Source organism: Enterobacter sp. P82 (genome assembly GCF_037053385.1).
Taxonomy (GTDB): Bacteria; Pseudomonadota; Gammaproteobacteria; order Enterobacterales; family Enterobacteriaceae; genus Enterobacter.
The window spans coordinates 57,672-171,148 of the sequence record NZ_JBALHX010000004.1; the positions used below are offsets into that span (position 1 = coordinate 57,672).

113 protein-coding genes, 2 tRNA genes and 1 other RNA gene (2 of these 116 cut by a window edge) are annotated in these 113,477 nt (G+C 53.7%); 59 read left to right on the forward strand and 57 right to left on the reverse strand.

Annotated features, from left to right (window positions below; genetic code table 11):
• On the reverse strand, positions 1-636 hold the start of the coding sequence (gene gltB, locus WB237_RS17440) for a glutamate synthase large subunit (protein ID WP_336214895.1). Its footprint begins 3,825 nt before the window's first position; 636 of the gene's 4,461 nt are visible here — the first part of the coding sequence; its start codon is at positions 634-636; its stop codon lies off the left edge, out of view.
• A 686-nt stretch (positions 637-1,322) separates the two neighbouring features.
• Here gltB and WB237_RS17445 point away from each other — a divergent pair.
• Entirely contained in the window at positions 1,323-2,264 is a 942-nt protein-coding gene (locus tag WB237_RS17445; protein WP_336215336.1) for a TIGR01212 family radical SAM protein, read from the forward strand.
• On the opposite strand, the gene WB237_RS17450 is transcribed toward WB237_RS17445, so the two are convergent.
• Positions 2,244-3,746, reverse strand: coding sequence for a helicase HerA-like C-terminal domain-containing protein (locus WB237_RS17450; protein WP_336214897.1), 1,503 nt, complete (start codon positions 3,744-3,746; stop codon positions 2,244-2,246). The two genes, WB237_RS17445 and WB237_RS17450, sit on opposite strands and share 21 nt — an antisense overlap.
• 137 nt (positions 3,747-3,883) lie before the next feature.
• Here WB237_RS17450 and WB237_RS17455 point away from each other — a divergent pair, with 137 nt between their 5' ends.
• Positions 3,884-5,521: a dihydroxyacetone kinase subunit DhaK gene (locus WB237_RS17455; protein WP_336214900.1), complete on the forward strand. Its 1,638-nt coding sequence runs from the start codon at positions 3,884-3,886 to the stop codon at positions 5,519-5,521.
• A gap of 63 nt (positions 5,522-5,584) precedes the next feature.
• On the opposite strand, the gene ahr is transcribed toward WB237_RS17455, so the two are convergent.
• The 5 genes from ahr to pepA form a co-directional block, all read right to left on the reverse strand.
• Positions 5,585-6,604, reverse strand: coding sequence for an NADPH-dependent aldehyde reductase Ahr (gene ahr, locus WB237_RS17460; RefSeq protein ID WP_336214903.1), 1,020 nt, complete (start codon positions 6,602-6,604; stop codon positions 5,585-5,587).
• A gap of 83 nt (positions 6,605-6,687) precedes the next feature.
• A complete protein-coding gene (locus WB237_RS17465; RefSeq protein ID WP_028017017.1) occupies positions 6,688-7,191 on the reverse strand; it encodes a GNAT family N-acetyltransferase in 504 nt (167 codons plus the stop codon).
• Between the two features lie 123 nt (positions 7,192-7,314).
• Positions 7,315-10,170 (reverse strand): valine--tRNA ligase, encoded by a 2,856-nt coding sequence (locus tag WB237_RS17470; protein WP_336214907.1) that lies wholly within the window; start codon positions 10,168-10,170, stop codon positions 7,315-7,317.
• Complete coding sequence (gene holC, locus WB237_RS17475) at positions 10,170-10,613, reverse strand: DNA polymerase III subunit chi (RefSeq protein WP_008502815.1); 444 nt, start codon at positions 10,611-10,613, stop codon at positions 10,170-10,172. The genes WB237_RS17470 and holC overlap by 1 nt, the downstream gene beginning before the upstream one ends.
• An 86-nt stretch (positions 10,614-10,699) precedes the next feature.
• Positions 10,700-12,211 carry a leucyl aminopeptidase gene (pepA, locus tag WB237_RS17480; RefSeq protein WP_028017019.1) on the reverse strand — a complete coding sequence of 504 codons (1,512 nt, stop codon included), beginning with the start codon at positions 12,209-12,211 and terminating at the stop codon, positions 10,700-10,702.
• 267 nt (positions 12,212-12,478) lie between these two features.
• Between pepA and lptF the strand changes: the two genes are divergently transcribed.
• The 5 genes from lptF (at position 12,479) to mtgA (ending at position 18,747) form a co-directional block, all read left to right on the forward strand.
• Positions 12,479-13,579 carry an LPS export ABC transporter permease LptF gene (gene lptF / locus WB237_RS17485; protein ID WP_129994884.1) on the forward strand — a complete coding sequence of 367 codons (1,101 nt, stop codon included), beginning with the start codon at positions 12,479-12,481 and terminating at the stop codon, positions 13,577-13,579.
• Positions 13,579-14,661: an LPS export ABC transporter permease LptG gene (gene lptG / locus WB237_RS17490; protein WP_129994885.1), complete on the forward strand. Its 1,083-nt coding sequence runs from the start codon at positions 13,579-13,581 to the stop codon at positions 14,659-14,661. Before lptF ends, lptG begins: the two co-directional genes overlap by 1 nt.
• 135 nt (positions 14,662-14,796) lie before the next feature.
• A complete protein-coding gene (gene arcB, locus WB237_RS17495; protein WP_336214912.1) occupies positions 14,797-17,130 on the forward strand; it encodes an aerobic respiration two-component sensor histidine kinase ArcB in 2,334 nt (777 codons plus the stop codon).
• 232 nt (positions 17,131-17,362) lie between these two features.
• Entirely contained in the window at positions 17,363-18,016 is a 654-nt protein-coding gene (gene elbB / locus WB237_RS17500; RefSeq protein WP_336215339.1) for an isoprenoid biosynthesis glyoxalase ElbB, read from the forward strand.
• The gene (mtgA, locus tag WB237_RS17505) at positions 18,013-18,747 is read left to right on the forward strand and encodes a monofunctional biosynthetic peptidoglycan transglycosylase (protein WP_336214914.1); all 735 of its coding nucleotides are present in this window, start codon (positions 18,013-18,015) and stop codon (positions 18,745-18,747) included. Before elbB ends, mtgA begins: the two co-directional genes overlap by 4 nt.
• A gap of 30 nt (positions 18,748-18,777) precedes the next feature.
• Here mtgA and npr read toward each other — a convergent pair whose 3' ends face one another.
• The 11 genes from npr to WB237_RS17560 all read right to left on the reverse strand — a co-directional run bounded on the left by npr (position 18,778) and on the right by WB237_RS17560 (position 26,697).
• The gene (gene npr / locus WB237_RS17510) at positions 18,778-19,050 is read right to left on the reverse strand and encodes a PTS phosphocarrier protein NPr (RefSeq protein ID WP_003861872.1); all 273 of its coding nucleotides are present in this window, start codon (positions 19,048-19,050) and stop codon (positions 18,778-18,780) included.
• Entirely contained in the window at positions 19,047-19,901 is an 855-nt protein-coding gene (gene rapZ, locus WB237_RS17515; protein WP_028017025.1) for an RNase adapter RapZ, read from the reverse strand. Before rapZ ends, npr begins: the two co-directional genes overlap by 4 nt.
• Positions 19,902-19,946: 45 nt before the next feature.
• Positions 19,947-20,438, reverse strand: a complete 492-nt coding sequence (gene ptsN / locus WB237_RS17520) for a PTS IIA-like nitrogen regulatory protein PtsN (protein WP_008501443.1) — start codon at positions 20,436-20,438, stop codon at positions 19,947-19,949.
• Between the two features lie 82 nt (positions 20,439-20,520).
• Complete coding sequence (hpf, locus tag WB237_RS17525) at positions 20,521-20,808, reverse strand: ribosome hibernation promoting factor (RefSeq protein ID WP_008501444.1); 288 nt, start codon at positions 20,806-20,808, stop codon at positions 20,521-20,523.
• A gap of 22 nt (positions 20,809-20,830) precedes the next feature.
• Positions 20,831-22,264 carry an RNA polymerase factor sigma-54 gene (gene rpoN / locus WB237_RS17530; RefSeq protein ID WP_336214918.1) on the reverse strand — a complete coding sequence of 478 codons (1,434 nt, stop codon included), beginning with the start codon at positions 22,262-22,264 and terminating at the stop codon, positions 20,831-20,833.
• Positions 22,265-22,311: 47 nt separating this feature from the next.
• A complete protein-coding gene (lptB, locus tag WB237_RS17535; RefSeq protein WP_114978852.1) occupies positions 22,312-23,037 on the reverse strand; it encodes an LPS export ABC transporter ATP-binding protein in 726 nt (241 codons plus the stop codon).
• 6 nt (positions 23,038-23,043) lie between these two features.
• A complete protein-coding gene (lptA, locus tag WB237_RS17540) occupies positions 23,044-23,598 on the reverse strand; it encodes a lipopolysaccharide ABC transporter substrate-binding protein LptA (protein ID WP_024906352.1) in 555 nt (184 codons plus the stop codon).
• Entirely contained in the window at positions 23,567-24,142 is a 576-nt protein-coding gene (gene lptC, locus WB237_RS17545) for an LPS export ABC transporter periplasmic protein LptC (protein ID WP_114978851.1), read from the reverse strand. The genes lptA and lptC overlap by 32 nt, the downstream gene beginning before the upstream one ends.
• Positions 24,139-24,705, reverse strand: a complete 567-nt coding sequence (kdsC, locus tag WB237_RS17550; protein ID WP_336215341.1) for a 3-deoxy-manno-octulosonate-8-phosphatase KdsC — start codon at positions 24,703-24,705, stop codon at positions 24,139-24,141. The genes lptC and kdsC overlap by 4 nt, the downstream gene beginning before the upstream one ends.
• 14 nt (positions 24,706-24,719) lie before the next feature.
• Positions 24,720-25,706 (reverse strand): arabinose-5-phosphate isomerase KdsD, encoded by a 987-nt coding sequence (gene kdsD / locus WB237_RS17555; protein WP_025756696.1) that lies wholly within the window; start codon positions 25,704-25,706, stop codon positions 24,720-24,722.
• A gap of 13 nt (positions 25,707-25,719) precedes the next feature.
• Entirely contained in the window at positions 25,720-26,697 is a 978-nt protein-coding gene (locus tag WB237_RS17560; RefSeq protein WP_028017029.1) for a calcium/sodium antiporter, read from the reverse strand.
• 227 nt (positions 26,698-26,924) lie between these two features.
• Between WB237_RS17560 and mlaF the strand changes: the two genes are divergently transcribed.
• The 7 genes from mlaF to murA all read left to right on the forward strand — a co-directional run bounded on the left by mlaF (position 26,925) and on the right by murA (position 31,718).
• Positions 26,925-27,737: a phospholipid ABC transporter ATP-binding protein MlaF gene (mlaF, locus tag WB237_RS17565; RefSeq protein WP_024906354.1), complete on the forward strand. Its 813-nt coding sequence runs from the start codon at positions 26,925-26,927 to the stop codon at positions 27,735-27,737.
• Between the two features lie 7 nt (positions 27,738-27,744).
• The gene (mlaE, locus tag WB237_RS17570) at positions 27,745-28,527 is read left to right on the forward strand and encodes a lipid asymmetry maintenance ABC transporter permease subunit MlaE (RefSeq protein WP_010436044.1); all 783 of its coding nucleotides are present in this window, start codon (positions 27,745-27,747) and stop codon (positions 28,525-28,527) included.
• A 4-nt stretch (positions 28,528-28,531) separates the two neighbouring features.
• On the forward strand, positions 28,532-29,080 hold the full coding sequence (gene mlaD, locus WB237_RS17575; protein WP_114978897.1) for an outer membrane lipid asymmetry maintenance protein MlaD: 549 nt from the start codon (positions 28,532-28,534) through the stop codon (positions 29,078-29,080).
• Between the two features lie 18 nt (positions 29,081-29,098).
• Positions 29,099-29,734: a phospholipid-binding protein MlaC gene (gene mlaC, locus WB237_RS17580; protein WP_114978848.1), complete on the forward strand. Its 636-nt coding sequence runs from the start codon at positions 29,099-29,101 to the stop codon at positions 29,732-29,734.
• Positions 29,734-30,027 (forward strand): lipid asymmetry maintenance protein MlaB, encoded by a 294-nt coding sequence (gene mlaB, locus WB237_RS17585; RefSeq protein ID WP_336214925.1) that lies wholly within the window; start codon positions 29,734-29,736, stop codon positions 30,025-30,027. The genes mlaC and mlaB overlap by 1 nt, the downstream gene beginning before the upstream one ends.
• Before the next feature lie 126 nt (positions 30,028-30,153).
• On the forward strand, positions 30,154-30,408 hold the full coding sequence (ibaG, locus tag WB237_RS17590; RefSeq protein WP_008501458.1) for a BolA family iron metabolism protein IbaG: 255 nt from the start codon (positions 30,154-30,156) through the stop codon (positions 30,406-30,408).
• A gap of 50 nt (positions 30,409-30,458) precedes the next feature.
• Entirely contained in the window at positions 30,459-31,718 is a 1,260-nt protein-coding gene (murA, locus tag WB237_RS17595) for a UDP-N-acetylglucosamine 1-carboxyvinyltransferase (protein WP_089597743.1), read from the forward strand.
• Between the two features lie 61 nt (positions 31,719-31,779).
• Here murA and sfsB read toward each other — a convergent pair whose 3' ends face one another.
• Both sfsB and ispB read right to left on the reverse strand, forming a co-directional pair.
• Positions 31,780-32,067, reverse strand: coding sequence for a DNA-binding transcriptional regulator SfsB (gene sfsB / locus WB237_RS17600; protein WP_028017034.1), 288 nt, complete (start codon positions 32,065-32,067; stop codon positions 31,780-31,782).
• Between the two features lie 230 nt (positions 32,068-32,297).
• Positions 32,298-33,269, reverse strand: coding sequence for an octaprenyl diphosphate synthase (ispB, locus tag WB237_RS17605; protein ID WP_028017035.1), 972 nt, complete (start codon positions 33,267-33,269; stop codon positions 32,298-32,300).
• Between the two features lie 257 nt (positions 33,270-33,526).
• Here ispB and rplU point away from each other — a divergent pair, with 257 nt between their 5' ends.
• The 4 genes from rplU to cgtA all read left to right on the forward strand — a co-directional run bounded on the left by rplU (position 33,527) and on the right by cgtA (position 36,365).
• A complete protein-coding gene (rplU, locus tag WB237_RS17610) occupies positions 33,527-33,838 on the forward strand; it encodes a 50S ribosomal protein L21 (protein ID WP_003025032.1) in 312 nt (103 codons plus the stop codon).
• Positions 33,839-33,857: 19 nt separating this feature from the next.
• The gene (gene rpmA, locus WB237_RS17615) at positions 33,858-34,115 is read left to right on the forward strand and encodes a 50S ribosomal protein L27 (RefSeq protein WP_004385076.1); all 258 of its coding nucleotides are present in this window, start codon (positions 33,858-33,860) and stop codon (positions 34,113-34,115) included.
• A gap of 96 nt (positions 34,116-34,211) precedes the next feature.
• Entirely contained in the window at positions 34,212-35,177 is a 966-nt protein-coding gene (locus WB237_RS17620) for a DMT family transporter (RefSeq protein ID WP_028017036.1), read from the forward strand.
• Between the two features lie 15 nt (positions 35,178-35,192).
• Positions 35,193-36,365, forward strand: a complete 1,173-nt coding sequence (cgtA, locus tag WB237_RS17625; protein WP_028017037.1) for an Obg family GTPase CgtA — start codon at positions 35,193-35,195, stop codon at positions 36,363-36,365.
• A 32-nt stretch (positions 36,366-36,397) separates the two neighbouring features.
• On the opposite strand, the gene pmrB is transcribed toward cgtA, so the two are convergent.
• The 3 genes from pmrB to dacB are packed head-to-tail and all read right to left on the reverse strand — an operon-like array spanning position 36,398 to position 39,536.
• Positions 36,398-37,441: a two-component system sensor histidine kinase PmrB gene (pmrB, locus tag WB237_RS17630; RefSeq protein ID WP_336214940.1), complete on the reverse strand. Its 1,044-nt coding sequence runs from the start codon at positions 37,439-37,441 to the stop codon at positions 36,398-36,400.
• Positions 37,438-38,100, reverse strand: a complete 663-nt coding sequence (pmrA, locus tag WB237_RS17635) for a two-component system response regulator PmrA (RefSeq protein WP_028017039.1) — start codon at positions 38,098-38,100, stop codon at positions 37,438-37,440. Before pmrA ends, pmrB begins: the two co-directional genes overlap by 4 nt.
• 2 nt (positions 38,101-38,102) lie before the next feature.
• The gene (gene dacB, locus WB237_RS17640; protein ID WP_336214945.1) at positions 38,103-39,536 is read right to left on the reverse strand and encodes a serine-type D-Ala-D-Ala carboxypeptidase; all 1,434 of its coding nucleotides are present in this window, start codon (positions 39,534-39,536) and stop codon (positions 38,103-38,105) included.
• Between the two features lie 226 nt (positions 39,537-39,762).
• On the opposite strand from dacB, the gene greA reads away from it, so the two are divergent.
• Positions 39,763-40,239, forward strand: a complete 477-nt coding sequence (greA, locus tag WB237_RS17645) for a transcription elongation factor GreA (protein WP_028017041.1) — start codon at positions 39,763-39,765, stop codon at positions 40,237-40,239.
• A gap of 151 nt (positions 40,240-40,390) precedes the next feature.
• On the opposite strand, the gene yhbY is transcribed toward greA, so the two are convergent.
• The gene (gene yhbY / locus WB237_RS17650) at positions 40,391-40,684 is read right to left on the reverse strand and encodes a ribosome assembly RNA-binding protein YhbY (RefSeq protein WP_003861814.1); all 294 of its coding nucleotides are present in this window, start codon (positions 40,682-40,684) and stop codon (positions 40,391-40,393) included.
• Between the two features lie 127 nt (positions 40,685-40,811).
• Here yhbY and rlmE point away from each other — a divergent pair, with 127 nt between their 5' ends.
• The 6 genes from rlmE (at position 40,812) to WB237_RS17680 (ending at position 46,404) form a co-directional block, all read left to right on the forward strand.
• Entirely contained in the window at positions 40,812-41,438 is a 627-nt protein-coding gene (rlmE, locus tag WB237_RS17655; protein WP_336214948.1) for a 23S rRNA (uridine(2552)-2'-O)-methyltransferase RlmE, read from the forward strand.
• A 102-nt stretch (positions 41,439-41,540) separates the two neighbouring features.
• Complete coding sequence (gene ftsH, locus WB237_RS17660; protein WP_028017042.1) at positions 41,541-43,475, forward strand: ATP-dependent zinc metalloprotease FtsH; 1,935 nt, start codon at positions 41,541-41,543, stop codon at positions 43,473-43,475.
• Between the two features lie 98 nt (positions 43,476-43,573).
• Positions 43,574-44,422 carry a dihydropteroate synthase gene (gene folP, locus WB237_RS17665; RefSeq protein ID WP_114978839.1) on the forward strand — a complete coding sequence of 283 codons (849 nt, stop codon included), beginning with the start codon at positions 43,574-43,576 and terminating at the stop codon, positions 44,420-44,422.
• The gene (glmM, locus tag WB237_RS17670) at positions 44,415-45,752 is read left to right on the forward strand and encodes a phosphoglucosamine mutase (RefSeq protein WP_028017044.1); all 1,338 of its coding nucleotides are present in this window, start codon (positions 44,415-44,417) and stop codon (positions 45,750-45,752) included. Before folP ends, glmM begins: the two co-directional genes overlap by 8 nt.
• Positions 45,753-45,975: 223 nt before the next feature.
• Complete coding sequence (gene secG, locus WB237_RS17675) at positions 45,976-46,308, forward strand: preprotein translocase subunit SecG (protein WP_023309338.1); 333 nt, start codon at positions 45,976-45,978, stop codon at positions 46,306-46,308.
• A 9-nt stretch (positions 46,309-46,317) separates the two neighbouring features.
• Positions 46,318-46,404 (forward strand) — tRNA-Leu (locus WB237_RS17680).
• A gap of 104 nt (positions 46,405-46,508) precedes the next feature.
• Here the strand turns inward: WB237_RS17680 and argG are convergent.
• The gene (gene argG / locus WB237_RS17685; RefSeq protein WP_028017045.1) at positions 46,509-47,855 is read right to left on the reverse strand and encodes an argininosuccinate synthase; all 1,347 of its coding nucleotides are present in this window, start codon (positions 47,853-47,855) and stop codon (positions 46,509-46,511) included.
• Positions 47,856-48,141: 286 nt separating this feature from the next.
• Here argG and WB237_RS17690 point away from each other — a divergent pair.
• The 12 genes from WB237_RS17690 (at position 48,142) to mtr (ending at position 61,823) form a co-directional block, all read left to right on the forward strand.
• Positions 48,142-48,218, forward strand: a tRNA-Met gene (locus tag WB237_RS17690).
• Positions 48,219-48,425: 207 nt separating this feature from the next.
• Complete coding sequence (gene rimP, locus WB237_RS17695; protein ID WP_014833432.1) at positions 48,426-48,878, forward strand: ribosome maturation factor RimP; 453 nt, start codon at positions 48,426-48,428, stop codon at positions 48,876-48,878.
• Positions 48,879-48,906: 28 nt separating this feature from the next.
• Complete coding sequence (nusA, locus tag WB237_RS17700) at positions 48,907-50,409, forward strand: transcription termination factor NusA (protein WP_028017046.1); 1,503 nt, start codon at positions 48,907-48,909, stop codon at positions 50,407-50,409.
• Positions 50,410-50,433: 24 nt separating this feature from the next.
• Positions 50,434-53,124 carry a translation initiation factor IF-2 gene (infB, locus tag WB237_RS17705; RefSeq protein ID WP_028017047.1) on the forward strand — a complete coding sequence of 897 codons (2,691 nt, stop codon included), beginning with the start codon at positions 50,434-50,436 and terminating at the stop codon, positions 53,122-53,124.
• Positions 53,125-53,213: 89 nt separating this feature from the next.
• A complete protein-coding gene (rbfA, locus tag WB237_RS17710; protein ID WP_003024988.1) occupies positions 53,214-53,618 on the forward strand; it encodes a 30S ribosome-binding factor RbfA in 405 nt (134 codons plus the stop codon).
• The gene (gene truB, locus WB237_RS17715; protein ID WP_336214958.1) at positions 53,618-54,568 is read left to right on the forward strand and encodes a tRNA pseudouridine(55) synthase TruB; all 951 of its coding nucleotides are present in this window, start codon (positions 53,618-53,620) and stop codon (positions 54,566-54,568) included. Before rbfA ends, truB begins: the two co-directional genes overlap by 1 nt.
• 154 nt (positions 54,569-54,722) lie before the next feature.
• Positions 54,723-54,992, forward strand: coding sequence for a 30S ribosomal protein S15 (rpsO, locus tag WB237_RS17720; protein ID WP_003861789.1), 270 nt, complete (start codon positions 54,723-54,725; stop codon positions 54,990-54,992).
• A 242-nt stretch (positions 54,993-55,234) separates the two neighbouring features.
• Positions 55,235-57,373 (forward strand): polyribonucleotide nucleotidyltransferase, encoded by a 2,139-nt coding sequence (gene pnp, locus WB237_RS17725; protein WP_442892516.1) that lies wholly within the window; start codon positions 55,235-55,237, stop codon positions 57,371-57,373.
• Positions 57,374-57,481: 108 nt separating this feature from the next.
• Positions 57,482-58,366 carry a lipoprotein NlpI gene (gene nlpI / locus WB237_RS17730; protein ID WP_008501476.1) on the forward strand — a complete coding sequence of 295 codons (885 nt, stop codon included), beginning with the start codon at positions 57,482-57,484 and terminating at the stop codon, positions 58,364-58,366.
• A 107-nt stretch (positions 58,367-58,473) separates the two neighbouring features.
• Positions 58,474-58,554 carry a protein YrbN gene (gene yrbN, locus WB237_RS17735; RefSeq protein ID WP_097533792.1) on the forward strand — a complete coding sequence of 27 codons (81 nt, stop codon included), beginning with the start codon at positions 58,474-58,476 and terminating at the stop codon, positions 58,552-58,554.
• Positions 58,547-60,436, forward strand: a complete 1,890-nt coding sequence (locus WB237_RS17740; protein WP_028017050.1) for a DEAD/DEAH family ATP-dependent RNA helicase — start codon at positions 58,547-58,549, stop codon at positions 60,434-60,436. The genes yrbN and WB237_RS17740 overlap by 8 nt, the downstream gene beginning before the upstream one ends.
• 142 nt (positions 60,437-60,578) lie before the next feature.
• Entirely contained in the window at positions 60,579-61,823 is a 1,245-nt protein-coding gene (gene mtr / locus WB237_RS17745; RefSeq protein WP_336214961.1) for a tryptophan permease, read from the forward strand.
• Between the two features lie 57 nt (positions 61,824-61,880).
• On the opposite strand, the gene WB237_RS17750 is transcribed toward mtr, so the two are convergent.
• The 3 genes from WB237_RS17750 to ubiU form a co-directional block, all read right to left on the reverse strand.
• On the reverse strand, positions 61,881-62,882 hold the full coding sequence (locus WB237_RS17750) for a luciferase-like monooxygenase (RefSeq protein WP_336214963.1): 1,002 nt from the start codon (positions 62,880-62,882) through the stop codon (positions 61,881-61,883).
• Positions 62,883-62,971: 89 nt separating this feature from the next.
• Complete coding sequence (locus tag WB237_RS17755; protein ID WP_336214965.1) at positions 62,972-63,850, reverse strand: U32 family peptidase; 879 nt, start codon at positions 63,848-63,850, stop codon at positions 62,972-62,974.
• 7 nt (positions 63,851-63,857) lie between these two features.
• On the reverse strand, positions 63,858-64,853 hold the full coding sequence (gene ubiU, locus WB237_RS17760) for a ubiquinone anaerobic biosynthesis protein UbiU (RefSeq protein WP_028017054.1): 996 nt from the start codon (positions 64,851-64,853) through the stop codon (positions 63,858-63,860).
• Between the two features lie 211 nt (positions 64,854-65,064).
• Between ubiU and ubiT the strand changes: the two genes are divergently transcribed.
• Together ubiT and WB237_RS17770 are read left to right on the forward strand one after the other, a co-directional pair.
• Positions 65,065-65,589: a ubiquinone anaerobic biosynthesis accessory factor UbiT gene (gene ubiT / locus WB237_RS17765; RefSeq protein ID WP_028017055.1), complete on the forward strand. Its 525-nt coding sequence runs from the start codon at positions 65,065-65,067 to the stop codon at positions 65,587-65,589.
• Positions 65,583-66,086, forward strand: a complete 504-nt coding sequence (locus tag WB237_RS17770; protein WP_336214968.1) for a GNAT family N-acetyltransferase — start codon at positions 65,583-65,585, stop codon at positions 66,084-66,086. Before ubiT ends, WB237_RS17770 begins: the two co-directional genes overlap by 7 nt.
• Here WB237_RS17770 and WB237_RS17775 read toward each other — a convergent pair.
• On the reverse strand, positions 66,073-66,402 hold the full coding sequence (locus tag WB237_RS17775; RefSeq protein ID WP_080282778.1) for a GIY-YIG nuclease family protein: 330 nt from the start codon (positions 66,400-66,402) through the stop codon (positions 66,073-66,075). The two genes, WB237_RS17770 and WB237_RS17775, sit on opposite strands and share 14 nt — an antisense overlap.
• Positions 66,403-66,416: 14 nt before the next feature.
• On the opposite strand from WB237_RS17775, the gene WB237_RS17780 reads away from it, so the two are divergent.
• The gene (locus tag WB237_RS17780) at positions 66,417-66,851 is read left to right on the forward strand and encodes a YhbP family protein (RefSeq protein WP_336215346.1); all 435 of its coding nucleotides are present in this window, start codon (positions 66,417-66,419) and stop codon (positions 66,849-66,851) included.
• Here WB237_RS17780 and WB237_RS17785 read toward each other — a convergent pair.
• Positions 66,831-67,349: a type 1 glutamine amidotransferase domain-containing protein gene (locus WB237_RS17785; protein ID WP_008501486.1), complete on the reverse strand. Its 519-nt coding sequence runs from the start codon at positions 67,347-67,349 to the stop codon at positions 66,831-66,833. The two genes, WB237_RS17780 and WB237_RS17785, sit on opposite strands and share 21 nt — an antisense overlap.
• Before the next feature lie 128 nt (positions 67,350-67,477).
• On the opposite strand from WB237_RS17785, the gene WB237_RS17790 reads away from it, so the two are divergent.
• Together WB237_RS17790 and WB237_RS17795 are read left to right on the forward strand one after the other, a co-directional pair.
• Positions 67,478-68,122: an NAD(P)H-binding protein gene (locus WB237_RS17790; RefSeq protein ID WP_336214971.1), complete on the forward strand. Its 645-nt coding sequence runs from the start codon at positions 67,478-67,480 to the stop codon at positions 68,120-68,122.
• Between the two features lie 40 nt (positions 68,123-68,162).
• Positions 68,163-69,200 carry a permease gene (locus tag WB237_RS17795; protein ID WP_336214973.1) on the forward strand — a complete coding sequence of 346 codons (1,038 nt, stop codon included), beginning with the start codon at positions 68,163-68,165 and terminating at the stop codon, positions 69,198-69,200.
• Between the two features lie 36 nt (positions 69,201-69,236).
• Here the strand turns inward: WB237_RS17795 and dolP are convergent, their stop codons facing one another.
• Genes dolP through WB237_RS17815 form a run of 4 tightly spaced genes read right to left on the reverse strand, consistent with a single transcriptional unit; the run spans position 69,237 to position 72,937 of the window.
• Positions 69,237-69,812 carry a division/outer membrane stress-associated lipid-binding lipoprotein gene (gene dolP, locus WB237_RS17800; protein ID WP_114978829.1) on the reverse strand — a complete coding sequence of 192 codons (576 nt, stop codon included), beginning with the start codon at positions 69,810-69,812 and terminating at the stop codon, positions 69,237-69,239.
• Between the two features lie 9 nt (positions 69,813-69,821).
• Positions 69,822-70,412 carry a DnaA initiator-associating protein DiaA gene (diaA, locus tag WB237_RS17805; RefSeq protein WP_003861754.1) on the reverse strand — a complete coding sequence of 197 codons (591 nt, stop codon included), beginning with the start codon at positions 70,410-70,412 and terminating at the stop codon, positions 69,822-69,824.
• Positions 70,413-70,433: 21 nt separating this feature from the next.
• Positions 70,434-70,829: a YraN family protein gene (locus WB237_RS17810; RefSeq protein ID WP_028017062.1), complete on the reverse strand. Its 396-nt coding sequence runs from the start codon at positions 70,827-70,829 to the stop codon at positions 70,434-70,436.
• Positions 70,787-72,937, reverse strand: coding sequence for a penicillin-binding protein activator (locus tag WB237_RS17815; RefSeq protein ID WP_336214976.1), 2,151 nt, complete (start codon positions 72,935-72,937; stop codon positions 70,787-70,789). Before WB237_RS17815 ends, WB237_RS17810 begins: the two co-directional genes overlap by 43 nt.
• A gap of 62 nt (positions 72,938-72,999) precedes the next feature.
• Here WB237_RS17815 and rsmI point away from each other — a divergent pair, with 62 nt between their 5' ends.
• Both rsmI and WB237_RS17825 read left to right on the forward strand, forming a co-directional pair.
• On the forward strand, positions 73,000-73,863 hold the full coding sequence (gene rsmI, locus WB237_RS17820; protein WP_108091074.1) for a 16S rRNA (cytidine(1402)-2'-O)-methyltransferase: 864 nt from the start codon (positions 73,000-73,002) through the stop codon (positions 73,861-73,863).
• Between the two features lie 4 nt (positions 73,864-73,867).
• A complete protein-coding gene (locus WB237_RS17825) occupies positions 73,868-74,848 on the forward strand; it encodes a Fic family protein (protein ID WP_336214979.1) in 981 nt (326 codons plus the stop codon).
• A gap of 19 nt (positions 74,849-74,867) precedes the next feature.
• Here the strand turns inward: WB237_RS17825 and WB237_RS17830 are convergent, their stop codons facing one another.
• From WB237_RS17830 to kbaZ, 9 genes are all read right to left on the reverse strand, one after another.
• Positions 74,868-76,757: an enterotoxin gene (locus tag WB237_RS17830; protein ID WP_336214981.1), complete on the reverse strand. Its 1,890-nt coding sequence runs from the start codon at positions 76,755-76,757 to the stop codon at positions 74,868-74,870.
• A 20-nt stretch (positions 76,758-76,777) separates the two neighbouring features.
• Entirely contained in the window at positions 76,778-77,650 is an 873-nt protein-coding gene (gene kbaY / locus WB237_RS17835) for a tagatose-bisphosphate aldolase subunit KbaY (RefSeq protein WP_336214983.1), read from the reverse strand.
• 12 nt (positions 77,651-77,662) lie between these two features.
• The gene (locus WB237_RS17840; protein WP_336214985.1) at positions 77,663-78,808 is read right to left on the reverse strand and encodes an SIS domain-containing protein; all 1,146 of its coding nucleotides are present in this window, start codon (positions 78,806-78,808) and stop codon (positions 77,663-77,665) included.
• 246 nt (positions 78,809-79,054) lie between these two features.
• Positions 79,055-80,188: an N-acetylglucosamine-6-phosphate deacetylase gene (gene nagA, locus WB237_RS17845; RefSeq protein ID WP_336214987.1), complete on the reverse strand. Its 1,134-nt coding sequence runs from the start codon at positions 80,186-80,188 to the stop codon at positions 79,055-79,057.
• A complete protein-coding gene (agaF, locus tag WB237_RS17850) occupies positions 80,185-80,619 on the reverse strand; it encodes a PTS galactosamine/N-acetylgalactosamine transporter subunit IIA (protein ID WP_028017070.1) in 435 nt (144 codons plus the stop codon). The genes nagA and agaF overlap by 4 nt, the downstream gene beginning before the upstream one ends.
• Before the next feature lie 16 nt (positions 80,620-80,635).
• A complete protein-coding gene (gene agaE, locus WB237_RS17855; protein ID WP_028017071.1) occupies positions 80,636-81,514 on the reverse strand; it encodes a PTS N-acetylgalactosamine transporter subunit IID in 879 nt (292 codons plus the stop codon).
• Entirely contained in the window at positions 81,504-82,283 is a 780-nt protein-coding gene (agaW, locus tag WB237_RS17860; RefSeq protein WP_028017072.1) for a PTS N-acetylgalactosamine transporter subunit IIC, read from the reverse strand. Before agaW ends, agaE begins: the two co-directional genes overlap by 11 nt.
• 10 nt (positions 82,284-82,293) lie before the next feature.
• Positions 82,294-82,767, reverse strand: a complete 474-nt coding sequence (gene agaV / locus WB237_RS17865) for a PTS N-acetylgalactosamine transporter subunit IIB (RefSeq protein WP_028017073.1) — start codon at positions 82,765-82,767, stop codon at positions 82,294-82,296.
• Positions 82,768-82,786: 19 nt separating this feature from the next.
• Complete coding sequence (gene kbaZ / locus WB237_RS17870) at positions 82,787-84,094, reverse strand: tagatose-bisphosphate aldolase subunit KbaZ (RefSeq protein ID WP_336215348.1); 1,308 nt, start codon at positions 84,092-84,094, stop codon at positions 82,787-82,789.
• A 239-nt stretch (positions 84,095-84,333) separates the two neighbouring features.
• On the opposite strand from kbaZ, the gene WB237_RS17875 reads away from it, so the two are divergent.
• Complete coding sequence (locus WB237_RS17875; protein WP_336214992.1) at positions 84,334-85,143, forward strand: DeoR family transcriptional regulator; 810 nt, start codon at positions 84,334-84,336, stop codon at positions 85,141-85,143.
• A gap of 39 nt (positions 85,144-85,182) precedes the next feature.
• Here WB237_RS17875 and garD read toward each other — a convergent pair whose 3' ends face one another.
• Positions 85,183-86,754, reverse strand: a complete 1,572-nt coding sequence (garD, locus tag WB237_RS17880) for a galactarate dehydratase (RefSeq protein WP_336214994.1) — start codon at positions 86,752-86,754, stop codon at positions 85,183-85,185.
• 337 nt (positions 86,755-87,091) lie between these two features.
• On the opposite strand from garD, the gene garL reads away from it, so the two are divergent.
• The 11 genes from garL to WB237_RS17935 all read left to right on the forward strand — a co-directional run bounded on the left by garL (position 87,092) and on the right by WB237_RS17935 (position 100,273).
• On the forward strand, positions 87,092-87,862 hold the full coding sequence (gene garL / locus WB237_RS17885) for a 2-dehydro-3-deoxyglucarate aldolase (protein WP_336214996.1): 771 nt from the start codon (positions 87,092-87,094) through the stop codon (positions 87,860-87,862).
• A 21-nt stretch (positions 87,863-87,883) separates the two neighbouring features.
• Entirely contained in the window at positions 87,884-88,774 is an 891-nt protein-coding gene (garR, locus tag WB237_RS17890; protein WP_028017078.1) for a 2-hydroxy-3-oxopropionate reductase, read from the forward strand.
• 59 nt (positions 88,775-88,833) lie between these two features.
• Positions 88,834-89,210, forward strand: an RNA gene (gene rnpB, locus WB237_RS17895) — RNase P RNA component class A.
• Positions 89,211-89,875: 665 nt separating this feature from the next.
• The gene (gene tdcA, locus WB237_RS17900; protein ID WP_028017080.1) at positions 89,876-90,796 is read left to right on the forward strand and encodes a transcriptional regulator TdcA; all 921 of its coding nucleotides are present in this window, start codon (positions 89,876-89,878) and stop codon (positions 90,794-90,796) included.
• A 116-nt stretch (positions 90,797-90,912) separates the two neighbouring features.
• Positions 90,913-91,902, forward strand: coding sequence for a bifunctional threonine ammonia-lyase/L-serine ammonia-lyase TdcB (tdcB, locus tag WB237_RS17905; protein WP_028017081.1), 990 nt, complete (start codon positions 90,913-90,915; stop codon positions 91,900-91,902).
• Between the two features lie 9 nt (positions 91,903-91,911).
• The gene (gene tdcC / locus WB237_RS17910; RefSeq protein WP_028017082.1) at positions 91,912-93,243 is read left to right on the forward strand and encodes a threonine/serine transporter TdcC; all 1,332 of its coding nucleotides are present in this window, start codon (positions 91,912-91,914) and stop codon (positions 93,241-93,243) included.
• 30 nt (positions 93,244-93,273) lie between these two features.
• On the forward strand, positions 93,274-94,482 hold the full coding sequence (gene tdcD, locus WB237_RS17915; protein ID WP_336215002.1) for a propionate kinase: 1,209 nt from the start codon (positions 93,274-93,276) through the stop codon (positions 94,480-94,482).
• A 15-nt stretch (positions 94,483-94,497) separates the two neighbouring features.
• Positions 94,498-96,792, forward strand: coding sequence for a formate C-acetyltransferase (gene pflB, locus WB237_RS17920; protein WP_336215005.1), 2,295 nt, complete (start codon positions 94,498-94,500; stop codon positions 96,790-96,792).
• 152 nt (positions 96,793-96,944) lie between these two features.
• Entirely contained in the window at positions 96,945-97,355 is a 411-nt protein-coding gene (locus tag WB237_RS17925) for a Spy/CpxP family protein refolding chaperone (protein WP_336215008.1), read from the forward strand.
• Positions 97,356-97,616: 261 nt separating this feature from the next.
• Positions 97,617-98,948: a hypothetical protein gene (locus tag WB237_RS17930; protein ID WP_336215010.1), complete on the forward strand. Its 1,332-nt coding sequence runs from the start codon at positions 97,617-97,619 to the stop codon at positions 98,946-98,948.
• Positions 98,949-98,968: 20 nt separating this feature from the next.
• On the forward strand, positions 98,969-100,273 hold the full coding sequence (locus WB237_RS17935; protein ID WP_336215013.1) for an L-cysteine desulfidase family protein: 1,305 nt from the start codon (positions 98,969-98,971) through the stop codon (positions 100,271-100,273).
• A 32-nt stretch (positions 100,274-100,305) separates the two neighbouring features.
• Here WB237_RS17935 and WB237_RS17940 read toward each other — a convergent pair whose 3' ends face one another.
• The gene (locus tag WB237_RS17940) at positions 100,306-101,007 is read right to left on the reverse strand and encodes a pirin family protein (RefSeq protein WP_114978809.1); all 702 of its coding nucleotides are present in this window, start codon (positions 101,005-101,007) and stop codon (positions 100,306-100,308) included.
• Between the two features lie 104 nt (positions 101,008-101,111).
• On the opposite strand from WB237_RS17940, the gene WB237_RS17945 reads away from it, so the two are divergent.
• Complete coding sequence (locus WB237_RS17945) at positions 101,112-102,014, forward strand: LysR family transcriptional regulator (RefSeq protein WP_028017092.1); 903 nt, start codon at positions 101,112-101,114, stop codon at positions 102,012-102,014.
• A gap of 41 nt (positions 102,015-102,055) precedes the next feature.
• Here WB237_RS17945 and WB237_RS17950 read toward each other — a convergent pair whose 3' ends face one another.
• The 11 genes from WB237_RS17950 to WB237_RS18000 form a co-directional block, all read right to left on the reverse strand.
• Positions 102,056-102,421 carry a DUF805 domain-containing protein gene (locus tag WB237_RS17950; protein ID WP_028017093.1) on the reverse strand — a complete coding sequence of 122 codons (366 nt, stop codon included), beginning with the start codon at positions 102,419-102,421 and terminating at the stop codon, positions 102,056-102,058.
• 107 nt (positions 102,422-102,528) lie between these two features.
• A complete protein-coding gene (locus WB237_RS17955) occupies positions 102,529-103,515 on the reverse strand; it encodes a glutathione S-transferase family protein (protein WP_336215017.1) in 987 nt (328 codons plus the stop codon).
• A gap of 74 nt (positions 103,516-103,589) precedes the next feature.
• Positions 103,590-103,982 carry a DoxX family protein gene (locus WB237_RS17960; protein WP_023309292.1) on the reverse strand — a complete coding sequence of 131 codons (393 nt, stop codon included), beginning with the start codon at positions 103,980-103,982 and terminating at the stop codon, positions 103,590-103,592.
• Between the two features lie 203 nt (positions 103,983-104,185).
• Positions 104,186-104,482, reverse strand: coding sequence for a YqjK-like family protein (locus WB237_RS17965; RefSeq protein ID WP_108090513.1), 297 nt, complete (start codon positions 104,480-104,482; stop codon positions 104,186-104,188).
• Positions 104,479-104,877, reverse strand: coding sequence for a phage holin family protein (locus WB237_RS17970; protein WP_336215021.1), 399 nt, complete (start codon positions 104,875-104,877; stop codon positions 104,479-104,481). Before WB237_RS17970 ends, WB237_RS17965 begins: the two co-directional genes overlap by 4 nt.
• A 2-nt stretch (positions 104,878-104,879) precedes the next feature.
• Positions 104,880-105,185: a DUF883 family protein gene (locus WB237_RS17975; RefSeq protein ID WP_028017098.1), complete on the reverse strand. Its 306-nt coding sequence runs from the start codon at positions 105,183-105,185 to the stop codon at positions 104,880-104,882.
• Between the two features lie 29 nt (positions 105,186-105,214).
• Positions 105,215-105,583, reverse strand: a complete 369-nt coding sequence (locus tag WB237_RS17980) for a DUF1090 domain-containing protein (RefSeq protein ID WP_336215023.1) — start codon at positions 105,581-105,583, stop codon at positions 105,215-105,217.
• 143 nt (positions 105,584-105,726) lie between these two features.
• Positions 105,727-106,101: an EnvZ/OmpR regulon moderator MzrA gene (mzrA, locus tag WB237_RS17985; RefSeq protein WP_129994913.1), complete on the reverse strand. Its 375-nt coding sequence runs from the start codon at positions 106,099-106,101 to the stop codon at positions 105,727-105,729.
• A gap of 2 nt (positions 106,102-106,103) precedes the next feature.
• The gene (gene yqjA, locus WB237_RS17990; RefSeq protein ID WP_114978802.1) at positions 106,104-106,766 is read right to left on the reverse strand and encodes a DedA family general envelope maintenance protein YqjA; all 663 of its coding nucleotides are present in this window, start codon (positions 106,764-106,766) and stop codon (positions 106,104-106,106) included.
• A gap of 343 nt (positions 106,767-107,109) precedes the next feature.
• Positions 107,110-107,886, reverse strand: coding sequence for a transcriptional regulator ExuR (gene exuR / locus WB237_RS17995; RefSeq protein WP_028017102.1), 777 nt, complete (start codon positions 107,884-107,886; stop codon positions 107,110-107,112).
• A gap of 117 nt (positions 107,887-108,003) precedes the next feature.
• Entirely contained in the window at positions 108,004-109,302 is a 1,299-nt protein-coding gene (locus WB237_RS18000; RefSeq protein WP_028017103.1) for an MFS transporter, read from the reverse strand.
• A gap of 477 nt (positions 109,303-109,779) precedes the next feature.
• Here WB237_RS18000 and uxaC point away from each other — a divergent pair, with 477 nt between their 5' ends.
• Positions 109,780-111,192, forward strand: a complete 1,413-nt coding sequence (uxaC, locus tag WB237_RS18005) for a glucuronate isomerase (RefSeq protein ID WP_336215027.1) — start codon at positions 109,780-109,782, stop codon at positions 111,190-111,192.
• Between the two features lie 17 nt (positions 111,193-111,209).
• On the forward strand, positions 111,210-112,697 hold the full coding sequence (locus tag WB237_RS18010; RefSeq protein ID WP_336215029.1) for a UxaA family hydrolase: 1,488 nt from the start codon (positions 111,210-111,212) through the stop codon (positions 112,695-112,697).
• A gap of 94 nt (positions 112,698-112,791) precedes the next feature.
• On the opposite strand, the gene sstT is transcribed toward WB237_RS18010, so the two are convergent.
• Positions 112,792-113,477 carry the 3' portion of a serine/threonine transporter SstT gene (gene sstT, locus WB237_RS18015; RefSeq protein ID WP_114978797.1) on the reverse strand. The gene runs 556 nt beyond the window's last position, so 686 of the gene's 1,242 nt are visible here — the last part of the coding sequence; its start codon lies off the right edge, out of view; the stop codon is at positions 112,792-112,794.

A 113,477-nucleotide genomic window follows, 5' to 3' on the forward strand; every position in this document is an offset into this window, starting at 1 on the left:
GCAAATGGCCGATTCCAGACGCAGATCCGCCAGGTCCAGGTAGAAGCGCGGCAGGTCAGCCGGCATACACAGACCTTTATAGATGTTCACCAGGTTCGAGAGGCTACAAACGTAGAACTCTTTATCGTCCTGGAGACGCTTTTCAATGCGGCGACGGGCAATGAACAGACGGCGTTCCATATCGCGTGGACGCCAGCCCGCAGGCGCGTTAACAAAAATCTGTTCAATACGAGGCAGCGAGGAGAGGGCGATTTCACCGAGCACCCCTTCGTTGGTCGGCACATTGCGCCAGCCCACAATAGACAGGGTTTCACGTTGAAGTTCTTCTTCGACGATGCGGCGTGAGGCGGCAGCTTTTTCAGGATCCTGGTTCAGGAACAGCATACCGACAGCGTAGTTTTTGGCTAAACGCCAGCCGCGCTCTTCCGCAACGATACGGAAGAAACGATCCGGTTTTTGCAGCAGCAGACCGCAACCGTCGCCGGTTTTACCATCAGCGAGGATGGCACCACGGTGCTGCATACGGGCCAGTGCGTGAATGGCAGTACGCACTACCTTGTGGCTAGGTTCGCCTTCTATGTGGGCGATCAGGCCGAAACCACAGTTATCCTTCTCAAGGGATTTATCGTACAACATATCAGTGAACCTCCCCAGGCTCGTCGGGCTTCCCACTGAACTTTACCGTGGCGCATAGGCACAGAAAGAGCATGGCGACGGGGTTTGCGTTTCATACGCGGACCTCGCATTCGCCCTCTTTTCATCCTTTCGCGCAGGTAAACAAGTTTGAGGACTTGCTTCAGAGGGAATCTCAATTACTGCATAAATATGATGAGCAGGCCGCTCATCCAGAAAGCTTCCAGCGGATTTCCAACTTATCGGGAATTGGTACACAGGTCAAATGGCAATCTTATTTATACAAAAATGTGCTAAATGGAGTTTATCTAATTGTAATTAAAGGGTATTTAACTATTTTTACATTGATTGTATGCCCTGGCAGGACGCAGCGGAGTGTGATCTGACTCACTATATGAAAGCGGTATTATCAATGTAGCGTGCTGAATAGCAGTTTTATAGCAGAATAATAATCTGGCATTGGCTGCAAACCCGCATAAACCCACTGTTTTTCAGTGGGGGCGCTATAAACGAAAAAAACAATCAGAACATAAGGAAAAGTAATCACAACTGGCGTGAATGAAATTGCAGTAATCCTGAGTATTTATTCATATAGATAAAGGCCGTCCAGGGCGATTGATCCAGGTCATCGCCGACAGAGGCTAAAAATGGCAGGCTTGTCCCCTTTCTCCGGGACGGTCTATCAGATTATGCAGTTACAGAAATTAGTCAATATGTTTGGTGGGGATCTTTTGCAACGCTATGGGCAAAAGGTTCATAAGCTGACGCTGCATGGCGGCTTTAGCTGCCCGAATCGCGATGGCACCATCGGGCGTGGTGGCTGCACGTTCTGTAACGTTGCGTCGTTTGCTGACGAAGCACAGCAGCATAAATCTATCGCTGAACAGCTTGCCCATCAGGCGAGCCTGGTGAACCGCGCAAAACAGTATCTGGCCTATTTCCAGGCCTACACCAGCACGTGGGCTGAGGTGCAGGTACTGCGCTCGATGTATCAGCAGGCCGTCAGTCAGGCTAACATCGTTGGGCTGTGCGTGGGCACGCGCCCGGACTGTGTACCAGACGCGGTGCTGGATCTCCTCGGTGACTACAAAGAACAGGGATACGAGGTCTGGCTGGAGCTGGGCTTGCAAACTGCACATGACAAAACGCTGCATCGCATTAACCGTGGGCATGATTTCGCCAGCTACCAGCGCACCACGCGCCTTGCTCGTGAGCGCGGGCTAAAGGTCTGTTCGCACCTGATTGTTGGGTTACCCGGCGAAGGTCAGCAGCATGGCCTTGAAACGCTGGAAAGGGTAGTGGAAACCGGCGTCGACGGTATCAAGCTGCATCCGCTGCATATCGTGAAGGGCAGCATTATGGCCAAAGCCTGGGAAGCGGGACGGTTAAGCGGGATTGAGCTGGACGAATATACGGTGACGGCGGGCGAAATGATTCGCCACACGCCACCGGAGATCGTCTACCACCGCATCTCGGCCAGCGCACGCCGCCCAACGCTTCTGGCACCGCTCTGGTGTGAGAACCGCTGGACGGGGATGGTAGCAATCGACCGTTATCTGCAGGAGAACGGGGTACAGGGCTCGGCGCTTGGCTGTCCGTGGGTTCCCCGGCTACCGGCGACGGCCGCCTAACAGGCTCCCAAGCATGCCGCGTACGATCTGATTGGTGACCTGCCGCGCGGCGATTTTCGCCATGGTTTGTACAACGCCATCACGCTTGCCGCCGCGCGGCCCGGTGCTGCCGAACAGGATGTCTTTGAGGCCGCCGAGAATACCGTCATCGACGGAAACAGACTGGCCTTTGTTGGCTGGCGCATCCTGTGATTCCGTTGTTGCCTGTACCCCTTTTTGCAGCATCTCGTATGCAGATTCTCTGTCCACCTCGTCTTCGTATTTCCCATACACCGGAGAGTGGTTAATCAGGCCGTTGCGCTCATCATCGGTCACCGGCCCCATGCGCGAGCAAGGCGCAATCACCATGGCGCGCTCCACAACTGACGGGCTACCCTTCGTATCCAGGAACGAGATCAGTGCTTCACCAGTGCCCAGAGCCTGAATAGCGGCTTCGGTATCAAAGGCCGGATTGGCACGCATGGTTTGCGCGGCAGCCTTAACGGCTTTCTGATCTTTCGGCGTAAAGGCGCGCAGGGCGTGCTGCACGCGGTTACCAAGTTGCCCGAGCACGTTGTCCGGAATGTCTGACGGATTTTGCGAAACAAACCAGACGCCAACACCTTTGGAACGGATCAGGCGGATAACCTGTTCAATCTTGTCCAGCAGTACCTGTGGGGCATCGTTAAACAGCAAGTGTGCTTCGTCAAAGAAGAACACCAGTTTGGGTTTTTCCAGGTCACCGGCTTCGGGTAGCTGTTCGTAGAGCTCAGAGAGCATCCACAGCAGGCTGGCGGCGTAAAGCTTCGGCATCTGATAGAGCTTCTCAGAACTCAGAATGTTGATGATGCCTTTGCCGTTGCTGTCGGTGCGCATCCAGTCTTTGATATCCAGCATCGGCTCGCCGAAGAAGTGCTCGGCCCCCTGTTGCTCCAGGGTCAGTAATCCGCGCTGAATGGCACCCACTGACGCGCTACTGATATTGCCGTACTGGTTCTGGAAGGATTTAGCATTATCGCCGATGTATTGGGTAATGGCGCGCAGATCTTTGAAATCAAGCAGCAGCAACCCCTGGTCATCGGCAATACGGAAGATAATATTCAATACGCCGGACTGCACGTCGTTAAGGTTAAGCAGACGGGCCAGCAGTAGAGGACCGAGATCGGAGACGGTCGCGCGCACCGGGTGGCCTTTCTCACCGAAGATATCCCACACCACCACCGGATTGCTGTGCGGCGTCCAGTCCGTAATACCGATATTTTTCAGGCGTTCGAGCAGTTTTTCGGAGGGGGTACCCTCCTGAGCCACACCGGTTAAATCGCCTTTCACGTCAGCCATAAAGACCGGCACGCCAATCTCTGAAAGCGACTCCGCCAGCTTTTGCAGGGTGACGGTTTTCCCCGTTCCGGTCGCTCCGGTGATCAGACCGTGGCGGTTCGCCATCGCGGGCAGTAAATACAGCTCTTTTTCCAGCGTCCGGGCAATTAACAATGGTGTACTCATAATGCGCTTCCTCTCTTAGTCCTGGGTGGAGTATAGGCAACCTGGTCGCAATTTGGTTGAGTAAATTCCTGACTTTGCGGCGCATTATCCAGCGCGGACTATGCTTTTGCATACGGTTCACAAAATAGTGGGAAACTATGTCCAGATTCTTCTTTAACGATCGCAAACAGCTGGTCAACGATGCCATTGAAGGCATACTGCTTTCTGCGCCACACGCAAACCTCGTCAAACTTGATATCGATCCGGCCATCAGGATCGTCGCGCGCGGCGACTGGGACAAAAGCCGCGTGGCGGTGATCTCCGGCGGTGGCTCTGGTCATGAGCCTGCACACGCCGGGTTTGTCGGCAAAGGCATGCTGACGGCGGCGGTGTGCGGCGATCTGTTTGCTTCGCCGAGCGTGGATGCGGTACTGAACGCCATTGTGGCGGTAACGGGCGATCGCGGTTGTCTGCTGATCGTCAAAAACTATACCGGCGACCGCCTGAACTTCGGTCTGGCAGCGGAAAAGGCCAAACGCTATGGCCTGAAGGTGGAGATGGTGATTGTTGCCGATGACATCGCGCTGCCGGATAACAAGCAGCCGCGCGGCATTGCCGGTACGGCGCTGGTGCATAAGATTGCAGGTTATGCGGCGGAGCACGGGAAATCACTGAGTGAAGTGCGGAATATTGCGCAACAGGCCTGCGATAACCTCTGGAGCCTGGGCGTTGCGATGCAAACCTGTAACCTGCCAGGCAGTGATGATGAAGAAGGGCGAATTAAACAAGGTCATGTGGAGCTGGGGCTCGGTATTCACGGGGAGCCGGGGGCCTCGGTGGTTGATACGCAAAACAGCAAAGCCATTATCGATACGCTGGTCACGCCGTTGAAGGCACAGGCGGGTGAGGGGCGCTTTGCAGTGCTGATTAACAATCTTGGCGGCGTGTCGGCTCTGGAGATGGCGCTGCTCACCAAAGAACTGGCGCACTCGGCTCTGAAAGAGCATATCGCGTACCTGATTGGCCCCGCGCCGCTGGTGAGTGCCCTGGATATGAAGGGCTTTTCCCTGACGTTATTGAAGCTTAACGACCTCTTTGAAAAAGCGCTCCATGAAGAGGTTGAGACGCTGGGCTGGCAAAAACCGGTGGCGTTTGCCCCCTTGTGTGTACAGGAACATAGCGCGCTGCATGACCGCGTGGAATATACCCCATCTGCTAACGCAAAGGTGGGCGAGTATGTCTCCCAGGTAACAACCACGCTGATTAAGCTGGAAAATCGGCTCAATGCACTGGATGCTAAAGTGGGGGATGGCGATACCGGCTCTACCTTTGCGCAAGGCGCACGGGACATTGCGCAGCGCTTTGAGGAGCACAAATTACCGCTCAATGACATCCCGACGCTGCTGTTGCTGGTGGGCGAGCGGCTGGCTACGGTGATGGGGGGATCGAGTGGCGTGCTGATGTCGATCTTTTTTACGGCGGCCGGACAAAAGCTGCATGACGGGAAGCCGTTGCCGGAGGCCCTGCTGAGTGGGCTGGCGCAGATGAAGCAGTATGGTGGGGCGGATCTCGGCGATCGTACGCTGATCGACGCGCTACAGCCGGCGCTGGAAGCGTTGCAGAAAGGTGATCTTCACGCGGCGGCGCAGGCTGCGCGGCAGGGTGCCGAAGCGACCGCGAAAATGCAGAAAGCCGGAGCGGGGCGTTCGTCGTATGTGAATAAAGAGAACCTGGAAGGGGTAATGGATCCGGGGGCGGTCGCGGTGGCAGAGGTGTTTGCTGCGCTGGCTCGGTAGTGTTGAAATGCCGGGTGGCGGCTACGCCTTACCCGGCCTGAAAACATGATGTGCGCGTGAAAATCAAAAATCCGCTTTCAACACCACGCGGTAACGGGCTTTACCGTCACGCACGTGCTGGATCGCTTCGTTGATTTTTGACATCGGATACAGCTCAGTGGTCGGAGCCACTTTAGTGCGTCCGGCAAACTTCATCAGTTTGCGCAACTCGAATGGCGTACCGGTCGCAGAGCCGGACACGCTGCGATCCCCGCCAATCAAGGTAAACGCCGGAACGGGCAGCGGCTTCATCACGGCACCTACGGTGTGGAAGTTACCGCCGTAGGCCAGCGCCTCAAAGTACGGTTGCCAGTCGAGATCGACGTTGACGGTGTTGATGATGAGATCAAACTGGCCTGCCAGCGCGTTCAGCGCTTGTGGATCGCGGCTGTTCACTACCTTGTCTGCCCCCATTGCCAGCACTTCTTTCTCTTTCGCCGGGTTGGAGCTGAACGCAGTGACTTCACAGCCCATCGCATGCAGCAGTTTGATGGCGATATGGCCCAGTCCGCCAATACCGATGACACCCACGCGGCTAGTGGCAGTGATATGGTGCATCAGCAGAGGTTTGAAGACAGTGATACCGCCACACAGTAGCGGACCGGCGGATTCGATATCAATGCTGTCCGGCAGCGGAATGACCCATTGCCAGTCGGCGCGCAGCTTATCGGCAAAACCGCCTTTGTTCAGTATGGTGGGAACGGCGCCTTCAAGGCAGTTGATCTGATTTCCGCTGATACAGGCATCGCAGTGACCACAGCTGCGTGCTGTCCAGCCAATGCCCACGCGTTGACCTACTTTCAGTCCTTTGTCCCGCGCGGCGCTACCGAGCGCCACGACGCGGCCAATCACTTCGTGTCCGGCAACCAGCGGGTAGCTGGAGAAGCCCCATTCGTTGTCGATCATCGAGAGATCCGAGTGGCAGATCCCGCAGTAATCAACCTGTACTTCGACGTCTTCTGCTTTTAGTTCGCCCGCATCGTACTCGTACAGCTCAAGTTCTGCACCCGCCTGCGGTGCGGCGTAGCTTTTTATCTTCGACATCGTATTTCCCCCGTTGTGGTGTGAACTGAGAGTGTAGAGCATTCAGTTCAGCACCGCTTAACAGAAGAGGGCGGCAATATTATTTACAGATTTTTCAGCATCCTGACTTCGCAATCGACGTGGCCGGTACAACCGAGCGGTGCATCAATATGCTCAAAGCCCAGATGTTCATACAGGCCAATAGCCTCTTTGAGGAAGGCGGTTGTTTCGAGGTAACAGCGCGTAAAACCCTGCTTACGTGCGTGTTCCAGGGCGATCAGTGCCAGCTTTTTCGCCAGTCCTTGCCCGCGTGCAGTTGGGAGGAAATACATTTTCTGTAGTTCACAGATATCCGGCTCGCTACAACTGAGTGGCGCCACGCCGCCGCCGCCCACAACCAGACCATTCTGCTCTATTACCCAATAGGCATGCCCTGGCTGGCTGTAGAGCTGAAAAAGCTCATCCAGATTTGGGTCTGCAACCGTGTAGCCTTTGTCAGCCGTCAGGCCATATTCGGCCGAAACGGTGCGGATAACGGCGGCAATAGCCGGGTTATCCTGCTCTGTGATCCGACGCATCGTCGTCGCGACGGGGGTAATCACGCTCATAGTATGACTCATTACAAAAATTGACACATAACTGCTGTTAATAGCACCGCAGAAAGGGGAGTGCAAGCGAGGAGTTTTCAGGAAGGTTACCCCTTACGCCCTGAAGCGTAAGGGGTAAAAGCATTACAGGGCGGCAATCACTGCCTGCTGCTCAATCAGTTTGGTCTTCGCATCGGCGAAAGCAACCAGACGCTCACGCTCTTTGGCGATGACCGCTTCCGGCGCGCGGGCCACAAAGCCTTCGTTCGCCAGTTTGCTTTCGATTTTGCCGATTTCCACGTCGACTTTCGCCACTTCTTTCGCCAGACGAGCCAGCTCAGCGTCTTTGTCGACAAGACCTGCCATCGGGATCAGCAACTCTGCGCCGTCGATGATTTTGGTCACGGATACCGGACCTTTATCATCCGCAGGTAGTACGGTGATGCTTTCCAGACGCGCCATGGTTTTCAGGAAGGTGTTGTTCTCGGTGACACGACGAACAGCAGCTTCACTGCAACCACGCAGCAGCAATTCCAGCGGTTTACCCGGAGCGATGTTCATTTCTGCACGAATGTTACGTACTGCAACGATCGCCTGTTTCAGCCATTCGGTATCTGCTGACGCAGCGTCATCAACCTTCACCGCATCGAATTCCGGGAATGGTTGCAGCATGATGGTGTCTGCGTTGATGCCAGCAATCACTTTCACACGCTGCCAGATGGTTTCGGTGATGAATGGAATGACTGGATGCGCAAGACGCAGCAGACCTTCCAGCACGGTAATCAGCGTGTTACGCGTACCGCGCAGTTCCGCTTCCGAACCGCCGTTCATCACTGGCTTCGCCAGCTCCAGGTACCAGTCACAGAACTGGTTCCAGGTGAATTCGTACAGGATGCCTGCCGCGATATCGAAGCGGTAGCTGTCCAGCGCTTCGCGGAATGCTTTCACCGTCTGGTTGAATTCCGCGAGGATCCAACGGTCTGCCAGAGACAGAGTCATCTCGCCGCCGTTAAAACCGCAATCCTGATCTTCAGTGTTCATCAGCACGAAGCGGCTGGCGTTCCACAGCTTGTTACAGAAGTTACGGTAACCTTCCAGACGCTTCATGTCCCAGTTGATGTCACGGCCAGTAGAAGCCAGTGCCGCCAGGGTGAAACGCAGGGCGTCAGTACCGTGAGGCTCGATCCCGTTCGGGAACTGTTTCTCGGTACGCTTGCGGATTTTCTCAGCCAGCTGCGGCTGCATCATATTGCCGGTGCGTTTTTCCAGCAGCTCTTCCAGCGAGATACCGTCGACCATATCCAGCGGGTCAATAACGTTGCCCTTGGATTTAGACATCTTCTGGCCTTCGTCGTCACGGATCAGCCCAGTCATGTAAACGGTATGGAACGGAACCTGAGGTTTACCGTCTTCATCTTTGATGAAGTGCATGGTCATCATGATCATGCGGGCAATCCAGAAGAAGATAATGTCGAAGCCGGATACCATCACGCTGGTTGGGTGGAACTGACGCAGCGCGTCGGTGTTTTCTGGCCAGCCGAGGGTGGAGAAGGTCCACAGGGCGGAAGAGAACCAGGTATCCAGCACGTCTTCGTCCTGGCGCAGCGCAACGTCAGCGCTCAGGTTATTTTCCTGACGCACTTCGTCTTCCGTGCGGCCAACGTAGACATTGCCTTCGTTGTCGTACCATGCCGGGATGCGGTGACCCCACCACAGCTGACGGGAGATACACCAGTCCTGAATATCACGCATCCAGGAGAAGTACATGTTTTCGTACTGCTTCGGCACGAACTGGATGCTGCCGTTTTCAACCGCTTCAACAGCCGGTTTCGCCAGCACATCAGCACGCACGTACCACTGGTCGGTCAGCATTGGCTCGATAACCACGCCACCACGGTCGCCGTACGGCACGGTCAGGTCGTGAGGCTTGATCTCTTCCAGCAGGCCGAGTGCGTCAACGGCAGCCACAATCGCTTTACGCGCGGCAAAACGTTCCATTTTCTGGAATTCTGCCGGGATAGCGTTTGAGTAAACGTCAGTTTCTTCGCCTTTGGTATCGTACACTTCTGCGCTTTCACGGATATCACCGTCGAAAGTCAGAATGTTGATCATTGGCAGGGCGTGACGACGACCGACTTCGTAGTCGTTAAAGTCGTGCGCCGGGGTGATTTTCACGCAGCCGGTACCTTTTTCCATGTCGGCGTGTTCGTCGCCCACGATCGGAATACGGCGGTTAACCAGCGGCAGCACCACAAATTTGCCGATCAGATCTTTGTAACGTGGATCTTCCGGGTTAACAGCCACGCCGGTATCGCCCAGCAGGGTTTCCGGACGGGTCGTCGCGACCACCAGGTAATCTTTACCATCGGCGGTTTTGGCACCATCAGCCAGCGGATAGCGGATATGCCACATGGAGCCTTTAGACTCGCGATTTTCCACTTCCAGGTCAGAGATAGCGGTGCGCAGTTTCGGGTCCCAGTTTACCAGGCGTTTGCCACGGTAAATCAGGTCTTCTTTATACAGACGGACGAAGACTTCTTTAACGGCGTTGGACAGGCCTTCATCCATGGTGAAGCGCTCACGCTCCCAGTCCACGGAGTTGCCAAGACGACGCATCTGACGGGTAATGGTGCCGCCAGATTCCGCTTTCCACTGCCAGATTTTGTCGATGAACGCGTCGCGACCGTAGTCGTGGCGAGTTTTACCTTCTTCCGCGGCAATTTTACGTTCAACCACCATCTGGGTCGCGATACCCGCGTGGTCAGTCCCCGCCTGCCACAGGGTGTTTTTACCCTGCATGCGCTGGTAGCGGATCATGGTGTCCATGATGGTCTGCTGGAAAGCATGACCCATATGCAAACTGCCGGTGACGTTCGGCGGCGGGATCATGATGCAGAAGGACTCTTTGCTTTCATCGCCGTTAGGCTTGAAATAGCCCTGCTGTTCCCAGTGCTCGTAAAGCGGCTGTTCGATATCGCGTGGGTTATATGTCTTTTCCATTATTTCCAGGTTGCCGTATTCAGGTTAAAACCAGCCAGGCGGTACGCTTTATAGCGTTCGCGCGCCAGTTGTTTCAAAGATTCTTCGTAAGGGACAAAGTCTACCACTTCTGTGAAAGCGGTGGCAAAATCTGCAAAATCTATCCGCAGGCTAATCAGAATATCGCGCGCACTGCTGTTGCGCTTTTGCGGCCAGGCAATTTCGACCGGCGCACCGCCGCGCGGACCTTCGCCAGACAGGTTATGCGGCACAAAACTCTCCGGCGGACGTGCCCACAACGCTTCATCAAGCCGTATAGCCTGCTGTTCATCTTCGCAGGCAATCAAAACGCGCTTGCCTGCTCGCCAACGTTCTGCGGCAATTTCACACACCAGCTGTTCTACGGCGCTGAGGCCATCCTGATGGGTGTCGTTGTCCAGAAGGTAGAACGTTGCATTCTTCATATATGGGGCTTCTTGTGCTCACTTTAAATGCTTAAGCCGGGTGGCGGCTTCGCCTTACCCGGCCTACGGTTTACTGCCGTTTTGACTTACTCGTCGCCGTTAAAGCCAGCGCGATTCAGCAGGAACTGCGAGAGTAACGCGACCGGGCGACCGGTTGCGCCTTTGGCTTTACCGGAACGCCATGCGGTGCCGGCAATATCCAGGTGTGCCCAGTTGTACTTGCGGGTGAAGCGTGCCAGGAAGCAACCTGCGGTGATAGCACCACCAGGACGGCCGCCGATGTTCGCCATATCCGCAAAGTTAGACTCCAGCTGTTCCTGATACTCATCACCCAGCGGCAGACGCCATGCGCGGTCACCGGCTTGCTCTGAAGCACCAATAAGCTCATGTGCCAGCGGGTTGTGGTTCGACATCAGGCCGGTGATGTGATGACCCAGCGCGATCACGCAGGCACCGGTCAGGGTAGCCACGTCGATGACCGCTTCTGGTTCGAAACGCTCGACGTAGGTCAGCACGTCGCACAGCACCAGACGGCCTTCGGCGTCGGTATTCAGGACTTCAACCGTCTGGCCAGACATGGTGGTCAGGACGTCACCTGGACGATAAGCGCGACCGCCAGGCATGTTTTCGCAGCCTGCCAGTACGCCAGTGACGTTAATCGGCAACTGAAGTTCTGCGACCATACGCATCACGCCGTATACGGCTGCTGCGCCGCACATGTCGTATTTCATCTCATCCATGCCTTCGGCAGGTTTGATCGAGATACCGCCGGAGTCGAAGGTCAGGCCCTTGCCGACGAGCACGATTGGGCGTGCATCTTCAGACGGGTTGCCCTTGTATTCGATGACTGACATCAGGGATTCGTTCTGAGAGCCGTTACCGACGGCCAGATACGAGTGCATCCCCAGCTCTTTCATCTGCTGTTCGCCGATAACGCGGGTGATGACATTCTTGCTGTAGGTATCAGCCAACTGGCGCGCCTGAGAGGCCAGATACGCGGCGTTACAGATATTAGGCGGCATGTTACCGAGATCTTTCGCCGCCTTAATGCCAGCCGCAATCGCCAGACCGTGCTGAATAGCGCGTTCGCCGCTGGTCAGTTCGCGACGGGTTGGCACGTTGAAGACCATTTTTCGCAGCGGGCGACGCGGCTCGCTTTTATTGGTCTTCAGCTGATCGAAGCTGTACAGGCTCTCTTTTGCTGTTTCGACAGCCTGGCGCACTTTCCAGTAGGTGTTACGGCCTTTGACGTGCAGTTCTGTCAGGAAGCAGACGGCTTCCATTGAACCGGTATCATTCAGCGTATTGATCGTTTTCTGAATCACCTGCTTATACTGGCGTTCATCCAGCTCGCGCTCTTTGCCGCAGCCAATCAGCAGAATGCGCTCGGACAGTACGTTCGGAACATGGTGCAGTAACAGCGTCTGCCCAGGTTTGCCTTCCAGTTCGCCACGGCGCAGCAGGGCGCTAATGTAGCCGTCACTGATTTTATCGAGTTGTTCGGCGATCGGGGAGAGTCGGCGTGGTTCAAAGACGCCCACAACGATGCAGGCACTCCGCTGTTTCTCCGGGCTACCGCTTTTTACACTGAACTCCATGCACTACGCTCCTGAATCTTAAAGACAACGGCGGCAGCTACAGATAGAATTGAAAGCTTTCGTAACTCATGTCCGCTGTTGTGGTGACTTCGTGTTAATCTTACGTTATTACGGTTTCGACACGTCAGAAAAAAGTCCTGAAGCGTGAATCCGCCGGGTGTTTTAATCTTAGCGATGATTTCGACGACTCAAGAGAATAAATGACGTTTAAGCCATGAAACAAGCGATTTTCCAGCAAAGAGACGGGTTTTTACGGGCGTATTTAAAGTGATAATCATAAGATATCTGGTGCGGGAGACGCTCAAAAGCCAACTGGCGATCCTCTTCATCCTGCTGCTGATTTTTTTCTGTCAGAAGTTGGTTAAGATCCTCGGTGCGGCCGTTGACGGCGAAATTCCAACGAATCTGGTGCTTTCCCTGCTTGGTTTAGGGATCCCGGAAATGGCGCAGCTTATCCTGCCGCTAAGTCTTTTCCTTGGTCTGCTCATGACGCTTGGTAAGCTCTACACCGAGAGTGAAATCACGGTGATGCATGCCTGTGGTCTGAGCAAAGCCGTGCTGGTGAAGGCCGCGATGATACTGGCGCTGTTCACCGGTATCGTTGCTGCGGTGAATGTAATGTGGGCAGGTCCCATGTCCTCCCGTCATCAGGATGAAGTGCTGGCCGAAGCGAAAGCGAACCCCGGCATGGCGGCATTAGCCCAGGGGCAGTTCCAGCAGGCGACTGACGGTAACTCTGTGCTGTTTATTGAGAGCGTAGACGGCAGTAAATTCAACGATGTATTTCTGGCGCAGCTGCGTACGAAAGGTAACGCACGTCCGTCGGTGGTCGTCGCCGACTCTGGCCAGCTTGCACAACGCAAAGATGGTTCGCAGATTGTGACGCTGAATACAGGTACCCGTTTTGAAGGTACCGCGATGCTGCGTGACTTCCGTATCACGGACTTCCAGAACTACCAGGCCATTATCGGTCATCAGACTGTGGCGCTCGATCCATCGGATACCGAGCAAATGGACATGCGTACGCTGTGGAATACCGATACTGACAGAGCGCGGGCTGAGTTCCACTGGCGAATTACTCTCGTCTTCACCGTGTTTATGATGGCATTGATTGTGGTTCCGCTGAGCGTGGTGAACCCTCGCCAGGGACGTGTGCTCTCCATGCTACCGGCGATGCTGCTGTACCTGGTCTACTTCCTGCTGCAAACTTCGATTCGCTCAAACGGTGCTAAGGGTAAGCTGGATCCTATGGTCTGGACCTGGGTCGTCAACAGCTTGTACATCTTACTCGCGCTGGGATTAAACCTGTGGGATACGGTGCCAGTGCGCCGCATACGTGCCCGATTCTCGCGTAAAGGAGCCATCTAATGCAGGCGTTTGGCGTTCTTGATCGCTATATCGGTAAAACCATTTTTACCACCATCATGATGACGTTGTTCATGCTGGTGTCGCTCTCCGGCATTATCAAATTTGTTGATCAGCTGAAAAAAGCCGGGCAGGGGAGCTATGACGCGCTAGGCGCGGGAATGTACACCTTACTCAGCGTGCCGAAAGATGTGCAGATCTTCTTCCCGATGGCAGCCCTGTTAGGTGCGCTGCTGGGGCTGGGGATGCTGGCCCAGCGCAGCGAGCTGGTTGTTATGCAGGCATCGGGTTTTACCCGTATGCAGGTTGCGCTGTCGGTAATGAAAACCGCGATCCCTCTGGTGCTGCTGACCATGGCGATTGGCGAGTGGGTGGCGCCGCAGGGTGAACAGATGGCGCGTAACTATCGTGCTCAGGCGATGTACGGTGGTTCACTGCTCTCGACGCAGCAAGGATTATGGGCGAAAGATGGTAAAAGCTTCGTCTACATCGAACGTGTAAAAGGTGATGATGAGCTGGGCGGCGTGAGTATCTACTCCTTCAACGACCAGCGCCGTTTGCTGTCAGTCAAACACGCCTCATCGGCGAAGTTTGACCCCGAACATAAGCAGTGGCGTTTGTCACAGGTAGATGAGTCTGACCTGACAAATCCGAAACAGATCACCGGTTCTCAGACGGTATCTGGTACGTGGAAGACGAACCTCACGCCAGATAAACTCGGGGTTGTGGCACTGGATCCTGATGCGCTTTCTATCAGTGGTTTACATAACTATGTGAAATACCTGAAGTCGAGCGGACAGGATGCCGGACGTTATCAGCTCAACATGTGGAGCAAAATCTTCCAGCCAATGTCCGTGGCGGTGATGATGCTGATGGCACTGTCGTTTATCTTCGGCCCGCTGCGTAGTGTGCCGATGGGTGTACGCGTCGTAACCGGTATCAGCTTCGGCTTTGTATTCTACGTTCTCGATCAGATCTTCGGCCCGTTGACGCTGGTTTACGGCATCCCGCCGATTATTGGTGCGTTGCTGCCAAGCGCCAGTTTCTTCCTGATCAGCCTCTGGCTGCTGCTGAAACGCTCCTGATTGACCTCTCCTCGCTCCTGATTAACCGGGAGCGAGGCTAATCTCCTGTTTCATCCCGCACTTTTTCTCACAACCTTCAACGCCCCGCCGCGAATTTGAGTATTATTGAGCGATAAAGTCGTGAAGGGATCCTCTATGAAGCAAATTCGAATGCTTGCCCAGTACTACGTCGACCTGATGATGAAGCTCGGGCTGGTGCGTTTCTCCATGCTACTTGCGCTGGCGCTGGTCGTTCTGGCGATTGTCGTGCAGATGGCCGTTACCATGGTTCTTCATGGTCAGGTCGAGAGTATCGACGTCATCCGCTCCATCTTCTTTGGCTTGCTCATTACCCCCTGGGCGGTGTATTTCCTCTCCGTGGTGGTTGAACAGCTGGAAGAGTCCCGTCAGCGCTTGTCAAAACTGGTCGATAAACTGGAAGAGATGCGCGAGCGCGACCTGAAGCTCAATGTCCAGCTCAAAGACAACATTGCACAGCTGAACCAGGAGATTTCAGATCGTGAGAAGGCGGAAGCCGAGCGTCAGGCCACGCTGGAGCAGCTTAAAATCGAAATGAAAGAGCGCGAGGTCACGCAGATCCAGCTTGAGCAGCAATCCTCTTTCCTGCGGTCATTCCTCGATGCTTCTCCGGATCTGGTTTTCTACCGTAACGAAGACAAAGAGTTCTCCGGCTGTAACCGGGCGATGGAGCTGTTGACCGGGAAAAGTGAAAAGCAGCTGATTCACCTGAAACCTCAGGATGTCTATTCTGAGGAGGCGGCGGCCAAGGTCATGGAGACAGATGAAAAAGTCTTCCGCCACAACGTCTCGCTGACCTATGAACAGTGGCTGGATTACCCGGACGGGCGCAAAGCCTGCTTTGAGATCCGTAAAGTGCCGTACTACGACCGAGTCGGGAAACGTCATGGCCTGATGGGCTTTGGTCGCGATATTACCGAGCGTAAGCGCTATCAGGATGCCCTTGAGCGCGCCAGCCGCGATAAGACCACCTTTATCTCCACCATCAGCCACGAACTGCGTACGCCGCTTAATGGCATTGTTGGGTTGAGCCGTATTTTGCTGGACACCGATCTGACCGCGGAACAGGAAAAATACCTCAAAACTATCCATGTCTCGGCGGTCACGCTGGGTAATATCTTCAACGATATTATCGACATGGATAAGATGGAGCGCCGTAAAGTCCAGCTGGATAACCAGCCTGTTGATTTCACCAGCTTCATGGCCGATCTGGAAAACTTGTCCGGTCTGCAGGCGCAGCAGAAAGGGCTGAGTTTTGTTATGGAACCTTCACTGCCACTGCCGCATAAAGTGGTCACGGACGGTACGCGCCTGCGCCAGATCCTTTGGAACCTTATTAGTAACGCCGTGAAATTTACCCAGAAGGGGCAGGTTGCGGTGCGCATCCGCTATGACGAAGGTGACATGCTGCACTTTGAGGTGGAAGACTCCGGGATTGGTATTCCACAGGAAGAGCAGGACAAAATTTTCGCGATGTACTATCAGGTGAAAGACAGCAACGGCGGGAAACCCGCCACCGGTACAGGTATTGGCCTGGCGGTATCTAAACGGCTTGCGAAGAGTATGGGCGGGGACATTACGGTAACCAGCCAGGCGGGCAAAGGCTCGACCTTCACGCTGACGGTACATGCGCCAGCGGTGGCTGAAGAGGTTGAGGATACCTTTGAAAACGACGATATGCCGCTGCCAGCGCTGCACGTCCTGTTGGTGGAAGACATCGAGCTGAACGTAATTGTGGCACGCTCGGTGCTGGAAAAACTGGGTAACAGTGTGGACGTAGCAATGACCGGTAAAGCCGCGCTGGAGATGTTTAAACCGGGTGAATATGACCTCGTCTTGCTGGATATTCAACTGCCGGACATGACCGGGCTGGATATCTCACGTGAACTGACGAGCAAATATGCCGCTGACGATCTGCCGCCGCTGGTCGCGCTGACGGCGAACGTGCTGAAAGACAAAAAAGAGTACCTCGATGCCGGTATGGATGATGTGCTTAGCAAACCGCTGGCGGTGCCTGCCCTGACCGCCATGATCAAGAAGTTCTGGGATACCCGTGAAGAAGAGGAGAGCACCATGACGTCTGTTGATAGCGCAAAAGCCCAAACGATACTCGATACCGCGATGCTGGAGCAGTATATCGATCTGGTTGGCCCAAAACTGATTACCGACGGTCTGGCCGTGTTCGAAAAGATGATGCCTGGCTATCTGAGTGTGCTGGAATCAAACCTGACGGCGCGAGACCAGAAGGGCATTGTGGAAGAAGGACATAAAATCAAAGGTGCGGCTGGATCGGTCGGGTTACGCCATCTGCAACAGTTGGGACAACAGATTCAGTCACCTGATTTACCAGCATGGGAAGATAACGTTGGTGATTGGGTCGAAGAGATGAAACAAGAGTGGCAAAACGATGTTGCGGTACTTAAAGCCTGGGTCGATGCCAGAAAAAAATGACCCCGGATTAACCGGGGTGCGCGAATACTGCGCCAACACCAGGGAAATCGTGGCTGCGCCTGTTTTTTAAAGTTATTTTCGAAAGGGCGCCGCCTGAAAAATTTAGGCCGCACGCAGATAAGATAGCAAATCTTAAATGGTTTGTTACATGAATCAGTGAAATGTGTGAAGCATAGCGTTTTAATCAAAATTATTAATGTGCTTCAGCGAGTTGCAGAGAAGGAACGTTATGATGAAAAAGATTGGTGTCGTGCTGAGCGGATGCGGTGTTTACGACGGTTCAGAGATACATGAAGCGGTAATTACATTGTTGGCGCTTTCCCGAAACGGAGCTGATGTAGTCTGCTTCGCGCCGGATAAAAGCCAGGCTGATGTGATTAATCATCTGACCGGTGAGCCGATGGCGGAAACACGTAACGTGCTGATTGAAGCGGCACGCATTGTTCGCGGTAATATTCACCCTCTTAATCAGGCTAATGCTTCAGAGCTTGATGGGTTAATTGTGCCTGGCGGGTTTGGGGCAGCGAAAAACCTGAGCAGCTTTGCTTCCCAGGGGGCAGAGTGCCATGTAGATCCGGATTTAAAAGCGCTGTCACGTGCAATGCACGCAGCGGGTAAGCCGCAGGGTTTTATCTGTATTGCCCCAGCGATGCTGCCGAAAATTTTTGATTTCCCGCTGCGTCTGACTATTGGGACCGACATCGACACTGCTGAAGTTGTTGAGGATATGGGCGGCGAACATGTGCCGTGTCCTGTCGATGACATTGTGGTGGACGAAGACAATAAAATTATTACCACGCCTGCCTACATGCTGGCGCAGAGTATTGCTGAGGCTGCCACGGGCATTGAAAAGCTGGTGGACAGAGTGCTGGTGCTTACTGAATGAGTCGTAAGTTGAGTCCCGGGGCAGGAATAAAGCGTGTTCTGCTGAAAGTCCTGCTTTTACTGGCTGTCTTCTGGGGCGGCGGGATTGCTTTATTCAGTATTGTACCGGTCCCTTTCTCTGCTGTGATGGTCGAGCGCCAGGTTGGTGCATGGCTTTCCGGAGATTTCCGCTACGTTGCACATTCCGATTGGGTGAGCATGGACGACATCTCACCGTTCATGGGTCTGGCGGTTATCGCAGCGGAGGATCAGAAATTCCCGGAGCACTGGGGGTTTGATGTGGCGGCCATTGAGAAGGCACTTGCCCATAACGAACGCCACGAGAACCGCGTACGCGGTGCGTCAACGCTGTCGCAACAGACGGCCAAAAATCTGTTTCTTTGGGATGGTCGAAGCTGGGTGCGAAAGGGGCTGGAAGCGGGATTGACCCTGGGGATGGAAACGGTATGGAGTAAACGACGCATTCTGACCGTCTATCTCAATATCGCTGAGTTTGGCGACGGTGTATTTGGCGTGGAAGCTGCTGCGCAGCGTTATTTCAATAAACCTGCCAGTCGCCTGAGTATGTCAGAAGCGGCACTACTCGCCGCCGTCTTACCAAATCCCATCCGCTTTAAAGCCAGTGCACCGTCAGGGTATGTACGAAGCCGACAGGCGTGGATTATGCGCCAGATGCGCCAGCTGGGTGGGGAGGGGTTTATGCAGCGTAATAATCTCATGCAGGGCGGGTAAGCGTAGCGCCACCCGCCAAAGGAATGAACGTTAGTCTTCGTCAAAACCGGCGTTAAACAGCGCAATCACTGCCGCCAGCGCTTCCTCTTCCTGGGGGCCGGTGGCTTCTACTTCAATCTGGCGTCCTTTGGCTGAGTCCAGCATCAGCAGTGCGATCACGCTGTTCGCCTCCGCTTCTGTGCCTTCATCATTACGCAGCAGAACTTCTGCATCGAACCCCTGCATCAGCTCAAACAGTTTCATCGCCGGGCGTGCATGCATGCCCAGCTTATTGGTGATCTCAACAGTTTGTTTTACGGTCATGTTTTACGTTTTTCCAGCGTGCGATGACGGGACTGAACGTTCTTTCCGCGTGAACGGAAATAATCGGCCAGCTGTTCGGCGATGTAGACCGAACGATGTTTACCGCCGGTACAGCCAATCGCCACTGTCAGGTAGCTACGATTGTTTGTCTCCAGCATAGGTAACCATAGCTCAAGGTAGCTTCGCGTCTGGTAGATAAAATTGTGAACTTCTGTGTGTCGGTCGAGGAAGGCCGCGACGGGTTTATCCAGACCTGTCATTGGACGCAGTTTCGGATCCCAGTGAGGGTTCGGCAGGAAACGCACGTCGAAAACATAATCCGCATCAATGGGGATACCGTGCTTAAAGCCGAAGGACTCGAACACCATCGTCAGTTCACGCTCGCGCTTGCCCAACAAACGGGTACGCAGCATTTCCGCCAGCTCATGAACGGACATCTCAGAGGTGTCGACAATCAGGTCAGCACGAGAACGGAGCGGCTCCAGCAGATCGCTCTCTTCGTCGATAGCGCTCTCCAGAGAGAGGTTCTTACTGGAAAGCGGGTGCAGACGACGGGTATCGCTGTAGCGGCGGATCAGGGTATTACGATCTGCATCCAGGAACAGCAACTGAGGTGAGAATTCCTCAGGCAGGTTACTCATCGCCTGCTCAAAAATTTCTGGCGATTCAGGCATATTACGAACGTCGATACTGACGGCGGCAGAGGTTTGTCTTTCCGCAAGCGTCCGAGCCAGATCGGGTAACAACACGACCGGCAGGTTATCTACGCAGTAAAAACCCATGTCTTCCAGCGCGCGCAGAGCAACGGATTTCCCCGACCCTGAACGGCCACTGACAATCATCAGTACCATGTTCCGTTTCTCCTCAGGACAACAGATGTGAAAGCCATCTCCTGGTTATGCATCATCCTGATTGCCTTCTGCTTCAGTGATAATTTGATAGAGCTCTTCATCACTTTGGGCTGAGCGTAGCCGACGGCAAATGGTTTTATCGGCCAGGCGTTTTGCGACCAGAGAAAGCGTATGCAGGTGGGTTTTCGTCTGGTCGGCAGGCACCAGCAGCGCGAAGAGGAGATCGACGGGCTGGTTATCAATGGCATCGAAGGCGATAGGGGTTTCCAGCTGCACAAACACACCGACGGCACGCAAAGTGTCTTCTTCCAGTTTGCCATGCGGGATCGCGATACCGTTGCCGATGCCGGTACTGCCCATCTTTTCACGGGTCAGGATAGCTTCGAACACCACCTGCGGCGGCAGGCCCAGCTGTTTGGCGGCCAGTTCACTGATGATCTCCAGCGCACGTTTTTTGCTCTGGCAGTGAACTGCACTGCGGGTACATTCCTGGTTAAGGACATTGCTCAATTGAAGAGCGGAATCGTTGTTCATCATAATTTCACCTAAGCGCTAACTGTACAAATGGCCCGTTGTGTTTCACAACAGGCCGTCCTGCACCCGTTAACTGCCCGGACAATTAGTGTTGTTTCAGTTTATCTTTATGTTTATTAAGCTGTCGCGCAAGCTTATCAATCAAGCCGTCGATAGCCGCATACATGTCTTGCCCTTCCGCACTGGCATGGAGTTCACCCCCGTTGACGTGCAGGGTTGCATCCGAGATATGAGTCACTTTCTCCACTTTCAACACAATATAGACCTGATTGATCCTTTCGAAATACTGCTCGAGTTTCGCAAATTTCGCATTCACGAAGTCGCGTAAAGCCTCAGTAATTTCGACGTTTTGTCCAGTGATGTTGAGCTGCATAGTGTCTTCCTTATCGGTTGTGTCAGACCAGCTGTTTACGCTGGTTGGACGGCGGAATGGATAAAGACTCTCGATACTTCGCAACAGTACGACGTGCCACCATAATACCCTGGTCGGACAGCATGGTGGTTAACTTACTGTCACTCAGTGGCTTCGCGGGGTTCTCCGCGGCGATCAACTTCTTCACCAGTGCGCGAATTGCCGTTGACGACGCTTCACCGCCGCCCTCGGTATTAACATGGCTGGAGAAGAAATACTTAAGCTCAAAAATACCGCGTGGACTGTGCAGATACTTCTGCGTGGTGACGCGGGAAATGGTTGATTCATGCATCTCGACGGCCTGGGCGATATCCGCCAGTACCATCGGTTTCATATACTCTTCACCCTGCTCAAAGAAAGCCTGCTGCTGTTCGACAATACAGCGGCTGACGCGGAGCAGCGTATCATTTCGGCTCTCCAGACTTTTGATCAACCATCGCGCTTCCTGCAGATTGCTACGAATATATTGGTTATCAGAGTCGTTTCGTGCGCTGGTGCACATGGAGGCATACTGCTGGTTGATTTGCAGGCGAGGGATGCTGTCAGAGTTCAGTTCAACGACCCAGCGGCCATTGTGTTTTCTGACCAGTACATCCGGGATCACATACTCAGGTTCGCTGGTCTGTATCGACTGTCCGGGACGTGGGTCGAGCGACTGGATCAGATTCACCGCTTCTTTCAGCACCTCTTCTTTCAGGCGCGTGACGCGCATCAGGGTGCGGAAATCGTGGTTAGCCAACAGATCCAGATGATCGCTGATGATGACACGCGCCTCATCAAGCCATGGCGTCTCTTTGCTGAACTGAGAAAGCTGGATCAGCAGGCAGTCGCGCAGATCTTTTGCCGCCACACCGACCGGATCGAAACGCTGGATGCGCTTCAGAACGGCTTCAACTTCCTCAAGCTCTATCTCGTCGTCGCCCATGCTTTCCAGAATATCGTCCAGCGTGACGGTCAAATAGCCCGTGTCGTCAACGGCATCGACAATTGACGTGGCAATCGCGCGGTCGGTATCGGAGAAGGGGGTCAGTTCCACCTGCCACATCAGATAATCCTGTAGCGACTGGGTGGTTTCACCCTGATAGACCGGTAGCTCATCGTCCTGGTAGTCTGCACGCGTACCGGAAGGGGTTCCGGCGGTGTAGATTTCATCCCAACTGGCATCCAGCGGAAGCTCGTCCGGCATCTCTTTTTGTTCGAGTGCATCAGCGGTATCGAGCGCTTCTGTATCCTGCGACTGCTGGGTATCTACCTCGTCATGAAGATCGGTTTGTTCCAGCAGCGGATTGCTGTCCAGCGCTTGCTGGAGCTCCTGCTGGAGTTCTAACGTGGACAGTTGCAACAGGCGAATTGCCTGCTGTAGCTGCGGCGTCATCGCCAGTTGTTGGCTGAGCCTTAATTGCAAACCTTGCTTCATGTTCAGAGCATTTTTCTCCGGTTCGGCGTTACGTTACCTCTACCCTATCAGAGTCTGAAGTCTTCCCCAAGATAGACGCGCTTAACATGATCATCTTCGAGGATCTGCTGCGGCGTACCGTGGGCGATCAGATTGCCCTGGCTCACAATATAGGCGCGTTCACACACGGCCAGCGTTTCACGCACGTTGTGGTCAGTGATCAGCACGCCAAGCCCGCTGTCGCGCAGGTGTTCAATAATACGTTTAATGTCGATAACGGAGATGGGGTCAACACCCGCAAACGGTTCATCCAGAAGGATAAATTTCGGGTTTGCGGCCAGCGCACGCGCGATTTCAACGCGGCGACGTTCACCCCCGGAGAGCGCCTGACCGAGGCTGTCACGCAGGTGCTCAATGTGGAACTCTTCCATCAGCTCGTTGGCACGATCCTGACGCTGTTCGCTGGTCAGGTCGTCACGAATTTGCAGGACCGCCATCAGGTTATCGTAAACGCTAAGACGGCGGAAAATAGAAGCTTCCTGCGGCAGATAGCCGATTCCGCGGCGCGCGCGCGCGTGCAACGGCAGAAGGCTGATGTCTTCATCGTCAATAACAATGTTGCCGGCATCGCGCGGCACAATGCCAACGACCATGTAGAACGTGGTGGTTTTACCCGCACCGTTAGGGCCAAGCAGGCCCACAATTTCGCCGGAGTTGACGGTCAGACTGACATCTTCTACGACACGGCGGCCCTTATAGGCCTTCGCGAGATTTTTTGCAGTTAATGTTGCCATAACGAATTAGTTACTCTTCTTCTGTGCCGGGGCCTGGCCTTTACCTTTGTCCTGCAGCTGCGACGGAACCAGTACGGTGGTTACGCGTTTGCCTTTCTCGCTGGAGGCCTGCATTTTTTGCTCTTTCACCAGATAGGTGATCTGGTCGCCGGTAATATTGCTGTCCAGCTGTTCCAGATAGGCGTTACCCGTCAGGATGACCAGATCCTTCGCCAGCTCATAGTGCATGTGCGTGGCGTGGCCTTTCACCGGCTTGCCGTTGTCCTGCATCTGGTAGAAGGTTGCCGGGTTGCCGTAGCCATCAATAATCTCTTTGCCCTGCTCACCACCCGGACGGGTAACGACCACTTTGTCGGCGTTAATTTTGATGGTGCCCTGGGTCATGACGACATTACCCGTAAAGGTGACGACGTTACCCTGCATATCAAGAGACTGCGTGTCTGACTCGATATGGATCGGCTGGTCGGTATCGCCCGTTACAGCAAGCGCGGGGAGACTGGTCGCCAGCATCGCACTGGCGATAATTACTTTAAGGCTGAGTTTGTTTGTTTTGAATTTCATAGGAGGTTCTAACCTTTTCAATCAGCTCGGCGTTTTTGCTGCGTAAGTTCCCGCGCATTCTTAAACCGCTGGAATTAAATGTTGTGCCATACAGTGTGACCAGATCCTGCGACGTCACATCCTGGGTCACCAGGTTGATCTGGGCATTATCCGTCGTAATTTTTCGCAGTTGCGAGTCAGGCGTCAGAGCGTTGACTTCAACGTGGCCATATAGATAAAGCATACGGTCATTTGTCAGTTTTGCCCGGTCTGACTTGATTGACCACGTCGGGACTTTGTCCTTATCAAACGTCGTCATGACAGGCTGGGTAAACCACGAAATACCGTCATCTGAAAAATATTCAACATGCTGGGCAATCAGGCGATAGTTCAGCGCCCCTTCCGGGCTATAGACCACGGTATCGCTGTGATCGCTTTTATAGGTTGGATCGTTATTATTGATCACTTCCGTTTGCGTATCATCGCGATCGGCAAGGTTGACGCCAATCAATACCAATGCGACAAGCGAAAGCAGAATGATAACCCAACGTCTGGTTTTACTCATATTGATTGCCCTTTGGCCTCATCAAGCTTGCCTTGCGCCAGCAGAAGCAGATCGCAGACTTCACGTACGGCACCACGACCGCCATTGATGTGGGTAACGTAGTCAGCGCGTGGGAGCAACAGCGGATGCGCATCGGCAACAGCGATACTCAGGCCGACCTCAGCCATTACTGGCCAGTCAATCAGGTCATCCCCGACATAAGCCACGTTTTCTGGCGCGATAGCCAGTTTACCCAGTAAATCGTTGAAAGCCGCCATCTTATCGGATTGCCCCTGATACAGATGGGTAATGCCCAACGTTTCACAGCGATCTTCTACCAGTTTAGCTTTTCGCCCGGTGATGATGGCAACCTCGATCCCCGAGGTAAGGGCACAGCGGATACCGTAACCGTCGCGAACGTTAAACGCTTTCAGCTCTTCACCATTATTGCCCATGTAAATCAGGCCATCGGAGAGGACCCCATCCACATCCAGGATGAGCAGGCGAATCTTTTCTGCCTTCGCCATCATATGGGTACTGACCGGACCATAACAGGTTGCAAGGGATGCACCCGCATTACTCATTGTCTTATCCTTCATTACACTACGCCTGCGCGCAGCAGATCATGCATATGTACCACACCCAGCAACTGGTCGCCATCGGCAACCATAACGGAGGTGATATGACGGGACTGCATCAGATTCAGCACATCCACTGCCAGCGTACCCGGGCGAACGCGGATGCCGCCAGGTGTCATCACATCGGCAATGCCAAGCGTGCGGACATCGACACCCATATCAAACACGCGACGCAAGTCCCCATCGGTGAAGATCCCCTGAATTTTCATCAGGTCATCGCACACGACCGTCATACCCAGGTTCTTGCGGGTGATTTCCAGCAGCGCATCGCGCAGGGAGGCCGCTTTACTGACGTGGGGAATTTCATCCCCGGTGTGCATAATATCGTTAACCCGCAGAAGCAGTTTCCGTCCCAGCGCACCGCCAGGATGAGAAAGTGCGAAATCTTCAGGCGTGAAACCACGGGCTTCCAGCAGGGCCACGGCAAGCGCATCACCCATGACCAGCGCTGCGGTGGTGCTGGAGGTCGGCGCCAGGCCAAGCGGACAGGCTTCTTTGGGAACCTTAACGCACAGGTGAATATCGGCCGCCCGCGCCATGCTACTTTCAGGACGACTGGTCATGCAAATGAGGGGAACCTGCAGTCGCTTCAGTACCGGGATCAGCGCCAGGATCTCATTGGATTCACCGGAGTTTGATAGTGCGATGACGATATCTTGTGGCGTGACCATCCCCAGGTCGCCGTGTGCGGCTTCCCCCGGGTGTACAAAGAAAGAAGAGGTTCCGGTGCTGGCAAACGTCGCTGCCATTTTGCGGCCAATATGACCGGACTTGCCCATCCCCATTACCACGACTTTGCCAGCACAGTAGAATATCTTCTCACATGCCAGACTAAAATCCTGATTAATGTACTGATCTAACTGCGCCAGACCTTCACGTTCAATCTCCAGAACGTCTTTGCCTGCTTTCTGAAAGTCAAAACCCGGCTGCAATTCTATTTGCGACATAATGCGTTTCCGTTTACCCAGAGAGAAGAGGCGAGAGCCAGTACAGCATCGCCATCCATACGATAAATCCACCCGTCAACAGCGCGCCTGCGCCTTTGCCGATCTGGCGTTGCCGCCGCCAGCAGAGCAGGGCAAATATCACGCTGACCAGCAACATCACACCGTAATCGCGTGAGAACGCCAGGGGGTTAAAAGGCCCGGGCGTTATGAGGGCCGGCAGACCCATCACAATCGCGATATTAAAAATGTTGGAACCGATGATATTGCCAATAGCAATGTCATCTTCACCTTTGCGTGCTCCCGCAATGGCTGTAGCCAGCTCCGGCAGACTGGTGCCGATGGCAATGACCGTCAGGCCAATGGTCAGTTCACTGATGGCAAAATAGTTCGCCAGTACCGTCGCGTTATCGACGACCATGCGAGTTGCCATTGGCATGATGATCAGCGCGACGCCAAGCCAGAGCAGTGCTACAGGCAGCGTGCCCTCCCGCGGGAGTTCGGCAACCTGCTCCCGAGTCAGGCTATCCTGACCCAGCTTTTCAGCCTGGCGGGCGATTTTAACACTATAAAGCAGCCAGATGACGGCCAGCGCCAGCAAGAAAATACCGTCGCTGTAGCTCAGTACGCCATCATAAAATACGCACCCTGCCAGCAGGCTTACGATTAACATTAGCGGCAATTCACGGCGCAGAACATCGGAATGCACGCGAAATGGGTGGAGCAGAGCCGCCAGGCCTAAAATCAGTAATATATTGACGATGTTCGAGCCAATCGCGGTGCCAATAGCCAGGTCTACCTGACCATGCAGCGATGCCGAAACAGAGACGATGATTTCAGGAAGCGAGGTTCCAACACTGACAACGGTCATCCCGATGACAACAGGCGGTACGCCGGTCAGGCGACACAGGATAGATGCAGCAAACACTAAACGGTCAGCACTGTAGACCACCAAAAGTAAACCAATTATTAACAGTGCTGTTGCTAAAAGCATCAAAAGTCCTTTCTTCAGGTATACTCGTCGGTCCATCGCGCGGGAATGGCTGGACTGCATACAGTCTGAGGCGTAACGAATTCCTAATTTTGACTTTATGCGCCGGAAAAGTAAAACAAATGCCAGCTTTCGCTAACCTCAACGGCTATTATTCTGTAAAAATGCTGAGTTTGGGGTTGATTCAGGCTGCATGACTTAACGTGAGCAGGGTAAGAAAGGAACCATAAATGAGCCAAACGATGGCGAATTTAGTCGATGTTCGCGGTGTGAGTTTTTCTCGCGCCAACAGATTGATATTTGATGATATTTCGTTGACCGTACCGCGTGGCAAGATCACTGCCATCATGGGGCCGTCCGGGATCGGTAAAACGACCCTGCTGCGTCTTATTGGTGGGCAGATCCCACCGGATAGCGGTGAAATCCTCTTTGATGGCGAAAACATCCCGGAGATGTCGCGCTCACGCCTGTATACTGTCCGCAAACGCATGAGCATGCTCTTTCAGTCGGGGGCTCTGTTCACCGACATGAACGTCTTTGATAATGTGGCCTATCCGTTACGCGAGCATACCAGCCTGCCGCCTGAACTGCTGAAAAGCACGGTGATGATGAAGCTCGAAGCCGTCGGTCTGCGAGGGGCTGCAAAACTGATGCCTTCGGAACTGTCCGGCGGGATGGCGCGACGCGCTGCACTGGCGCGAGCCATTGCACTAGAACCTGATTTAATCATGTTCGACGAACCGTTTGTCGGACAGGATCCTATCACGATGGGTGTGCTGGTGAAGCTCATCTCTGAGCTGAACAGCGCACTCGGCGTCACCTGCATTGTTGTGTCTCACGATGTACCGGAAGTATTGAGCATTGCCGATTACGCCTATATCGTGGCGGACAAAAAGATCGTCGCACACGGTAGCGCTCAGGCGTTGCAGGAAAATTGCGATCCGCGCGTGCGGCAGTTCCTGGACGGTATTGCAGATGGCCCTGTGCCGTTCCGCTACCCGGCGGGCGACTATCGTGACGATTTACTGGGAATAGGGAGTTAAGCCACTCATGCTGTTAAATGCGTTGGCCGCTCTCGGACACCGTGGCATAAAAACCATCAGGACGTTCGGGCGTGCCGGATTGATGTTATTCAACGCGCTGGTCGGCAAGCCGGAATTTCGCAAGCACGCACCTTTGCTGGTGCGTCAGCTCTATAATGTCGGCGTGCTGTCGATGCTCATCATCATTGTTTCCGGGCTGTTTATCGGTATGGTGCTTGGGCTTCAGGGCTACCTTGTTCTGACAACCTACAGTGCAGAAACCAGCCTTGGAATGCTGGTGGCACTCTCACTGCTGCGTGAACTGGGGCCGGTTGTGGCGGCGCTGTTGTTCGCCGGGCGCGCGGGGTCGGCATTAACAGCTGAAATTGGCCTGATGCGTGCGACCGAGCAGCTTTCCAGCATGGAGATGATGGCGGTCGATCCGCTGCGTCGCGTGATCTCGCCGCGTTTCTGGGCTGGGGTGATTTCGTTACCGTTACTGACTATTCTGTTTGTCGCCGTGGGTATCTGGGGCGGCTCGCTGGTTGGCGTCCACTGGAAAGGCATTGATGCCGGTTTCTTCTGGTCAGCCATGCAGGACGCCATTGATCTGCGAATGGATCTGGTCAACTGCCTGATTAAAAGCGTGGTCTTTGCCATTACGGTCACCTGGATTGCATTGTTCAATGGTTACGATGCCATCCCGACGTCGGCGGGCATTAGCCGTGCAACAACGCGTACAGTCGTACATTCGTCGCTGGCCGTTCTGGGTCTGGATTTTGTGCTCACCGCACTGATGTTTGGGAATTGAGTTCATGCAAACGAGAAAAAATGAAATTTGGGTCGGCGTGTTCCTGTTACTGGCACTGCTGGCTGCGCTGTTTATCTGCCTGAGAGCGGCGGATATCACATCTGTCCGCACCGAGCCGACATATCGTATTTATGCCACCTTCGATAATATCGGCGGGCTGAAGGCCCGTTCACCGGTACGTATTGGTGGCGTGGTGATCGGCCGTGTATCGGACATTACGCTTGATGAGAAAACCTATTTGCCGCGCGTGGCGATGGATATTGAAGAGCGCTACAACCATATCCCGGACACCAGCTCGCTTTCTATCCGTACCTCTGGCCTGCTGGGCGAACAATATCTGGCACTGAACGTTGGCTTTGAAGATCCTGAGCTTGGAACGACTATCCTTAAAGACGGTAGCGTTATCCAGGATACCAAGTCCGCGATGGTGCTGGAGGATATGATTGGTCAGTTCCTTTACAGCAGTAAGGGAGATGATAAAAAGTCCGATGCTGCCCCTGCGCAGACTGAAGATCATACCAACGTCGCACCGACATCTGGCACGACGAATTAATTTCAGGAGAAGTCATTCATGTTTAAACGACTGTTAATGGTTGCCATGCTGGTCATTGCCCCTCTTACCGCGGCGCATGCTGCGGATCAGAGTAACCCGTACAAACAGATGGACGAAGCTGCGAAGAAGACTTTCGACCGTCTTAAAAACGAGCAGCCAAAAATACGTGCTAATCCTGATTATCTGCGTGAGGTCGTCGATCAGGAATTGCTTCCGTACGTGCAGATCAAATATGCGGGTGCGCTGGTGCTGGGTCGCTATTACAAAGATGCGACCCCCGCGCAGCGTGATGCCTACTTTGCCGCGTTCCGTGAATACCTGAAACAGGCATATGGTCAGGCGCTGGCGATGTACCACGGTCAGACCTATCAGATCGCCCCGGAGCAGCCGCTGGGTGATGCGACCATCGTCCCTATTCGCGTAACGATCAACGATCCTAACGGGCGTCCACCGGTTCGCCTGGATTTCCAGTGGCGTAAAAACAGCCAGACGGGGCACTGGCAGGCGTATGACATGATTGCCGAAGGGGTAAGCATGATCACCACCAAACAGAACGAGTGGAGCGATTTGCTGCGTACCAAAGGCATTGATGGCCTTACCGCGCAGCTGCAGTCTATTTCTCGTCAGAAAATTACCCTGGATGAGAAGAAGTAATGTCTCAGCAACTCAGCTGGTCGCGTGAAGGCGAGACATTAAAGCTGTCCGGTGAACTTGATCAGGATCTGCTGAATCCATTGTGGGACAAACGTCATGAAGCGATGCAGGGTGTGACGCTCATCGACTTAATCGAGGTCACACGGGTGGATACAGCAGGTATTGCGCTGCTCGCTCATCTGATTGCCGTGGGGAGAAAGCAGGGGCAAAGCGTCAAGCTTCACGGCGCGAGTGATAATGTTGTTACCCTCGCGCAGCTCTACAATCTCCCTCAGGACGTGCTGCCTCGTTAATATTTTCAGTGCGTTACTTCTGAAAGCCCTGACAGTTTCATCGTCAGGGCTTTTTGCTTGTTTAAGACGACGTCACTTTGCTCTAAGATGTTGGGCTTGTTTTCACTATCAGATGATTAAGAGCCCATGGAAAATCATGAAATCCAGACAGTGCTGATGAATGCACTCTCCCTTCAGGAAGCCCACGTCACTGGCGATGGCAGTCACTTCCAGGTTATTGCTGTGGGTGAGATGTTCGACGGTATGAGCCGTGTGAAGAAGCAGCAGGCTGTGTACGCGCCGCTGATGGAATATATTGCGGATAACCGCATCCACGCTCTGTCGATTAAAGCGTTCACCCCGCAAGAGTGGGCACGCGATCGCAAACTAAACGGTTTTTGAGCTGAGGGCGACAGGCCCGCAGCACGGTTGAATTTATAAGAGAACACACAATGGATAAATTTCGTGTACAGGGGCCAACGCGTCTCCAGGGCGAAGTCACAATTTCTGGCGCGAAAAACGCCGCGCTGCCAATCCTCTTTGCTGCGCTGCTCGCGGAAGAGCCGGTAGAAATTCAGAACGTACCAAAGCTGAAAGATATCGACACCACCATGAAACTGCTCACCCAGTTGGGAACCAAAGTTGAGCGTAATGGTTCCGTCTGGATCGATGCCAGCAATGTGAACAACTTCTCTGCGCCGTACGACCTGGTGAAAACCATGCGTGCGTCCATCTGGGCGCTTGGCCCGCTGGTGGCGCGTTTTGGGCAGGGTCAGGTTTCACTGCCAGGCGGTTGTGCAATCGGTGCACGCCCGGTTGACCTGCATATCTTTGGTCTGGAGAAACTGGGCGCAGAGATCAAACTGGAAGAAGGTTACGTTAAAGCGTCCGTGAATGGTCGCCTGAAAGGCGCGCACATTGTCATGGACAAAGTGAGCGTAGGCGCAACGGTCACCATTATGTCTGCGGCAACGCTGGCAGAAGGTACCACCATTATTGAAAATGCCGCGCGTGAACCGGAAATTGTGGATACCGCAAACTTCCTCGTCGCGCTGGGTGCGAAGATCTCCGGCCAGGGTACCGACCGTATCACCATCGAAGGCGTTGAGCGCCTGGGTGGCGGTGTCTATCGCGTTCTGCCGGACCGTATCGAAACCGGTACCTTCCTGGTCGCTGCGGCGATCTCTGGCGGTAAGATTGTTTGTCGTAACGCTCAGCCGGATACGCTGGATGCGGTGCTGGCGAAGCTGCGCGATGCGGGTGCTGATATTGAGATCGGTGAAGACTGGATCAGCCTCGATATGCATGGTCAGCGTCCAAAAGCGGTGAATGTGCGTACTGCTCCACATCCGGCGTTCCCGACGGACATGCAGGCTCAGTTCACGTTGCTAAACCTGGTCGCTGAAGGTACTGGCTTCATCACTGAAACCATTTTCGAAAACCGCTTTATGCACGTACCGGAGCTGATCCGTATGGGGGCACATGCAGAGATCGAGAGCAATACTGTGATTTGTCACGGCGTTGAGAAGCTGTCAGGTGCTCAGGTGATGGCTACCGATCTGCGTGCGTCCGCAAGCCTGGTGCTGGCGGGTTGTATCGCGGAAGGTACGACGGTTGTGGATCGTATTTACCACATCGATCGTGGCTATGAGCGTATCGAAGACAAACTGCGCGCGCTGGGTGCTAACATCGAGCGTGTGAAGGGCGAGTAATCGTTCCGGCAGCCCCCTGCCAGCAATGACCGGGGGGTTGCTGTTCCTGTCAAAAATCGCATTATTCCTGCGGTTTTTTCTTTGCCTTTTTCTGGCGAATCATGCGCGATCTGTCGATAAATTCATGGGTAATGGGATCGTGATAACGCGAGGGCCAGATCACCCACGGATGCGTATCCAGCGCAGTTGCGATGATTAATTCTCCCTTTGGCCAGGGACGAGTCAGGGCGTTTGCCAGGGTTGAAGAACTCAGGCCATTGCGACGAGATTCAGCTGCCAGTGAGGTGCCTTTTTTGCGCAGTGCCGCAATGATATCTGCCGTGTGCCAGTCGATAAATTTCGTATCCATAACGCTGTCCTTAAGTTCGGATTCTGTCACGCCGTTTCTTCTGAAACGACTGGCTTACTATACCCATTTCACACTCTTGTTCTAAAAAGTTCGCGTTACTGGAAGGGATATTCAGAATAAGGCATGGCTTTATTCATGCGGTCTTTAAACCGATGAATTTACATGAACACGGAATTTACAGGTGTGTGCTGGAATCTCCCCGCGATGGCCGCAGGGAGATGCAGGAGGAATTAACGGTCTCGCTGAACGGCGATGTGGGCCAGCGCAATCAGTGCATCGCGCCATGGGCTGTCGGGAATGACCTGAAGAGCTTCGATGGCTTTGTCGGCTTCTTCTTCCGCACGCTGACGCGTCCACTCCAGCGATCCGCAGATTGCCATGGTTTCCAGCACAGGTTCCAGCAGATGACGGCCATTTCCCTGCTCAATCGCTTCACGGATCATTTTTGCCTGTTCGGCTGAACCGTTGCGCATAGCATGAAGTAGTGGCAGGGTGGGTTTGCCTTCGTTCAGGTCATCGCCCACGTTTTTGCCAAGTGTTTCGCCGTCAGCACTGTAGTCCAGCAAATCATCAATTAACTGGAATGCGGTACCCAGATAACGGCCATAGTCCTGCAGGCCTTTTTCCTGTGCTTCGGTACAGTCCGCCAGAATACCGGAGCACTGGGCAGCTGCTTCAAACAGGCGCGCGGTTTTGCTGTAGATCACACGCATGTAGTTTTCTTCGGTGATGTCTGGGTCATTGACGTTCATCAGCTGCAGCACTTCACCTTCAGCGATCACGTTAACGGCCTCGGACATCACTTCCAGTACTTTCAGAGAGCCCAGACTGGTCATCATTTGGAAGGCGCGGGTATAGATAAAATCCCCCACCAGAACGCTGGCTGCGTTCCCGAAAGCAGCGTTTGCCGTGGCTTTACCACGACGCATATCCGATTCATCCACAACGTCGTCATGCAAAAGCGTCGCCGTGTGAATAAATTCGATAAGTGCTGCGATGGTCACGTGGGCATTTCCCTGATAACCAACGGCTCTGGCGGCCAGGATGGCAATCATCGGGCGAATGCGTTTACCGCCGCCGCTGACGATGTAGTAGCCCAACTGATTGATCAGCTGAACGTCAGAGTTGAGTTGCTCCAGGATTGCTGCATTCACACCCGCCATATCTTGCGCGGTTAACTCGTTGATTTTTTCTAAATTCATCGCAAAAGCCGGGCTTTTTATCCTGTTGATCCCATCTTCAATGGGGTAACGAAGGGTTTCGGTTTATCAATAGTAGTGCTGATTGTACTGAAAAAACGGCTCAGATAAACGTTACCGTACGTGTTGTGTTTTTTTTCTTCATGTATTGACGGTAGCACTTGTCAAAGGCTCGCGTTTTGCGTAATATTCGCGCCCTATTGTGAATATTTATAGCGCACTCTGATTCATACGAGGATGTGCGCGGAAGCGGAGTTTATATGTACGCGGTTTTCCAAAGTGGTGGTAAACAACACCGAGTAAGCGAAGGTCAGACCGTTCGCCTGGAAAAGCTGGACATCGCAACTGGCGAATCTGTTGAATTCGCTGAAGTTCTGATGATCGCAAACGGTGAAGAAGTCAAAATCGGCGTTCCTTTCGTTGATGGCGGCGTTATCAAAGCTGAAGTTGTTGCACACGGTCGTGGCGAGAAAGTTAAAATCGTTAAGTTTCGTCGTCGTAAGCACTACCGTAAGCAGCAGGGCCACCGTCAGTGGTTCACTGATGTGAAAATTACTGGCATCAGCGCCTAAGACCTGAGGAGAGATTTAAATGGCACATAAAAAGGCTGGCGGCTCCACACGTAACGGTCGCGATTCAGAAGCTAAACGCCTGGGCGTTAAGCGTTTCGGTGGCGAATCCGTTCTGGCGGGTAGCATCATCGTTCGTCAACGTGGTACCAAATTCCACGCTGGCAACAACGTAGGTTGCGGTCGTGACCACACTCTGTTTGCTAAAGCAGACGGTAAAGTGAAATTTGAAGTTAAAGGCCCGAACAACCGTAAATACATCAGCATCGTTGCTGAGTAAGGTTTTCTCGGTCCGGTAACGGATTAAAGCCCCGCACCCTGTTGCGGGGCTTTTTACATTGGAAACCCGGTAATTTTTTCTGTAGGGAAAACGGGCATGAAGCAGCAGGCCGGCATTGGTATTCTTTTGGCGCTCACCACCGCAATGTGCTGGGGTGCCCTGCCAATTGCCATGAAGCAGGTACTGGAAGTGATGGAACCGCCTACGGTGGTCTTTTATCGCTTTCTGATGGCAAGCATCGGTCTCGGGGCCATCCTGGCTGTCAAAGGTAAGCTTCCCCCCTTGCGGCTCTTCCGTAAACCGCGCTGGCTGGTGTTGCTGGCTATCGCGACGGGCGGTCTGTTCGGTAACTTCATCCTGTTCAGCTCTTCCCTGCAATATCTCAGCCCCACGGCGTCGCAGGTGATTGGTCAGCTTTCACCGGTGGGCATGATGGTCGCCAGCGTCTTTATCCTCAAGGAGAAGATGCGCGGTACGCAGATTGTCGGGGCGAGCATGCTGCTATGCGGTCTGGTGATGTTCTTCAACACCAGTCTGATAGAGATTTTTACCCGGCTGACGGATTACACCTGGGGTGTTATCTTCGGCGTAGGAGCAGCAGCGGTCTGGGTGAGTTATGGCGTCGCGCAAAAGGTGTTATTGCGACGTCTTGCCTCACAGCAGATCCTCTTTTTGCTGTACACTTTGTGTACAATAGCATTGCTGCCATTAGCAAAGCCGGGTGTGATTGCCCAGCTTAGCGACTGGCAACTGGCGTGTCTCATTTTTTGTGGACTGAATACGCTGGTCGGTTATGGCGCGCTGGCCGAAGCGATGGCGCGCTGGCAGGCAGCACAGGTGAGCGCGTTAATCACGCTGACTCCGCTGTTTACGCTGTTATTTTCAGATTTGTTATCAATGGCCTGGCCCGATGTCTTCGTCAGACCGATGCTCAACTTGTTGGGTTATCTCGGTGCGTTTGTCGTGGTTGCGGGCGCGATGTATTCCGCCATTGGTCATCGTCTTTGGGGACGTTGGCGCAAAAATGAAGCGGTTGTAGTAGTCCCCCGCTCAGGCGAATGAGTTACGGAGAGTAAAATGAAGTTTGTTGATGAAGCGACGATCCTGGTCGTGGCTGGTGATGGCGGCAACGGTTGCGTGAGCTTCCGCCGTGAAAAATATATCCCACGTGGTGGCCCTGATGGCGGTGACGGCGGGGATGGTGGTGACGTTTGGCTGGAGGCGGATGAGAACCTCAACACGCTGATCGACTACCGTTTCGAAAAATCATTCCGCGCTGAACGTGGTCAGAATGGCCAGAGCCGTGACTGTACCGGTAAACGCGGTAAAGATGTCACCATTAAGGTTCCTGTCGGTACGCGTGTTATCGACCAGGGTACCGGTGAGACCATGGGCGACATGACCAAACACGGTCAGCGTCTGATGGTCGCAAAAGGTGGCTGGCACGGTCTGGGTAACAGCCGTTTCAAATCATCCGTTAACCGTACTCCGCGTCAGAAAACGATGGGGACGCCTGGCGATAAGCGCGATCTGCAACTGGAGCTGATGCTTCTGGCAGACGTGGGCATGCTGGGTATGCCAAATGCCGGTAAATCGACGTTTATTCGCGCCGTGTCTGCCGCGAAACCTAAAGTGGCGGACTATCCGTTTACCACACTGGTACCAAGCCTGGGCGTTGTCCGCATGGATAACGAGAAGAGCTTTGTGGTCGCCGATATTCCGGGCCTGATTGAAGGTGCTGCTGAAGGTGCCGGTCTGGGTATCCGCTTCCTGAAACACCTTGAGCGCTGCCGCGTATTACTGCACCTCATTGATATCGATCCTATCGACGGTTCCGATCCGGTTGAAAACGCCCGAATCATCATCGGCGAGCTGGAAAAATACAGCGAAAAACTGGCGAATAAACCACGCTGGTTGGTCTTCAACAAAATTGACCTGATGGACAAAGCCGAAGCGGAAGCTAAGGCTAAAGCGATTGCTGAAGCGATGGGTTGGGAAGAGAAATATTACCTGATCTCTGCGGCAAGCCAGGTTGGTGTGAAAGACCTCTGCTGGGATGTGATGACCTTTATCATCGAGAACCCAATTGTTCAGGCTGAAGAAGCGAAACAGCCTGAAAAAGTCGAATTCATGTGGGATGACTACCACCGTCAACAGCTTGAAGAGCTGGAAGCGGAAGAGGAAGAAGACTGGGATGATGATTGGGATGAAGACGACGAAGAAGGCGTCGAGTTCATCTACAAGCACTAATATCAGTTCAAAGCCCCCATTAGGGGGCTTTTTTATTCCAGCGTTGAGGGTAACCAACAGCTGGCGATTAAACCGCCCTCAACACCGTTCTCAAGTGTCAGCTTGCCGCGGTGGAGTTGCACGATGCGCTGCACAATACTCAGTCCCAGGCCACTACCACCATAACGCTGATCAAGACGACGGAACGGTTCAGTGATTGACTGTCGGTGCGCTTCAGCAATACCTGGCCCCTGATCGATAACACTGACCTGTGTACCGCCCTCGACTTCTGCTAATGTCACTTCAATGGTTGTCCCTGACGGGCTGTAACGTCCGGCATTCTCCAGCAGGTTACGCAGCATCAGACGCAGAAGCACGGCGTCTCCCTGAACCGTGAGCGCACTTTTAGCAGGCCATATCACGGTATGTTCTTTGGCTTCATGCTCAAGGCTGAGTGGGGTGATGATATTGTCTGTCCAGTTCACCGTTTCGTAATGGCCGCTGGCCATTGCTTGCCCGGCTCGGGCCAGCATCAGCAGTTGCTCAACGGTGTGCATGAGTTGATCAATACGGCTAATTAACGTCGCGGCCTGAGGAGAACCAGATTGCGCCATGAGTTCCAGATGGAGTCTGATACCGGCAAGGGGCGTCCGCAGTTCGTGTGCGGCGTCTGCGGTGAAAAGACGCTCCTGTTGGATGGTATTATCCAGCCGGGCGAGCAACTGATTCAGCGAGGTGGTGACGGCACCAATTTCTTCCATGTCGGAATACATTGGAAGCGGCGTTAAGTTATCTGCCGAACGGTTAGCCAGGCTGGCACGCAGTTTATTCAGGGGTTGGGTTATCCAGGTCACTGCCCAGAAAGAGAAAAGCAGCGTAAAGCCAACCATCACCAGAGAAGGGACCAGCAGAGAGGCAATCGCTTCACGGATCTCTTTTTCAACGTGATTATTCCGCGCTTTTGCCGACAACGTCTCACTGACCAGAAAACCAATCTGTTCACGGCTTTCATGCCACAGCCAGATCACGCTTATCAGTTGGAAAAATAACAGAATGACCGCCAGCAGCACCATCAATCGCCGACGCATGCTGTTCATTTCTGACTCTCCAGGCGGTAACCAACGCCACGGACGGTTTTGATCCGGTCTTTGCCAAGCTTACGACGCAGGTTGTGAATGTGGACTTCAAGGGTATTGGACCCCGGATCGTCCTGCCAGGAGTAGATATCCTGTTGCAGGGTTTCTCTGTGAACCGTTTGCCCGCTGCGCATAATCAGGCGCGTCAGCAAAGCAAACTCTTTTGGTGTCACCTCAATCGGCTGGGACTGACGTAGTACCTGCTGAGTTTGCAGATTCAGCGTAATATCGCCATCAGTCAGTAAGTTATCGCTATGACCCTGATAACGGCGTATTAACGCCCGGACGCGAGCCTGAAGCTCTGCCAGTGCAAAAGGCTTCACCAGGTAATCATCTGCGCCAGCATCGAGGCCAGTGATACGATCTTCAATGGCATCGCGTGCTGTCAGGATCAACACTGGATTAGCGATCCCGCGGCGTCGCCACTGACTGAGCAGCGTGGCACCGTCTTTATCAGGTAAGCCCAAATCGAGGATCACCAGACTGTATTCGCCGCTCTGGATCAGAGCATCCGCCTCCGCCGCTGTGCCAGCACAGTCGAGGGCATACCCTTCATTGGCCAGCCCCAGCGCCAGCCCTTCCTGTAATAACAGATCGTCTTCAACTATAAGTAGTTTCATCGCTAGTTATTCTGGTAGATGTCCTTATAAAGCCTGCTTTCGAATCGAACAAGCGGAATACGACGATTGCGCTGGTCGGTTGGTTCGACGGCATAGCCGGAAAGATACTGCACGAATGCCATGCGTTGTCCGCTGGCGGTGGTGATGAAGCCTGCAAGGTTATAAACCCCCTGCAATGAACCTGTCTTCGCGGATACTTTACCATCCACACCGGCTGCGTGAAGCCCGGCGCGGTACTGCAGCGTGCCGTCCTGCCCGGCAAGTGGCAGCATAGAAATAAAGTTTAGCTCAGTGTCATGTTGTGCAATGTACTGAAGCACTTGCATCATGGTAGCCGGGGAGATCAAATTATGGCGTGATAACCCGGAGCCATCGACGGCGATGGTATTACCCAGGTCGATCCCTGCCTGTTGTCGCAGGATCTGACGGACAGCATCTGAACCCGCGCGCCAGGTCCCTGGCACGCCAAAGCGCGCGTGACCAATCATGCGGAACACGGTGTCGGCAATCATGTTGTCAGACTTTTTCAGCATGATTCGCAGCAAATCGTGCAGCGGTGGCGACTGTTTGCTGGCGATGACCGTGCCGGGTTGGTTGACCTGCGTCTGACGAAGCAGCGTTCCGGAGTATGTTATTCCCGCTTGTTTCAGCTCATCTTTCAGAATGGCACCCGCATAGCTTGCCCCATCCTGTATCGCAAAGGCCAGCGGCAGCGGATCGGCGCGCTGCGTGAGGCAGCCCGTCAGCGTGAAGCGGTTAAGATCGCCTGGTACCACGTCCAGTTCGCAATACTGCGCATCTGGTGAGCCCTTGGCCAGCGTGCGTACCTGACTAAACATGGTGACCGGGTAGTAGGACGCCACGCGGATAAACGCTAAATCATCTGGCTTTGGTGCGCTGTAAAGCGAAACAGAGAAACAGTTACGGTCAACAATCGCGGCGGCGGGCGGGGCGCTAAAGCACTGCGTCATGTCGTTCCACGGCCAACCTGGAGCCTTATCGTGGCTGGCAAAAATGGAGGTGTCGATCAGCACATTGCCATCAATCTTCTGCACACCCGATTTTTTCAGCACCGCAACCATATTGCGGATATCCTGGCGTTTAAATGTCGGGTCACCCCCGAAACGGGCGATAAGATCGCCTTTCAGTTCACCGCCCTCGACGTTGCCTTTGGTCTCAAGAGTGGTAGTGAAACGGAAATCAGGCCCGAGCTGAAGCAGGGCGGCGAGCGCAGTGATCACCTTCTGGGTACTGGCGGGCAGCGCCATTTGTTGACTGTGGTAGTCAATTTCTGGCGTCGGCGCTCCGACCTTCTGCACCATCAATGCAAGGTTGGCACCTGCGGGCAGTTGATTAATATACTCATCAACATTCGCAGCCTGAACGCTGAACGTTATACCGGTAGTCAATCCGATGATAAATCTGGAAAATCGCATAATCTCGCGCTAACAACCCGAAAACAAACCGTCATACTACGGTGCATAGCACTGCAAAGTAAACGATGACCCATAGTGAACTTCGGGGTAAAATGCGTATCAAATTGAAAATTGCTGCTGACCTGGGGCCTGACCCCCGGGTCGGTTTTCTTTTTGCTTCTGGCCTGCTAATGCGGCTGGGGCAGGGAACACTGCTCCCAACAGGAATGTTTAAGAGGTATAACAAATGCAAGCTATTCCGATGACCTTACGTGGTGCCGAAAAACTGCGCGAAGAGCTGGATTTCCTGAAATCCGTTCGCCGCCCTGAAATTATCGCCGCTATCGCGGAAGCGCGTGAGCATGGCGACCTGAAGGAGAATGCTGAATATCATGCGGCGCGTGAACAACAGGGCTTTTGCGAAGGGCGTATTAAAGATATCGAAGCCAAGCTGTCTAATGCGCAGGTTATCGACATCACAAAAATGCCAAATAATGGCCGCGTGATCTTCGGCTCAAGCGTTACTGTGCTGAACCTGGACAGCGACGAAGAGCAGACTTACCGCATCGTGGGCGATGATGAAGCCGATTTTAAACAGAACCTGATTTCGGTGAACTCGCCAATTGCTCGCGGCCTGATTGGCAAAGAGCAGGATGATGTTGTGACTATCCGCACCCCAGGTGGTGAAGTGGAGTACGAAATTATCAAGGTCGAGTACCTGTAATTCGCCTCTCTGCTAAGATGTTGATACATTGTAAAGAAAAGAAAAAGGCCGCATAGCGGCCTTTTATCAACTCAAGGAGCGTGGCATTTTGCTCACCTGCTGACAGAAATCCCTCGTTTTACACAGAAAATGTGTTCGATTCAGGATATCCTTAGCGTGGCAGCGAGATTTTACGCTCTTTAGATGGGCGGTAGAGCACCAGCGTTTTACCGATGACCTGTACATTACAGGCGCCGGTTTCGCGCACGATGGCTTCCACGATCAGGTTTTTAGTGTCTCTGTCTTCAGAGGCGATTTTCACCTTGATCAGCTCGTGGTGTTCCAGCGCTTGTTCAATCTCGGCAAGCACCCCTTCGGTCAAACCATTGTTGCCAAGCATGACTACAGGCTTGAGCGGATGTGCCAGACCTTTAAGGTGCTGTTTTTGTTTAGTACTCAGATTCATCGTATATTTTTGCTTACGTTGGGATTGAAAACGGTTCATTCTACCGCCATCTCCCTTATATCGCCAAATAGCTGCGTAGAAATTTACGTCACAGGCAAGCAACGATGAACCAGGACGGAAATGTTAAATGACAGGTAAAAAGCGTTCTGCCAGCTCCAGCCGCTGGCTTCAGGAACACTTTAGCGATAAATATGTTCAACAGGCGCAGAAAAAGGGGTTGCGATCCCGCGCCTGGTTTAAACTTGATGAAATACAGCAAAGTGACAAACTTTTTAAGCCGGGGATGACGGTTGTTGACCTCGGTGCGGCACCTGGCGGATGGTCCCAGTATGCGGTAACGCAGATCGGCGGAAACGGTCGAATCATCGCGTGTGATCTTTTACCAATGGATCCCATCGTTGGTGTCGACTTCCTTCAGGGCGATTTTCGTGATGAATTAGTGCTGAAAGCGTTACTTGATCGTGTAGGTGACAGTAAGGTCCAGGTTGTCATGTCGGATATGGCACCAAATATGTGTGGAACACCGGCGGTGGATATCCCCCGCGCCATGTATCTGGTGGAGCTAGCGTTAGAAATGTGTCGTGATGTACTAGCGCCTGGTGGTAGTTTTGTTGTGAAGGTGTTTCAGGGCGAAGGTTTCGAGGAGTATCTTAAGGAAATTCGCTCCCTGTTTGCGAAGGTCAAAGTTCGTAAGCCGGACTCTTCCCGGGCTCGTTCCCGAGAAGTGTATATTGTAGCGACCGGGCGAAAATGATAACCGGTGGATTTCAGGCGAAAGTTTGAATGAAACTGGATATAGAGTATCCTGACGCTGTTTTTAACACAGTTGTAATATGAGGTTAATCCCTTGAGTGACATGGCGAAAAACCTAATACTCTGGCTGGTCATTGCCGTTGTGCTGATGTCAGTATTCCAGAGCTTTGGGCCCAGCGAGTCGAATGGCCGCAAGGTGGATTATTCTACCTTCCTGCAGGAGGTCAATCAGGACCAGGTTCGCGAAGCGCGTATCAACGGACGTGAGATCAACGTTACCAAGAAAGATAGTAACCGTTACACGACTTACATCCCGGTGAACGATCCTAAGCTGCTTGATAACCTTCTGACTAAAAACGTCAAGGTGGTAGGTGAGCCGCCAGAAGAACCAAGCCTGCTGGCTTCTATCTTCATTTCCTGGTTCCCGATGCTGCTTCTTATCGGCGTCTGGATCTTCTTTATGCGCCAGATGCAGGGCGGCGGTGGCAAAGGTGCCATGTCGTTCGGTAAGAGCAAGGCGCGTATGCTGACGGAAGACCAGATCAAGACCACGTTCGCTGACGTTGCCGGGTGTGACGAAGCGAAAGAAGAGGTCGGTGAACTGGTTGAATACCTGCGCGAGCCGAGCCGTTTCCAGAAACTGGGCGGTAAGATCCCGAAAGGCGTCCTGATGGTCGGCCCTCCGGGTACCGGTAAAACCCTGCTGGCGAAAGCTATCGCGGGTGAAGCGAAGGTGCCGTTCTTTACCATTTCGGGTTCTGACTTCGTAGAAATGTTCGTGGGTGTCGGTGCATCTCGTGTGCGTGACATGTTCGAACAGGCTAAGAAAGCGGCACCGTGTATTATCTTCATCGATGAAATCGACGCCGTAGGCCGCCAGCGTGGCGCTGGTCTGGGTGGCGGTCACGATGAACGTGAGCAGACACTAAACCAGATGCTGGTTGAGATGGATGGTTTCGAAGGTAACGAAGGTATCATCGTTATCGCGGCGACTAACCGTCCTGACGTACTTGACCCTGCGCTGCTGCGTCCAGGCCGTTTCGACCGTCAGGTTGTGGTGGGTCTGCCAGATGTTCGCGGTCGTGAACAGATTCTGAAAGTCCATATGCGTCGCGTACCGCTGGCACCAGATGTTGACGCAGCAATCATTGCGCGCGGTACCCCAGGCTTCTCCGGGGCGGACCTGGCTAACCTGGTCAACGAAGCAGCACTGTTTGCCGCTCGCGGTAACAAGCGTGTTGTGTCGATGGTGGAGTTCGAGAAAGCGAAAGACAAAATCATGATGGGTGCGGAACGTCGCTCCATGGTGATGACCGAAGCGCAGAAAGAGTCCACGGCGTACCACGAAGCGGGTCACGCGATTATCGGCCGCCTGGTACCGGAGCACGATCCGGTGCATAAAGTGACGATTATTCCGCGCGGCCGCGCGCTGGGTGTGACCTTCTTCCTGCCTGAAGGCGACGCGATCAGCGCCAGCCGTCAGAAACTGGAAAGTCAGATTTCTACCCTGTACGGCGGTCGTCTGGCGGAAGAGATTATCTACGGTGCGGAACATGTTTCTACCGGTGCGTCTAACGACATTAAAGTCGCGACAAACCTGGCGCGTAACATGGTGACTCAGTGGGGCTTCTCTGACAAACTCGGTCCACTGCTGTATGCAGAGGAAGAGGGTGAAGTATTCCTGGGTCGTTCTGTGGCAAAAGCGAAACATATGTCCGATGAGACTGCACGTATCATCGACCAGGAAGTGAAAGCGCTGATTGAACGTAACTACGGTCGCGCACGTCAGATCCTGAACGACAATATGGACATTCTGCATTCGATGAAAGATGCGCTCATGAAATATGAGACCATCGATGCTCCGCAGATTGACGACCTGATGGCCCGCCGCGAAGTGCGTCCGCCAGCAGGCTGGGAAGACCCAGGTGCTTCCAACAATTCTGACAACAATGGCACCCCGCGTGCGCCGCGTCCGGTTGATGAACCGCGTACGCCAAACCCGGGCAACACCATGTCAGAACAGTTGGGCGATAAGTAAGTTACTGCTGTTGAAGCGTTTGTCTGTAACTCAAACCCTGGAGCTTGCTCCGGGGTTTTTCATTTCTGTTTAACGATATAGATACCAGGGATTTCGCCATGAAATTATTCGCTCAGGACTCGCATCTCGATCTTTCACATCCCCATGTGATGGGGATCCTGAATGTTACCCCTGACTCTTTCTCTGACGGCGGCACGCATAACACGCTTATCGAAGCGGTTAAGCACGCAAATTTAATGATCAATGCAGGTGCCACGATCATTGATGTTGGCGGCGAATCGACGCGTCCTGGTGCGGCGGACGTTTCTGTGGAAGAAGAGCTGGCGCGCGTGGTGCCGGTGGTGGAAGCGATAGCACAGCGATTTGAGGTCTGGATCTCTGTGGATACCTCCAAGCCAGAAGTGATTCGTGAAGTGGCGAGAGTAGGTGCTCACATTATCAATGATATCCGTTCGCTTACCGAACCTGGCGCACTTGAAGCCGCTGCGGAAACCGGCTTGCCGGTTTGCCTGATGCATATGCAAGGGCAACCGAAAACCATGCAGGAAGCGCCAAAGTATGATGATGTGTATGCCGATGTGAATCGCTTCTTTATTGAGCATATTGCGCGCTGCGAACGTGCAGGTATCGCAAAAGAGAAATTGCTGCTCGACCCGGGGTTCGGTTTCGGTAAAAATCTCTCCCACAATTATGCGTTGCTTGCGCGCTTATCGGAATTTCATCACTTTGGCCTGCCGCTGCTGGTGGGGATGTCGAGAAAGTCGATGATTGGTCAGTTACTGAATGTGGGGCCAGGGGAACGTCTGAGTGGCAGCCTGGCCTGCGCGGTGATTGCGGCGATGCAAGGTGCGCACATTATCCGTGTCCATGACGTCAAAGAAACAGTAGAAGCCATGCGAGTGGTGGAAGCCACACTGGCAGCGAAGGAAAACAAACGCTATGAGTAATCGTAAATATTTTGGTACCGATGGTATCCGTGGGCGTGTAGGCGATGCTCCCATCACCCCTGATTTTGTCCTGAAGCTTGGCTGGGCTGCTGGCAAGGTACTGGCACGTCATGGATCCCGTAAGATCATTATCGGTAAAGACACTCGTATTTCAGGTTATATGCTTGAATCGGCACTGGAAGCTGGCCTTGCGGCTGCCGGGCTATCCGCTTCCTTTACGGGGCCAATGCCAACACCTGCAGTCGCGTACCTGACGCGTACTTTCCGTGCAGAAGCGGGGATTGTTATTTCGGCTTCACACAACCCGTTCTATGACAACGGTATCAAGTTCTTCTCCATTGATGGCACCAAGTTACCGGATGAAGTGGAAGAAGCCATTGAAGCCGAAATGGAAAAAGAGATCACCTGTGTCGATTCCGCAGAACTGGGTAAAGCCAACCGTATCGTCGACGCGGCGGGTCGTTATATCGAATTCTGTAAAGGGACATTCCCGAACGAACTGAGTCTGGCACATCTCAAAATTGTGGTGGACTGCGCAAACGGTGCGACCTACCACATTGCCCCAAATGTCTTCCGTGAACTGGGCGCGAAGGTCATCACCATTGGCTGTGAGCCGGATGGTCTGAACATTAACGAACAGGTTGGTGCGACAGACGTTCGTGCCCTGCAGGCGCGTGTGCTGGCTGAAAAAGCCGATCTGGGTATTGCGCTGGACGGCGACGGTGACCGCGTGATCATGGTCGACCACGAAGGCAATAAGGTCGATGGTGACCAGATCCTGTATATCATCGCGCGTGAAGGTCTGCGTCAGGGTCAGTTGCGCGGCGGCGCAGTCGGCACCTTAATGAGTAACATGGGCCTGGAACTGGCACTTAAACAGCTTGGTATTCCGTTTGTTCGCGCGAAAGTTGGCGACCGCTATGTGCTGGAAAAACTGCAGGAGAAGGGCTGGCGAATTGGCGCAGAGAACTCCGGTCACGTGATTCTGCTCGACAAAACCACCACCGGGGACGGTATCGTCGCCGCACTGCAGGTGGTTGCGGCCATGGCGCGCAACCATATGAGCCTGCACGATCTCTGCAGCGGTATGAAAATGTTCCCACAGATCCTGGTGAACGTGCGGTTTACCGCCGGTAAAGGCGATCCGCTGGAAAATGATAACGTGAAAGCGGTGATGGCTGATGTTGAAGCTGCCCTGGGCAACCGTGGACGCGTACTGCTGCGTAAGTCTGGTACTGAACCTCTGATTCGCGTCATGGTGGAAGGTGAGGACGAGGCGCAGGTTAATGAATTTGCGCACCGTATCGCGGATGCCGTAAAAGCTGCATAATCTTGCACGCTAAATGTTTAAAAAGGCGGCTTTTGTCGCCTTTGTTTTGAGCAATTAATGGCTTTTTGCTGTTTTTTTCCGCAGTTGATACAATGCGTCAAAAATGCCCTTGCGAAGGCCATTCGCTTTGGTTAGTATTCACACCCGCTTCAGTGGGAAACAAAAATCCTGCTAATTGGTCGAAGCATTGGTATGCGGCAAATCCGCAAGGAACAGGTTGATTATGTACGAAGCTCTTTTAGTTGTTTTCCTTATTGTAGCCATCGCTCTTGTAGCGCTGATTATGCTGCAGCAAGGTAAAGGCGCTGATATGGGAGCCTCCTTCGGAGCAGGCGCTTCCGGTACGCTGTTCGGTTCAAGTGGTTCTGCGAACTTCATGACCCGCACAACGGCGATTCTGGCTACGCTGTTCTTCATCATCAGTCTGGTGCTTGGCAATATCAACAGCAACAAGACCAGCAAAGGAAGCGAGTGGGAAAATCTGAGCGCGCCAGCAAAAACTGAGCAAACTCAACCGGCTGCTCCGGCTAAGCCGACCAGCGATATCCCGCACTAAGTATTCTGTACCGAGGTGGTGGAATTGGTAGACACGCTACCTTGAGGTGGTAGTGCCCTAACGGGCTTGTGGGTTCGAGTCCCATCCTCGGTACCAATATTCCAGAAGAAAGACGTCGAAAGACGTCTTTTTTTTCGTCTGTGGATTAACAGGCATAAAAAAGGCGTCCATCGGACGCCTTTTGCATTTCTTGTCAGCGATTACTTCTTATCGCTGTGCTCCAGGTTTTCAACCTGTGGCAGACCATTACCGGAACTGGCAGAGAGCAGGCCATTCTCAACGTAGTTAAACAGCTTCGCACGGGTATCGGTGATGTCCAGGTTACGCATGGTTAACTGGCCAATACGATCGTCCGGAGAGAACACAGATTCCCCTTTCTCCATGGTCAGACGTTCTGCTTTGTAAGTCAGATTGTCAGACACGGTATTCAGGATGGAGTAGTCGTTACCGCGACGTAGTTCCAGCGTAACTTCACCAGTGATTGCACTTGCAACCCAACGTTGCAGGGAATCACGCAGCATCAGTGCCTGCGGATCGAACCAGCGGCCCTGATACAGCAGTTTACCCAGTTGACGGCCATGAGAGTGATACTGCTCAATGGTATCTTCGTTGTGAATACCGGTCAGCAGACGCTCGTATGCGATATGCAGCAGAGCCATCCCCGGGGCTTCATAGATGCCACGGCTTTTCGCTTCAATGATACGGTTTTCAATCTGGTCACTCATGCCCAGACCGTGACGACCACCGATACGGTTTGCTTCCAGCATCAGCTCAACATCGTCAGAGAAGGTTTTGCCGTTCAGCGCAACCGGATGACCACGTTCGAAACGCACGGTCACTTCTTCCGCCTGGATTTTGACGTTTTCGTCCCAGAACTTCACACCCATGATCGGGTTAACAATCTTCACGCTGGAATTCAGGAACTCCAGGTCTTTTGCTTCGTGCGTCGCACCCAGCATGTTTGAGTCGGTGGAATAGGCCTTCTCGACTGACATCTTGTAGTCAAAACCACAGGCGATCATGAATTCGGACATCTCATGACGGCCACCCAGCTCGTCGATGAAGTCAGTATCCAGCCACGGTTTGTAGATCTGCAGCTCAGCGTTCGTCAGCAGACCATAACGATAGAAACGTTCGATATCGTTGCCTTTATAGGTGCTACCGTCACCCCAGATGTTCACGCCATCTTCTTTCATGGCCGCAACCAGCATGGTACCGGTCACAGCGCGGCCCAGTGGGGTGGTGTTGAAATAGGTCAGGCCGCCGGTGGTATTATGGAACGCACCACACTGAATAGCCGCGATACCTTCAGCGACCAGTTGCTTACGGCAGTCAATCAGACGTGCGTTCTCTGCACCATATTCCATGGCACGACGAGGGATCGCATCATAATCTTCCTCATCTGGCTGACCGAGGTTCGCAGTATATGCATACGGAACCGCTCCCTTCTGGCGCATCCACAGCAGTGCAGCGCTGGTATCCAGGCCGCCTGAGAAAGCGATGCCAATACGTTGTCCTACCGGAAGATGCTTGAGAATCGTCGTCATATAATAAAACCCTGCTTGATTGACTGATTAGAGACCGCTTTCGCTATCTGTGCATTTTTATGCAAAATAAGTGAGTATTCATTTAATCATCTTTTGTCGATGACCGAAAGAGACTCCTGCGTTTTTTGTAAAAATTTTGGTCTGATTGCTCTGACGGAAGTCGCCTTGACAGGTGGGGTCAACTATCAATATACTGAACGCCGATTTTACGTCCCGTCTTCGGTACCAAATCCCAGCATTATTTGCAAATTCTGTCCAAAACGCGTAGAATTTGCCACGTTTCAGGCGCGGGGTGGAGCAGCCTGGTAGCTCGTCGGGCTCATAACCCGAAGGTCGTCGGTTCAAATCCGGCCCCCGCAACCACTTTCCCATAAAGTTCTTTTTCAAATATACTGTGAAGACTTAGAGCCTTCGTAGCTGGATTTGAAAAAATTCTTTCGGAAAGTGCTCCAGGCCACAGTTGTGGCTATAGGGTTCAGTTATCTAAAGCCCCGATTTATCGGGGTTTTTTGTTATCTGACTACAGAATAACTGGGCTTTACGCCCTTTTTTTATGTCTTGGGGGTGGGCTTGTCCACATTAGAGCAAAAATTAACAGAGATGATTACTGCACCGGTCGAAGCACTGGGCTACGAACTGGTCGGCATCGAATTCGTTCGCGGCCGTACATCGACGCTGCGCATCTATATTGATAGTGAAGATGGCATCAATGTTGATGATTGTGCTGATGTTAGCCACCAGGTGAGTGCGGTTCTTGATGTTGAAGACCCGATTACCGTTGCGTACAACCTGGAAGTTTCCTCACCTGGCCTCGATCGCCCGATGTTCACGGCCGAACACTATGTGCGTTTTACCGGTGAAGAAGTGGCTCTCGTTCTGCGTATGGCCGTACAGAACCGCCGTAAATGGCAGGGAATTATCAAAGCCGTTGATGGTGAAATGATCACGGTAACAGTCGAAGGCAAAGATGAAGTGTTCGCGCTGAGTAATATCCAGAAGGCGAACCTGGTTCCCCACTTTTAACAGTCTGGATTGAGGTGAAAAGCCCGCGATGAACAAAGAAATTTTGGCTGTTGTTGAAGCCGTCTCCAATGAGAAATCACTGCCGCGTGAGAAGATTTTCGAAGCGCTGGAAAGTGCACTGGCTACAGCAACCAAGAAAAAATACGAGCAAGAGATCGATGTTCGCGTAGAAATCGATCGTAAAAGCGGTGACTTCGATACATTCCGTCGTTGGGTAATCGTTGAAGAAGTGACCCAGCCGACCAAAGAGATCACCCTGGAAGCGGCACGTTTTGAAGACGAAAGTCTGAACGTGGGTGAATACGTTGAAGATCAGATTGAATCTGTGACTTTCGACCGTATCACGACCCAGACCGCGAAACAGGTTATCGTGCAGAAAGTGCGTGAAGCCGAGCGCGCGCTGGTTGTCGACCAGTTCCGCGATCAGGAAGGCGAAATCATTACTGGCGTGGTGAAGAAAGTGAACCGCGACAACATCTCTCTGGAAATCAAATCCGAAGGGATGCCGGGTAACGCTGAAGCGGTAATTCTGCGTGAAGATATGCTGCCACGTGAAAACTTCCGTCCAGGTGACCGTATTCGTGGTGTTCTGTACGCCGTGCGTCCTGAAGCGCGTGGTGCACAGCTGTTCGTGACCCGTTCTAAACCAGAAATGCTGGTTGAACTGTTCCGTATCGAAGTACCGGAAATCGGCGAAGAAGTTATCGAGATTAAAGCTGCGGCTCGCGATCCGGGCTCTCGTGCGAAAATTGCGGTGAAAACCAACGACAAGCGTATCGACCCAGTCGGTGCTTGTGTCGGTATGCGTGGTGCGCGTGTTCAGGCTGTCTCTACTGAGCTTGGCGGCGAGCGTATTGATATCGTTCTGTGGGACGATAACCCGGCGCAGTTCGTGATCAACGCAATGGCTCCAGCTGATGTGGCGTCTATCGTTGTTGACGAAGACAAACACACTATGGATATCGCAGTTGAAGCGGGCAACCTGGCGCAGGCAATCGGCCGTAATGGTCAGAACGTTCGCCTGGCTTCACAGCTGAGCGGCTGGGAACTCAACGTCATGACCGTTGATGACCTGCAGGCAAAGCATCAGGCTGAAGCCCATGCGGCGATCGATACCTTCACTAAGTACCTGGATATTGACGAAGATTTCGCCACTGTTCTGGTTGAAGAAGGCTTCTCTACGCTGGAAGAACTGGCCTATGTGCCAATGAAAGAGCTGCTGGAAATTGACGGTCTGGATGAGCCAACCGTTGAAGCCCTGCGTGAACGCGCTAAAAACGCACTGACCACCTTGGCACTGGCTCAGGAAGAAAGCCTTGGCGATAAGAAGCCGGCTGATGACCTGCTGAATCTGGAAGGTCTTGATCGTGCGATTGCGTTCAAGCTGGCTGCCCGTGGTGTTTGTACGCTGGAAGACCTCGCCGAGCAAGGCGTTGATGACCTGGCTGATATCGAAGGTTTAACCGACGAGAAAGCCGGCGAGCTCATCATGGCCGCACGTAATATTTGCTGGTTCGGCGACGAAGCGTAATAAACTGTAGCAGGAAGGAACAGCATGACTGATGTAACTGTAAAATCGCTGGCTGCTGAGATTCAGACCTCCGTGGACCGCCTGGTACAGCAATTTGCTGATGCAGGGATCCCGAAGTCCGCTGATGACTCGGTGACCGCGCAAGAAAAACAAACCTTGTTAACGCATCTGAACCGTGAACACGGTTCGACGCCTGACAAGTTAACGCTGCAACGCAAAACGCGTAGCACGTTAAACATCCCAGGTACCGGTGGCAAAAGCAAATCGGTACAAATTGAAGTCCGCAAGACGCGCACCTTTGTAAAACGTGATCCGCAAGAGGCAGAACGCCTTGCCGCGGAAGAGCAGGCACAGCGTGAAGCGGAAGAACAAGCTCAGCGTGAGGCGGAAGCAACCGCTAAACGTGAAGCAGAATTAAAAGCTGAACGTGAGGCCGCAGAAAAAGCGAAACGCGACGCAAGTGATAAAGTGAAGCGTGACGCTGCGGAAAAAGACAAAGTGAGCAATCAACAGACAGACGAAATGACCAAAACCGCCCAGGCTGAAAAAGCCCGCCGTGAAAATGAAGCTGCCGAGCTGAAGCGTAAAGCGGAAGAAGAAGCCCGTCGTAAGCTGGAAGAAGAAGCACGTCGTGTGGCTGAAGAAGCACGTCGTATGGCAGAAGAAAACGAGAAGAACGGTGTTGATACCGCTGAGCAGTCTGAAGATACCAGCGACTATCACGTGACCACTTCTCAGCACGCGCGTCAGGCTGAAGATGATAACGACCGTGAAGTTGAAGGCGGCCGTGGTCGTGGTCGCAATGCGAAAGCAGCGCGTCCGGCGAAAAAAGGCAATAAACACGCCGAATCTAAAGCTGACCGCGAAGAAGCGCGTGCAGCGGTACGTGGTGGTAAAGGCGGAAAACAGCGTAAAGGTTCTTCTCTGCAGCAGGGCTTCCAGAAGCCAGCTCAGGCCGTTAACCGTGACGTTGTGATCGGCGAAACCATCACCGTTGGCGATCTGGCGAACAAGATGGCAGTTAAAGGCTCTCAGGTCATCAAAGCGATGATGAAGCTGGGCGCAATGGCGACCATCAACCAGGTTATCGACCAGGAAACCGCACAGCTGGTTGCCGAAGAGATGGGCCACAAAGTTATCCTGCGTCGTGAAAACGAGCTGGAAGAAGCGGTAATGAGCGACCGTGACACCGGTGCTGCGGCTGAACCGCGTGCGCCAGTGGTGACCATCATGGGTCACGTTGACCACGGTAAAACCTCTCTGCTCGACTACATTCGTTCTACGAAAGTGGCCTCCGGTGAAGCGGGTGGTATTACCCAGCACATCGGTGCTTACCACGTAGAAACTGACAACGGTATGATCACCTTCCTGGATACCCCAGGTCACGCCGCGTTTACCTCAATGCGTGCTCGTGGTGCTCAGGCGACAGATATCGTTGTTCTGGTTGTTGCAGCTGACGATGGTGTCATGCCACAGACTATCGAAGCTATCCAGCACGCGAAAGCGGCGGGTGTGCCGGTCGTGGTTGCAGTGAACAAGATCGATAAGCCAGAAGCGGATCCGGATCGTGTTAAAAACGAACTGTCCCAGTACGGCATCATGCCAGAAGAGTGGGGCGGTGAAAGCCAGTTCGTACACGTGTCTGCGAAAGCAGGTACCGGTATCGACGAGCTGCTGGACGCGATCCTGCTGCAGGCTGAAGTTCTGGAACTGAAAGCGATCCGTAACGGTATGGCGAGCGGCGCTGTTATCGAATCCTTCCTGGATAAAGGCCGTGGCCCTGTAGCTACCGTTCTGGTTCGCGAAGGTACACTGCATAAAGGCGATATCGTCCTGTGTGGTTTCGAATATGGTCGTGTTCGTGCGATGCGTAACGAACTGGGTCAGGAAGTCCTGGAAGCAGGTCCGTCCATTCCAGTGGAAATCCTGGGTCTGTCCGGTGTGCCGGCTGCCGGTGACGAAGTGACCGTTGTGCGTGACGAGAAGAAAGCACGTGAAGTTGCACTGTATCGTCAGGGCAAATTCCGTGAAGTTAAACTGGCTCGTCAGCAGAAATCTAAACTCGAGAACATGTTTGCCAACATGACCGAGGGCGAAGTTCACGAAGTGAACGTTGTTCTGAAAGCTGACGTTCAGGGTTCTGTGGAAGCGATCTCCGACTCCTTGCTGAAACTGTCCACCGACGAAGTTAAAGTGAAGATCATCGGTTCTGGTGTCGGTGGTATCACCGAAACTGACGCAACTCTGGCTGCAGCGTCCAACGCCATCCTGGTTGGCTTCAACGTGCGTGCTGATGCTTCTGCTCGCCGCGTGATCGAAGCGGAAAGCCTGGATCTGCGTTACTACTCCGTCATCTATAACCTGATCGACGAAGTGAAAGCTGCGATGAGCGGTATGCTGTCTCCTGAGCTGAAACAGCAGATCATCGGTCTGGCTGAAGTACGTGACGTGTTCAAATCACCGAAATTCGGTGCGATCGCGGGCTGTATGGTTACCGAAGGTATCATCAAGCGTCACAACCCAATCCGTGTCCTGCGCGACAACGTGGTTATCTATGAAGGCGAGCTGGAATCTCTGCGCCGCTTCAAAGATGACGTGAACGAAGTCCGTAACGGTATGGAATGTGGTATCGGCGTGAAGAACTACAACGACGTTCGCGTTGGCGATATGATCGAAGTGTTCGAGATCATCGAAATTCAGCGTACCATCGCTTAATGACCGATTGTAGGCCGGGATCGCCTCGCGCCACCCGGCAATAATTTAAAAAAGGGGCTTTAGCCCCTTTTTTGTCTGGAGAATTTATTATGGCGAAAGAATTTGGTCGCCCTCAGCGCGTAGCGCAGGAAATGCAGAAAGAGATCGCCCTCATTCTGCAACGTGAAATTAAAGACCCACGCGTGGGTATGATGACCACCGTGTCTGGCGTAGAAATGTCCCGTGATCTGGCGTATGCCAAAGTGTTCGTGACTTTCCTGAACGATCAGGATGAAGCCGCAGTTAAAAACGGTATCAAAGCCCTTCAGGAAGCCTCTGGTTTCATCCGCTCTCTGCTTGGTAAAGCGATGCGTCTGCGTATCGTGCCTGAGCTGACCTTCTTCTACGACAACTCGCTGGTCGAAGGTATGCGTATGTCTAACCTGGTAACCAGCGTGGTGAAACATGACGACGAACGTCGTGTTAACCCAGCGGACGACAGCAAGGAGGACTAATGAGTCGTCCTCGTCGTCGTGGTCGCGACGTGCATGGTGTGCTGCTGCTGGATAAACCCCAGGGCGCTTCCAGCAACGACGTGCTGCAAAAAGTTAAGCGTATTTTTAACGCCAACCGTGCGGGCCACACGGGTGCGCTGGACCCTCTGGCAACCGGTATGCTGCCGGTTTGTCTGGGGGAGGCGACAAAATTTTCCCAATACCTGCTCGACTCCGATAAGCGTTACCGCGTTATCGCCAAACTAGGACAGCGTACGGATACCTCCGACGCAGATGGTCAGGTGGTAGAAGAGCGTCCGGTGATATTCAGCGCGGAACAGCTTGATGCTGCGCTGGAGAGCTTCCGTGGGGACACGATGCAGGTGCCGTCGATGTATTCGGCGCTGAAATATCAGGGAAAAAAACTCTACGAATATGCACGCCAGGGCATTGAAGTCCCGCGTGAAGCCCGTCCCATAACTGTGTATGAACTGCTGTTTATTCGCCACGAAGGGGATGAACTGGAGCTGGAAGTGCACTGTTCGAAAGGCACCTATATTCGTACCATCATCGACGATCTCGGTGAAAAACTGGGCTGTGGCGCGCATGTTATCTACCTGCGCCGCCTTGCGGTGAGTAAGTATCCAGTAGAGCGGATGGTGACCCTTGAACATCTTCGCGCGTTGGTTGAACAGGCTGAAGCCCAGGGGATTGCTCCGGCAGATTTACTGGATCCATTGCTGATGCCAATGGACAGTCCGGCAGCGGACTTCCCTGTTGTTAATCTTCCTTTAACATCGTCCGTTTACTTTAAGAACGGAAATCCCGTTCGTACGGCTGATGCGCCGCTGGAAGGTCTGGTACGCGTGACCGAAGGTGATGAAGGCAAGTTTATTGGGATGGGCGAAATGGATGGTGAAGGGCGCGTTGCGCCGCGCCGTCTGGTCGTCGAATACCCGGTAGAAGCGTGACGGCGATAACGGCTCACCTTGCGATAAGCAGGGGAGACGAGTAGAATATTGCCGCTTAACGCCTGGTAAATTGTTTAACAATCTGCGGGGCGTACATTGGATTGCTGAATTAGAGATCGGCATCCTTACATTCTTTATACTTTGGAGTTTGAAAATGTCTCTAAGCGTTGAAGCTAAAGCTAAAATCGTTTCTGAGTTTGGTCGTGGTACTAACGACAGCGGTTCTACCGAAGTTCAGGTTGCACTGCTGACTGCACAGATTAACCACCTGCAGGGTCACTTTGCAGAGCACAAAAAAGATCACCACAGCCGTCGTGGTCTGCTGCGCATGGTTTCTCAGCGTCGTAAACTGCTCGACTACCTGAAACGTAAAGATGTTGCACGCTACACCGCGCTGATCGAGCGTCTGGGTCTGCGTCGCTAAGTCTTGCGAGTTTCAGAAAAGGGGGCCTGATGGCCCCTTTTTTCAACCAGACGGCAGCAATTCACTGGAAACTATTGTATTGTTGCTATAAATGATCTTCATTGCAGAGGTTCGCGCGGCTAATGAGAGGCTTCACCCATGAGGGTGTCGGTTGTCATTAGTCGCGAGGATGCGAAGAAGGTCGGGTTAAATCGACAGCACGCCGTGGGTGTGCTGTCAAACATTTAAGAAAGGACAGAACTTTGCTGAATCCGATCGTTCGTAAATTCCAGTATGGTCAACATACCGTCACGCTGGAAACCGGCATGATGGCACGTCAGGCTACTGCTGCCGTTATGGTAAGCATGGATGACACCGCAGTATTCGTGACCGTAGTTGGCCAGAAAAAAGCAAAACCAGGTCAGGACTTCTTCCCGCTGACCGTTAACTACCAGGAGCGTACTTACGCTGCCGGTAAAATCCCAGGTGGTTTCTTCCGTCGTGAAGGCCGTCCAAGCGAAGGCGAAACCCTGATCGCGCGTCTGATTGACCGCCCGGTTCGCCCGCTGTTCCCGGAAGGTTTCGTGAACGAAGTTCAGGTTATCGCGACCGTTGTTTCCGTTAACCCACAGGTTAACCCGGACATCGTAGCGATGATCGGTGCATCTGCTGCCCTGTCACTGTCTGGTATTCCATTCAATGGCCCAATCGGTGCTGCGCGCGTAGGTTACATCAACGACCAGTACGTACTGAACCCAACTCAGGAAGAGCTGAAAGAAAGTAAGCTGGACCTGGTGGTTGCTGGTACTGAAGCCGCCGTTCTGATGGTTGAATCCGAAGCTGAACTGCTGAGCGAAGACCAGATGCTGGGCGCCGTGGTCTTCGGTCACGATCAGCAGCAGGTTGTTATCCAGAACATCAACGACCTGGTGAAAGAAGCGGGTAAACCACGTTGGGACTGGCAGCCAGAAGCGGCAAACGACGCACTGAATGCACGCGTTGCTGCACTGGCAGAATCTCGTCTGAGCGATGCGTACCGTATCACTGACAAACAGGAGCGTTACGCTCAGGTTGACGTGATCAAATCTGACGTTACCGCTGCCCTGGTTGCTGAAGACGAAACGCTGGATGCTAACGAAATTGGCGAAATCCTGCACGCAATCGAGAAAAACGTTGTTCGTAGCCGCGTTCTGGCTGGTGAGCCGCGTATCGATGGCCGCGAAAAAGACATGATCCGTGGTCTGGACGTTCGTACTGGCGTACTGCCACGTACTCACGGTTCTGCACTGTTCACCCGTGGTGAAACTCAGGCGCTGGTGACGGCAACTCTGGGTACTGCCCGTGATGCACAGATCATCGACGAACTGATGGGCGAGCGTACTGACAGCTTCCTGTTCCACTATAACTTCCCTCCGTACTCCGTAGGTGAAACCGGTATGGTGGGTTCACCGAAGCGTCGTGAAATTGGTCACGGTCGTCTGGCGAAGCGCGGTGTGCTGGCAGTGATGCCAGACGCAGACAAATTCCCGTACACCGTTCGTGTGGTTTCTGAAATCACCGAATCTAACGGTTCTTCTTCTATGGCTTCCGTGTGTGGTGCCTCTCTGGCGCTGATGGATGCAGGCGTGCCAATCAAAGCCGCTGTTGCGGGTATCGCAATGGGTCTGGTGAAAGAAGGCGACAACTTTGTTGTTCTGTCTGACATTCTGGGCGACGAAGATCACCTGGGCGATATGGACTTCAAAGTAGCGGGTTCCCGCGACGGTATCTCTGCACTGCAGATGGATATCAAAATTGAAGGTATCACCAAAGAGATCATGCAGGTTGCTCTGAACCAGGCTAAAGGTGCGCGTCTGCACATCCTGGGCGTGATGGAACAGGCGATTAACGCACCGCGTGGCGATATTTCTCAGTTCGCTCCGCGTATTCACACCATCAAGATCAATCCAGACAAGATCAAAGATGTTATCGGTAAGGGTGGTTCTGTTATCCGTGCTCTGACCGAAGAAACTGGTACCACCATCGAAATCGAAGATGACGGTACAGTGAAGATTGCTGCAACCGATGGCGAGAAAGCGAAATTCGCTATCCGTCGTATTGAAGAAATCACTGCAGAAATCGAAGTGGGCCGCGTCTATGCAGGTAAAGTGACCCGTATCGTTGACTTTGGCGCGTTCGTTGCCATCGGTGGCGGTAAAGAAGGTCTGGTTCACATCTCTCAGATCGCTGACAAGCGCGTTGAGAAAGTGACCGATTACCTGCAGATGGGCCAGGAAGTACCGGTTAAAGTTCTGGAAGTTGACCGCCAGGGCCGTATCCGTCTGAGCATTAAAGAAGCAACCGAGCAGTCTCAGCCAGCTGCTGCGCCAGAAGCACAGGCAGCAGAACAGCAAGGCGAGTAAGTTGCCATTTGCCCTCCGCTTTGCGGAGGGCCTATTATCAGGCAGGACGCCTTGTTAAGCCGCCGGGGGACAGGACGTTCATCCAATAGTTGTCTTCGGGAGTGGGAAATGAAGCCTTTTTTGCGCTGGTGTTTCGTTGCGACAGCTCTAACGCTGGCAGGATGCAGCAACTCTGCCTGGCGTAAGAGCGAAGTCCTCGCAGTGCCATTGCAACCGACTTTGCAGCAGGAAGTGATTCTGGCGCGCATGGAACAAATTCTTGCCAGTCGGGCTTTAACCGATGACGAACGCGCACAGCTTTTATATGAGCGCGGAGTGTTGTATGATAGTCTCGGTCTGAGGGCATTGGCGCGAAATGATTTTTCACAAGCGCTGGCAATCCGACCTGATATGCCTGAAGTATTCAATTACTTAGGCATTTATTTAACGCAGGCAGGCAATTTTGATGCTGCCTATGAAGCGTTTGATTCTGTACTTGAGCTTGATCCAACTTACAACTACGCGCACTTGAATCGCGGTATCGCATTATATTACGGCGGTCGTGACAAGTTAGCGCAAGATGATCTGCTGGCGTTTTATCAAGACGATCCTAATGATCCTTTCCGTAGCCTGTGGCTTTACATCGTTGAGCGGAAGCTCGATGAGAAGCAGGCAAAAGAGGCACTGAAACAGCGCTTCGATAAATCGGACAAGGAACAGTGGGGATGGAACATTGTCGAGTTCTACCTGGGCAACATTAGCGAAGCAACGCTGATGGAACGCCTCAAGGCGGACGCAACGGATAACACCTCGCTCGCTGAGCATCTCAGTGAAACCAACTTCTATTTAGGTAAGTACTACCTAAGTCTGGGGGATAAGGACAGCGCTACGGCACTGTTCAAATTAGCGGTTGCTAACAACGTACACAACTTCGTTGAGCACCGTTATGCATTGTTGGAATTATCGCTCTTGGGCCAGGAGCAAGATGACCTGGCAGAATCGGACCAGCAATAGCTGACGACATAAACATCAGCCCGTAATCTTTTGATTGCCATCACCTTAACTGGTGAGGGCGTTGTTGTTCGTCAATACATCTAATTTGAGCCGGTTCACACTTTTCAATGAAAATTGCAGATCATTTTCACGATGAGCTAAGTAGACTGGCCGCCATTGACATTGAGGCACTCGTACTACATGGCTGAATTCGAAACCACTTTTGCAGATCTGGGCCTGAAGGCTCCTATCCTTGAAGCCCTTAACGATCTGGGTTACGAAAAACCATCTCCGATCCAGGCAGAATGTATCCCACATCTACTCTCTGGTCGTGACGTGCTGGGCATGGCCCAGACTGGTAGCGGTAAAACTGCGGCGTTCTCGCTGCCGCTGCTGAACAACATTGATCCGGACCTGCGTGCACCGCAGATCCTCGTCCTGGCTCCAACCCGTGAACTGGCTGTTCAGGTTGCTGAAGCAATGACGGAATTCTCTAAACATATGCGCGGCGTAAACGTGGTTGCCCTGTACGGCGGCCAGCGTTATGACGTGCAGTTACGCGCCCTGCGCCAGGGCCCACAGATTGTTGTCGGTACGCCTGGCCGTCTGCTGGATCACCTGAAGCGCGGTACTCTGGACCTCTCTAAACTGAGCGGCCTGGTACTGGATGAAGCAGATGAAATGCTGCGTATGGGCTTCATCGAAGACGTAGAAACTATCATGGCGCAGATCCCGGACGGTCATCAGACCGCGCTGTTCTCTGCAACCATGCCAGAAGCGATTCGTCGCATTACCCGCCGCTTCATGAAAGAGCCGCAGGAAGTGCGTATTCAGTCCAGCGTTACCACTCGTCCGGACATCAGCCAGAGCTACTGGTCTGTATACGGCATGCGCAAAAACGAAGCGCTGGTACGTTTCCTGGAAGCGGAAGATTTTGATGCGGCGATTATCTTCGTTCGTACCAAAAACGCGACCCTGGAAGTGGCTGAAGCGCTTGAGCGTAGCGGCTACAACAGCGCAGCGCTGAACGGCGACATGAACCAGGCCCTGCGTGAGCAGACTCTGGAGCGTCTGAAAGACGGTCGTCTGGATATCCTGATTGCAACCGACGTGGCAGCACGTGGTCTGGACGTTGAGCGTATCAGCCTGGTTGTTAACTACGACATCCCGATGGACTCCGAGTCTTACGTTCACCGTATCGGTCGTACCGGTCGTGCGGGTCGTGCGGGTCGTGCTCTGCTGTTTGTTGAGAACCGTGAGCGTCGTCTGCTGCGTAACATCGAACGCACCATGAAGCTGACCATTCCAGAAGCTGACCTGCCAAACGCAGAACTGCTGGGCAAACGCCGTCTGGAAAAATTCGCCGCGAAAGTTCAGCAGCAGCTGGAAAGCAGCGATCTGGATCAGTACCGTGCACTGCTGTCGCAGATTCAACCAACCGCTGAAGGCGAAGAGCTGGATATGGAAACTCTGGCAGCAGCACTGCTGAAAATGGCGCAAGGCGAACGTAGCCTGATCGTGCCACCAGATGCACCAATGCGTCCTAAGCGTGAATTCCGTGACCGTGACGATCGCTTCGAACGTCGTGGCGACCGTAACGATCGTGGTCCACGTGGTGACCGTCCAGAGCGCGGTGGTGAAGACCGTCCACGTCGCGAGCGTCGTGACGCGGGCGACATGGAGCTGTACCGCATTGAAGTGGGCCGTGATGATGGTGTTGAAGTTCGTCACATCGTTGGCGCGATCGCTAACGAAGGCGACATCAGCAGCCGTTACATTGGTAACATCAAGCTGTTCGCATCCCACTCTACCATTGAGCTGCCAAAAGGCATGCCGGGCGAAGTACTGCAGCACTTTACTCGCACCCGCATCCTGAACAAGCCGATGAACATGCAGTTGCTGGGCGATGCACAGCCACGTCCTGACCGTGGCGGCGAACGTCGTGGCGGTGGTCGCGGTTTCGGTGGTGAGCGTCGTGAAGGCGGTCGCAGCGAAGGTCGTGGCGGTGAAGGTCGTCGTTTCTCCGGTGAGCGCCGTGAAAACCGCGGTCCACGTCGTGACGAAGGCTCAAGCCGTCGTCGTGACGCGTAATCCTTACGCAACTGACGTAAAGTAAAATATACAGCCCCGATAAACACAATCGGGGCTTTTTTTATTTCTTTTGTACTCCTGTACTGGTACAGTGCTGCACATTAAAATGCATCACCGCATGATTGACTGGAGAAATGGCTGTATGGCGACACTAACCACCACCCAAACGTCACCTTCGCTGCTTGGCGGCGTGGTGATCATCGGCGGAACCATTATTGGGGCCGGGATGTTCTCCCTGCCCGTGGTCATGTCCGGTGCGTGGTTCTTCTGGTCGCTGGCGGCGCTGGTCTTTACCTGGTTCTGTATGCTCCATTCCGGGCTGATGATCCTCGAAGCGAACCTGAACTACCGTATTGGTTCGAGCTTCGACACCATTACCAAAGATCTGTTAGGTAAAGGCTGGAACCTGGTGAACGGCCTCTCCATCGCGTTTGTGCTTTACATCCTGACCTACGCGTATATTTCAGCGAGCGGTTCTATTCTTCACCACACCTTCTCGGAGATGTCGCTGAACGTTCCGGCGCGTCTGGCGGGGCTGTGTTTTGCCCTTGGCGTGGCGTTTATCGTCTGGATGAGTACCAAAGCGGTGAGCCGCATGACGGCGATTGTGCTGGGCGCGAAGGTCATCACCTTCTTCCTGACCTTCGGCAGCCTGCTGGGGCACGTCACTCCCGCCACACTGTTTAACGTCGGCGAAGTGAATACTTCCTACACACCGTACCTGCTGATGACGCTGCCATTCTGTCTGGCGTCGTTCGGCTACCACGGCAATGTGCCGAGCCTGATGAAGTACTACGGCAAAGATCCACGTACGATTGTGAAATGCCTGGTCTACGGTACGCTGCTGGCGTTGGGTCTGTATGTGATTTGGCTGCTGGGGACGATGGGCAACATCCCGCGTCCGGAATTTATCGGCATTGCGCAGAAGGGCGGAAATATTGATGTGCTGGTGCAGGCCTTGAGCGGTGTACTGAACAGCCGTAGCCTGGATCTCTTACTGGTGGTGTTCTCCAACTTTGCCGTGGCGAGCTCGTTCCTCGGCGTGACGTTGGGTCTGTTTGACTACCTGGCTGATCTGTTTGGTTTTGATGATTCTGCAATGGGGCGCTTCAAAACCGCACTGCTGACCTTCCTGCCACCGATTGTGGGTGGCCTGCTGTGGCCGAATGGTTTCCTGTATGCCATCGGCTATGCCGGACTGGCAGCAACCATCTGGGCTGCGATTGTCCCGGCGCTGCTGGCGCGTAAATCACGTAAACGCTTCGGTAGCCCTAAATTCCGCGTCTGGGGCGGCAAACCGATGATTGTGCTGATTCTGGTGTTCGGTGTTGGCAACGCGCTGGTGCATGTACTGTCGAGCTTCAACTTGCTGCCTGTGTATCAGTAAACGCCTCTTTTCACCCTCTCCCTGTGGGAGAGGGCTGGAGTAACAAAACACACTTCACTACATTTCTTCTTTCACCTGCATCGCCAGCTCAAACGAATATAAACGCGCCTGGTGATCGAATATCTGGCCATTAACCATAATCTCATCGGCCTGCGTTTCACGCAGCACCGCTTCCAGACCGTGACGCACTTTCGCCTTATCACCCACCAGAGACATGCTTAGCGCCTGCTGCACGCCATACTGCTCGGAAGCGGACCATAACTGATGCATATTCTCCACCGGAGGCGGCAACTGGCCTGTCTCACCGCGGCGCAACTTCACAAACGCCTGCTGCATGGAGGTGAACAAAAACTCGGCATCGCGATTGCTGTCGGCGGCAATGATGTTGATACACACCATCGCATACGGTTTTTCCAGACGTTCAGATGGTTTGAAGTTCGTGCGGTAGAGATGCAGCGCCTGATGCAGCATATCCGGCGCGAAGTGTGAGGCAAATGCAAATGGCAGCCCCAGCTGTGCGGCAAGCTGTGCGCTGTAGAGGCTTGAGCCCAGCAACCACACCGGGATCTTCTCGCCGTAGCCTGGAACCGGACGCACGTGAGGGTTTGGGTCCCGCGCATCGAACCAGTCCACCAGTTCTGCCACATCGCGTGGGAAGTTGTCGATATCCCCACTCATATGGCGACGTAGCGCGCGCATGGTCGGCTGATCGCTGCCCGGCGCACGACCAAGCCCTAAATCAATGCGCCCTGGGTAGAGAGTATTGAGCGTACCAAACTGCTCGGCAATCACCAGGGGCGCATGGTTCGGCAGCATGACGCCACCGGACCCGAGATGCAGCGTGGTGGTGTTCGCCGCCAGATAGCCAATCAGTACTGAGGTCGCGGCACTGGCGATACCCACCATATTGTGGTGTTCCGCCAGCCAGTAGCGGTGATAGCCACGTTTTTCGGCAAGAAGAGCAAGATCCAGAGAGTGGGAAAAGGCCTCGCCCGCTGAGGAGCCTTGTGGGATCGGCGCCAGATCCAGCACCGAAAACGGAATGGTTTTATCAGTCATAACAGCTCACTTTGTCGACGGTGAATCTTTTAATAGTGCATTAAAAATTAATAACCGTTGTTAACAAAGTGAGCCTTTACACTTTATCGCTATACCTGCAGTTCCAGCCCGGCGAGGCGCTTCCAGTAACCGTTGCAGTCGCTGTTAGCGGTCAGCGGCAGCGGAGATGTCCCATTTTCATTGGCGCGGAAGGCGTCCAGCATTGCGAACACGCTGGTATCCAGCGGCGACAGACGCACCATGTCTACCAGCCCGTTCATCGATGCCAGCTCGTTGCCCAGGTTATAGACATAACCGCTCATGGTCTGAATACCGTTCAGAACAAATACCTGCTGATTCTCCTGAGACAGCATGCTGCGCCCGTTCGGATACTTGATGCAGCAGGTTTCACACTCGTCTTTCGGACGATCTTCCGAGCGCGCGGTAAAGCAACGGGCAGAGTAGGCCAGCGGCAAATGGCCATAGCTCAATACTTCCACTTCAAACTGATTGCGAATGCCCAGCTCTTCGCACTGTGTCAGCAGATTTGCCAGCCAGTCGCGGGAGAGTTCTACCGGCATGCACCAGCGTGTCATCCCCTGTTTGAGCAGCAGACGCAGGGTGACGGCGTTATAGCAGTTCAGCGCATGACCCGCGACAAATGGCAACTTGCGTTCAGCGCACATGTTCACCACTCCCAGGTCGCTCGCTTCCAGCAGGAACTCGCCGTTCTCAACGTAACGCTTCAGTTCCCCCAGTTCGGAAGAGGCTTGTACCAGCGCGAGCGTTGAAAGCACCACCTGTTTGCCGCTTCCGGCCAGGTTTTTTGCCATATCCAGCCAGTCGCCGACCTTAGTGGCGCGGCGTTTGCTGCACACGGCTTCACCGAGATAAATCACATCGGCGCTGCTGGTGGCGGCCTGTTGGTAAAAATCTTCCAGCGTCTCTTTTGACCAGTAGTAGAGCACCGGCCCTAATGAATATTTCATGGTTATCTCACTGCCATTTACGGTGATACGCGCCAAGCGTGGTTTGCGTGCCTTCGGACATCGAGCCGAGCGTCTCCATCCAGGCCGGTTGTGGGGCGTAGTTCTGCGGGTCGGCCATGCAGCGGTCGATGGCCTGACGCCAGACTTTCGCCACCTGGCTCACGTACGCCGGGCTGCGCTGGCGACCTTCGATTTTTACCGAGGCAATATTGGCCGCCAGCAGTTCCGGCAGCAGTTCCAGCGTGTTGAGGCTGGTGGGTTCTTCCAGCGCGTGGTAACGCTCGCCATCGACCAGATAGCGACCTTTACACAGCGTCGGATAGCCAGCGTTTTCACCGTCCTGATAGCGGTCGATCAGTACTTCATTCAGTCGAGACTCCAGCCCCTGTGGCGTCTGCTGCCAGCGAACAAATCGGGCAGGGGAGCAGGCTCCGACGGTATTCGGCGATTCACCGGTTAAATAAGAGGAAAGATAGCAACGGCCTTCAGCCATGATGCACAGGCTACCAAAAGCAAAAACTTCCAGCGGCACTGGCGTGACGCGCGCGAGTTGCTTAACCTGATGAATAGAGAGCACGCGTGGCAACACCACGCGGGCCACGTCAAAGTGTTGATGATAAAAACGCACGGCCTCTTCGTTAGTGGCAGATGCCTGAACAGAGACGTGGCGCTCAATATGGGGATAGCGTTCTGCCGCATACTCAAGCATAGCGAGGTCGGCCAGGATCAGCGCATCCGCACCCAGCTGTGCCGCCATATCCACCGCACGCTGCCAGCGGGCATAGCCATCAGGATGGGCAAAAGTATTGATGGCGATATGCAGTTTGCGGCGGTGCTGATGAACGAAGTTAACGGCTTCCTGAAGCTTTTTCTCCGTAAAGTTGAGGCCAGCAAAATGGCGGGCGTTGGTGTCATCTTTTAGCCCGATATAGACCGCATCGGCCCCATTTTCGATGGCCGCCTTAAGCGCCGGAAGGTTTCCGGCTGGGCAGAGCAGCTCCATAATTTATCCTGATGTAGTCGATCGCAAAATTGTTAACGAGCTGGGATTTTAATTAACCCATACGCGACAATTTTTGATTTAAGGCAGCTAATGGCGTATTGATGGCACCAATAATGAGGTACACCGGACGACGGTTTGTTGATTTACGCCGCTATGTTGCGCTTCGGATATGGCAAAATAGCAGGACTATAGATATCAGGGAGTAAAGCTCGTGCTGGATAAACTGCGTTCACGTCTCGTACAATTTGGTCCATCAATGCTGAGCGTGCCGGTCAAACTGGCGCCGTTCGCGCTTAAACGCCAGGTGCTGGAGCAGGTCCTGAGCTGGCAGTTCCGCCAGGCGCTGCAGGATGGCGAGCTGGAGTTCCTGGAAGGCCGCTGGTTAAGCATTGAGGTGCGTGACATCGGGCTACGCTGGTTTACCTCCGTTGAGAATGACCAGCTGATCGTACGTGAATCTGCCGACGCGGATGTGAGTTTTAGCGCCAACGCCAGCGATTTGCTGATGATTGCCGCGCGTAAGCAAGATCCGGATACGCTCTTCTTCCAGCGTCGTCTGGTCATTGAAGGCGACACGGAGCTGGGCCTGTACGTTAAGAATTTAATGGATGCCATTGAGCTGGAGCAGATGCCAAAAGCGCTGCGTGTCATGTTGATGCAAATGGCAGATTTCGTTGAGGCCGGGCTGAAAAGCCCGCCGGAAAGCAAACACACTTCAGTAGGTGAGCCATGCTGATTCGAGTTGAAATTGGGATTGATGCACCGGGAATTGATGCGTTGCTACGCCGCTCTTTTGAGAGCGATGCCGAAGCCCAACTGGTCCACGATCTCCGTGAAGACGGCCTGATTACGCTGGGGCTGGTTGCTACCGATGACGAAGGTCAGGTGGTCGGCTACGTGGCCTTCAGTCCGGTCATCGTTCAGGGCGAAGATCTTCAGTGGGTGGGAATGGCACCGCTGGCGGTAGATGAAAACTATCGCGGGCAAGGGCTGGCACGTCAGCTGGTCTATGAAGGGCTGGATTCGCTGAATGAGTTTGGCTATGCCGCCGTTGTCACACTGGGCGATCCGGCGTTATATGGACGATTGGGCTTTGAGCAGGCCGCGCATTACGATCTGCGCTGCCGCTGGCCGGGTACGGAATCCGCCTTCCAGGTCCATCGTCTGGCGGACGACGCGCTCAACGGGGTCAATGGTCTGGTCGAGTACCACGACCATTTCAATCGCTTTTAATCAGGCGCTCGCGTAGCGCCTCAAACGAGCCGTCTCCGCTCACGAGGCGCTCTTTCTGGCGCTTCGTCAACTGCTTAATACGGTATTCCAGTCTGAGCGCCAGCGATCTGTCACCAACAGGTGCTGAAAAGGCGAGTTGTAGTTCTCCTTTCCCCCGCAGTGCTTTTGCCCCTTTTCCCGTTTGATGTTGTAAAAAACGCCGCGCCACATCGGTAGTGATCCCGGTGTAGAGTGCGTTATCAGCGGTTCGGACAAGATAGAGAAACCAGCACACGGTAAACAGATTCAGTATGTTAAGGTGAACGCACCATAGCATGAGAGAGAATGAAAATGGAAACACTGGCCACCATTAACCGCTGGCTGGCGAAACAGCATGTCGTCACCTGGTGCGTGTACAGCGAGGGTGATATGTGGTGCGCAAACGCGTTTTACTACTACGATCCGGAGCGTGTGGCCTTTTATATCATGAGTGAAGATAAGACTCGTCATGCGCAGATGACTGGCCAGCAGGCGAAGGTCGCGGGCACGGTGAATGGCCAGCCTAAAACGGTCGCGCTGATCCGTGGGGTGCAGTTTAAAGGGGAAATCCGTCGTCTGGACGGAGAAGAGAGCGACGCGCGTCGAAAGCTTTACACGCGCCGCTTTCCGGTTGCCGCTGCGCTAAAAGCCCCGGTATGGGAAATCCGCCTTGATGAGCTGAAATTTACCGACAACACGCTGGGCTTTGGCAAGAAGCTGAACTGGCTACGCGCCGAGCAGGCGTAGCGCTTCGCGGTTAAATGCCGGAAGATCGTCCGGGGTTCGGCTGGTGATCAGCTGGTCTTTGTCGTTGACCACTTCCTGATCGTAAAACTCGGCTCCCGCATTTTTCAGATCGATAACGATCGGTTTCACCGCCGTGAGCTTACGCCCGCGTACAACCTCAGCGCTGATGAGCAGTTGCGGGCCGTGGCAGATGGCAAAGACCGGTTTGCCGGTAGAGACAAAGTCCCGTGTGAAGGTCACGAAGCGTTCGTCGCCGCGCAGGGAGTCCGGTGAATGGCCGCCGGGTAACAGCAAGGCGTCAAAATCTGACGGGCTAACGTTATCGATAGTCTCGTCGATGGTCACGCTGGCCTCGCCCTTATGACCTTTCACCGTTTTGCCCGCTTCTTTCTCAATGGTGATGACCTCATGTCCCGCCTTGCGGAACGCCTCGGCTGGAGAGGTGAATTCTGAATCTTCAAACTCGTCGGTAATCAAGACTGCGATTTTCTTGCCCATGTTTCCTCCGTTGTTTTGGCTTCAGACTGATTTTTCTCCGCTTGTGGTAAATACTTACCTGTAACAGACTTCTAAGTGTGGTCGACCACGGTGAGTTCGCAAACGGACAATTCTGTAAAGGGGAAAAGATGAGTCAGGTACTGCTTACAGGCGCAACCGGGTTGGTGGGCGGACATTTACTGCGTCTGCTGATTCAGGAGCGCAAAGTGAATTATATCGCCGCTCCAACGCGGCGACCGCTCGCAGACATCTCCGGCGTCTTTAACCCACATGATCCGCAACTGACGGACGCGCTGGCACAGGTGCAGGACCCCATTGATATCGCATTTTGCTGTCTCGGCACGACCCGGCGTGAGGCGGGCAGTAAAGAGGCGTTTGTGCATGCGGACTACACACTGGTGGTAGATACGGCACTCACGGCAAAAAGGCTTGGGGCGAAACACTTCCTGGTGGTCAGCGCGCTGGGCGCCAGTGCCGGATCGCCTTTTTTCTACAACAACGTGAAGGGCAAAATGGAGGACGCGCTGATTGCGCAGAGGTGGGAATATCTGACGATTGCTCGCCCCTCCATGCTACTGGGACACCGCGACGAACGGCGTTTTAATGAGTCTATTTTCGCACCGCTATTTCGCATTCTTCCAGGGAACTGGAAATCCATTGAGGCGCAGGATGTCGCGCGCGCGATGCTGAAAGAGGCGCTTTCGCCTTCGAAGGAAGGGGTGAACATTATCCCTTCGGCAAAACTGCGTGAAATCGCGCAGGGCGAGGCGTAAACTCCCCCGGCTAATTACCTACTACTCTCCGGGGAATGCTATGACTGGTCAGTCTTCATCTCAGGCGGCAACACCTGTTCAATGGTGGAAGCCCGCGCTCTTCTTTCTTGTGGTCATTATCGGCCTCTGGTATGTGAAATGGCAGCCCTACTACGGCAAAGCCTTCACCGCCGCCGAAACGCACAGCATCGGTAAATCTATTCTCGCTCAGGCTGATGCCAGCCCACTGCAGGCGGCGTGGGATTACGCCATGGTCTACTTCCTTGCCGTCTGGAAAGCCGCCGTTTTAGGCGTCATTCTGGGGTCACTGATTCAGGTACTTATTCCGCGGAACTGGCTGGTGAAAACTCTTGGGCAGTCGCGTTTTCAGGGCACGCTGCTGGGGACGATTTTTTCTCTGCCGGGCATGATGTGCTCCTGCTGCGCGGCTCCTGTTACCGCGGGGATGCGTCGCCAGCGTGTCTCAATGGGGGGAGCGCTGGCTTTCTGGATGGGTAACCCGCTATTAAACCCGGCGACGCTGGTGTTTATGGGATTTGTTCTGGGCTGGCATTTTGCGTTCATCCGTCTGGTGGCTGGATTGCTGACGGTGCTGGTGGTCGCGACGCTGGTACAAAAATGGGTGAAAGATAATGCCGTTGAACCGGCGTCAGTTGAGCTGAACGTCAGCGAGCCTCAGGGGAGTTTCTTCATGCGCTGGGGTCAGGCGTTATGGCAGCTTTTCTGGAGCACTATCCCGGTCTATATCCTGGCGGTACTGGTTCTGGGGGCTGCGCGCGTTTGGCTTTTCCCGCATGCGGATGGGGCTATCGACAACACGCTGATGTGGGTCATTGCGATGGCCGTTGCAGGCTGCCTGTTTGTGATCCCAACTGCAGCGGAGATCCCGATTGTGCAGACCATGATGCTGGCTGGCATGGGCAGTGCACCGGCGCTGGCGCTGCTCATCACACTGCCTGCAATTAGCCTGCCGTCGCTTATCATGCTGCGTAAATCATTCCCGGCTAAAGCGCTGTGGCTGACAGCGGGGCTGGTGGCGTTGAGTGGGGCGGTAGTGGGAAGTCTTGCGTTGGTTTAAGACAAAAAAATACCCGGCATTGCCGGGTATTTTTTATTACTTGATATAAGTAAACGCGGTGGTGACGTGTTTCACGCCGCTCACCCGGCTGGCGATATCAGCCGCAGCTTTTCCTTCACGGTCGGTTACCAGACCCAGCAGGAACACTTCACCGTTTTCCGTCGTCACTTTCACGTTGGAAGATTTCACCTGGTCAGAACCCAGCAACTGGGAACGCACTTTGGTGGTGATCCAGGTGTCAGACGATGCGGTGCCCAGGCTGACTGGTTGTCCCTGGCGCACTTCGTTGAAGACCTCTGTTGTACCTTCTACACCCATCGCAATCTGTTTGGCGCGGGAGGCGAGTTCCATATTGGGTGCCTGGCCCGCAAGCAGCACTTTGCCCTGATAAGCCGTCACATTGATGCGCGCTTCTTTCTTAATCTGTTCGTCTTTCGACAGCGCACTGTTGACGCGCAGTTCAAGCGTACCGTCATCCACCTGCGTCCCGACAGTACGCGGATCGGTTGCTGCTTTAGTGCCTACCGCAGCAGTACCCACGACAGCCGCAGCGATACAGCCCTGAAGCAGTAATGCAGACATAAGGACTGCGAGGGTCGATAAAGCCTTCATAAGAACTCCTTAATCATCCTGGTGAGGGAAAAGCGTGTTATCGATCAGGTCGCATAAGCAATTTACCGTCAGCATATGCATTTCCTGAATACGCGCGCTACGGTGAGAAGGAATGCGGATTTCCACATCCTGCGGCCCCAGCAAACCCGCCAGCTCACCACCGTCATAGCCGGTTAAAGCCACGATAGTCATGTCCCGGGTCACAGCGGCTTCAACAGCTTTGACAATGTCCCGGCTGTTGCCACGTGTGGATATTGCCAGCAGTACATCTCCGGCATGGCCGAGGGCTCTCACCTGCTTCGCGTAAATTTCGTCATGCAGACGATCGTTAGCAATCGCTGTTAAGACCACATTATCGGTATTAAGTGCAATGGCAGGTAAACTCGGACGTTCTGTTTCAAAACGATTGATCATGCTGGCAGCAAAATGCTGTGCGTTGGCGGCTGACGTTCCGTTGCCACAACAGAGGATTTTGTTGCCATTAAGCAGGGATTGCACCAGCGTCATCGCGGCACGGGAGATAGCATCCGGTAGCGCTTCAGCCGCGGCAATCTGAGTCTGGATGCTTTCTGTGAAGCACACTTTAATTCTTTCGAGCACGTTATCCCTTTTAAATCTTAATTATGCGTCTTCGCCAAAAGCGTTTTTAAGCCATTCGATCTCATTTCCGGTGAAGGCTATCACATCGAACCGGCAATCCACAGTATCAAAGCTCCCATTATGGCGGGCAAGCCACAAGTGGGCAGTCTGTAATAATTTATGTTGTTTGGCGAGCGTCACGCTGGCGGCAGCACCGCCAAAACGGGAGGACTGTCGAAAACGGACTTCTACAAACACAATGACCTGAGCCTCTTTCATGATCAGGTCAATCTCGCCACCGCGCCCACGGACGTTAGCGGCGATAAAGCGCAGTCCTTTGCCTTCAAGCCAGCGACGCGCCTTTAACTCCCACGCATCGCCGGTCTCTTTACGGCTTAACTGGCCGGGACGATTTGCCCCTGCTGGTATTTGAGCCATGATAACTTCCTGTTGATCACGCAATCCTGAGTCGCGGTCAGATCGCCGGTGTTGCCGTTAAGCTCAAAGCCTGGCACCTGACGCATCTGGGTAAAGTGGTTTGCCAGCGCCCACGCATCGACCCCCATCGCATACAGACGTGCCAGAGAGTAGTCGTTACGTACTGCCCCCAGCGCCTGCTGCATCAGTGCCGGATTGCTGCCTGCCAGCATAGGGATTTCGCTGTACTGCAGACCGTCCATTTCCAGACGGAAATCCGGGCCTGCAGTGCCCTGCGCGCTGCGTGAACTGGCGTACAGCGTTGCGCCGCTCTGGCTGCCGTTACGCATTGCAATCATCGGTTTGATAAAGGCGATCTCTTGTGGCGTGGCGACAATATAGGCTGCATCCACTTTACCGCCACCGCTGATCTGCGCGTCGGTAGGTGGGGCAGGGATTGTCAGACCACCAATTGTCACACCCTGCTGCTGCGGCAGGCTTGCGGTCACCGGACTACCGTTCAGGGCGATACCTGCCCCGCCATTTACGCCAGCACGCAGTTCAGAGACGGAACCGAATTTCTGCTGCAGCACCATACCGCCACCGAGCTTCTGCCATTCATCGGCAAAGGCATTCGCGACGCGATCGCCCAGCGTACTGCGTGGGATGAGCAACAGAGGAGCCTGTTTACCCTGCTCGTGGATATGTCGTGCGGCATCGCGGGCTTCATCTTCAGGGGAAAGCGCGAAGTAGCAGATATTGGCGCGGTTCTGAACCTGCTCAGGCTGATTGAGCGCCAGCACGTTCAGCGTGGTATTGCTCTTCATCAGCTCTTCCACGTTGTTTTTCAACAACGGGCCGACAACGATGCTTGCACCGTCCTGTTGAACCTGCGCCAGAACCTGGTCAAGCGGCTGTGAACTGGTGTCGTAGATTTTTAGCTCAGCACCCGGGTTGGCGCTGGAGGCTGCCACGGTTTGCGGCTGTGCAGCAGGTTGGGCTGCGGGTTGCGCAGGTTGCTGTTCAGACGGTTGTGCTGTGGCAGCAGGTGCCGGCGCCGCTTGTGCCTCAGCCGGAGCCTGTGTTGCAGGCGCAGTTGCGGTAGCCGGAGGTGTTGTTGGTGCGGTAACCGGGTTTTGCATCGTGCCCTGCGCCGGGGTTTGGGCGGTGGTCAGGTCACTGGTCTCGGCTGCGGACGGGCTGACAATATCGTTCACATTTGCTGCCTGTGCTGCTTGTGCCGGAACGGCACTGCCTGTCACCGGCGTGGTACCGTTTTTCGCCGCTTCAAAACCCTGCTGAATAGTGCGACCAAATACCGACGCCTGACCGTTTAGCGGCAGCAGCAGGGCGATTTTGCTGGTCGATGCTGGCTTAAAGTTCTGCACGTTTACCAGCTGTGTTGGCAGCATTTTCGCGCCCGGATTCTGCGGGTAGCGGGTTTGCCAGTCAGTAATACCGGCTTTCAGCATCTTCGGATCGTTGCGGTTGTTAAACCACATCTGCTGCAGATCCAGCCAGCCCTGCAGTACGTTCTCATCGGCATTGATGACCAGTGCCTGCGCCTGTTCCTGGGTCATGGAGGCAAGCGCCTGCCAGGTGGCATCAATATTTTTCTGCTTGTCGGCACCGCCGAGCAGCGGTTCCTGGGCAATCAGTGCACGGAGCAGTATCAGGGAAGGACGACCCTGCTCAGCAGCAATACCTGCCTGCCAGAAGCGAGCCTGCTGATTTTTATCCAGCGCGCTGACGTCGATATCACCCAGGAGCTTTTTCGCGCCATCATAATCTTTCAGCGCGACTTTCAGTTCAGCGGAAAGCAAACTCTGCTCACGACGTTGGGTGTCGTTTAGATCTTTCGGTAACTGATTGAACAGTTCGGCGGCCTGCTGGGTTTTCCCCTCTTTCAACAGTGCACGAATGGCGAGTAATTGCCAGTTGGTCTTGGTATCATTTGAACTCTGCGACATTTGTTGCAGATAAAAACCAGAATCAGCCTGAGCGGAACCCTGCAGATGTGCAGTGCTCTGGTCAGGTGCCTGGGTGCCACAGCCTGCAAAGATCAGCGCTGCCAGCAGAAGCGGCACGCTGCGTGTGGCTTTTTTTCGAAGAAATGTTAACGGTACCATACTGTATCCAGTGATTTTTTTTACGCAATGCTCAATATTAAATCGGCAATACGGACTAAACAATGAAACAACACGAAACGGCGGATAATTCTCAAGGCCAGCTCTATATTGTACCTACTCCTATCGGGAATTTATCTGATATTACCCAACGTGCGCTTACCGTGTTGCAAGCTGTTGATTTAATTGCTGCTGAAGATACCCGGCACACCGGTTTACTGCTTCAACATTTCGCGATAACCGCCCGTTTGTTTGCCCTGCACGATCACAATGAGCAACAAAAAGCCGAAACGCTGGTGGCGAAGCTGAAAGAGGGGCAGAACATTGCGTTAGTTTCCGATGCAGGAACCCCGCTGATTAACGACCCTGGTTATCATCTGGTGCGTACCTGCCGCGAAGCAGGGATTCGGGTTGTACCTTTGCCGGGCCCCTGCGCCGCAATTGCTGCGCTGAGCGCCGCAGGTCTGCCGTCTGACCGTTTCTGCTATGAAGGCTTCCTGCCTGCCAAATCCAAAGGCCGCCGCGACGTGTTAAAAGATCTGGAGGCGGAACCGCGCACCCTGATTTTCTACGAATCCACGCACCGCCTGCTTGAGAGCCTGGAAGATATGGTGACCGTGTGGGGAGAAGCCCGCTACGTGGTGCTGGCGCGCGAACTGACCAAAACCTGGGAAACGATCCACGGTGCACCGGTGGGTGAACTGCTGGCGTGGGTGAAGGAAGATGAAAACCGCCGTAAAGGTGAAATGGTGCTGATTGTCGAAGGACATAAAGCGCAGGAAGACGCGCTGCCAGCCGACGCGCTGCGCACGCTGGCGCTGCTGCAGGCGGAACTGCCGCTGAAGAAAGCTGCGGCGCTAGCGGCGGAAATTCACGGCGTGAAGAAAAATGCGCTGTATAAGTATGCGCTGGAGCAGCAGGGGGAGTAAACGTATGAGCCGCTACCTGCCTCCATTCGCTATCACGCCATCAATTCTCAATCAGGTTGTTGAGATTGGTGAGTTGCTGGGGCATTGGGCGGCTCATTCCGGAAGGACATCTCCTTTACTGCGTAAAGAGAACCGTATCCGCACTATCCAGGCATCGCTGGCCATTGAACACAACTCGCTGACTACCGGGCAAGTGACGGCAATCATGGATGGAAAGCGCGTGCTCGCGCCTGAAAAAGATATTCAGGAAGTACGCAATGCTATCCTGGCATATGAGAAAATGTCTGAATGGAAGCCATGGAAGCTCAATGACTTACTCAATGCACACCGGTTATTAATGACTGGTCTGGTCGATCTCCCTGGAAAGCTCAGGAATGGGGACGTAGGGGTATATCGTGGAAACCAGTTAGTCCACATGGCTCCTCCTGCCTCCCAGATGAACCGTCTGATCGATGATCTTCTTTCCTGGCTTAAGCAAACTGATCTCCACCCGCTTATTGCCAGTTCGGTATTTCATTACGAGTTTGAGTTTATTCATCCCTTTTCAGATGGAAATGGCCGCATGGGGCGGCTGTGGCAAACGTTGATCTTAAGCCAGTGGCGTGCGGAACTGGCATGGCTACCCGTCGAGACACTCATCCATTTTCAGCAGGCGCGCTATTACCAGATATTAGGACAATGCGACCGGGCCAGTGATTGCACGGCATTCGTGGAGTTTATGCTGCAAAATATGGCTGAAGCTTTGCGGGAAGGCATAGGTATGTCGTCAGTATTGTCGGAAAAAATGTCGGAAGAATTGTCGGAAAAGGAAAATACTATCCTTGAGCTTCTTACCGTTCAACCGCAAATGACTGCGGTAATGTTGGCATCTGTTTTGGGCGTAACTTCCCGCACTGCGGAACGTTATATCCGTTCTTTGCAATCAAAAGGTAAATTAAAACGCGTGGGGGCAAGGAAAGGGGGAAGCTGGCAGGTCATGGCTTAACCTGCCAACTGAACACTTTTTATTTTTCTGGGAATGCTTCAAATACCAGCGTTTCCAGCGGCTGCAGCGTAATCACCACTGCGTTTTTGTACGCCTCCGGTACGGTTGAATTACGTCCATACACTGCCTTCAGACTAAACTGCGACGCGTTTCCTGTCGGGACTTCGAAATCTCTCGTCAAATCCAGGTAGTAGCTTTGCGGCTTATCCGACGGGTTACGTAAGCCGAGAATTGCTTTGTCCTTGCTCCAGGATGCCCAGCCGTAAACCTGCAGCGCAGTTGGGTCACCGCCAATCCAGTGCGTATCCACCAGCACGCTGGCGTTATCCCGCGACCATTTCGCCGCCTGCGCCAGGGTATCCCACTTCGCCTTATTCAGCATTGAAGGGGTGATGTAGAGCTCCTGCAACTGCGTGCCGGTGGCGAAGTAACTCCAGACCTGGTCGGCAAAATCGCTGTCCGTTTGCACTTTCTCCAGCCCGTAATAAGCGTTTTCTGCACTGACGATCCCGTGATACATCAGGGAGTTCAGTGGGAAGAGCGGGCCTTTGCGCACAATGGAACGGTACGTCTCAGCGTCGCGGTAAGTCATCCACTGCTGTACCGGCGTACCAGGGCCATAAAGGTTTATGTCATCACCCTGACGCCAGATGGAATCGGCGTAGAACAGCCAGGATGGACTGGCATTGGTTCCGGTCGTCAGGTTGATAAACAGGTTCGGATTGGCGCTGCGCATGTTATGCAGCAGTGCAATAGAGGCGTCAAAATCCGAGGCGAACGGGCTGCCTTTAATGTGCGAGTTGGCGTTACCCATTCCGTCCAGCTTAAACGAAGTAATATGCTCGTTTTTTATCAGCTTACTAATCTGCTCATTAAAGTTTTTAAAGTAGTTCGGGCCTGACAGCGCCAGCTTCCCGTCGACCGTTTCGAAACCATACTCTTTTGCATGTGAGACGCGAGTATCGCGCGGTTTGTTATATCCGCCCCACGGTGAGAGCCACAGGCCAACGGAGCTGTGCAGGCTGTCAGCTTTCTCCCGTACCTTGCCAAAACCGTTGCTAAATGCCGGGCCAAACAGCCAGCGCCCTGTAAGATCATCCCAGCCATCGTCAAGCAGGAAAGCATCCAGCGCTACGCCCCGCCCGGTGATAAATTCTTTGTTCCATTCGTCCATACGCCCCAGCACATCCTGCTCGGAGTAAGGGGTAAAGAAGCCGATGTCCATCCAGCTGTTGTAGTGTAAATAAGGCTTATACGGACGCGGGCGGACGGTGTCGATAAACTGGTTTACGCTACGGCGCAACTGGCTGGTTTCCGGGAAGGTACCGAAGTATGTGGTATAGCTGACCGGCGTTGCTGGCTGAATGGGCGTTTTCAGCTCCACATTGAGGTTGGTCGTCGCTTCATAGGCGTAAGTATTAACGATGGGTTTATCCGGCAAGATAAAGAACGAGTCTGCGATAATCGGCGAACTGTTAATTGCCCCGTCTACGTAAGGTGCCTGGGACTGTTTTTTGGTCGGGAAGAAGGTGATTTTCGCCACTTCACGAGGCTGCCCGACGGCTGCGATGGTGTAGTCGATACTGGCGTATTTCCCCTTCACCAGGTTCAGCTTCACCGTCACGTTAAAGTCCGGATGGGTGAAGTCGATGACAATTCCGCTGTCCTGCTTTTCGACATGCTTGATCTTAAAATCCGCCGTGTGGATTTTTTTCTCATCTGGCAGCGTCAGAAAGAACAGCTCCTGCGGTGTCAGCGGATGGTTGGCCCTGGTGTCTTTAACCACGACCGTCGAGTTTGCGTCATCAAATGACAGGGCAATATTGTCGTTATTAAGGCTGTAGTTCGCTGCCATCGCGCCATGAGAAACACACAGGGCAAGCATTGAGAGGGGGAGGATTTTTTTCATCAGGGTAAGATCCTTTTCAATCAGGCTTCTGCCGGCAGCAGCAAGCGATTTGCCGAGCCACAAACGTTAATTTTGCTTCTGACCACCTCTTTCATGGCATCCATGCCGACCCGCATGTAGAAGCGTGGATCGTTACCTTGCGGGTTGTCGGCAAACCAGGCTTTGACGGCGTCAGAAAAGGCGATTTTCAGCTCGGTTGCCACGTTGACTTTGCACACGCCCAGCTCAATGGTGCGGCGAACGTACTCATCCGGTACATCGCTCGCGCCATGCAGCACCAGCGGTACGGTGACCACTTCGCGAATTTCGGCCAGTCGCTGGAAGTCGATTTTGGGTCGTTTGGTATAGAGGCCGTGCGCGGTGCCGATAGCCACAGCAAGGCTATCGACGCCGGTCAGCTCAACAAAGCGCTTCGCTTCTTGTGGATCGGTGAGAAATGCGCTTTCGGCGTCGACGCTCATGTCATCTTCCACGCCACCCAGACGCCCCAATTCTGCCTCGACGCTACAGTCGTTGAGATGGCAAAAATCGACCACGGATTTCACCAGCTTCACGTTCTGCTCAAATGGATAGTGGCTGCCGTCGATCATTGCGCTGCGTACACCGGCATTCACTTTACGACGAATATCGTCCAGTGATTCGTGGTGATCGAGATGCAACGCCAGCGGCATGTCATAAGTGACGGAATAAGCGCTGCACAAGGCGTAGATCTCTTCGAGCGCAATGTGTTTGAACGTCCCGGGCGTGCCCGCAAGGATCACCGGCGATCGCATTTCGCTGCAAACTTCGAGGATCGCCTGGATCGTCTCCGCGTTATGGATATTGAACGCCGGCACGGCGTAGCCTTTTGCCTGGGCGTCCTGAAGAAGATATTTAGTCGAGATAATGCTCATGATGAGATCCTCTTAAGCCTGCCACGGATGAATAACAACGCCCTGAACCACACGGTTGACCGTGCCGCTGGCGGATGGCGTATCGGGTGTGTTGCCTACGCTGAGTGACTGGGAAAGCGCAAAGACCTGGGCATACATCAGGAAGCAGAACGCCTGTTCCATATCGATAAACGAACGGGAAGGCGGTAGCAGGATGTGCGGACCCGCTTCAATAACCGGATCCGTTTCAGCGGCGATAGCCACCACGCGCAGGGCCTGGCGATCGCGACGCAGTTCGGCCAGCAGATCGAGATCGTACTGACGCGTATACGGATGGCTGGAGACAAATACCACCACCAGTGTTTCGTGATCCACCAGCGACTTCGGCCCATGACGGAAACCAGTAGGGGAGTCGTAGAATGCCGCCAGTTTTCCGGCTGTCAGCTCCAGCACCTTCAGTGCTGACTCACGCGCAACACCTTGCATGCCACCGCTTCCCAGGTAGACGATCCTCTTCCATGGCTCATGACCAAAGACACCCTGACTGAAATCGCCGAGCGACGTCAGGATCGCCTGGCAGCGATCGGCTACGTCTGGGAAGGTCTGGCTGTTGATCGTTTCCGGGGCGAAAACCGCCAGACAGCTTACCATCATGGTGGTGATACTGCTGGTCATCGCGAAGCCGCGATCGTGCGTTTCGGCTGGCATCAGCAGGGCAAAGGCGTTATCGCTGTTGACGGCGTTCTGGTACAGACTGCCTGCTTCATTGCAGGTGATCGACAGGTGGTAGCATTCCGGCACAAACTGATTGGCCAGTTCTACAGCCGCCACGCTTTCCGGGCTGTTGCCGGAGCGGGCAAACGAAATCAGCAGCAAGGGATGCGCTGGGCTGAAGTAATCCATTGGGTTCGTCACCAGGTCAGTTGTGGGTACGGCGGTGAAGTTTTTCCCGGTGTGGCTGGCAAGCCATGGCGCAATAATGTCGCCGATAAAGGCAGATGTGCCCGCCCCTGTCAGGACGATCCGCAGATCAGATTTGCGCAGCAGCGGAGTCAGAAAACCGTCGATAGACGAACGCAGGCTATCAATGTTGCTGAGCGATCGGATCCAGCTCGCTGGTTGCTGACGGATCTCTTCTTCGGTCCAGGTGCCAGTTGTGGCGGTAGTGATTTGTGGCATAACTCAGTCCTTAGTCGTGTGAATTCCACATCAGACGCTGGCAAATATGTCGCTATCTTTCGTTTCGTTTCACTTGTTCACTTGAGTAGTTAAATAAAATTTATAGAAAAGAAATCGAAAGTTCAATGAAAGAAAAGAAATAAAACGAAAAGTGTGATCGAAAAAGGAAAGGCAATGAAGAAGGAAAGGAAAAGAAAGGCCTTACGATCTCGCGCCGTAAGGCCAACAGGAGACACAATGAAAGGGCTAAAGGGGAAGAGCCTGGCCCTGAATCCAGATCCGCTGGAGGTGTAAACCACCGTCCAGCGCGATGAGCGTGGCGTGTTTGCCTGATGCTAACGACCCGAGCTGGTTATCAATACCCAGCAGCCTTGCAGGGTGCAGCGAGGCCATATGGATCGCGTCTTCAGCGCTGATGCCTGCGTGCTCCACCATATTACGAACGGCGGCATCCAGCGAGAGCGTACTCCCTGCCAGGCCACCGGTGGCGGTACGCACGACACCATTTTGCATGCAGACCTCTTCACCGCACAGGGTGTAGTCCCCGTCAGGCATACCAGCAGCCTGCATTGCATCGGTGATCAGCACCACGCGGTCTTTCGCGCAGCAGCAGCACAGACGTATGGCTCCAGGGTGGACGTGGTGACCATCGGCAATCAGCTCCAGCCATGCATGTTTGTCTGTAAGCCCGGCACCAACCATGCCGGGTTCCCTGTGATGTAACCCCGTCATACCGTTGTAGCAGTGGACCAACCCATCAGCACCTGCGTCAAAAGCGGCAAGGGTTTGATCGTAAGTGGCGGCGCTATGGCCCAGCATCACGCGTAAACCGTGCTGTTTAAGGTGGCGAATCGCCTGTAATGCGCCAGGTTTTTCCGGCGCAAGCGCCACCACACGTAGTGTGTTTTGCGAAACCTCAATCAATGCGTTCAGCTCAGCGATATCCAGCTCCCGAAAAAGCTCCGGCGGGTGCGCCCCTTTGTTTTGCGGCGTAAAGTACGGGCCTTCAAGATAGCTACCCAGAACCTGCGCGCCGGGGCCGCCGGAGCGAGTGCGTCGGGCGATACGCATAAGTGCGCCGTGGATGACTTCCAGCGGCGCGGTGACGGTGGTGGGCAGAAATGCGCCTACGCCTTCACATGCTTTATGTATCGCCAGGGTATCCAGCACGTCGGGCGCATCATCCATGACATCCACACCCGCACCGCCGTGAACGTGCGTATCAATATAGGCCGGGCAAAGCAACTCAGCATCGCGCGACGTAATGCCCACGGGGATTGGCTCAATCGCCGTGATGATCCCACTTTCAATACGTAGCTGGTGGTCTTCAAGCCAGCCCCGTTCGGTGAGCACTCGGCGAGCGCGTAACAGCTGGCTCATATGCCTTCCTCTGCAGGCGCTTCCTCACGGCAGCGCCCCAGCTCGTCTACCAGGCTTGTCAGCCCACGATGTCCGCACTCCAGCGCCTGCAAGCGAAATGCTTCGCTGCTTAAACCGTCGCGCTCCAGCACCATTTCCAGCAGCAGCTGCAGGTTAGTGCCCGTTATCACTTCACTGCCGGGCCTTTGCATAGCAAGCGTTGAGGCGACACGAAATGGCGTACCGCCCAGCAGGTCGGTGAGAAATACAATATCGTGCTCTGCATTGAGCTCGCTCACCGCCTGCTCAAGCTGGGTTGTCAGTCGCGCCGTGGTGGAGGTCTCCGGAAAATCAATGGCGATAAACTGCGGTTGCTCGCCAAGGATCTGCTTCATCGCCTGCTCAAGCCCACTGGCAAAACCGCCGTGACCCGTCAAAATAATGCCTAACATCGTAACCTCTTTGCTTTTACAGGAAGTGACAGAATTTACCGACAACACCGAGCACCACGGTGATACCAATCAGACGCAGTGGGCTCCAGCCACGGCGTACCAGCCAGAACATAGTCAGGGTATAGACCAGTGGCAGGAAGGCAGGCATCAGCTTGTCGATAACGTCGGCCTGCAGTTTGACGACGGCATCACCGGCCTTGATTTCGAGCGTGGTATTAAGACGAACATAGGTTGCCACCAGCGCGCCAATCACCGTCATCCCGACGATAGAGGCCGCGTGACCAACTTTTTTGGTGTTGGCCTTAATCAGCGGGATCGCTGCGACACCCATCCGGTAAGCGTAATGCGCCAGACCAAAACGCAGACCAAGATGCACCACGTTAAACAGCACGATAAAGACCACGGCGCCCAGAATGGAACCCTGCAACGCCAGGCTTGCGCCAATCCCACCGCATATGGGCAGCAAAGTGAGCCAGAACATGGCGTCACCAATACCGCCGAGTGGCGCGCCCACGGCAATTTTGGTGCTCTGTATGCTGTTCACATCCTGCTTGGAGCGCTCCATGGCCAGGATGATGCCGATAACGAAGGTCACCAGGAACGGGTGGGTGTTGAAGAAGCCCATGTGACCTTTCATGGCACGCGCCAGATCCCGCTTATTGGTGTGGATCTTTTTCAGCGCGGGCAGTAAGCCATACAGCCAGCCGGAGGCCTGCATACGTTCGTAGTTAAACGAGGCCTGCAGCAGCATGGAACGCCAGGCTACGCGGTTAATGTCCTTTCTCGTCAGCTCGGCACCGATACTTTGGTCTTCGTAGACGTTCTCATTCACGCCAGTGAGCAGGGTCTCTTCGCTTTCAGAAACGCCAGGCAAAGTTGTTTGATTAGATGCCATCTTCGAATTCCTCTTTCCGGGACGCAGGTGCTGTCGGTTCAGGTGATTTACGCATCAGGTCGATAAGTGCCATTGCCAGGGCGGCAGCGGCAATCGCCAGTACCGGAAGCTTGAGCCAGGCTGCGGCCACAAAACCGATAATGAAGTAAGGGATGTAGACGTTTTTCATCATGATCTTCAGCAGCACGGCAAAACCGATAGCTGGCATGATGCCGCCCGCGACGCCAAGACCATCAATCAATCGTGCCGGCAGAACATCAATGGCGGTTTTCGCGTGTTCTGCACCGAAGTAAATCGGCAGGAAAGCACACAGGAAGTAGAAGATACCGAGAGCCAGGAGTGCCAGATAGTTGACCCGTTCAATACCGTTAGTATCCGCATTGGCCGCCATGCGATCGCAGCGCGACATCACGCCAGACATTACGGAGAAAAGGAACGTGATCCCCATCTGTACCGCAACGGCAAACGGGACGGCGACGCCAACGGCAACTTCCGGCTTCACGCCCGTGCTGATAGCAAACGCTGTGCCTACAATCGTGCCGATAATCACGTTTGGTGGCTGTGCGCCTGCCAGCGGTGCCAGTCCCATCCAGACCAGTTCTAACGTACCGCCGGTCAAAATACCGGTGTGTAGATCGCCCAGAATCAGGCCAACCAACGGCCCGAGTACCACCGGACGGTGCATGTGTGTTAAGCCGTTAAACATATCCAGACCGGCGATAAAGGCGAGAACGCCCAACGCCAGTGCCTGCAACAGACTGATTTCCATTGTGAATCCCTCAGAGCAGTTTAAAGAGATCCAAAGCAGTTTCTGTTGGAACGCCCTGAACGAAGCATTCCACTCCGGCAGATTTCAGACCGTTGAACGCAGTGATATCGTTTGCGTCGACAGAGACCGTTTTGGCAATTTGTTGTTTGCCATTGGCATAGTGCATATTGCCTACATTGATACGGGTGACAGGTACGCCGCCCTCCACCAGCGTCAGAAAATCAGCGGGTGATTTACAGACCAGCAGAATTTTCTGGCGGTCGGCAGCGCGGTGAATGTTGTCGATCACTTTTTGCAGCGACCAGAAGCGCACGGCGATCCCTTCCGCGAGCACCATTTCCATCAGGTTTTGTTGAACCGGATCTTCTGCAACCTCGTCATTTGCCACCAGCACCAGGTTCGCCCCCGCAAACCCGACCCACTGCACACCTACCTGACCGTGGATTAAACGTTCATCAATGCGGCATAAGACAATGTTTGGCATAGCGTTTTCCTCTTTTTAATTATGCGTGTTGAGTCGTTACGCCTTCGCAGGCGGTGTGGTACTGCTGAAGTATGTCCTGAATATGGTCGATGATGAGTTCCCGTGGTGTTGACTTGAGAGCACCCTCGCGAACTTTGCTGTACTGCAACGGCAGGTACTGGCTGATCAGCGGCAGAGGAATGGGCTCGTCAGCCAGGTTGCGTACCAGCCGCTCAAAGGCATCGTCAATCTGGCTGTCTGGCCAGTAATAGCGGACGCGGTCAGAGTAGCTATAGCCGCGCGCCAGGCGTCGTGCATTGCCGTCACCGTGGTAATGGCTTTGCCAGTATTCCGGGCGATCGAGCATCACGTTTTCCAGTACGTGACGCAGGCCAGAACTGGCTTTTGCAGGCAGCAGTTCTTCTTCAATGGCGGCCAGCGAAAACAACGCTTCTCGCAGAGCGAAGGTCAAAGCTGGGCCGACTTTCAGGATCGCGAAGTGATCTTTTACCAGCTGGCGAAGCGCTTGCGGCGTCTGGTAATCGGTGGAGTGCGCTTCAAACACTAGCGTGTCGTACGCTTCCACCATTTTGCTCAGCGCGACGGCCTTGTGTGGTTGGTAGTCGCATACATGGGCGTGGTCAAACTCAACGCCAGGCTGAACGACCAGGCCAATAATGCGCGGCCAGATAGCGTTTAAACCTTCTTTTTCGAAAGCGTGACGGTGTGCTTCAAGCGTGGTGCGAGCCGCTTCCGGTGTGGTGACGTCGAGTTCATTCAGGGTTTCATGCGCCCCTCCGGGAACAGGCACTTCAGTGCCGATAACGTAGACCAGGTCAGACACGCCAAACTGTTCACGACAGGTCTCTTCGGCAATTTTCGCCAGACGTGCAGCACGCTCTGCGACGATTTCGTCGGTTAAAGGTACCGGATCGTCTTCGCAAGACATACTGCAGTCGAGGTGGATCTTTTTGAACCCGGCAGCAACATAGCTTTTGATCAGATCGTCGGCATTTGCCATCGCCTGTTCCGCAGGTAGATTTTGCCAGCGGTTGGGCCCCAGATGATCCCCGCCGAGGATCAACTGTGAAGTTGGGAAATCAAGGGACTCTGCAAGCTGACAAACAAACCCGTGAAAATCAGCGGGTGTCATGCCGGTATAGCCACCAAACTGATCCACCTGGTTAGAGGTGGCCTCAATTAATAGCGGCGTCTGATGCGAGTGGGCGTAACGAATTGCAGCTTCAAGTACCAGTGGATGTGCGGAACAGACGGCATAAATCCCGTTTGAATTCCCCCGTTTATGTTGTTCCACCATTTCTGTCAGATGTTTCACTTTCCTCTCCATTTCGGATGGTGATGGTAGTAATCTTTCGTTTTGTTTCACTTAATCCTGCATCATGGTGGTATAAAAATAAAACGAAAGATAATGGTTTTCCGATCTGTTTCACAAAAGAAACATAATGAAAGGTTTCAACGCCGGATGAGCTTGCCTTCGACCATCAGGCAGGGCTTGCATTCCCGTAAAAGAAAGGCCTTAATAGGCAAAACGAAATGAAACGAAAGTTTATTGATTAAGGAGCTCGTATGAGCAGCACCGATTCATCCGCAGAAAAGCGCATCACCGGCACCAGTGAAAGGCGAGAGCAAATTATTCAGCGGTTGCGGGCGCAGGGAAGCGTGCAGGTTAACGATCTTTCTCATTTATATGGTGTTTCGACGGTAACGATCCGCAACGACCTGGCCTTCCTTGAGAAGCAGGGCATTGCCGTGCGTGCTTACGGTGGTGCACTGATTTGTGAAGGTCATGCGCAAGGCGTTGAACCTTCAGTGGAAGATAAAAGCTCACTGAATACGGCCGTTAAGCGCAGAATTGCGCAGGCGGCCGCTGAGCTGGTGAAGCCAGGACACCGTATCATTCTGGATTCCGGTACCACGACGTTTGAAATCGCCCGTATGCTGCGCCAGCATACGGACGTGATTGCTATGACCAACGGCATGAATGTCGCGAACGCGTTGCTGGAAGCGGAAGGGGTGGAATTGCTGATGACCGGTGGGCATTTACGCCGTCAGTCGCAATCTTTCTATGGCGACCAGGCGGAGCAATCCTTACAGAATTACCATTTTGATATGCTGTTCCTGGGCGTCGACGCCATCGATCTCGACCGCGGTGTAAGCACGCATAACGAAGATGAAGCCCGTCTGAATCGCAAAATGTGTGAAGTGGCGGAGCGCATTATTGTCGTGACTGACTCCAGTAAGTTTAACCGCTCAAGCCTGCATAAAATCATTGATACCCAACGCATTGATATGATTATTGTCGACGAAGGTATTCCGGCTGAAAGTCTGGAAGGGTTACGCAAAATTGGGATAGACGTAGTGTTGGTTAAGGAATAATTGTGCCCCTCTTCCGCGCGGGGAGAGGGGCGGCGTTAATCAGGTCACCGGTGCCGGGTTAAACACCGCCAGCTGATTATGTAATCCCCATTGGTCAGAGAAGGTTTTCTTGCGACCGCTCGCCACATCCAGAATGAAGTGGAATAGCTTCCAGCCCACATCCTCAATACTTTCTTCCCCGGTGGCGATAGTACCCGCGTTGATATCCATTAAGTCATACCAGCGGTTTGCCAGCTCGGTGCGGGTTGCCATCTTGATCACCGGAACCGCCATCAGGCCGTACGGCGTGCCGCGTCCGGTGGTAAATACCTGTACTGTAATACCTGACGCGACCTGTTGCGTACCGCAAACAAAATCGCTGGCCGGGGTTGCCGCGTAAATCAGGCCGCGTCGGGTTGGACGCTGGCCCGGCGAAAGGACTTCAACAATGGCGCTCTGGCCGGATTTCGCAATTGAGCCGAGGGCTTTTTCCACCACGTTCGCCAGGCCGCCTTTTTTGTTCCCCGGAGAGGGGTTGGCGCTACGGTCGGTTTTGCCCATATCGAGATAGTTATCGTACCAGGCCATCTCCTCAAGCAGACGTTTGCCCACCTCTTCATTGATGGCGCGAGGGGTAAGCAGATGGATAGCGTCACGCACTTCAGTCACTTCAGAGAACATCACCGTGGCACCACAGCGAACAAACAGATCGGACGCGTAGCCTACTGCCGGGTTGGCGGTCACGCCGGAAAACGCATCGCTGCCGCCGCACTGTGTTCCTACCACCAGCTCAGAGGCCGGGCAGGTTTCACGCTGGCGTTTGTTCAGCTTATCCAGATGGCGTTCTGCCACCTGAAGAATATCATCGACCATCGATCTAAAACCGACGTGGTGCTCGTCCTGCAAACGCACGATACTGGCATCGCTGACCGGGATAGCTTTCACGTCCTCGGTCCCCTGCAGCAGGCGTTCAGGCTGAAGCTTTTCACAGCCGAGGCCAATGACCATCACCTCGCCACCGAAGTTAGGGTTCAGGGCGATATTGTGAATGGTACGGACAGGCACAACGGCCGCCGGTGCATTGATGGCCACACCGCAGCCATAAAGGTGATTCAGGCCGACCACGCCATCCACGTTCGGGTATTTCGGCAGCAGGTCGCGTTCAATAATTTTCACCACATAATCCACCACGCCTGCCACACAGTGCACGCTGGTGGTAATGCCGAGCAGGTTTTTGGTGCCGACACTACCATCGGCATTGCGATAACCGTCGAAGGTATAGCCTTCCAGTGGAGGGAGTGGTTCAGGCACACGGGTTGCCAGCGGGAGTGTGTTCAGGGGAGGTGCTTTTGGCAGCTCGACCAGCGACTCTTCAACCCAGCTACCCTGAGGAATGGCGCGAACGGCGTAACCAATCACCTCTCCGTAACGCACAATTTCACCGTGAGCGGGGATATCCACAAGCGCAACTTTATGTCCCTGCGGAATATGCTCAATCAACTCCAGCCCGTCCGGGAAACGGGTTCCCGCTTTTAAGCCATTGTCGTTGACAATAATCGCCACATTATCGGTGTCGTGTACTTTTATATAAAACGCCGTCGGCAACGCTTGTCGAATTTCAATATCGGCCATTGTTCAGTATTCTCCAGCAAAGAGTCTGATAATAAATGCAGCCAATTTTCTTATGGCAGAAATAAAGCATGTCAGGAGATAAGGGATGAGAATGTGATCTCGATCGACTCAGAACCCGTCATGCCTGATTCTGTGCATCAGCGCGCAGTGATTCGTGCAAATGCTCAAAATATTATCAAAAAGAACCATAATACCTGAGCATTAAAACAATGTGTCGCGGTGATATGCGGATTATACTGAATGACGATTTTATAACGCCGAAATTAAGTCAGAAAATAAATATAACGCTGGCAATAAATATACGGAATAAGGCTGCGGAATTAAAAAGGTAAACGCGATGAATAACGATATTTTCCCAAATAAGTTTAAAGCGTCCCTCGCGGCGCATCAGATCCAGATTGGTTGCTGGTCCGCGCTGGCAAATCCCATCAGCACCGAAGTGCTGGGCCTGGCTGGTTTCGACTGGCTGGTACTGGACGGTGAGCATGCGCCGAACGATATCAATACGTTTATTCCGCAGTTGATGGCACTCAAAGGTAGCCAGAGCGCGCCGGTGGTGCGTGTGCCAACCAACGAACCGGTGATCATCAAACGTCTGCTGGATATCGGCTTCTACAACTTCCTGATCCCGTTTGTGGAAACGAAAGAAGAGGCAGCGCGGGCCGTAGCCTCAACGCGCTATCCCCCGGAAGGGATCCGCGGTGTATCCGTTTCGCATCGCGCCAATATGTTTGGCACCGTGCCGGACTACTTCGCGCAGTCCAATAACAACATCAGCATCCTGGTACAGATTGAGAGCCAGCAGGGTGTTGATAACGTCGACGCCATTGCTGCCACACACGGCGTCGACGGCATCTTTGTTGGTCCGAGTGACCTGGCTGCGGCGTTGGGACATCTGGGTAATGCGGGTCACCCGGACGTACAGCACGCCATTCAACACATCTTTGCCCGCGCCAAAGCCCATGGCAAACCGTGCGGCATGCTGGCACCGGTTGAAGCTGACGCTCGTCGTTATCTGGAATGGGGCGCCACCTTTGTGGCTGTCGGCAGTGACCTCGGCGTATTCCGCTCAGCCACGCAGAAATTAGCGGACGCTTTTAAAAAATAACCATCATTGAGGAAACAGATTATGACGCTGAAAGTCGGTTTTATTGGCCTGGGGATCATGGGTAAACCAATGAGTAAGAACCTCATCAAAGCGGGTTACTCACTGGTGGTTTCAGACCATAATCCGCAAGCTGTGGCTGAGGTCATTGCTGCGGGTGCCGAAACGGCCACCACAGCCAGAGCCATTGCTGAGCAGTGCGATGTCATCATCACCATGCTGCCAAACTCTCCGCATGTAAAAGAGGTCGCTCTGGGTGAGAATGGCATTATCGACGGTGCGAAGCCAGGTCTGGTACTGATTGATATGAGCTCTATTGCCCCCCTCGCAAGCCGTGAAATCAGCGAAGCGTTGAAAGCGAAAGGCGTCGATATGCTGGATGCACCGGTCAGCGGTGGTGAACCGAAAGCGATCGACGGCACGCTGTCGGTGATGGTCGGCGGAGATAAAGCGATCTTCGACAAATACTACGATCTGATGAAAGCGATGGCTGGCTCTGTGGTTCACACCGGTGACATCGGGGCGGGTAACGTGACCAAGCTGGCAAATCAGGTGATTGTGGCGCTGAATATCGCTGCGATGTCCGAAGCGCTGACGCTGGCAACCAAAGCGGGCGTCAACCCGGACCTGGTCTACCAGGCAATCCGTGGCGGTCTGGCGGGGAGTACCGTGCTGGATGCCAAAGCACCGATGGTGATGGATCGTAACTTCAAACCTGGTTTCCGCATCGACCTGCATATTAAAGATCTGGCAAACGCACTGGATACGTCTCACGGTGTCGGGGCGCAACTGCCGCTGACCGCCACCGTGATGGAAATGATGCAGGCCCTGCGTGCCGATGGCATGGGGACGGCCGACCACAGTGCCATTGCGTGCTACTACGAAAAACTGGCGAAGGTAGAAGTCGCCCGTTAATAACATCTTGCCCACACCTGAGGGTGACAGCGGCGCGCAAACCCTCTATACTGCGCGCCGAAGCTGACCAGACAGTCGCCGCTTCGTCGTCGTCCCCTTCGGGGGAGACGGGCGGAGGGGAGGAAAGTCCGGGCTCCATAGGGCAGGGTGCCAGGTAACGCCTGGGGGGGAAACCCACGACCAGTGCAACAGAGAGCAAACCGCCGATGGCCCGCGAAAGCGGGATCAGGTAAGGGTGAAAGGGTGCGGTAAGAGCGCACCGCGCGGCTGGTAACAGTCCGTGGCACGGTAAACTCCACCCGGAGCAAGGCCAAATAGGGGTTCACATGGTACGGCCCGTACTGAACCCGGGTAGGCTGCTTGAGCCAGTGAGCGATTGCTGGCCTAGATGAATGACTGTCCACGACAGAACCCGGCTTATCGGTCAGCTTCAACTTCTTTTAAAACCCCGCTTCGGCGGGGTTTTTGCTTTCTGCACCATCCTGGTCATGTTAACAAATGACATCAATTCTCAAAATTGCGACGCTAAGCACATTTCACTATTTTGTTGCTCAATAACTCAATCCTGGCTCGGTAGAGGATCTCAATCACAAAATTTCACGCTAAAAAATGCTGAATTTCCAGTGTTATGGGTTTGTTATGAATGTCGTCATTATGATCTCTAATGTTTTCTGATTTGATATGCGTATTTTGAAATCAAATACATTTACCCCGTGAATATGTGATGCATTCCACTCTTTTTCAGTAACCTGAAAATTCAGCCCTGAAAAATTTGATAAATTGAAAGAATGTTATAACCAAATAATGGTTATTAATTGCCCTTTAATTGCCTGAAAGATAGCCTTTATTGATTTTTTTAGACCAAAGAAATTTATCAGGGTTATCGCCATAAAATAAATTTATTACCGCTATTTTTGTTGATCAATATCAGCGTATTGACGTATTTTGTTTTTGTTAACTCATTGATAATTAAGTTATTTAATGGCGTTTTGTACGGAGGGTTAGCGGTCCTGAAAAGCAAATTGTGAGTAACAGCACATACCCCTTTAAACAATATTGAGTAGAATCCACCCCGTCATAGGGAAATAAGCGCAGAATATTATGAACACTATTATTCTACCGAAAACACAGCACCTCGTGGTATTTCAGGAAGTCATTAAAAGTGGCTCCATAGGTTCTGCAGCAAGACAACTGGGTCTGACACAACCAGCGGTCAGCAAAATCATCAGCGATATCGAATCCTACTTCGGTGTTGAAGTGATGGTGCGTAAAAACACTGGCGTAAAACTGACTGCTGCAGGCCAGGTTCTGCTCTCATACTCAGAGTCGATCACGCGTGAGATGAAAAACATGGTGAGCGAGATCAACAGCCTGAGTTTCAGCACTGTTATGGATGTCTCCTTTGGCTATCCGTCTCTGATCGGCTTTACCTTCCTTTCCGAAATGATCAAAAAATTCAAGGAAGTGTTCCCGAAAGCACGTGTTTCCATGTATGAAGCGCAGCTGTCATCATTCCTCCCGGCCATTCGTGACGGTCGACTGGATTTCGCCATCGGGACGCTGAGCGATGAGATGCTTCTGCAGGATCTGCACGTTGAACCGCTGTTTGAGTCCGAGTTTGTGCTCGTCGCCAGTAAAACACGAACGTGCACCGGTTCGACAACACTGGCATCACTCACACATGAGCAGTGGGTGATGCCGCAAACCGATATGGGCTACTACAAAGAACTCCTGACCACCCTGCAAGACAATCACATCAGCATTGAAAACATCGTCCAGACCGATTCCGTTGTCACCATTTATAACCTTGTGCTGAATGCCGATTATTTGACGGTCATTCCCCGCGACATGATTGCTCCGTTCGGCTCCGATCAGTTTATTGTCCTGCCAGTGGAAGATGAATTACCCGTGGCGCGTTATGCCGCCGTGTGGTCGAAAAATTACAGAATTAAAAAATCAGCGTCAGTATTAGTGGAACTGGCAAAACAATATGCTTCACTCACCAGTGAAAGACGACGATGATTTAATAAAATCCAGATAAGCATTAAACCTGTTTTAAAGCACCCAGAGTTTGTTTTATTCATGCTCTGATACCCTGACTTTGCCCGAAAAGAATGAATTATTATAACGAGGAAATTATGCACATTACCTACGATCTCCCGGTAACCATTGAAGATATTCAGGACGCCAGAAAACGACTGGCAGGTAAAATATATAAAACCGGCATGCCCCGTTCGAATTATCTCAGTGAACGTTGTAAGGGCGAAATATTCCTGAAGTTTGAGAACATGCAGCGTACCGGTTCGTTTAAGATCCGTGGTGCGTTTAACAAATTAAGCTCGCTGACCGACGCTGAAAAACGCAAAGGGGTTGTCGCCTGCTCCGCGGGAAACCATGCGCAGGGGGTGTCCCTTTCCTGCGCCATGCTCGGCATCGACGGCAAAGTTGTGATGCCAATGGGCGCGCCGAAATCCAAAGTGGCCGCGACGCGCGACTACTCGGCGGAAGTGGTGCTGCACGGTGATAATTTCAACGACACTATCGCTAAAGTCAGCGAAATCGTTGAGATGGAAGGGCGTATTTTTATTCCGCCTTACGACGATCCGAAAGTGATTGCCGGCCAGGGCACCATCGGACTGGAAATTCTCGAAGATTTGTACGACGTGGATAACGTGATTGTCCCTATCGGCGGCGGCGGATTAATTGCCGGGATTGCGACAGCGATTAAATCCATTAACCCGACGATTAATATTATCGGCGTACAGTCTGAAAACGTTCACGGAATGGCGGCCTCCTGGCAGGCCGGAGAGATTATAAATCATCGCGTCACCGGTACATTAGCCGACGGTTGCGATGTTTCTCGCCCGGGTAAATTAACCTTCGAAATTGTTCGTGAATTAGTCGATGACATTGTGCTGGTCAGTGAAGATGATATTCGTAACAGCATGATAGCCCTTATTCAGCGAAATAAAGTGGTGACAGAAGGCGCTGGCGCGCTGGCCTGTGCCGCGTTATTAAGCGGCAAACTTGACCACTATATTCAGGGTCGTAAAACCGTCTGCATTATTTCCGGCGGCAATATCGACCTCTCTCGTGTTTCCCAAATTACCGGCTTCGTTGACGCATAAAGGTGACCTATGAGCAACACAGAAAGCATTATCGTTGGTCAGACAAAGACGTCCTCCTGGCGTAAGTCTGATACCACCTGGACCCTGGGCCTGTTTGGTACCGCTATTGGCGCAGGCGTGCTGTTCTTCCCTATCCGCGCAGGCTTTGGTGGGTTGATCCCCATCCTGCTGATGCTGGTTCTTGCGTTCCCGATTGCGTTTTACTGCCACCGCGCGCTGGCGCGTCTCTGTCTGTCCGGCAGCAACGTCTCCGGCAACATCACCGAAACGGTGGAAGAGCATTTCGGTAAGACCGGCGGGGTGGTCATCACTTTCCTATACTTCTTCGCCATTTGTCCGCTGCTGTGGATTTACGGTGTCACCATTACTAACACCTTTATGACTTTCTGGGAAAACCAGCTCCAGCTGCCTGCGCTGAACCGCGGCGTGGTGGCGCTGTTCCTGCTGCTGTTGATGGCTTTTGTTATCTGGTTCGGTAAAGACCTGATGGTGAAGGTCATGAGCTTCCTGGTGTTTCCGTTTATCGCCAGTCTGGTGCTGATCTCCCTGTCGCTGATCCCTTACTGGAACTCAGCGGTTATCGACCAGGTCAACCTGAGCGACATCGCTTTCACCGGTCATGACGGCATTCTGGTCACGGTGTGGTTGGGGATCTCCATCATGGTTTTCTCCTTTAACTTCTCGCCGATTGTCTCTTCATTCGTAGTCTCCAAACGCGAAGAGTACGAACCGGAGTTCGGTAAAGAGTTTACCGAGCAGAAATGCTCCAAAATTATCGGCCGCGCCAGCATGCTGATGGTCGCCGTGGTGATGTTCTTCGCCTTTAGCTGCCTGTTTACGCTCTCTCCGCAGAACATGGCGGATGCCAAAGCGCAGAACATTCCGGTGCTTTCATACCTGGCGAACCACTTCGCCTCCATGTCGGGAACCAAATCGACGTTTGCTACGGTGCTGGAATACGGTGCTTCCATCATTGCGCTGGTCGCTATCTTCAAATCTTTCTTCGGTCACTACCTGGGCACGCTGGAAGGGCTGAACGGTCTGATCCTCAAGTTCGGTTACAAGGGTGATAAGAAGAAAGTCTCCGTAGGCAAGCTGAACACCATCAGCATGGTATTCATCATGGGCTCTACCTGGGTTGTGGCTTACGCCAACCCGAACATTCTCGACCTTATCGAAGCCATGGGTGCGCCAATCATTGCCTCTCTGCTGTGTCTGTTGCCGATGTATGCCATCCGCAAAGCACCGGCTATGGCGAAATTTAAGGGCAGACCCGAGAACATCTTCGTTACCGTTGTGGGCCTGCTGACCATTCTGAATATCGTTTACAAACTGTTCTAAATCATTGCTCAGGAAGAGCGGAGTAACACCATGATTGAGTTTCCGGTTGTACTGGTTATTAACTGCGGTTCGTCCTCTGTTAAGTTTTCGGTGCTCGATGCCAGCAGCTGTGATGCCCTGATGACGGGGATTGCAGATGGCATCAACACTGAAAAAGCCTTTATTTCCGTGAATGGGGGTGAGCCAGCCACACTGGCTCACCATGACTACGAAGGGGCGTTGGCTGCCATCGCCCTGGAACTGGAGAAGCGTAACCTGATGAGCAGCGTGGCCTTGATTGGCCATCGTATTGCTCATGGCGGTGACCTCTTCAGCGAGTCGACCCTGATTACGGATAAGGTGATTGAGCAGATCCGTCAGGTTTCTCCCCTGGCACCACTGCATAACTACGCCAATCTCAGCGGTGTAGAAGCCGCTGAACGCCTGTTCCCGGGCATACAGCAGGTTGCAGTGTTCGATACCAGCTTCCATCAGACGCTGCCGCCGCAGGCCTATCTGTATGGCTTGCCGTACCGCTATTTTGAAGCGTTGGGCGTGCGTCGCTACGGCTTCCATGGCACTTCTCATCGCTATGTGGCCGGGCAGGCACATACGCTTCTCGGGCTGTCCCCCGATGACAGCGGCCTGGTGATTGCTCATCTCGGCAACGGGGCGTCCATCTGCGCGGTGCGCAACGGTGAAAGCGTCGACACGTCCATGGGGATGACGCCGCTGGAAGGGCTGGTGATGGGTACGCGCTGTGGCGATGTGGATTTTGGCGCAATGGCGTGGATTGCCCAGCAGACGGGTCAGTCATTCGAGGATCTGGAGCGGGTGGTAAACAAAGAGTCCGGTCTGCTGGGGATCTCCGGGATTTCCTCAGATCTGCGGGCGCTGGAAAAAGCCTGGCACGAGGGCAATGAACGGGCGCAACTGGCAATACACACTTTTGTACACCGCATCGCGCGGCATATCGCGGGTCACGCAGCGTCGCTGCATCGTCTGGATGGCGTGGTGTTCACCGGCGGTATTGGCGAGAACTCCAGATTGATCCGTGCGCTGGTGGCCGACCATCTCAAGGTCTTTGGTATCACCCTAGACGAGGCTAAAAACGCCCTGCCGGGCAGCGCGGGTGAGCGCGTCATTAGCACCGATTCGTCCCGCGTGGTCTGCGCGGTGATCCCTACCAATGAAGAAAAAATGATCGCGCTGGATGCCCTCCGTCTTGGGAAGGTGACTCCGGCTGCGGCTTACGCCTGATAAAGCGAGAATCAAATGAAAGTGACAATTGATACAGGCGTCGCGCCATACAGCGACGCATGGGCCGGGTTTCGCGGTGAAGAATGGAAAAACGCCGTCAACGTGCGCGATTTTATTCAGCATAACTACACCCCTTATGAAGGCGATGAAGCTTTCCTCGCGCAGGCGACGCCAGCAACGACGGCGCTCTGGCAGAAGGTAATGGTCGGCATTCGCCAGGAGAATGCCACCCATGCCCCGGTGGATTTTGATACTAACATCGCCACCACAATTACCGCGCATGGGCCTGGCTATATCGACCAGGATCTGGAGACCATTGTCGGCCTGCAGACTGACAAACCGCTCAAACGCGCCCTGCATCCGTATGGCGGGATCAACATGATCCGCAGCTCGTTCGAAGCCTATGGCCGCGAAATGGATCCGCAGTTTGAATACCTGTTTACCGACCTGCGTAAAACCCACAACCAGGGGGTGTTTGACGTCTATTCGCCGGAGATGATGCGCTGCCGTAAGTCCGGCGTGTTGACTGGTTTGCCGGACGGCTACGGACGCGGACGCATCATCGGTGACTATCGTCGCGTGGCGCTGTACGGGATCGCTTATCTGGTGCGCGAGCGCGAACTTCAGTTTGCGGATCTGCAGGGTAGGCTGGAGCGCGGCGAAGATCTGGAGGCGACGATCCGCCTGCGCGAAGAGCTGGCGGAACACAAGCGTGCGCTGCTGCAGATCCAGCAGATGGCGGCGAACTATGGCTTTGATATTTCTCGTCCGGCGATGAATGCCCAGGAAGCTGTGCAGTGGGTTTACTTTGCCTACCTGGCGGCGGTGAAATCTCAAAATGGCGGGGCGATGTCGCTGGGGCGTACGGCCTCGTTCCTCGATATTTATATTGAACGTGACATGCAGGCCGGGCGTCTGAATGAGGTCCAGGCACAGGAGTTGATCGACCACTTCATCATGAAGATCCGCATGGTGCGTTTTCTGCGTACGCCGGAGTTCGATACGCTCTTCTCTGGCGATCCGATCTGGGCGACGGAAGTGATCGGCGGCATGGGGCTGGATGGGCGCACGCTGGTGACCAAAAACAGCTTCCGCTATTTACACACCCTGCACACCATGGGACCAGCGCCGGAGCCAAACCTGACGATCCTCTGGTCTGAAAAATTGCCGATTGCGTTCAAGAAATATGCCGCGCAGGTGTCGATCGTCACCTCGTCGCTGCAGTATGAGAACGACGACCTGATGCGGGCCGACTTCAACAGTGACGACTACGCGATAGCCTGCTGCGTCAGCCCGATGGTGATCGGCAAGCAGATGCAGTTCTTTGGCGCCCGCGCCAACCTGGCGAAAACGCTGCTGTACGCAATCAACGGCGGGATGGATGAGAAACTGAAGATCCTGGTGGGCCCGAAAACCGAGCCGTTGCTGGATGAAGTGTTGGATTACGATACCGTGATGGCGAGCCTCGATCACTTTATGGACTGGCTGGCGGTGCAGTACATCAGCGCGCTGAATCTCATTCACTACATGCATGATAAGTACAGCTACGAAGCCTCGCTGATGGCACTGCACGACCGGGACGTATACCGCACCATGGCCTGCGGCATTGCCGGCCTGTCGGTAGCGGCGGACTCCCTGTCGGCCATTAAATATGCCACGGTGAAACCGGTGCGTGACCATACCGGTCTGGCGGTTGATTTCGTGATTGAAGGTGATTACCCGCAGTACGGCAACAATGACGACCGCGTGGACAGTATTGCCTGTGATCTGGTCGAGCGCTTTATGAAGAAAATCCAGGCGTTGCCAACCTACCGAAATGCGGTACCGACCCAGTCGATCCTCACCATCACTTCTAACGTGGTGTACGGCCAGAAGACCGGGAACACGCCGGATGGACGCCGCGGCGGCACGCCGTTTGCGCCTGGCGCGAACCCGATGCACGGCCGCGACAGAAAAGGAGCGGTGGCTTCGTTAACGTCGGTTGCTAAGCTACCGTTCACCTATGCGAAAGACGGCATCTCCTATACCTTCTCGATTGTGCCGCAGGCGCTGGGTAAGGACGAACTGGTGCGCAAAACCAACCTGGTGGGGCTACTGGACGGCTACTTCCACCACGAAGCGGCTATCGAAGGCGGGCAGCATCTGAACGTCAACGTCATGAACCGGGAAATGCTCCTGGATGCCATTGCGCATCCGGAGAATTACCCAAACCTGACGATTCGCGTTTCAGGGTATGCAGTACGCTTTAATGCGCTGACGCGGGAGCAGCAGCAGGATGTGATTTCGCGAACGTTCACTCAGTCAATCTGACGAAATGAGCCTTCATGCCCCCTTCCTGACAGGGGGCATTTTTTTGCCCGCTAAACATACAAAATTGTTTATATAATTATTCACACATATTCATCCGCTCTTGAAAAACAATGCCCCTGCTTTTCCCTATAACAGAATGTAAGGACAGTAAGATGATGAAAATGACCCGTATTGCTTTGGTTGCAGTATCGCTGGCAGCATGCAGTTTTACGGCGCAGGCCGCTAACGTGGAAGCTGCTCCGTCACCGTCACAGGATCCACTGGTACAACACCTTAAGCTCAGCAACGAGCAGGTTAAGAAGATTGAAGATCTGCATAAGCAGCTGGAACAAAATGTCAGTAAGATCCCGATGACGGGCGTGAAGGACGGTGCGCTGATCGACATGTTCCAGGCGGGTAAATGGGACGAAAGCACAGTGAAAAGCCAGCTTACCGCATTCAGCAAAATTGAAGAGCAGACCCGTTACTACCGCGTGAAATATTACTTCGATGTCAGCCAGGTTCTGACGCCGGAACAGCGTAAACAGATTAGAACCGATATGGCGAATGCGCTGGCAAACTGATTTCGTACCCGCGCCTGGCGCGGGTTTTTATCTCTTGATCGCCATCACTTTTAGAAAATTAATGACCTTTCTCTTAATTGAGGAGTAAATTTTCCTTTCGATTCAGTAAATCCTCATAAAACTTGTGACTTTTTTCTCCCTCTCTCCAGATATGATCTTTCCACACCAATAACACACACCTGCAGCTGTCTGAATCGCAATCGCTGGCGATCAGAACCCTATAAAAACAACTGTTTACCCTACAAAATAAGCGAGTGCCCAATGGATACGGCAACAAACAGCAGTGTGATTGTGAATGATTCCCCGGCGGCAAAGCGGGCGGGAATGCGTGAAAGCGAATGGCAAGAGGCGATTAAATTCGACAGCACCGACACAGGTTGGGTCATCATGAGTATCGGGATGGCTATCGGTGCGGGGATTGTTTTTCTCCCGGTACAGGTAGGATTAATGGGGCTGTGGGTCTTTTTACTTTCCTCGATTATTGGTTATCCGGCCATGTATCTGTTCCAGCGTCTGTTTATTAATACGCTGGCCGAATCCCCGGAATGCAAAGATTACCCGAGCGTCATTAGCGGTTATTTAGGTAAAAACTGGGGCATCTTATTAGGCGCGCTCTATTTCGTGATGCTGGTGATCTGGATGTTTGTCTATTCCACGGCCATCACCAACGACAGCGCCTCGTATTTACATACCTTTGGTGTCACAGACACTCTGCTCTCGGAAAACCCGTTCTATGGTTTATTCCTGATCTGCATTCTGGTCGCCATTTCATCGCGCGGTGAACAGTTGCTGTTTAAAGTATCCAGCCTGATGGTGCTGACCAAATTATTCGTGGTTGCCGCGCTGGGTCTGTCAATGATTGGTCTTTGGCATTTAGCCAATGTCGGCATGCTGCCACCAATGGGCCTGCTGATTAAAAACGCCATTATTACGCTGCCCTTTACCCTAACGTCGATTCTCTTTATTCAGACCTTAAGCCCGATGGTCATCTCCTATCGTTCGCGGGAAAAATCGGTTGAGGTGGCGCGGCACAAAGCATTACGGGCAATGAATATTGCTTTTGGCGTGCTGTTTGTGACGGTCTTTTTCTATGCTGTCTCCTTCACGCTGGCAATGGGCCACGATGAGGCGGTAAAAGCTTACGAACAGAATATTTCTGCCCTGGCGATCGCGGCGCAGTTTATCAGTGGTGATGGTGCAGGCTGGGTCAAGATTGTCAGCGTGATCCTGAATATCTTTGCTGTAATGACCGCATTCTTCGGGGTCTATCTCGGCTTTCGCGAAGCTACGCAGGGTATCGTGATGAACATCCTGCGCCGCAAATTACCGGCAGAAAAAATCAATGAAAACTACGTTCAGCGCGGCATTATGCTGTTCGCTATCCTGCTGGCCTGGAGCGCAATTGTATTAAACGCGCCGGTGTTGAGTTTCACCTCTATTTGTAGCCCCATCTTCGGCATGGTGGGCTGCCTAATCCCTGCATGGCTGGTCTACAAAGTTCCGGCGCTGCATAAATATAAAGGCGTATCGCTGGTGATCATTGTCATCACCGGGTTGCTGCTTTGTGTTTCTCCTTTCCTCGCATTCTCCTGAGGGTAAATAAGGTCGTAACGATGTCTGAGCAAACTCAAATTTTATGGAAGCAATTTATTCGCACGGTGCAGGAAGAAGTTAAACCTGCACTTGGGTGTACCGAACCGGTGTCTCTGGCGTTGGCCTGCGCGATTGCTGCGTCGCATCTGCCGGGTGACGTCACGCAGATTGAGGCGTGGGTATCACCGAATCTGATGAAAAACGGGCTTGGCGTGACGGTGCCGGGCACCGGCATGGTCGGGTTACCCATTGCGGCCGCACTGGGGGCCATTGGTGGTAACGCGCAGGCCGGGCTGGAGGTGTTGAAAGATATCACTGCCGATGCGCTGTCACGTGCTAAAGCTCTGCTGGATGCAGGTCAAGTGCAGGTGAAACTGCAGGCGCCGTGCGATGAGATTCTTTACTCCAGAGCCTGCGTTTACGCCGGGAATTCCTCGGCAATGGTGACTATCGCCGGTGGACATACGCGAGTAGTGGAGGTGGTTTGCCAGGGGACAACGCGTTTTGCGCTTGACGATCGGCAAGGCGAGGTGAGTGACGATCCGCTGGCGGTGCTGTCAAACACTACGCTGTCGCAGATCCTTGAGTTTGTGGAACACGTTCCGTTTGAGGCTATCCGTTTTATCCTGGAGGCCGGAAAGTTGAATGATACCCTCTCCCGTGAAGGGCTCAGCGGGAAGTGGGGGCTGCACATTGGCGCAACACTCAATAAACAGCGCTCGCGTGGGTGGATGGCGCAGGATCTGGGGTCGGACATTGTTATCCGCACCAGCGCGGCCTCTGACGCCAGGATGGGCGGTGCGACGCTACCTGCGATGAGCAATTCAGGATCCGGGAATCAGGGGATCACTGCTACCCTGCCGGTAGTGGTCGTCGCTGAACACGTTCAGGCTGATGACGAACGACTCGCACGAGCCCTGATGTTGTCACATCTTTCGGCAATCTACATTCATTCCCAGCTTCCACGTTTGTCGGCACTGTGTGCGGCCACTACGGCAGCGATGGGGGCTGCGGCAGGAATGGCCTGGCTGTTGGGCGGAAGCTACCAGACTATCTCAATGGCAATTGGCAGTATGATCGGTGACGTCAGCGGGATGATCTGCGATGGGGCGTCTAACAGCTGCGCCATGAAGGTTTCTACCAGCGTGGCAAGTAGCTGGAAAGCGGTGATGATGGCGCTGGATGATTCTGCTGTGACGGGAAATGAAGGGATCGTGGAGCATGATGTAGAGCAGTCAATAGCGAACTTGTGCGCGCTGGCGTGCCGCTCAATGCAGGCAACGGATCAGCAAATTATTGAGATTATGGCGAGCAAAGTGTCGTGAATTTTCCCCCCTCTCTCCAGAGGGGGAATATATTATACCGGCAAATCAATCAACAGCGCGCGCAGTGGTGTATCAGCAACCAGCGTGATATTTGCTTCATCACGAATAAACGCCCCGTCACCACAGGTGAGCGCTTCTTTCTCTTCCGTGTGCGTCACCGCATGCACCGTGCCGTGAATTGACTGCAGATAGGCGCGCGGGCCATGCAGCTGAAAGCTTGCCTGTTCGCCTTTCTTCAGTTCAATGTGATGCAGCCATACCTGCTGACGCAGTTGCAGGCTGCCTTTGCTACCGTCCGGGGAGGCAATCAGCTGCTGCTTATCGCCCGTCAGGTCAACCTTCTGTACCGGTGGATTTTCCCGCTCCGGACAGGCATCGAGCCAGAGTTGCATACGGGTCAGCGTCTTCTCTTTGCTGAGGTTATGCTCGCTGTAGCTGATGCCTGGCTGCGTGGAAATCAACAACGCTTCGCCAGCCTTTGCCTGGACATGATTGCCCTCGCTATCGCGGTATTCTGCCTCGCCTTCCAGGATCAGGTTCAGGATATCGACTTTCGGGTACGTTCGCGGCTGGAAGGCGCTGCCCGGGGCGAGCACTTCCTGATTTAACACGCGCAATGAAGCGTAACCGAGGAGTTTCGGGTCAAAGTAGTGTCCAAAGGAAAAGGTGTAGCGGGCCTGCAGCCAACCGAAATCGGCTTGTCCGCACTGTTTAGCTGTTCTTGTCGTAATCATAAACTTGACCTCTCTTTACACTAAAACAATGGTAAAGGTATGGACGCTTCATTGTTAGCCAGATATTCTGCCGGGTATGTTCAAATTTCCTGAATGAGAACGAGATGGCTAAAGAGAGAGCATTGACGCTTGAGGCGCTTCGCGTCATGGATGCAATTGACCGACGTGGCAGTTTTGCGGCGGCGGCAGATGAACTGGGGCGCGTTCCGTCTGCGCTAAGCTACACCATGCAGAAGCTGGAGGAAGAGCTGGACGTGGTGCTGTTTGACCGCTCCGGTCATCGAACAAAATTCACCAACGTTGGGCGGATGCTGCTGGAGCGCGGTCGGGTCCTGCTGGAAGCGGCGGATAAGCTGACGACGGATGCCGAAGCACTGGCACGAGGCTGGGAAACCCATCTGACGCTGGTCACCGAAGCACTGGTCCCCACCGAAGCACTGTTTCCGCTGGTGGACCGCCTCGCAGATAAGGCGAATACCCAGCTGTCGATCATTACTGAGGTACTGGCAGGTGCTTGGGAGCGTCTGGAGACGGGCAGGGCGGATATCGTTATTGCCCCGGACATGCACTTCCGTTCCTCGTCGGAAATCAACTCCCGCAAGCTCTACAGCGTGATGAACGTCTATGTCGCTGCACCCAATCACCCGATCCATCAGGAGCCTGAGCCGCTCTCTGAAGTGACGCGCGTGAAGTATCGCGGCGTGGCGGTAGCGGATACCGCACGTGAACGTCCGGTGCTAACGGTGCAACTGCTGGATAAACAACCTCGTTTGACGGTGACTTCACTGGAAGATAAACGGCAGGCGCTGCTGGCTGGCCTGGGCGTGGCGACCATGCCGTACCCGTTTGTCGAAAAAGACATTGCAGAAGGGCGGCTGCGCGTTGTCAGCCCGGAATATAGCCACGAGGTGGATATCATTATGGCGTGGCGTCGCGATAGCATGGGCGAAGCCAAATCATGGTGTTTACGCGAAATCCCGAAGCTTTTCGCTCATTATAATAAATAGATCTGTAGGCCCGGTAAGCGTAAGCGCCACCGGGCATTGAATCAGGCATTGAGTTTAGGGTCGGCACCAAAGCGGTTTTCGCCTGGCGTGCCGCTCTGACAGTTGAAGATCAAGATGACAATCCAGCCCACAACCGGGATCAACAGCAGCAATAGCCACCACGCTGAACGATCGGTATCGTGTAGTCGGCGGAACTGTACGGCCCAGGAGGGCAACAGAATAAATATGCCGTAAATGGAGGTGAGAACACCTTCCCCGCTTGCCCGCTCCCAACCCAGAATTTTATCCACAATCCCCAGCACCAGGATGAGGATGAAGTTCACCAGAACGAACATCCAGTACTCTTTACGGCGCGCACGGCCACCAAATCCAATGTAGTTACGCAGTACTTTTAAATACCAGTCCATTTTTCCCTGCCTCTGTAATCGGTCAATCACTTGTTTTCTAAGCGATCGAGATAAGGATAGATGGAGATTGTGAATTAAAAAAGGGCATCTATTGATGCCCCTAATATTTAGCGGAAACGGACGTCACGACCGTGCGGCTCATTCAGATCCTGCCACGGGCCAATGGAGATAATGCCCGTTGGGTTGATGGTCTTATGGCTGCGGTAGTAGTGGGTGCGAATGTGGTCAAAATCGACCGTTTCGGCAATACCCGGTGTCTGGTAGATGTCACGCAGAAAACCATACAGGTTCAGGTAGTCACTGATGCGGTGCTTGTCGCATTTAAAGTGGGTGACATACACCGGATCAAAGCGCACGAGGGTAGTCCACAGACGAATATCCGCTTCCGTCAGTTGGTTGCCCGTCAGATAGCGATGCTGACCGAGGAGCTGTTCCAGACGCGCCAGCGATTCAAACACTTTCCCGACTGCTTCGTCATATGCTTCCTGACTGGTGGCAAAACCGGCCTTGTAGACACCGTTATTGACGTTGTCGTAAATCCAGCTGTTCAGCTCATCAATTTTCTCACGCAGTTCAACCGGGTAATAATCTCCGGCGCGAGCGCCATGGGCATCAAACGCGGTGTTGAACATGCGGATAATCTCCGCAGACTCGTTGCTGACGATTGTCTGGTTTTTCTTGTCCCACAATACCGGAACGGTAACGCGCCCGGTGTAGTGCGGATCGGCACGCAGATACAGTTGGTACAGGAAATCGTGGTGATAGAGATCGTCCCCCGTTGCTGCAGGGAAATCGGCGTCAAACGTCCAGCCATTTTCCAGCATCAGCGGGTTCACCACCGAAACGGGAATTAACGTCTCAAGACCTTTGAGCTTGCGTACAATCAGCGTGCGGTGCGCCCACGGACAGGCGAGTGAAACATAAAGATGGTAACGATCTTTCTCGGCCGCAAAACCGCCTTCTCCGCTCGGGCCTGGGGCACCATCGGCAGTCAGCCAGTTACGGAAGGCGGAAACTGAGCGCTTGAAGCGGCCTCCGGTAGATTTGGTGTCATACCAGACATCCTGCCAGATGCCGTCTACGAGTTGTCCCATTTTTTTCTCCTCCGTCAGATAGCAAAAGCGAGGAGATATCCCCTCGCTTTGTGTTCATTCAGTATAGCGTGTGCTTACCATTTCTTGTTCAGAACGCGGTCGATGCTGTATGCGCCCGGGCCAGTGACGGCCAGCAGCAGGAAGCCACCCGCGATGGTCAGGTTTTTCATGAACATCAGAGAGTTCACGCCTTCCGCAAAGTTGCTGTGGAAGATAAACGCTGTCAGCACGGTAAAGCCTGCGGTAAACAACGCGGTGGTACGGGTCAGGAAGCCGAACAGCACTGCCAGACCGCCGCCGAACTCAAGCAAAATGGTCAGTGGCAGCAGGAACCCCGGCACGCCCATGGCTTCCATATACTGCTGGGTACCCGCATAACCGGTGATTTTGCCCCAACCTGCAACGATGAACAGAATTGGCATCAGAATACGCGCGACCAGTACACCAACATCTTCTAATTTTTTCATTTTACTCTCCAGGAAACCACATGAGCGGCTGAACATTATTTGTCTGCAATTCCGCGTAGATACCGCGGCGTTGCTGTCGATGGAGAGGATAATAAACGGGGCGGGTGGTAATTGTTAGCAAGGAAAACTGTCAATCTTTTTCAAAGATATTGAGGAAGGGTGGGGGATTTTGCCGGGTGGCGCAGCGCCACCCGGCGAGAAGGCTACCGCAACTGCTGCTGGCGCAGCGTTGCTTTCACCAGACGCCAGGCGCTCCAGACTCCAAAGCCCCGACGTGTCCAGCGAATGAGCTTACTTGGGTGACGAACGCCCCAGATAGCCATAATGCTGGTGCCGACCAGCGCCCAGGAACGAACGTTCAGGAAGGTATTCCAGCCGCGATCGAGCGGACGCGTTGCCTCGATCCAGTCGCGGCGGCTGGCTGACAGATCCAGCCTCTGCTGTTGGATCTGGCTTAACAGAAACGCTTTACGTTTCTGGCGCTCGGCTTTGTCGCTCACGGCTTATCATCCTCCAGCAGGGTGCGATCGTTAGCCAGCTCCTGGCGCGTATGACGCAGGAAAGTGGATTTGCGTGCTTTACGCAGTGTCCATACCCCGCCAATCAACGCTGCCAGCAGCAGGACGACGGTGGTGGCAATCATCGCGTTAAGACGATACTGCGGGTCAATAGCCCAGATGATGAGTACCATCAGGCTCATCAGGCCGAACGCAGCGAAGAGCATGGTCAGCCCGAGCATCAGCAGCATCTGGAAGAGGTTTGCTTTCTCCTCTTCCAGTTCAACGACGGCCAGCCGGACGCGGGTTTCGGCGATGGCGACCAGCGTGGTTAAAATACGCTGGCCGATGCCGAGGACGTTTTTAGCAGGCCCTTGTGCGTGACGAGGATCTTCCATAATCAACGACGCGTGAGCAGGACACCCAGCACCACACCTACCGCGGCACCAATACCTACGCCCGTCCAGGGATTATCCCGAACATATTCATCAGCACGAGCAGCGGCTTCGCGGGTTTGCTTCGCCAGCGCGTCACCCGTTTCACCCAGACGGTGGCGGCTCTCTTTCAGGGCTTGTTCCGCTTTGCTACGCAGCTTGCTGACTTCTTCCTTAGATTTATCTGCGGAGGAGTTCAGCACCTCTTCCAGAGTGTCAGCCAGGGATTTCAGTTCAGCGCGCAGATTTTCAGACGTCGTATCTTTTGACATGATTTTCTCCTGTTGAGATTTCCGTTAACTCAATAATCGCGAGCTTCCAGCGCTTTCAGGTCATCCTGCGCTTCTTTCAACTTCTTCTCGCGCTTAGCAATTTTTTCCGCATCCCCTTTCTCTTTCGCTTCCTGCAGATCACGACGGCGCTCGGCTATCTCGTCCTTCTGTTCAGCGATTTTTTTCTGGTGGTCGGCACGAAGTTTGCTGTCTGAACAGTTTGTTTTCACTTCGCTCAGTGCTTTTTTAAGACCCTCAACACGGTGCTGATTGTTATGCTTTTCGGCATAACCGATCTCACGCTGAATATCCTGTTCTTTCTCCTGACAGAGAGAAGTTGCGAAGGACGCTGTGCTTAAAGAAAAAAGTGCCAGAGCAAGAGTAATGCGGAATTTCATTATCGAAACCTTCCATTGTGTTGCGGCGTAAGCCGCTATCCAAAGTTATGCGGAGAACATTTGAGGGGTGCTCCGCGTACTTAAGCATAGTAAGTAAACGGGGGATTCACCAAAGTGAGTGAAAAGATTCGGAATCCTGGAAATTATCCAAGCCGATGCGACGTATCACGAATCAATGATAACCAGGCTGTAGGCTGGCTGTCATCTTCCTGCTGGGCAATGATATATCCTTGCGGCAACGTTCGGTCGAGAACCACTTTTGCGGCGGCGCTTTGCGCACGGGAATCAAACGTGATCAGTAAAACATCATCCTTCGGGGTGATGCTCTTAAAGCGGATCCCGTTCGCATCCAGATGATGCCAGACAGAAAAACCATCTGGCACGCTGGCACCCTGAGTAACCGGACGAATGGCCAGCGTAGACTCCTGATGCGAAAGCGCGCTCCAGACCAGAAGCATGGCACTAACAAGCACCAGGGCGATCAGGGCGTACGCACAACGACGCAGGGAGATAACCATTGTTAGCTCCTGGCTCCGTATTTTTTCTTCCACAGGACAACCAGTGAACCAATCAGACCGAAGACCAGCAGAACAACGGGCAGCAGCATCAGGCACGACATCAGCTGATCTTCATACTTCATGAAGACGGGGGTTTTACCCAGCGCATAACCCAGCGTTGTCAGGATCAGAACCCATAGCAGACCGCTCATCCAGTTAAAGAACTGGAAACGTGTGCTGCTCAATCCGGAAAGACCTGCAATGGTTGGCAACAGAGTGCGTACAAAGGCGATAAAGCGGCCAATCAGCAGCGCGGAGAGCCCGTGCTTATGGAAAAGGTGGTGCGCTCGCTGGTGATAATGGGCAGGAAGATGAGAGAGCCAGTTCTGCACGAGCCGGGTATTGCCCAGCCATCGTCCCTGGATGTAACTCACCCAGCAGCCGAGGCTTGCGGCGACGGTCAGAAGAAAAATGGTTTGTGGAAACGCCATTGCCCCTTTGGCGCACAGTACGCCGACAAGCACCAGCAAACTGTCACCGGGTAAAAAGGCGGCAGGCAGCAAACCGTTCTCAAGGAACAGGATCATAAACAAGACAAAATAGAGCATGCCAATCATGGAAGGGTTGGCCAGCGTTTCAAAATCCTGCGCCCAGAGGGCATGCAGTAGTTGGGTCAAAAGTTCCATTCAGTGTTCCTGGAAATCGGTTAACGTCACGCCTGTTATCCGGGACAAACAGCACGGCGACATTGTAGTGATTTCATTATGGTCGCTCGCGGACACATTGCGGTGTGGCCAACACTGTTCCCTGTTAATTGGCTGGTTAGCAAGCACTAACTTACAAAATAAGGAATTGAATCCAATTGTAACAAAGCCCAACGGTCTGCGTCACAGAATTTGCGGGGTGGGATGATTTTGGCGTAAGCCCAGGAAGTGAGCGAGGGGATTTACAAAGGCTGACACTATATATGTTTTGCTTACCCACGTAAGCCGGAAGGCGCAACGAAGCGCCTGCCAGCGAAAAGGTGATCTATTTTGCGGCACTGGATGCCGTATCGAGATGAACGACGGGATTATCGGCAAAAAGATAGCGGTCAGCGTTAAATTCAAAGTCGTCGCTGGTTTCATTGAACAGCATCAGCTTCGTATTTTCCAGGTGCTGCCACATCGCCAGTTTAGCGGCATGAGGATCTTTACGAATCAGCGCCTTAAGGATTTGATCGTGATCGTCACACCAGTTGTCGACAGTACGGGAATCGATATGGTCGTGAAGTTTCTTCCAGTACGGATTGTGAACACGCTGAGTCCACATTTTCTCAACGATTGCCGCCAGCGCCGTATTTTGAGTTGCCAGGGCGACCTGAACATGGAATTGCAGATCCCACTCTGAATCCCGGAAACATTTTTCCTTACGGGCATTCTCCTGGATTTCCATCAACTTCATGATGTCCTGCTTGGTCACCTGCGTCGCGGCGAATTCCGCAATATTGCTTTCGATCAGCTGGCGAGCCTGGAGTAGCTCAAACGGACCATAGCTGGCGAACTCCAGACTTTCGTCTGCGACCGGAGAGTGTTTCGGCTGATTAGAAATCACATGAATACCGGAACCTTTGCGCACTTCAACATACCCTTCCACTTCCAGCATGATAATCGCTTCGCGGACAACGGTACGGCTCACGCTTTTTTCATCAGCGATGAAGCGCTCGGCGGGGAGTTTATCACCGACAAGATAGACACCTTGCTCGATACGATCTTTCAGCTCGGCAGCAAGTTGCTGATATAAACGACGTGGTTCGGTGATTTCCATATGCGCTCCAGGCAGGGTACGGCGGATGATTTGTTATACCACTTTTACGTGCCAGTCTCCAGATTTCGCCATGAAAAAAGCCGCCCGAAGGCGGCTTCTTTGATGCGAGATTTTTTACTAACTTTGTGTTGCCGGATTCCCAAGGGACTCTTTCGCCAGCTCCTCGGCAGACTTACTTTTCAGTACCGTCCAGATAACCACCGCACCCATCAGGTCGAAAATAGCCAGTACGGCGAACAGCGGGCTGAAGCCGATGGTATCTGCCAGCGCACCCACCACCAGTGCGAACATCGTACTTGCGGTCCAGGCTGCCATACCGGTCAGGCCGTTTGCCGTAGCGACTTCGTTACGACCGAAGACGTCAGAGGAAAGCGTAATCAGCGCACCGGACAGTGACTGGTGAGCAAAACCACCAATACACAGCAGGGCGATAGCGACATATGGGCTGGTGAACAGACCGATCATGCCCGGGCCAATCATCAGCAGCGCACCCATGGTCACGACCATTTTACGGGAAACAATCAGGTTCACGCCAAACCAGCGCTGGAACAGCGGTGGCAGGTAACCCCCCACGATACAGCCCAGGTCAGCAAACAGCATCGGCATCCAGGCGAACATCGCGATCTCTTTCAGGTTAAAGCCGTAGACTTTGAACATGAACAGCGGGATCCACGCGTTAAAGGTCCCCCAGGCCGGTTCAGCCAGGAAACGTGGCAGGGCGATCCCCCAGAACTGACGGGTGCCCAGGATCTGCCAGACAGACATTTTTTTGCCGTTGTTGGTCTGATGCTGCGCTTCCTGACCACCAATAATGTAGTCACGCTCTTCTTCAGACAGTTTTTTCTGATCGCGCGGATGCTTATAGAAAACCAGCCACGCCATTGCCCAGGCAAAACTCAGCACGCCAGAAATGATGAACGCCATTTGCCAGCTGTGCATCACGATAGCCCACACCACCAGCGGTGGCGCAATCATCGCACCGATGGACGAACCCACGTTGAAGTAACCGACCGCAATGGAACGCTCTTTCGCCGGGAACCACTCGGAGCTGGCTTTCAGCCCAGCGGGGATCATCGCGGCTTCTGCCGCACCGACCGCACCACGCGCTACTGCCAAACCACCCCAACTGCCTGCCAGCGCGGTTGCACCGCAGAACACCGCCCAGGCGATAGCGAAGAAGGCATAACCGATTTTGGTACCGAGAATATCCAGCACATAGCCAGCAACAGGCTGCATGATGGTATAAGCCGCGGAGTATGCGGCAATGATGTAGGAGTATTGCTGCGTGGAAATATGCAGCTCTTCCATCAACGTTGGCGCTGCAGCTGCCACGGTGTTACGCGTCAGGTAGCCCAGCACGGTGCCTAACGTCACCAGTGCGATCATATACCAACGTAACCCTTTAATTTTACGCATCTAAAACCTCATCGTTATGTTATTTCCGCGCCAGAGGACGGCAACCTCTCAACCGTTTCCGGGAGCTGTTGTGTAACGGGAGGGGCGTAGCCGGGAGAATGTCCCGGAACGGCCCGAACCTTGCCATAAGTAAGCGTGCATAAGTCGGTATCCGTACCGTTAAACCCGATGCCTCTCACATCGGTAATGCATTCCGTCGGCTGAGTGTTTGCGACGGCGAAAAAGATAACTTGTCATACAACTTCAAAAGGTGAGTGACATCACAAATGTATGATTCTTTGTAGGGACATTATCTGTTGCGTGCAAAGCTAGTTCTGGCGCGGCCTGGAGAAGGGTTTACTCCATTTAGGGTAATTTATTTGTTGACGTTTATTGATCTCACTCACGAAAAAAGCTTCGGTTGATGGAAATTGGTGTGATAACTTTGCAGCATATGAACATACGCTTTTTGACGCTCCCGTTACGAGGAAGACGATAATGACGCCGTTTATGACCGAAGATTTTCTGTTAGATACTGAATTTGCCCGCCGCCTGTACCACGACTACGCAAAAGACCAGCCAATTTTCGACTACCACTGCCATTTGCCACCGCAGCAGGTTGCAGAAAATTACCGTTTCAAAAATCTGTATGACATCTGGCTGAAAGGTGACCACTACAAATGGCGCGCGATGCGTACCAATGGTGTGGCTGAACGTCTGTGTACTGGCGATGCGACTGACCGTGAGAAGTTTGACGCATGGGCAGCGACGGTTCCGCATACCATCGGCAACCCGCTATATCACTGGACACACCTTGAACTGCGTCGTCCATTTGGCATTACGGGTAAGCTGCTTTCCCCGACAACGGCGGATGAAATCTGGAATCAGTGCAACGCGCTGCTGGCGCAGGAGCAATTTTCTGCGCGCGGTATCATGAAGCAGATGAATGTGAAGATGGTGGGTACGACCGACGATCCGATTGACTCTCTGGAGCACCACGCCGCGATCGCCAAAGACACTGCGTTTGATATCAAAGTGCTGCCAAGCTGGCGTCCGGATAAAGCCTTTAATATCGAACAGGCCACATTCAACGAGTACATGGCGAAGCTGGCAGAAGTCTCTGATACCGACATTCGTCGTTTCGCAGACCTGCAAACCGCGCTGACCAAACGTCTGGACCACTTTGCCGCGCACGGCTGTAAAGTCTCTGACCACGCACTGGACGTTGTGCTGTTTGCGGAATCAAACGAAGCCGAGCTGGATAACATCCTGGCGCGTCGCTTGTCCGGTGAATCCCTGAACGAACGCCAGGTTGCTCAGTTCAAAACGGCGGTACTGGTATTCCTCGGCGCAGAATATGCCCGTCGCGGCTGGGTACAGCAGTACCACATTGGTGCACTGCGTAATAATAACCAGCGCCAGTTCAAGCTGCTGGGCGCGGATGTGGGCTTCGACTCCATCAATGATCGTCCGCTGGCAGAAGAGCTATCTAAATTGCTGAGCAAGCAGAACGAACAAAACCTGCTGCCAAAAACCATTCTCTACTGCCTGAACCCGCGCGATAACGAAGTGTTGGGCACCATGGTCGGCAACTTCCAGGGGGAAGGGATGCCGGGCAAGATGCAGTTCGGCTCCGGCTGGTGGTTCAACGACCAGAAAGATGGCATGGAGCGTCAGATGACGCAGCTGGCGCAGCTTGGCCTGTTAAGCCGCTTTGTTGGCATGCTGACCGACAGCCGCAGCTTCCTCTCCTATACCCGTCATGAATATTTCCGCCGCATTCTGTGCCAGATGATTGGTCGCTGGGTTCACGCAGGCGAAGCGCCGGCAGATATCCAGTTGCTGGGTGAAATGGTGAGAAACATCTGCTTTAACAATGCGCGTGACTACTTCGCCATTGAACTGAACTAAGGCTGTTTGAGGTTGATATGCAATACATCAAAATCCATTCGCTGGATAACGTTGCCGTAGCGCTGGCAGATCTGACCGAGGGGACGAAAGTCACTTTTGATAATCAGTCGGTCACGTTACGCCAGGCCATTGGACGCGGACATAAATTTGCCCTGACCCCCATCGCTAAAGGGGAGAACGTGGTGAAGTATGGTTTGCCGATTGGTCATGCGCTCGCGGATATTGTGCCGGGTGAATACATTCATTCTCACAATACCCGTACTAATCTGAGCGATCTGGACGAGTACAGCTATCAACCTGATTTACCCGCGAAAGAGAGTCAGGCGGCGGATCGTGAAGTGCAGATCTACCGCCGCACCAGTGGCGAAGTGGGGATCCGCAATGAGCTGTGGATCCTCCCTACCGTCGGTTGCGTGAATGGGATTGCACGTCAAATTCAGACCCGCTTTCTGAAAGAGACCAACAATGCTGAAGGCACAGATGGCGTACATCTGTTCAGCCATACTTACGGCTGTTCACAGCTCGGCGACGACCATATCAACACGCGTACCATGCTGCAAAACATGGTACGCCACCCGAACGCGGGCGCGGTGCTGGTGATCGGCCTGGGCTGCGAAAACAATCAGGTCGATGCCTTCCGTGACACGCTGGGCGAGTTTGACCCTGAGCGCGTGCATTTTATGGTATGCCAGCACCAGGATGACGAAGTGGAAGCGGGTATTGAGCAACTCCACCAGCTGTATGAGGTGATGCGCCACGACAAACGCGAGCCAGGCAAGTTGAGCGAGCTGAAGTTTGGTCTGGAGTGCGGCGGGTCTGATGGCCTGTCCGGTATCACCGCTAATCCGATGCTGGGCCGCTTCTCGGATTACGTGATCGCCAACGGCGGCACGACGGTACTGACCGAAGTGCCGGAAATGTTCGGCGCGGAACGTATTTTGATGAGCCACTGCCGCGACGAAGAGACGTTTGAAAAAACTGTCACCATGGTGAACGACTTTAAACAGTACTTCATCGCCCACAACCAGCCGATTTATGAGAACCCGTCGCCGGGTAATAAAGCGGGCGGGATCACCACGCTGGAAGAGAAATCTCTCGGTTGCACCCAGAAAGCGGGGGCCAGCCAGGTCGTCGATGTTCTGCGTTACGGTGAGCGGCTGAAAACGCACGGCCTGAACCTGCTGAGTGCACCGGGTAACGATGCCGTGGCAACCAGTGCGCTGGCCGGGGCTGGCTGTCACATGGTGCTGTTCAGTACGGGCCGAGGTACGCCATACGGTGGTTTTGTGCCAACAGTGAAAATCGCCACCAACAGCGAGCTGGCGGCAAAGAAAAAGCACTGGATCGACTTTGATGCCGGTCAGCTTATTCACGGCAAAGCGATGTCGCCGCTGCTGACGGAGTTTGTGGATAGTATCGTGGAGTTTGCCAACGGCAAGCAGACCTGCAACGAGAAGAACGACTTCCGCGAGCTGGCGATCTTTAAGAGTGGTGTGACGCTGTAAGTAGCGTGCGGGCTGGTGCCCTCACCCTGGCCCTCTCCCACGGGGAGAGGGTACAAACACTAAAAACGGCAACCTCAGGGTTGCCGTTTTGCTGTTAACCTCGCAGGGCGTTCTTCGCTAAACGCGCGTCTTCCGCCTGGCATGCCGCTGCGGTGAACAGCACGTCGGTAGAGGAGTTCAGCGCGGTTTCGCAGGAGTCCTGCAGCACGCCGATGATAAAGCCGACGGCCACAACCTGCATGGCAATCTCATTCGGGATACCGAACATATTACAGGCCAGCGGGATCAACAGCAGTGAACCGCCCGCCACGCCGGATGCGCCACAGGCACACAGCGACGCCACCACGCTCAACAGCAGTGCGGTTGGCAGATCCACCGGAATACCTAGCGTATGGACTGCCGCCAGCGTCAGGACGGTGATAGTGATGGCCGCACCTGCCATGTTCACGGTGGCACCCAGTGGGATTGATACGGAATAGGTATCGCGATCCAGGTTCAGTTTCTCCGCCAGCGCCATGTTCACCGGGATGTTCGCTGCCGAACTACGGGTGAAGAAGGCGTAGACGCCGCTTTCACGCAGACAGGTCAGTACCAGCGGATACGGGTTGCGGCGGATCTGCCAGAACACCAGCAGCGGGTTGATCACCAGTGCCACCAGCAGCATACAGCCAACCAGAACGACCAGCAGCTGCGCGTAGCCCCACAGCGCGTCAAAGCCGGTGGTTGCGAGCGTGGAGGAGACCAGACCGAAGATCCCGATTGGCGCAAAACGAATCACCA

Excerpts from the sequence above, each read along its gene's own strand:
- WB237_RS17445 (WP_336215336.1), top strand. The coding sequence starts at position 1,323 with ATGCAGTTACAGAAATTAGTCAATATGTTTGGTGGGGATCTTTTGCAA.
- WB237_RS17450 (WP_336214897.1), bottom strand. The coding sequence starts at position 3,746 with ATGAGTACACCATTGTTAATTGCCCGGACGCTGGAAAAAGAGCTGTAT.
- WB237_RS17455 (WP_336214900.1), top strand. The coding sequence starts at position 3,884 with ATGTCCAGATTCTTCTTTAACGATCGCAAACAGCTGGTCAACGATGCC.
- ahr (WP_336214903.1), bottom strand. The coding sequence starts at position 6,604 with ATGTCGAAGATAAAAAGCTACGCCGCACCGCAGGCGGGTGCAGAACTT.
- WB237_RS17465 (WP_028017017.1), bottom strand. The coding sequence starts at position 7,191 with ATGAGCGTGATTACCCCCGTCGCGACGACGATGCGTCGGATCACAGAG.
- WB237_RS17470 (WP_336214907.1), bottom strand. The coding sequence starts at position 10,170 with ATGGAAAAGACATATAACCCACGCGATATCGAACAGCCGCTTTACGAG.
- holC (WP_008502815.1), bottom strand. The coding sequence starts at position 10,613 with ATGAAGAATGCAACGTTCTACCTTCTGGACAACGACACCCATCAGGAT.
- pepA (WP_028017019.1), bottom strand. The coding sequence starts at position 12,211 with ATGGAGTTCAGTGTAAAAAGCGGTAGCCCGGAGAAACAGCGGAGTGCC.
- lptG (WP_129994885.1), top strand. The coding sequence starts at position 13,579 with ATGCAGGCGTTTGGCGTTCTTGATCGCTATATCGGTAAAACCATTTTT.
- arcB (WP_336214912.1), top strand. The coding sequence starts at position 14,797 with ATGAAGCAAATTCGAATGCTTGCCCAGTACTACGTCGACCTGATGATG.
- elbB (WP_336215339.1), top strand. The coding sequence starts at position 17,363 with ATGAAAAAGATTGGTGTCGTGCTGAGCGGATGCGGTGTTTACGACGGT.
- mtgA (WP_336214914.1), top strand. The coding sequence starts at position 18,013 with ATGAGTCGTAAGTTGAGTCCCGGGGCAGGAATAAAGCGTGTTCTGCTG.
- npr (WP_003861872.1), bottom strand. The coding sequence starts at position 19,050 with ATGACCGTAAAACAAACTGTTGAGATCACCAATAAGCTGGGCATGCAT.
- rapZ (WP_028017025.1), bottom strand. The coding sequence starts at position 19,901 with ATGGTACTGATGATTGTCAGTGGCCGTTCAGGGTCGGGGAAATCCGTT.
- ptsN (WP_008501443.1), bottom strand. The coding sequence starts at position 20,438 with ATGATGAACAACGATTCCGCTCTTCAATTGAGCAATGTCCTTAACCAG.
- hpf (WP_008501444.1), bottom strand. The coding sequence starts at position 20,808 with ATGCAGCTCAACATCACTGGACAAAACGTCGAAATTACTGAGGCTTTA.
- rpoN (WP_336214918.1), bottom strand. The coding sequence starts at position 22,264 with ATGAAGCAAGGTTTGCAATTAAGGCTCAGCCAACAACTGGCGATGACG.
- lptB (WP_114978852.1), bottom strand. The coding sequence starts at position 23,037 with ATGGCAACATTAACTGCAAAAAATCTCGCGAAGGCCTATAAGGGCCGC.
- lptA (WP_024906352.1), bottom strand. The coding sequence starts at position 23,598 with ATGAAATTCAAAACAAACAAACTCAGCCTTAAAGTAATTATCGCCAGT.
- lptC (WP_114978851.1), bottom strand. The coding sequence starts at position 24,142 with ATGAGTAAAACCAGACGTTGGGTTATCATTCTGCTTTCGCTTGTCGCA.
- kdsC (WP_336215341.1), bottom strand. The coding sequence starts at position 24,705 with ATGAGTAATGCGGGTGCATCCCTTGCAACCTGTTATGGTCCGGTCAGT.
- kdsD (WP_025756696.1), bottom strand. The coding sequence starts at position 25,706 with ATGTCGCAAATAGAATTGCAGCCGGGTTTTGACTTTCAGAAAGCAGGC.
- WB237_RS17560 (WP_028017029.1), bottom strand. The coding sequence starts at position 26,697 with ATGCTTTTAGCAACAGCACTGTTAATAATTGGTTTACTTTTGGTGGTC.
- mlaF (WP_024906354.1), top strand. The coding sequence starts at position 26,925 with ATGAGCCAAACGATGGCGAATTTAGTCGATGTTCGCGGTGTGAGTTTT.
- mlaE (WP_010436044.1), top strand. The coding sequence starts at position 27,745 with ATGCTGTTAAATGCGTTGGCCGCTCTCGGACACCGTGGCATAAAAACC.
- mlaD (WP_114978897.1), top strand. The coding sequence starts at position 28,532 with ATGCAAACGAGAAAAAATGAAATTTGGGTCGGCGTGTTCCTGTTACTG.
- mlaC (WP_114978848.1), top strand. The coding sequence starts at position 29,099 with ATGTTTAAACGACTGTTAATGGTTGCCATGCTGGTCATTGCCCCTCTT.
- mlaB (WP_336214925.1), top strand. The coding sequence starts at position 29,734 with ATGTCTCAGCAACTCAGCTGGTCGCGTGAAGGCGAGACATTAAAGCTG.
- ibaG (WP_008501458.1), top strand. The coding sequence starts at position 30,154 with ATGGAAAATCATGAAATCCAGACAGTGCTGATGAATGCACTCTCCCTT.
- murA (WP_089597743.1), top strand. The coding sequence starts at position 30,459 with ATGGATAAATTTCGTGTACAGGGGCCAACGCGTCTCCAGGGCGAAGTC.
- sfsB (WP_028017034.1), bottom strand. The coding sequence starts at position 32,067 with ATGGATACGAAATTTATCGACTGGCACACGGCAGATATCATTGCGGCA.
- ispB (WP_028017035.1), bottom strand. The coding sequence starts at position 33,269 with ATGAATTTAGAAAAAATCAACGAGTTAACCGCGCAAGATATGGCGGGT.
- rplU (WP_003025032.1), top strand. The coding sequence starts at position 33,527 with ATGTACGCGGTTTTCCAAAGTGGTGGTAAACAACACCGAGTAAGCGAA.
- rpmA (WP_004385076.1), top strand. The coding sequence starts at position 33,858 with ATGGCACATAAAAAGGCTGGCGGCTCCACACGTAACGGTCGCGATTCA.
- WB237_RS17620 (WP_028017036.1), top strand. The coding sequence starts at position 34,212 with ATGAAGCAGCAGGCCGGCATTGGTATTCTTTTGGCGCTCACCACCGCA.
- cgtA (WP_028017037.1), top strand. The coding sequence starts at position 35,193 with ATGAAGTTTGTTGATGAAGCGACGATCCTGGTCGTGGCTGGTGATGGC.
- pmrB (WP_336214940.1), bottom strand. The coding sequence starts at position 37,441 with ATGAACAGCATGCGTCGGCGATTGATGGTGCTGCTGGCGGTCATTCTG.
- pmrA (WP_028017039.1), bottom strand. The coding sequence starts at position 38,100 with ATGAAACTACTTATAGTTGAAGACGATCTGTTATTACAGGAAGGGCTG.
- dacB (WP_336214945.1), bottom strand. The coding sequence starts at position 39,536 with ATGCGATTTTCCAGATTTATCATCGGATTGACTACCGGTATAACGTTC.
- greA (WP_028017041.1), top strand. The coding sequence starts at position 39,763 with ATGCAAGCTATTCCGATGACCTTACGTGGTGCCGAAAAACTGCGCGAA.
- yhbY (WP_003861814.1), bottom strand. The coding sequence starts at position 40,684 with ATGAATCTGAGTACTAAACAAAAACAGCACCTTAAAGGTCTGGCACAT.
- rlmE (WP_336214948.1), top strand. The coding sequence starts at position 40,812 with ATGACAGGTAAAAAGCGTTCTGCCAGCTCCAGCCGCTGGCTTCAGGAA.
- ftsH (WP_028017042.1), top strand. The coding sequence starts at position 41,541 with ATGGCGAAAAACCTAATACTCTGGCTGGTCATTGCCGTTGTGCTGATG.
- folP (WP_114978839.1), top strand. The coding sequence starts at position 43,574 with ATGAAATTATTCGCTCAGGACTCGCATCTCGATCTTTCACATCCCCAT.
- glmM (WP_028017044.1), top strand. The coding sequence starts at position 44,415 with ATGAGTAATCGTAAATATTTTGGTACCGATGGTATCCGTGGGCGTGTA.
- secG (WP_023309338.1), top strand. The coding sequence starts at position 45,976 with ATGTACGAAGCTCTTTTAGTTGTTTTCCTTATTGTAGCCATCGCTCTT.
- argG (WP_028017045.1), bottom strand. The coding sequence starts at position 47,855 with ATGACGACGATTCTCAAGCATCTTCCGGTAGGACAACGTATTGGCATC.
- nusA (WP_028017046.1), top strand. The coding sequence starts at position 48,907 with ATGAACAAAGAAATTTTGGCTGTTGTTGAAGCCGTCTCCAATGAGAAA.
- infB (WP_028017047.1), top strand. The coding sequence starts at position 50,434 with ATGACTGATGTAACTGTAAAATCGCTGGCTGCTGAGATTCAGACCTCC.
- rbfA (WP_003024988.1), top strand. The coding sequence starts at position 53,214 with ATGGCGAAAGAATTTGGTCGCCCTCAGCGCGTAGCGCAGGAAATGCAG.
- truB (WP_336214958.1), top strand. The coding sequence starts at position 53,618 with ATGAGTCGTCCTCGTCGTCGTGGTCGCGACGTGCATGGTGTGCTGCTG.
- rpsO (WP_003861789.1), top strand. The coding sequence starts at position 54,723 with ATGTCTCTAAGCGTTGAAGCTAAAGCTAAAATCGTTTCTGAGTTTGGT.
- nlpI (WP_008501476.1), top strand. The coding sequence starts at position 57,482 with ATGAAGCCTTTTTTGCGCTGGTGTTTCGTTGCGACAGCTCTAACGCTG.
- yrbN (WP_097533792.1), top strand. The coding sequence starts at position 58,474 with ATGAAAATTGCAGATCATTTTCACGATGAGCTAAGTAGACTGGCCGCC.
- WB237_RS17740 (WP_028017050.1), top strand. The coding sequence starts at position 58,547 with ATGGCTGAATTCGAAACCACTTTTGCAGATCTGGGCCTGAAGGCTCCT.
- mtr (WP_336214961.1), top strand. The coding sequence starts at position 60,579 with ATGGCGACACTAACCACCACCCAAACGTCACCTTCGCTGCTTGGCGGC.
- WB237_RS17750 (WP_336214963.1), bottom strand. The coding sequence starts at position 62,882 with ATGACTGATAAAACCATTCCGTTTTCGGTGCTGGATCTGGCGCCGATC.
- WB237_RS17755 (WP_336214965.1), bottom strand. The coding sequence starts at position 63,850 with ATGAAATATTCATTAGGGCCGGTGCTCTACTACTGGTCAAAAGAGACG.
- ubiU (WP_028017054.1), bottom strand. The coding sequence starts at position 64,853 with ATGGAGCTGCTCTGCCCAGCCGGAAACCTTCCGGCGCTTAAGGCGGCC.
- WB237_RS17770 (WP_336214968.1), top strand. The coding sequence starts at position 65,583 with ATGCTGATTCGAGTTGAAATTGGGATTGATGCACCGGGAATTGATGCG.
- WB237_RS17775 (WP_080282778.1), bottom strand. The coding sequence starts at position 66,402 with ATGCTATGGTGCGTTCACCTTAACATACTGAATCTGTTTACCGTGTGC.
- WB237_RS17780 (WP_336215346.1), top strand. The coding sequence starts at position 66,417 with ATGGAAACACTGGCCACCATTAACCGCTGGCTGGCGAAACAGCATGTC.
- WB237_RS17785 (WP_008501486.1), bottom strand. The coding sequence starts at position 67,349 with ATGGGCAAGAAAATCGCAGTCTTGATTACCGACGAGTTTGAAGATTCA.
- WB237_RS17790 (WP_336214971.1), top strand. The coding sequence starts at position 67,478 with ATGAGTCAGGTACTGCTTACAGGCGCAACCGGGTTGGTGGGCGGACAT.
- WB237_RS17795 (WP_336214973.1), top strand. The coding sequence starts at position 68,163 with ATGACTGGTCAGTCTTCATCTCAGGCGGCAACACCTGTTCAATGGTGG.
- dolP (WP_114978829.1), bottom strand. The coding sequence starts at position 69,812 with ATGAAGGCTTTATCGACCCTCGCAGTCCTTATGTCTGCATTACTGCTT.
- WB237_RS17810 (WP_028017062.1), bottom strand. The coding sequence starts at position 70,829 with ATGGCTCAAATACCAGCAGGGGCAAATCGTCCCGGCCAGTTAAGCCGT.
- WB237_RS17815 (WP_336214976.1), bottom strand. The coding sequence starts at position 72,937 with ATGGTACCGTTAACATTTCTTCGAAAAAAAGCCACACGCAGCGTGCCG.
- rsmI (WP_108091074.1), top strand. The coding sequence starts at position 73,000 with ATGAAACAACACGAAACGGCGGATAATTCTCAAGGCCAGCTCTATATT.
- WB237_RS17825 (WP_336214979.1), top strand. The coding sequence starts at position 73,868 with ATGAGCCGCTACCTGCCTCCATTCGCTATCACGCCATCAATTCTCAAT.
- WB237_RS17830 (WP_336214981.1), bottom strand. The coding sequence starts at position 76,757 with ATGAAAAAAATCCTCCCCCTCTCAATGCTTGCCCTGTGTGTTTCTCAT.
- kbaY (WP_336214983.1), bottom strand. The coding sequence starts at position 77,650 with ATGAGCATTATCTCGACTAAATATCTTCTTCAGGACGCCCAGGCAAAA.
- WB237_RS17840 (WP_336214985.1), bottom strand. The coding sequence starts at position 78,808 with ATGCCACAAATCACTACCGCCACAACTGGCACCTGGACCGAAGAAGAG.
- nagA (WP_336214987.1), bottom strand. The coding sequence starts at position 80,188 with ATGAGCCAGCTGTTACGCGCTCGCCGAGTGCTCACCGAACGGGGCTGG.
- agaF (WP_028017070.1), bottom strand. The coding sequence starts at position 80,619 with ATGTTAGGCATTATTTTGACGGGTCACGGCGGTTTTGCCAGTGGGCTT.
- agaE (WP_028017071.1), bottom strand. The coding sequence starts at position 81,514 with ATGGCATCTAATCAAACAACTTTGCCTGGCGTTTCTGAAAGCGAAGAG.
- agaW (WP_028017072.1), bottom strand. The coding sequence starts at position 82,283 with ATGGAAATCAGTCTGTTGCAGGCACTGGCGTTGGGCGTTCTCGCCTTT.
- agaV (WP_028017073.1), bottom strand. The coding sequence starts at position 82,767 with ATGCCAAACATTGTCTTATGCCGCATTGATGAACGTTTAATCCACGGT.
- kbaZ (WP_336215348.1), bottom strand. The coding sequence starts at position 84,094 with ATGGAGAGGAAAGTGAAACATCTGACAGAAATGGTGGAACAACATAAA.
- WB237_RS17875 (WP_336214992.1), top strand. The coding sequence starts at position 84,334 with ATGAGCAGCACCGATTCATCCGCAGAAAAGCGCATCACCGGCACCAGT.
- garD (WP_336214994.1), bottom strand. The coding sequence starts at position 86,754 with ATGGCCGATATTGAAATTCGACAAGCGTTGCCGACGGCGTTTTATATA.
- garL (WP_336214996.1), top strand. The coding sequence starts at position 87,092 with ATGAATAACGATATTTTCCCAAATAAGTTTAAAGCGTCCCTCGCGGCG.
- garR (WP_028017078.1), top strand. The coding sequence starts at position 87,884 with ATGACGCTGAAAGTCGGTTTTATTGGCCTGGGGATCATGGGTAAACCA.
- tdcA (WP_028017080.1), top strand. The coding sequence starts at position 89,876 with ATGAACACTATTATTCTACCGAAAACACAGCACCTCGTGGTATTTCAG.
- tdcB (WP_028017081.1), top strand. The coding sequence starts at position 90,913 with ATGCACATTACCTACGATCTCCCGGTAACCATTGAAGATATTCAGGAC.
- tdcC (WP_028017082.1), top strand. The coding sequence starts at position 91,912 with ATGAGCAACACAGAAAGCATTATCGTTGGTCAGACAAAGACGTCCTCC.
- tdcD (WP_336215002.1), top strand. The coding sequence starts at position 93,274 with ATGATTGAGTTTCCGGTTGTACTGGTTATTAACTGCGGTTCGTCCTCT.
- pflB (WP_336215005.1), top strand. The coding sequence starts at position 94,498 with ATGAAAGTGACAATTGATACAGGCGTCGCGCCATACAGCGACGCATGG.
- WB237_RS17925 (WP_336215008.1), top strand. The coding sequence starts at position 96,945 with ATGATGAAAATGACCCGTATTGCTTTGGTTGCAGTATCGCTGGCAGCA.
- WB237_RS17930 (WP_336215010.1), top strand. The coding sequence starts at position 97,617 with ATGGATACGGCAACAAACAGCAGTGTGATTGTGAATGATTCCCCGGCG.
- WB237_RS17935 (WP_336215013.1), top strand. The coding sequence starts at position 98,969 with ATGTCTGAGCAAACTCAAATTTTATGGAAGCAATTTATTCGCACGGTG.
- WB237_RS17940 (WP_114978809.1), bottom strand. The coding sequence starts at position 101,007 with ATGATTACGACAAGAACAGCTAAACAGTGCGGACAAGCCGATTTCGGT.
- WB237_RS17945 (WP_028017092.1), top strand. The coding sequence starts at position 101,112 with ATGGCTAAAGAGAGAGCATTGACGCTTGAGGCGCTTCGCGTCATGGAT.
- WB237_RS17950 (WP_028017093.1), bottom strand. The coding sequence starts at position 102,421 with ATGGACTGGTATTTAAAAGTACTGCGTAACTACATTGGATTTGGTGGC.
- WB237_RS17955 (WP_336215017.1), bottom strand. The coding sequence starts at position 103,515 with ATGGGACAACTCGTAGACGGCATCTGGCAGGATGTCTGGTATGACACC.
- WB237_RS17960 (WP_023309292.1), bottom strand. The coding sequence starts at position 103,982 with ATGAAAAAATTAGAAGATGTTGGTGTACTGGTCGCGCGTATTCTGATG.
- WB237_RS17970 (WP_336215021.1), bottom strand. The coding sequence starts at position 104,877 with ATGGAAGATCCTCGTCACGCACAAGGGCCTGCTAAAAACGTCCTCGGC.
- WB237_RS17975 (WP_028017098.1), bottom strand. The coding sequence starts at position 105,185 with ATGTCAAAAGATACGACGTCTGAAAATCTGCGCGCTGAACTGAAATCC.
- WB237_RS17980 (WP_336215023.1), bottom strand. The coding sequence starts at position 105,583 with ATGAAATTCCGCATTACTCTTGCTCTGGCACTTTTTTCTTTAAGCACA.
- mzrA (WP_129994913.1), bottom strand. The coding sequence starts at position 106,101 with ATGGTTATCTCCCTGCGTCGTTGTGCGTACGCCCTGATCGCCCTGGTG.
- yqjA (WP_114978802.1), bottom strand. The coding sequence starts at position 106,766 with ATGGAACTTTTGACCCAACTACTGCATGCCCTCTGGGCGCAGGATTTT.
- exuR (WP_028017102.1), bottom strand. The coding sequence starts at position 107,886 with ATGGAAATCACCGAACCACGTCGTTTATATCAGCAACTTGCTGCCGAG.
- WB237_RS18000 (WP_028017103.1), bottom strand. The coding sequence starts at position 109,302 with ATGCGTAAAATTAAAGGGTTACGTTGGTATATGATCGCACTGGTGACG.
- uxaC (WP_336215027.1), top strand. The coding sequence starts at position 109,780 with ATGACGCCGTTTATGACCGAAGATTTTCTGTTAGATACTGAATTTGCC.
- WB237_RS18010 (WP_336215029.1), top strand. The coding sequence starts at position 111,210 with ATGCAATACATCAAAATCCATTCGCTGGATAACGTTGCCGTAGCGCTG.